Source organism: Nocardia sp. NPDC055053 (assembly GCF_053608285.1).
In genome coordinates this window covers 97,475-184,262 of the sequence record NZ_JBSGVD010000013.1, presented here as the reverse complement: position 1 = coordinate 184,262, position 86,788 = coordinate 97,475, and the positions used below count along the sequence as shown (strand labels likewise).

Sequence of the window (86,788 nt, the reverse complement as noted above, 5' to 3'; positions counted from 1 at the left end):
GGCACCGGCCTCTCCGGGCAGCAGGCGACCGCTTGCTCCTTCGTCGCCTACGCAACGGCGCCTGACCGGCGGGACGGCCGCGAACCGCCGCTGCGCGGCGGCCCCTCCTCGAGGTCGGGGCGTGCGGGCAGGCTGTGCGGGACGCTCAGCCGCGCAAGGCTGAGGCGAAGATGCCGGGCAGGCGGGTGGGCTTGCCGTCGCCGTAGAACTCGGTCAGCTTGCGGCCGGTGGCCGTTCCGGTCTTGTTGGTGACGAACCACGGCGGCTTCGGGGTGGTGGTGAATTCGCCGCGCAGGACCGAGCGCGGCGCGGGCCGGAACGGGCCGCGCACCACGGTGCGTTCCACGTCGTCGAGCAGGAAGGCGTTGTGCACGACGCCGATGCCGCTCTGGATGTCGTCGAGCGTGTGGCCGGGGAAGGCGCCCCAGCTCGCGCGCGGGGTCAGGAAGGCCAGACCGGTCCAGGCGTTGAGCGCGACGGTGCCGTAGCGCAGGTCCTCGATCGCGGTGTCGAGCTCGCCGCCCAGTTCCTTGATGGTCGCCGGGTGCGCGATGATGTTGGCCCCGAGCGTGCCCATCAGCTTCTCGTTGGCGAAATCGACCGCGTTGCGCAGGAACTCGTTACCGGTTCCGGTGAGCTCGACCACGCCGAGGACGGGGGAGAAGTACTCGGTGCGCAGCAGCGGGGTATCGCCGGCCGGCAGGTTCTCGACCAGGACCCGGCCGTTGGCCCGCTCGGAACCGGGGTAGTCCGCCAGCGCGCCCTCGACCCGGCCGCCGCTGCCCGGGTAGTACGCGGGCCGCGACGGGGCGTTGTCGATCGCGGAGCGCAGCTCGGTGAGGAACTGCTCCTTGAGCGGCCAGTCCGCGCTGAGTACGACGGTCTGGGCGGCGACACAGTTGTAGCCGCCGTTGTGCAGCCGCTGGGTCGCCACATGCTCGGCCTGGAACTTCAGGTCGGCCGCCGACCAGTCGCCGGGGACGACGATGCACGGCGCGACGCCGCCCAGCTCGCTGGTGATCGGCTTGTCCAGGGCGGGCTCGCCGGTCTGCTTGCGCTGCGCGCCCTGCTCGCCGGGGCCCCACACGATCGCGTCGTGGGTGGGCGCGCCGCCGGTCATGTGCACGTGCGCGACCTGCGGGTGGGTGACCAGGTAGCCGCCCTCTGGCGCGCCACCGGTGAGGATGCGGACCGCGCCGATCGCGATGAACGGGGCGAAGATCGCCTGGAACACCGGCAGCAGCGGATCGGTGATCGGGTTGAGCTTGAGCGCGACGACCCGGTTGTTGGCGTAGAGCTCGTAGAGGGTGTCCAGCGGTGCGATCGACATGATGTTGCCCGCGCCGAGCACGGCCCCGACGCCGCCGGTCGCGGCCGGGTCGAGCTGGGCGAGTCCCGCCTTGCGCCGCGCGGTCGCGGCGTCGACGCCCGGCCGTAGCCACACATCGGCGCTGAACCCGTTGAGCAGCAGCTTGTCGTAGCCGCTGTGCGGCAGGGCAGGCACCGAAACGCGGCCGCCGGGCGCGGCACCGAACTCGACACCATCGAGCGGGCTCGCGCCGCGTTCGAGCGCTGCCATCGACTCGGCCAGCGCCTGCGCGCCGCCGAGCATCGTCATCGGCCCGGACATCCACTCCTCACCGACCAGCGGGCTGTCGGCGGACAGCTGCTTGATGGTGCAGGCGGCCGCGACCCAGGCCTCGGCATGGCGGGCGGTGAGCGCGTGGAGTTCCTCGAGCAGTTCGCGGCGGCGACGCAGATCCGTCGTGGCCCAGGTCTTCTCCCCTTGTGTGAGATCGGCGAGTGCGTTGTCGATGACGGCGGTGTCGAAAGTAGTACTCACACCGGCAACTATGCCCCTGTTCCGGCCACAAGGCATCAGCTACTAGGCTGTTTTCCTATGATCGACCTCCGATTCCTGCGCGAGAACCCGGAAGCCGTCCGAGCCTCGCAGCGGGCCCGCGGTGAGGACCCCGCTCTCGTCGACGCGCTGCTCGAAGCCGACGCAGCGCGCCGGGCCGCCGTCGCCACCGCCGACACGCTGCGTGCCGAGCACAAGGCGATGGGCAAGGTGATCGGCAAGGCGAGCAAGGAGGAGCGCCCGGCGCTGCTCGCCGCCGCGACCGACATGTCCGCGAAGGTCAAGGAGGCCGAGGTCGCGCAGAACGCGGCCGACGCCGACCTCGACGCCGCGCACCGCGCCATCTCCAATGTGGTGCAGGAGGGCGCGCCCGCCGGTGGCGAGGACGACTACATCGTGCTCGAGACGGTCGGCACCCCGCCGGAGTTCGACTTCGAGCCCAAGGATCACCTCGAGCTCGGCGAGTCGCTCGGCCTGATCGATATGGAGCGCGGCGCCAAGGTGTCGGGCTCGCGGTTCTACTTCCTCACCGGCGCGGGCGCGCTGCTGCAGCTCGGCCTGTTGCAGCTGGCCGCGCAGAAGGCCGTCGCCAATGGCTTCACCATGATGATCCCGCCGGTGCTGGTTCGCCCGGAGATCATGGCGGGCACCGGCTTCCTCGGTCAGCATTCGGCCGAGGTCTACCACCTGGCCGACGACGATCTGTACCTCGTCGGCACCTCGGAGGTACCGCTGGCCGGCTACCACGCCGAGGAGATCCTCGACCTGAGCGCGGGCCCGAAGCGCTATGCGGGCTGGTCGTCGTGTTTCCGGCGCGAGGCGGGCAGCTACGGCAAGGACACCCGCGGCATCATCCGCGTGCACCAGTTCGACAAGGTGGAGATGTTCGTCTACACCACCCCCGAGCAGGCCGATGCCGAGCATCAGCGGTTGCTGGCGTGGGAGCGCGAGATGCTGGCCGCCATCGATGTGCCCTACCGGGTGATCGATGTGGCCGCGGGCGATCTGGGCAGCTCGGCGGTCCGCAAATTCGACTGCGAGGCCTGGGTCCCGACCCAGCAGACCTACCGCGAGCTCACCTCCACCTCGAACTGCACCACCTTCCAGGCGCGCAGGCTCGCGATCCGCTACCGGGACGAGAACGGAAAGGCGCAGGTCGCGGCCACGCTGAACGGCACGCTGGCGACCACGCGCTGGATCGTGGCGATCCTGGAGAACCATCAGCAGGCCGACGGTTCGGTGCGGGTGCCCGCGGCGCTTGTGCCGTTCGTCGGCACCGACGTACTGAAACCGTAGAGCTCTTTTGGCAAACGCCCTGACCGAACAACATCTAGGCTGGTGCTCGTGCGAGGAATCGGGGCGCGCGGCGATACCCGAACCCGGGTGCGGGCGGCATCGGCGTTGGCGACGGCGAAGGTCATGGCCAGGACAACGGGGGCGTTCTACGTCCTCGGCGGTGTCCTCGGCCTGACGATCACTGCCATCGCACCGGGTGACGACGGTAATCGGCTGCTGGTCGGTACGGCGGCCGCGGTCGCGCTGGTACTCGGTCTGACATTGCTGGCGTGGGGTCCGCGGATGCCGCACACCCTGCACCACCTCTACCTGGCGACCGCCACCGTCCTGGTGACGATCGCGGTGCACTCCTTCCCGAACCTGGTCGGCGGCATCACGCTGGCCTCGTTCTATGTCTTCGTCGCCTGCGACGCCGCGCTGTTCTTCGCCTGGCCGCAGGCCGCCGCGCACATCGGTTTCGCCATGGCGCTGTGCCTGTGGGTGCTGCCCGATCGTGGCCTGCCCTGGTGGTCGGGCATGATCCCGGCAGGCGTCACCTTCGGCGCGGGTGTTGTCGTCGGCATCCTGACCAGGATGGCCTCGGACGCCGACATAGACGTGCTCACCGGCCTGCTGAACCGCCGCGGTTTCGAGAAGCAGCTCAACCCGGCGATCGACGCGGCGGGCCGCGGCGGTCAGGGCCTCGCCCTGGTCCTGGTCGACCTCGACCGCTTCCAGAAGATCAACGATCACCTCGGCCACCGGGCCGGTGACGCGGTCCTCCAGCGGGTCGCCGACACCTGGCTCGACCTGCTCGCCCCCGATCAGGTGCTTGCCCGCCTCGGTGGCGACGTCTTCGCGCTGCTGCTGCCCGGCACCACCGAGCAGGCCGCGATCCTGCTCACCGAGAAACTGCGCGCCGCGGTGACCATGGGCTGTTCGGCCGGTGTCACCTCCTGGCAGCCGGGCGAGTCAGGTTCGCTGCTGATCAGCCGCGCCGATGTCGGCCTGTACCGGGCCAAGCAGGCCGGCCGCAACCGCACGGTGCTCGAGTCGTCGCGGCAGCTGCCGCTGGCGGTGGAGTTGCGCGAGGCGATCGACCGCGGCGCCCTCGACGTGCACTACCAGCCGATCGTCAGCCTGACCGAGGACGGCGGCCAGGCGGTCGGTGTCGAGGCGCTGCTGCGCTGGTCGTCGAACGCCCAGCCCGAGGTCACCACCGAGGGCCTGATCCGGGTCGCCGAGGAATACGACCTCATCTCCGACCTGGACGAGCTGGTCCTGCGCCGCGCCTGCGCCGACGCCGCCCGCCTGCAGGAAAGCTTCGCCTCGCTCGATCTGACCCTCAACGTCAACGTCTCCGGCCTCGAGCTGGCCGAACCCGATTACGCCGAGCGGGTCGCGACCATCCTCAACGACACCGGCTGGCCCGCCGACCAGCTCGTCCTCGAGGTCACCGAGAGCGAACTGGCCGCCGAATCGCAGACCGCGATCACCAACCTGCACACCCTGCGCGACCGTGGCGTCCGCATCGCGATCGACGATTTCGGCACCGGCTACTCCTCGCTGAGCCGCCTGGCCACCATTCCCAGCGACATCCTCAAGGTCGACCAGTCCTTCGTCGCCGCGATCCGTTCCGATTCGCCGGCGCCGCCGCTGCTCGGCGTCATCGCCGCGCTCAGCAAGTCGCTGGATCTGCAGGTCATCGCGGAGGGCGTGGAGACCGAATACCAGGCGGCGGTGCTCACCGAGCTCGGCTTCGCACTGGCCCAGGGCTATCACTACAGCGATTCGCATCCGGTCTCGGAACTGATCAACGACCTCAACGACGGCAAACCCGCGATCGGCACCACCGACGACGACGATTCGCTGTCCGCGAGCGGCTGGATCCCCCTCGGATAATCGCTTGACGCACCGCGTGTGCGCGGCGAACGATGGACGCATGCGCATGCTCATCTACGGCTGTTGACCTGCGGAGCTCCGGCGACTCGGTGCGGCGGTGGTGGCACGGTTGACCCGTGAGCCGGTCGGCGTCCGCGGTGTCGCCCTTCGCGCGGTCCTGTTCAAGGGCACGCGCGACCTCCTGCCGATCTATGCCCTCTACGGCGTGCTGTTCGCCGATCACGGCCTGAGCACCGCGCAGATTTCCCTGTTGCTCGCCCTCTGGTCGATGACCGCGTTCGTGCTGGAGGTTCCGTCGGGCGCGTGGGCCGACACCGTCTCCCGGCGCGCGCTGCTGGTGCTGAGCTCTCTGCTGCAGGCGACCTGCTTCGCCCTCTGGATGCTGGCTCCGTCGTTCCTCGGCTTCGCGCTGGGATTCGTGGTGTGGGGTGTCGCCTCGTCCCTGGAATCGGGCACCTTCGAGGCGCTGATCTACGACGACCTCGTCGCCCGCGGCGAACCGTCGGCCTACGCCTCGATCATGGGCTGGGCGCGTGGCGCGCAGGAGACCACGGTGCTGGTGGCGATTCTGGCGGCGGCGCCGCTGTTCGCGCTCGGCGGTTATCCGCTGGTCGGCTGGGTCAGCGTCGGTATCGCCCTGCTGCACACCCTGACCGCCGTCGCGCTGCCGAACGCGCCGGTCGCCATCTCCGCCGGCGCCGTCGACGACCTCGACGACGAGCCGCCGGGACCAGCCGGGCCACACGTCGTCCCTGGGTCGGCGCAATCGATGTCCGGCGCCGAGCCGGCCGGACTGTCCCGGTATCTGACGATGCTGCGCACCGGCACCGCCGAAGCGTTCCGGGTTCGCCGGGTTCGCCGTGGCGTGCTCCTTGGCGCGCTGCTCTACGGCGTCACCGCCTTCGACGAGTACTTCGGCCTGCTCGCGGTCTCCGGCGGTTCGTCGACCAGCGGCTCCGCCCTGCTGGTCGGTGTGACCGTGGTCGGCTCGCTCGCCGGTTCCCTGCTGGCGGGCCGCACCGAAGCCGTCCCGGCGCGGTGGCTGGCGGCGGCACTGTTCGTCGCGGGCATTCTGTTCATCGCGGGAGCACTGGCGGCGGGCGCGGCACTCACGGCGGGTCCGTGGCTGCTGTGGGTCGGTTTCGTGGGAATCGGCATCGCCTACGGCATCGACTTCAATATCGACGTGGTGGCGGGTGCTCGGCTCCAGGACGCCATCGCGGGCCCGGCTCGCGCCACCGTCCTCTCGTTCTCCGGCCTGCTTTCGGAGATCGTGGCCCTGCTGGTCTTCGGCTTCGTCGCCGCGGCCACCCAGTGGCTGACGATGTCGACCACGATCGCCCTGCTCGGCACAGTCCTGCTCGTGGCCGCGCTGCTCACCCCGAGCTGGTTGCCGCCGCGGGCCGCCGACGACTAGTCACCATCGCACCATCGGCAGCGGACGAGCGGGATGCCGCACCAGATGCCGGAGGCCGCTGCGCACGAGGAACCGATGGAACCCGGCATAGGGAAACCGCTCCACGACCCGCGCCGCGAACTCCGCATCGATGCGGCCACGCAGCAATCCGTGGCTGACATCGACGCGATCGGCCAGCCGGAACGTCTCGACCAGCGGATCCGCCCGCGCCCGCAGGCCGTGGTGGTCGAGCACCATCGTCCGCACGAGTTCCTTTTCGGTGATCCCGAATTCGGCCGCGAACTCGTCGACCAGGCCGGCCGATGGCGCGAGATAGTCGAATGTTCCCGCCGTCCAGATGCCGAGATCGTGGACGGCCCAGGCCAGGGCTGTGGTGTCGGGAAGTTCTCCGCCGAGCAGTTCCCGCTGGTAGTTGGCACAGCGGTAGACGTGATTGCGGTAGGTCCGTTCGTCCTCGCCCAGTGCCGCGCGATGGCGTGCCAGCACCGCATCGATCACCGGATGGGACAGCATCGGAACCCTGGGAACTGACATCGTTTTCGCCCCCTGACGAACCATCCGGACAGCCGCCGGAGTCGCGGGTCAGTCTACTGTCGAAAGCTACGGCGGCGAGCTGACGGAAGGACGCGGTGGTCGGGCGCAACGGTCTCGGGTTGGTCTTCGGATTCTGCATCGGCGCCGGTGTCGCGGTGCAGGGGCGGATCAACGGCGCGCTCGGCGCCGAGCTGGGTGACGGTGTCGCGGCCGCCACGATCAGCTTCGGCACCGGCCTGATCGTGCTGCTGATCGCCTTGGCGGCCAGCCCGGCCTTCCGGTCCGGTCTCGCGAGCGTGCGCGCCGCCGTTGCCGACGGCACCGTGCGGCCGTGGCAGCTGCTCGGCGGTCTGTGCGGCGCGTTCTTCGTCGCGAGTCAGGGACTCACGATCGCCGCCATCGGCGTCACCGCGTTCACCGTCGCGGTCGTCGCCGGTCAGCTGCTCAGCAGCCTCGTCGTCGACCGCCTCGGCATCGCCCCGAACGGCGGGACATCGATCACCCCGTGGCGGGTGGTCGCCGCTGTCCTCGGCATCGCGGGCGTCGTCCTTTCGGCGGGCGGCAATTCCGCCCCGGCCCCGGCGGAAACCGGTGTGTCCGATGCCCTCCTCATCGTGCTGCCCGCGCTGGCGGGCATCGGCCTGGCCTGGCAGCAGGCGGTGAACGGCCGGGTCGGCGCGGTCGGCGGGCCCTTCCCGGCCACCCTGATCAACTTCGCCGTCGGCCTGGTCGCCCTCTGCCTGTTCGACGCCTACACCCTGGTCACCGCCGGCCTGCCGACACACTTCCCGACGGCCCCGTGGCTCTACCTCGGCGGCCTCATCGGCGTCGCGTTCATCGCACTCGCCGCGGTCACCGTCGGCATGATCGGTGTCCTGCTGCTCGGCCTCACCTCGGTCGCGGGCCAGCTCGTCGCCGCACTGCTGCTCGACGCCGCGGACGGAAGGCTCTCCGCCACCGCGGTTCTCAGCTGCGTCATCGTGCTCGGCGCGGTCGTGGTGGCGAGCCGAGCGACGCAGACAGGCGATAGCTAGCGTCACCACCGACGACGCGTCGGTCAACTCGACCACGCTCAATGGGGACGTTGGAGCATGTGGTGAATGCTCAGCGCAGTACGCGGTCCTCGAAACAGGCCCAACGGGCGGCGGTGTCGGATCAACGCGGGTGTTAGGTTGCTCGCGAACGAACCGAGCTCGCCGAACGATAGTGGCGAACTCGCCCGCGACGGCGGGATCGAAGTGGGGGAGTACCGAAGTGATCGAGCCGCTGTCGCCGGGCGAATCGCCGATGATCGGCCGCTACCGGATTCACGGCGTGCTCGGCGCGGGCGGAATGGGCCGCGTCGTGCTGGCCACCGGCCCGGACGGACGTTTCGTCGCGATCAAGCAGATCCACGCCCACCTGCTCGACGACCGCGAATTCCGCGCCCGCTTCGAACGCGAAGTAACCATTTCCGCCCGGGTGTCCGGCGCGTTCACCGCCGCGGTCGTCGACTTCGACACCAGCGGTGAAACACCCTGGCTCGCCTCGGTATTCATCGCGGGCGTGCCCCTCGACAAGGCAGTGCGCGAACACGGCCCGCTGCCCGTCCCTGCCCTGCGCACCCTCGCTTCCGGCCTGGCCTCCGCTCTGCACTCCATCCACAGCACCGGCCTGGTCCACCGTGATCTCAAGCCCGCCAACGTGATCCTCGCCGCCGACGGCCCACGCGTGATCGACTTCGGCATCGCCCAGGCGGTCGGCACCGGCGCCCAGCTCACCGAGGTCGGCGCCGTCGTCGGCTCACCCGCGTACATGTCCCCGGAACAGGCGATGAGCGAACCGGTGACCTCGGCCAGCGACGTCTTCTCCCTCGGTTCCCTGCTGTGCATGGCAGCCACCGGCCAGAGCCCGTTCGCCGCGACATCGGCGCCCTACACCCTGTTCAACATCGTCCACAGCGAACCACAACTCGACCAGGTACCCGCCCCGATGCGTGAACTGATCGCCGGTTGCCTGCGCAAGGATCCGAAGACCAGACCCACACCCGCCCAAATCCTCGACTACCTCGGCGTCCTCCCGGTCCAGCCGCAGCCGTGGCCCGCGCAGATCCATGCCGAAATCGGCAAGCAGACCGCAAATCTGGTGGCGATAACCTCGGATCCCGAAGCGACACAAATCCTTCCAGAGCATCTTCCTATACCGCGACAGTCGACCGAGATCCCGGCTGCGACCCCGAAACGACGCACCGCACTGCGACTGGGTCTTGTCGCGGTCGTCGCGGCGGTGATCGCCACCGGGCTCACCGTTGTCGTCCTTGGCGGCGGCGAATCGGCCGCCCCGGCCGCCACACCATCAGCGACCCTCCCAGCCCTCGATCAGCTGCGTGGCGTCGACGCGTGCGCTTGGCTGCCAGCAGCCCTCGGCGAATCCCTGCCCGCCGCCGTGGCCGCCAAAGCATCACCGGATGTCTCCGAGTGGCGCTGGCAGCCGACCTCGAGCTGGGGTTGTGACGGCAGCTCGGGCGGTGCGCGCGTCGCACTGGAAATAGGCGCCGCTCTGGACGGATTCGAGGCCAGCGGACAGGTCGTCAACGGTTACGCACTGGCCCGCCGAGGTGACGACTGCGCCTTCGCGGTCGACGGTGGCGCCGAGGGCCAGCGCTGGGGAATCACGGTCGACACCTTCTCTCGCGATACCTGCGCGCTCGCCGACCATGTCGTCGACCGCCTCACCGCCTCGCTCGCCGAACTGCGCAGCGACCCCGCCGCACAGAAGTCACTGTCGTCGGTCGATCCCTGCACGCTGGTCGATGCTTCGACGGCCACGGCGTCCGGGATATCCGGTCCCGGCATCGTGAAATCAGCGCACACCTGCGCATGGACAGGCGCCACAAGCGCCCGAATCACGCTGTCGCAGCGACGGCAGGAGCAGACCTCGATGGAGCCGAAGACCATTGATATCGGCGATGGTGTGCGGGTAGACGAGCCGGACCTGTCCACCAAATCCACCGAATGCCGCAGGGTGTACCGATTCCGCAAGATCGGCCAGACCTTCGTCGAAGTCGTCGAAGTGGTCGTCAGCGACGCGAATCAGCGCACGGCTCAGCTGTGCCCGGTCGCCGATGTGCTCGTCAAACAGGCGGTCGGCCGGTTGTCTGTGCGGTAGCGGTACCGAATGGGCGGGTGATAGTTTCACGGCAGAGTTCGGGAGGGGCCCGGCGTACAGCCAGCCGGTCGGAGGGGAACATTCGTGCGTTACCGGTCGCGCTGTCTGGCGGTATTGCTGTCGCTCACCCTGCTCACCGCGGCGTGCGGTGACGAATCCGTCGTGCTCGATCACGGCGACTACGCCCTGGAGCCGGTGCCGGGCGACTACGACGACGCACCGGATCGACTGCGGGGGTCGCTGGCGGAATCGGTGCGCATCGGCGAGCGGGTCCTGTTCGCCGACCGCGTCGACCCCGACCTGGCGGTAGGCGACGGGGGTGGCGTCATCGTCGGCCTGCGTGGCGTTACCGAGATGCTCTCCGGTGTGCAGCGTCAGGCGCTGCTGCCGTTCGACGTGCTTGCCGGTTTCGGTGCGACGGGCAGCAACGGCCAGCTGGACAACGAGCAAAAAGAGAAATACCTGTCGATATCGATCCTGTCGTTGCCCGATGCGGACCAGGCCACCGCCGCCGCGCAGGCCATGGCCGCGGCGGACTTCGGCGCCAATACCGAGAACGCGCCGCTCCCACTGCCCGACTACCCTGCGGCACTGAGCCATTGGCGACCGGGCGTGCCGACGGTCGGCAGCTGGCTGGTGTGGAAGAACCTGGTGATCCGGGTCTTCGCGAAGGTCGTCGATCCACTGCCTGAGGTACTGGGCGATCTGCTCACCCGTACCTACCGTGCTCAGCTCGCCGACCTCGAAAGCTTCGTGCCCACCCCCGCCGCCGACCTGTCGACCTTGAAACTCGATAGCGGCCAGCTGCTCACCCGGGTAGTGAAGACCGGCGAATACTGGCCCAACAATGTGGATTTCGTGGTCTACGGGCCCCGCGCCTTCTCGCTGATGCTCGACAAGCCCACGGTGCGCCTGCGTGAATTCGAGGCGAGCTCGGTCGGCGCTGTCGCGGTGTCGTACAACAAGTTCCTGCATCGCGCCCGTGACGAACGAGCCGCGCACACCTTCGCCGAGTCGGAAGAGAAGCTGTTGCTCGATGCCGATTACACGGCCATGCCGAACGGCTCGGGGCTTCCCGGCGTCGAGTGCTATCGCGCGGCGCGGCCGAGCTCCAATGTGATCGCCGCCCGTCGGTTCGCCTGCCTGGTGCGCCACAACGAGTTCGTCGTCCGCGTGTACAGCAACCAGGAATCCGACATCCGGCAGCTGGCGGTCGCGCAGTACGCGTTGCTGAGCGGCTCGCGGTGAGTACGGGAGGCGAGGCGATGAAACCGCTGGGTCCACAGGATCCCGAGCAGCTGGGCCGCCATCGTCTGCTGGCGGTGATCGGCCGCGGCGGGATGGGCCAGGTGCTGCTCGGGCAGTCGCCCGACGGCCGGCTGGTCGCCGTGAAGCAGATCCATCGGCAGTTCACCGGCAGCCCGGAGTTCCGGGCCAGGTTCCGCCGCGAGGTGCTCGCCTCCCAACAGGTGACCGGTGCCTACACCGCAGGCGTCGTGGATCACGACGCCGAGTCCGAAACACCCTGGCTGGCCTCGGAATACATCGCCGGGCCCTCGCTGCAGGACATGGTCGGCGAGTTCGGCCGTCTGACGGTGAGCGGGCTGAAACTGCTGGCCACCGGCCTGGCGATGGCATTGCTCGAGATCCATCGCACCGGCCTGGTGCATCGCGATCTGAAGCCGAGCAATGTCCTGCTCACCATCGACGGCCCGCGGGTGATCGACTTCGGCATCGCCAGGGCGCTCGAGGACGACGTCACCCTCACCGCGACCGGCGCGGTCATCGGCTCGCCCGCGTACATGTCGCCCGAGCAGGCCGAATGCCGCGAGCTGACAACGGCTTCCGATGTCTTCGCGGTCGGCGCGATCCTCGCGATGGCGGCCACCGGCGCCAGCCCGTTCGACGCGGCGTCGACACCGCAGGTCCTCTACAACGTGCTGTACACAACGCCCGACACCACCGGCATTCCTGATCCGATCCGGGCGTTGGTCACGGCCTGCTTGTCGAAGGACCCGGCGGCTCGCCCGACGCCCGAGCAGTTGCTCGACGCGGCAAGCGCGATCAACGCCGAACCGGTCTGGCCGGTCCGGATCCGCAGGCGGATCGCCGAAAACCATGCCGAGGCGGGCCGCTGGGCAACGGGCATCGCCACGACGGAAACGGCAGCCGCCCCGCCACCGAAGCGGCTGTGGCAGCGAGTTGTCCCCGCCGCCGCGGTGGTCTCGACGCTGGTACTCGCTGCCATCGCCATCGGAGGTCTCGGCGTCGACGGCACCGCTGTCGCCATGGACGATCCGCCGCTGGCGATGACCGACGACGAAACCCGCCGACTCGATGTCTGCGAGTTGCTGACACCGCCGGTGCTCGGCGAACTCGGCACGGCGGTAGGCGAACTCGTGCCGGGCGGGGTGACCGGCTGCAGCATCTTCTACCGCGATCAGACCGGGCACAAGGTGTACTTCACTCTCGAGACCGCGCTCACGCCCAGCGAGATCCGCTCGGACAAGTCACGGATGGGCAGCACCATCAACTGGATGCCGGTGCTCGGACGACACCGGGAAGCCCGGATCTGTGACCGCTCGGTGGTGACGCAGAGCGGCTTGCCGTTCGTGCTGACCATGACCGCCCAGGCGCCGGAGGGCGACGGCTGTCCGGCCGCGGAGCGCGCCCTCGGCGCGGTGGTCCGCAGGCTGGCGGTCAATCCACCACTGCACGACTACGCGCCGGATTCGCCCCTCCTGGTCGACACCTGCGCCCTGATCGATATGGCCGTCATCCGACCAGTGGTCGGTGATGCGGTGCGATCGAAGACGGCGCACACCTGCTGGGTGTCGGGGCGCGACGGCTCCTTCTCGATCGAGGTCGACGATCGCGTCCGACCGGACAACGTGACCGGGTCGAAGAGCCGCACCACGCGGACTGTCGGCGATCGCACGGTCTACATCGATCGCGAGGACACGAGCTGCAAGCTCGTCGCCATGATCCGGCCCAGTCGCGACGATCGGGCCGAGCAGGTGTCGGCCACCTACTTCTCGTCTCGCCCGGACAAGCCAACCAGCTGCGATACCGCTGCCGCCCTGTTCGCTCCCGTTCTCGCGAAGTTGCCGACAAAATGACGATCCATCCCCGCGATCCCGGCGACCCCGACACCATCGGCCGCTACCGGGTACTCGGCACCCTCGAATCCGCCGTCGGCTTCCACTCGGTGCTGGCCGCCGCACCCGACGACGCGTTGGTCGTCGTGCAGCAGGCACAACCGGAGCTGCTCGATGAGCCCGAATTCCGACTGAGGATGCGGCACAGCGCGGTAGCCGCGATGCGTGTCTCCGGCGCCACCAACACCACGGTGATCGATGTCGACGCTGATGCCGAGAAGCCCTGGCTTGCCTCGGTATTCGTCCCCGGCGTGCGACTGGACAGTGCCGTCGCCGAACACGGACCGCTGCCGGTCCCCGCCGTCCGCGCACTCGCCGCGGCGCTGGCCGCCGCCCTGCGCACCGTGCACGCGGCGGGCCTCGTTCATCAACGGATCCGCGCTGATTCGGTGCTGTTGGCCAGGGACAGTGGACGTCTCGGCGAAATCGGCATCACGCCGGTGGCCGGACCACCGTCGACCGGCAGCGTGACCACCCTCGGCACCCCGGACTTCCTGTCCCCGGAACAGGCCCTCGGTCTGGCGATCACCCCGGCCGCCGATGTGTTCGCCCTCGGCTCGGTCCTTGCCTTCGCGGCCTCCGGCGTCGCCCCGTTCACGGCGCCGTCGGTGCCGTACACGCTGTTCAATATCGCGCAGCGGGAGCCAGATCTGAGCGGGATACCGGAACCGCTGTTCGAGATGATCGCGGCGTGCCTGCGCAAGGATCCGGCGGCCCGGCCAACGCCAGCGCAGATCCTGGACTATCTCGGCGGCCCGCCCGCGGAGCCCGCACCATGGCCCGCGCCGGTCCTCGATGACATCGGCCGCCAGCAGGACCAGGTGGCGGCCTTGCTCGCCGCACTGCCGCCGATCGTCGCGCCGGAAGCGCCACCGTCGCGGCCGTTGCCCGAAGTCCTCGCGGGCATCGGCAGGACCGTACTGGAAACCTTCAGGCGCGCAACGAAAGCCGGTCGTCGAGGTTGGACCGGCGCTGGACCTGGCGTGCAACGCGGCGTGGCCGGCGGGTTGGCGGCACTGCTCCTCGTCGTCGGCGGCATCACCTATTTCGTCACCAGACCGGCGAGCGAACCGTCGCCGGTAACCGGTTTGACCCTCGCCCAGCTACGCCAGATCGATGCCTGCCCCTGGCTCACCACGGCCCTCGGAGACGCGGTTCCGGTATCGCCGACCCCGCTGGCCGCCGATGCCTGGAAGCTGCAGCCGTCTTTGGCATGGGGTTGCCGGGCCAGCGCGGGCGGGTACTCCTTCAGCCTCATGCTGGGGGAGGAGGACGAGTACCTGACGCCGAATCAGACTGTCGTCGACGGAGTCCCGATCATCGACGGCAGCTCGGCGGCCTGCACGCGGGCCATCGCCAGCCCTGGCGCTGAGCGTGACGCGGGAATCGTCATCACTCTCACCCGGCCTTCCGGGGTGAAGGACTGCCCCGGCATCGACTACATCGCGGCCAATATCGCCCGTTCGCTGGCGGACGCGCCGCCCGCCGAGGGCAGGGAGTCGTCGCTGGCCCTGCTCGACCCGTGCGCGCTGCTCGACCGCGACGCCGTCACCGCGCAGATCGGCGTGCTGCCCGCCGAACCGACGATCGCCGCGGCGCACACCTGCCAGTGGGATGCCCGCCTGCGACTCAGCGTGAAGCTGCTCCCCACCAGCATGCTCACCAAGGGCGACGACCTGGTGACCATCTCCGTCGACGGGCTGCAGGTGTATGTCGACAAGGGCAACTCGAAGGCCATCTGCACCCGCGCCTACCTCCGGTCGGACTCCAGCGAGGAGACGGTGGAGGTCTCGGTGCACGGCACCGAGGGATTCCGTGACGACTATTGCGCCATCGCCACCGCGACCCTGCGCCAGGTGGTGGAGAAGCTGCCGACCCGCTGAGATCCCCGTCCGGCGTCCGGCTCCGGGGCATACTCGTTCCCGGGGACCACCACGAAGGGACAGCGATGGACCAGCTCGGGGTAGCGGTAGTCGGATACGGCCTGGCCGGCTCGGTGTTCCACGCACCGCTGATCGCGGCCGATCCGCGGTTGCGGGTGGCGGCGGTGGTCACCTCGTCGCCGGAGCGGGCCGAGCAGGCGCAGGCGGAACATCCCGGTGCGCGGGTGTGGCCGAGTGCCGACGCGCTGTTCACCGAAGCCGACGACATCGACCTCGCGGTGATCGCCACGCCCAACCGTTCCCACGCGCCGCTGGCGCTCCAGGCGCTGGCCGCCGGGCTGCCGGTGGTCGTCGACAAACCGTTCGCGGTGACGTCGGCCGACGCCGACGAAGTAGTCACTGCGGCCGAACGCGCCGGCTTGCCGTTGAGCGTTTTCCAGAATCGCCGCTGGGACAACGACTTCCTGACGGTGCGCGGCCTGATGGACGCGGGCGAGCTGGGCGAGATCCGCCGTTTCGAGTCCCGCTTCGAACGCTGGCGCCCGACCCCCAAGGGCGGCTGGCGGGAACTGGGCGAGGCCGAGGCCGGCGCGGGCATCCTCTTCGACCTGGGCAGTCACCTGGTCGACCAGGCACTGACCCTGTTCGGCCCGGTCACCGAGCTCTACGCCGAACTCGACCACCGCCGCCCCGGCGTGCAAGCCGACGACGACGCCTTCATCGCCCTCACCCACGCCTCCGGCACCCGCTCGCAACTGTGGATGAGTGCCGTCGCACCACAACTGGGCCCACGCATGCGAGTCCTCGGTTCCACCAACGCCTACACCGTCTACGGCCTTGACCCACAGGAAGACGCGCTGCGCGCGGGCCGCCGCCCGGTCGACGGAAAACCGTGGGGCACAGTCCGACCCGAGAAGTGGGGAACCTTCGGCGCGGGCGACGACCTCCGCCCGATCCCCACCGTCCCCGGTGACTACCCGGCCTTCTACGCGGGCATGGCCGCCGCCCTCCTCGACGACGCCCCCGTCCCCGTCGACCCACGCGACGCCGTGGAAACCCTGCGCATCCTCGAATACGCCCGCCACGTAGCCGGCCCCGCCGAGCCCTGAACAAAATCCGGTGTCAGAGTTTGCGCGAGCGCAGTTCGTGGCCCTTGGAGGTCTTGCAGCGGCCCGATTCCAGGTCCCACTGCCAGCCGTGCAGGTTGCAGGTGAGGTTGTTGCCTTCCACCACACCGAATTTCGAGAGGTCGGCCTTGAGGTGGGGGCAGCGGCGCTGGACTTCCCAGCCGTCGAGTTCGGTGACGGCGGAGTCGTCGTGCGCCTCGGAGAACCAGCCGTCGGCGTAGGCGATGCGCTCGTCGGTGAGGCACTTGAAGAAGGTGTAGAGGAACTCGTTGTAGCCGCCGATGCGCCACGCCTGGAACCGGGTGGACAGGAAGATCGTGTTGACCCAGTCCGGCTCGTTGTCGCGCAGCACGGTGCGCACCAGCTCGGGCGCGATCCGGAAGCCGTACCGGTAACGGCCCTCACCCTCGAGCGGCTCGCGCACGGTGCGATGCGGGAAGTCCAGCACCACGGTCTCGTCGCCGATGACCAGGCCGACCGGGTAACCGATACCGTCGCTGATCAGCGCCGACTGCTTCATGATCGGCTCGAACAGCTCACGCAGCGGCTCGAGCAGCGAACCATCACCGATCTCCCACGACGCCTTCTCGGCCGCGAGGACCGGCGCGAAACGCTCGGCCATCTCGGCGATATAGGCGGCCTTGTCGCCGTAGATCCGGTCCGGATCGAACGGGTGCTCCAGATCGAGTTCCTTGCCGCGCACGTCGGCGACCGAACCCGGGATCATCAGGATGCCGCCGGCGTTGCCGTGGATCTCCATCTGCTCGAGGAAAACGATCTGGTCGGGGAAGATATTGCCTTCGTCGCCGCGATCGTCGTTGAGGTAGCGCAGTTCCTCATCGAGGAACACCGGCGGACCGGCCGATGGCACGACCCAGGTCGCCCCGACCTGCTCGATGTAGGAGCGAGCGCGGTCCATGCCGCGCTGGCGCTTCTGCTTGCCGAAGTTGGCCTTGGTGCGCGCCGGGATGTCGTACACCGCCGGGTACCAGATGGCGCCCGAGTACTGGAGCAGGTGGATGTCGATGTCACCGAACGCGTCGTGGATGACGTCCATGTCCACCGGGCGCGCGTCGTTCATGTTGAAACAGGTGGTCTCACCGTCGGAGATGAGAATGCCGGAGTCGCCGATCGGACCGTCGGCGGGCGCGCGCAGCGCCACGATCATGATGTCGAGCGCGCCCTTGGGCCCGGTGACGGTGTGCTTGACCGAGTCCTCGGTCTCGAAGAACTTGGTGAAGCCGAGCGCCTCGAGCTCGCGGCGCAGATCCGGCACCGGGTAGTCGGGCAGCAGGATCGTCGCGTCCTTGTTGACGTACTTGCGCAGGTGCGCGGCGTCGAAGTGGTCGCGGTGCAGGTGCGAGACATACAGGTAGTCGACATCGCCGAGCGACTCCCAATCGAGCTGGGAGTTGTCCGGAAAGGGAAACCACGACGCGAAATAGGCGGGATTGACCCAGGGATCGCACAGGATCGTCCCGGCCGTGGTGCGGATATGGAAGCCGGCGTGTCCGACGCTGGTGATCTGCACGAGCTTGTCCTCCTGACCAGTACCAGCCAACCAGGGTAGTGGTTAGGCCGTCACGTCACCGATGCAATAGCCCTCTGCGGTGGGGGCGACGGTGAAAGTTCGGATCCGCGTGCCCCCGGGCGAGGTGGTCACCGGGACGTGAACTGCCAGGTAGTCGCCGCGAACCTGGTCGGATCGTAGCTCCTCACCGGCGTAGGAGGTGACATTGCCTACTTTGGCCGAGTCGCCGGTCAGCGGGGGTGCTGTTGGGTTGCCGGTGCCTCGCGGATCCCAGGTGGTGAGGGTTGCCTTGCAGGTCAGCGGATGGGTGGTTTCGATATCGGCCGGATCGAGTGGTTTGCCCACTGCTCGCGCGAGGTAGCGGCGCACGGTGTGGCGCGCGTCGGCCTCGTCGTAACCGGGCTCGACACCCGCCGCGAACGCGCGCCCGCACGCGTACCCGGTGGCGGCGGCCTCGCGCTCCACGGTGACGGTGATGGTGCGGTTGCGCCAGGTGACGGTGTCGGCGGTCGCGGTGCCCGGCTGGCTGAGCGCGGCCAGGATCGCCTCCGGGTCGGCGTACATGTCGGCGACCGTGCGTGGCGGGATGGCCCAGCACTTGTCCTGCAACTCGGCGATCGTGCCGGTCTGCAGGTCGGCGGCCCAGCGGCGCACCGCGGTCACGGCGTCGGCGGCGCCGGGCACCGCCCCGACCTGCGGCGCGTCGGCGGGCAGTGGGGTCGTCGCCCCGGTCGGGGCAGGCTCGCCGGGTGCGATCGCCTGGGTGGCGGTTGTCGTCGGCGCCGCCGTTGTCGTCGCGGTGGTGGTGCCCGCCGGATCGTCGCCGGGGATGCCCGAGACGGAGTCGCATCCGGCGATCAGGGCAGCGGTGACGGTGAGTCCCGCGGCCAGCGCGACGGCGCGGCGCCGGCGGGTCGGAGTGAGCGGGGTCAGCTGAGCGCGTTCCACGACGACGTTCCTCTTCCTGGGCCGGGGCACCCGCGTGTTTCGCCGCGGGTGATGACTGCCGGGGCGAGCGAGCTCGCCGGGGATAGACCGGTGCGCGCGAAGCGAATTCGCCGAGCGCGGCAAACGCCGCGATCCGGCTGGGCGGTGTGCCCTGCCGGAAGCGGCGATCTGCGACTACGCTAGCTGAATTGTGGAACCCGTCTACCGGTCGATCATCGGCCTGGCCCGAACCGTCTTCTTCCTCGAAGGTCTGAAGTTCACCGTCAAGGGGGCGGAGAACATCCCCGCCTCCGGTGGTGCCGTGGTGGCGATCAACCACACCGGCTACATGGACTTCACCTACGCGGGACTGCCCGCCCGCACACCTGGTCGCTACATCAGGTTCATGGCCAAGCAGGAGGTGTTCGACAACAACATCTCCGGCCCGATCATGCGCGTTCTCAAGCACATCCCGGTCGACCGCACCGCGGGCGCCGACTCCTACAAGTCCGCGGTGAAATACCTGCGCGGCGGCGAACTCGTCGGCGTCTACCCCGAGGCGACGATCAGCCGCAGCTTCGAGATCAAGGAGTTCAAGTCCGGCGCGGCCAGGATGGCGCTGGAAGCCGATGTCCCGATCATCCCGATCGTCATCTGGGGCGCCCAGCGCGTCTGGACCAAGGGCTTCCCCAAGCGCCTCGGCCGCACCAACACCCCCATCTCGATCGCCGTCGGCACTCCCATCCAGCCCTACGAACCCGCCGCCGACCTCACCGCCGAGCTCCGCACCACCATGCAGCGCCTACTAGCCGACCTGCAGGAATCCTACGAACACGAGCCCGGCGCCTACTGGGTTCCGCGCCGCCTCGGCGGCAGCGCCCCGACCCTGGAAGAGGCCACCGCCCTCGACGACGCCGAGGCCGCCGAACGCCTCGCCCGCAAGGCGGAAAAAGCCCAGGACGACAAAGAATGAGGTGAGCTGGATCAGCTCGGCACCCGGCACCTGCTCGGCGCGGGCAGCTTGCCGTCCAGATAGGCGCCGGGTGGTACGCCCATCAGCGCACGGAAGTCGGCGGTGAGGTGGGACTGGTCGTAGTAGCCGGAGTCGGCCGCCAGGTGGGACCACGGTGTGTTGCCCGCGTAGGCGAGGACGCGGCGGATGCGGTCGATGCGGGCGAAGTGCTTGGGGGACAGGCCGACTCCGCTGGCGAACAGGATGCGCAGCTGGCGTTCGCTGACGGCGAGCCGGGCGGCGAGATCGGGGATCGCGGGTGCATCCTCGGTGGTGAGTGCCGAGATGGCTTCGCGCAGCACGATGCGATGCGCGCGGTCGGTACGGGATTCGGAGACTTGATGCGGGAGAACGTCTTCCAGGTAGGTGATCGCCTCGTCGGCGGGCAGCTGGGTCAGTTCGCTCGCGGCTGAGCTCAGCGGTCCCGGCAGGTCGTCGAGCCGCACGACCCGGTCGGTGAGCTCACCCGCGGCCACACCGAGCAGCTGACGGGTCACCCCGGGCGCCAGACGCAACCGCACGCACCCGGCGGGTTCGTCGGCCCGGGAGTACGACGCCTTCGTCTGCGCGCCGACGACGAAAGCCGCTCTCCTGCCCGACTGTTCGGTGCGCAGCACCACCGTCGTCGATGCCACCGGCGGATGGGCGAACGGCTGGGTGATGTCGTCGTAGACGGGCGTACTGGTCAGCTCGGTGAGCCACGGCCGCAGGGATTCCGGCGTCGGTACCGGTGTCTCGAGCTGTGCCGAGGTCAGATACTGCGTGCTCACGTGGTCAACAGTAGGTGCCGCGGCCCGGTTTGTCTGTGCCGGTTTTTCCTATAGCCGCAGGCAGGGGAGTCGCCATGCTCGTCACATGTTCCTGATCACCGGTGCGACAGGCACCATCGGCAGCGCCATCGTCCGTCAGCTCGTCGCCGAGGGCAAGTCCGTCCGGGCAGCCACCCGCGACCCGGATAACGCGGCGTTTCCCGCCGGCGTCGAGGTGGTCCGCGTGGACTACCGCGAGCCGGACACCTTCGCCCCCGCGATGACGGGCATCGAGGCCGCGTTCCTCAACGGCCTCCCCGGCCCCGACGACACCGGCGTCGACGCCGCACTCGTCGAGGCGGCCCGCGCCGCCGGTGTCCGCCGGGTCGTGAAACTCTCCGCCGTCGGCACCGGCGACCCCCGCCTCGGCACCCCGGGCTCCTGGCACGTCCCCGGTGAGGAAGCCGTGCGGAACTCCGGCCTGGAGTGGACGATCCTGCGCCCCAACACCTTCGCGTCCAACACCTTCAGCTGGATCGAACCGCTGACCACCGGTTCCCCGGTACCGAACCTCACCGGCGACGGCAGACAGGCGGTGGTCGACCCCCGCGATGTCGCCGAAGTCGCCATCGCCGCCCTGCGCACCGGCGCGCACCACGGCCGGACCTACACCCTCACCGGCCCCACCCTGCAGACCGGCCGCGACCAGGCCGCCGTCCTCGCCGAGATCATCGGCCGCCCGATCCCCGTCACCGATATCGCCGCAGCCGACGCCCGCGCCTTCCTGACGTCGGCGGGCCTCCCACCCGCCTTCGTCGACGGCGCCCTGATCGGCCAGACCTTCATCCGCGACGGCCACAACGAGCTGGTCTCCGGCGACATCGCCGAGGTACTGGGCCGCCCGCCCCGCAGCTACGCCGAGTGGGCCGCCGACCACCGCGCCGCCTTCGAATCGGTCGTCACCGCGGGGTAGCACCGACCTTCGCGGCCGGTGCACGGCCCGGAGCGACGCAGCTCCGGGCCACATCCCCGATCAGTTCATGGTCAACACCCACGACCCGTTGCAGCCCTTACGGTTGTTCAGGTCGTCGTCGTAGACCCAGTTGAACACGATCGGCGGGTTCGTCCGGACGTTCCAGCGGCCGGACGGCGAGGTCACCACCTTGCCGTTGCGGGTGAGCACGCCCACCTCGTCGTGGGAGAACGTCCACTTGCCCTTGCTGGTCGGGTAGTTCAACCGCAGCGTCACCGTGCGGCCCGTGTGGTTCTGGACCACCAGGCACGACCCCGGGTTGTTCCGGTCGATCGCGTACTCGCCGTACTCGCCCTCCTCCACGTTCTCGCCGCTGTCGGTGTACTCCACCGCGTCGGTGAAGTCGGCGTGCGCCGGACCGGCCCCCATGATGGTCACGGTGGTCACAGCGACACCCGCCGCTATCAGCCCCAGAGTCTTCATCCCGCTCCTCCTGTAGTGCCGGCGGTGTCTGCCGGCCCACGAAAGAGCTTTCCGGGCAAGGGCTTCCGATTCCTTGTCGCGCGCTTAACGCACAACTCACCGACGGCGGGTTCCTGTAGAGCTCACCGCGGCTGTCGAACAGCTGTGCGCACGGATTTCGTTTTTCCGGGAACACGCGCTAAAGTTTCTTCTCGCACGCCGAAGCCCCCGGGAACCCTGGATCGGGCCTCGAACTGCACGCGGATGTAGCGCAGCTGGTAGCGCATCACCTTGCCAAGGTGAGGGTCGCGAGTTCGAATCTCGTCATCCGCTCCACGAAAAGCCCGGCCGACACCATGTCGAGCCGGGCTTTTCCGGTTGTCAGCGCCGGGCGATCCGCTCGAGCGTCAGTGGCGGCAGGAATTCGCCGATCAGGGTGCGGCGCCACCATATTCGCTCACCGAACAGTTCACGGGGCGTGCTGAAGTGGTACTCGTACAGTCGGGCGCGCAGATAGTGCGGCGGTGCGTCGGGGAACGGGCAGTGCCGTACCAGCCGCAGCGTGTCGGGGTCGTTGCAGAGCAATCGCGCGGCCAGCGGCAGCGCCCACGACCGCGCATACGACGGTGACAGCGCGGCGAACCACATCAGCCAGTCCAGCCGCAGGTGATACGGCGCCCATTGTCCGGGGCGATGCCGGGGGTCACCCGGTTTGCCCTTGAACTCGTACTCGCGCCACACCGTGTCCGCGGTGAGGTGGGTGTCGTCGGTGCCCTCGATCACGATCTCCTCGCGCACCCGGGTGATGCTCCCGAAGGCGCCATAGGTGTTGACCAGGTGCAACGGGTCGAACGAGGCGTTCATGGCCTGACGCGACGACAGCAGGTTGTCGATCGGCCAGAAGCTCAGCACGGTGACCATCGCGACGTAGGCGAGCACCGCCCCGATGAACCACGCCGGTGGCGCGGGCACCGGGGGCGCGTCGGGCAGCACGGGGTAGGTCCGCGCGTCGACGGCGGTGGTGGCGAGCAGCAGCGTCACCCAGTTCAGCCAGGCGAAATTGCCGGAGAACACCAGCCACAGCTGAGTGACGATGATGAGGCAGGCGGCCACGCTCGCCACCGGCTGCGGCATGAACAACCCGAACGGCACGACGAGCTGGGCGAAATGATTGGCCGCGACCTCCACCCGGTGCAGCGGTCGGGGCAGATGGTGGAAGAACCAGCTCAGCGGACCCGGCATCGGCTGGGTCTCGTGGTGGTAATACAGGCAGGTCAGATCACGCCAGCACCGATCGCCGCGCATCTTGATCAGCCCGGCGCCGAACTCGACCCGGAACAGCAGCCAGCGCGCGGCGAACAGCACGAGCAGCGGCGGCGCGACGGTGTCGTTGCCCAGGAAGATCGCCAGAAACCCCGCCTCGAGCAGCAGCGATTCCCAGCCGAAGGAGTACCACGTCTGCCCCACATTGACGATCGACAGATACAGCACCCACAGCACCAACCACAGCAGCATCGACGCCCACAGCGGCACCAGATCCGCGGCCCCCACCGCGACCGCCACCGCCAGCGCCGCCCCCGACCAGGCCAGGACGGCGAAGAACCGATCGGAGTAGTGCAGGTGGAACAGGCTCGGTGACCGGCGGAACGGGGTCCGCGCCAAATAGCGCGGGATCGGCAGCATTCCGCGCTCGCCGAGGAGCGCGCGGAACTGCAGCACCGCGGCCAGGAACGCGAGCGCGTAGACCACCGCCAGGCCACGCTGGAAAATCAGCCTGCCCTGCCAGTACTCCGGTGCCGGGAACCACTCCATGCACCCGCTCCTGGACGCGTCGAATTCCCCAGTTCGATTGTCTACCCGAGTGGCCGTTGCGCGAAACGGTCCCCGGTCAGCGCGCGGCGCAGTTCGCGAGGGTCCCAGTTCCCGGCGATACCGGGTCGCACCCGCAGATAGTCGACGATGCGGTCGGTGTCCCAGCCGTGTGATTCGCGCAGACCCGCCCCGATCATGGCTAGGTAGCGAGCCGACGGACGTCGCAACACAACGGTTTCCGGGTCCCACGGCGCGGTGAAGACCAGGATCGGGATGCCGTCTCTGGTGCCCGCGTGCAGCACTGTCTCGTAGCGGCCGGACCCGAGCCGCAGCACGCCCGCGGCGAGCACCCGCGGCAGGTCGAAGCTCGCACCGGGCGTCCGGTACATCTCCTGGGCCAGCAGGTCGGCGAACTGGCCGACGGTGATCAGGTACCCGCGGGCCGCGGCGCCGGTCGGCCATCCGGGCGCTGGGTGCTCGGCGTAGAACGCGACGCCGCCGGTCCATACCGGGCTCTGCCAGGCGAAATACAGGCTCCCCGGCAGCGTGATGGCGGCGACGGCGGCCGGTGCGGTGCGGTCGACGAATCCCGGATAGGTGTGCCCGGTCCCCGGTGGCGTGCCGCCGATGCGGTAGTAGTCGAACCGCGCGGCATGCATGTTGGAGCCGTAGGCGGCGTACCAGACGTGCGGAGCTGTGGACACGGGCTCACCTCGGGCAGGTCACGGTTCCGTGAGCGCGGGAAACGACATCGCTCGTACTACCGATTGTTCCTTCGACGGGTCGGGAGAACACAGAGGGGGACAGATCATGAGATCAGCAATCGTGGTGGCCGCGCTGGCCGCGCTCGCCGGGGGGCTCGCCGCCTGTGACAGCTCCGACAGCCCGGCCTCGGGCGGACAGGTGAGCGTCAGCCGGCCCGCCGGTGCCCCTGGCACCGAACCGGCGGTCGTGCCCGGTTCCACGGATCCGACGCCTGCCCCCGGTCCCGGCCCCAGCCCGACCGGCCTACCCTCCCGGAACGACGCCACCGTCGACGCCCGCGACTACCAGCAGCGCGACAGCTACTACTTCCAGTCGCCCACCGGCAACATCATGTGCGGGATCGTCAGTCAGAGCACGCTCGGTGTCGGCTGCCAGCTGGGCCACGCGAATGTCATCCCGCCCCAGCTCCCCGACTGCACCGACGCCCCCAACCGCAAGGTCGCCGTCCACGTCTACGGCAGCAAAGCCGAATTCCTGTGCACCAGCCAGGGCATCTTCGTCGGCGAACCAGTCGACGGTTCGCGCAAGGGCGGCGGCAAGATCCTGAACTACGGCGACACCATCGTCGTCCTCGGCGCCGCCTGCACCTCCACCCCGCAAGGCATGCGCTGCGACGCGGGCGGCCACGGCTTCCTGATCTCCGCCGACAGCCAGTCGCTGTTCTGACGGGTACGTGAAACGGGCGGGGCGGCAATAGTATTGCCGCCCCGCCCGGTCAATGGCCTACTGTGCCGTCGACTTGAACCGGCGCAGGCGCAGGCTGTTGCTCACCACGAATACCGAGCTGAAGGCCATGGCGGCGCCGGCCAGCATCGGGTTGAGCAGGCCAGCCATGGCCAGCGGGATGGCGGCCACGTTGTAGGCGAAGGCCCAGAACAGGTTGCCCTTGATCGTGGCCAGGGTGCGGCGGGACAGGCGGATGGCGTCGGCGGCGGCGCGCAGGTCGCCGCGGACCAGGGTCAGGTCGCTGGCCTCGATGGCGACATCGGTGCCGGTGCCCATCGACAGGCCGAGGTCGGCCTGGGCCAGGGCGGCCGCGTCGTTGACGCCGTCACCGACCATGGCGACGACCTTGCCCTCGGCCTGCAGCCGCTTGACCGTGTCGACCTTGTCCTGCGGCAGCACCTCGGCGATGACCTCGTCGATGCCGACCTCGTCACCGATGGCGCGGGCCGCGCGGGCATTGTCACCGGTGAGCAGGATCGGAGTCAGGCCGAGCGCGCGGAACTGCGAGATCGCCTGTGCCGAGGTCGGTTTCACCGCATCGGCGACAACAAGCACGCCACGTGCCTGCCCGTCCCAGCCGATCGCGACCGCGGTCTTGCCCGCCGACTCCGCTTCCGCCATGGCGGCTTCCAGCTTGTCGTCGAGCGCCTGCGACCAGTCGGCCAGCAGCTTCGCCCGGCCCACGATCACCGCGTGCCCGTCGACGACACCCTGCACACCGAGACCTTCGACATTGGCGAAGCCCTCCACCGGCGGCAGCGTGCCGATCTCGTCCCTGGCGCCCTTGGCGATCGCCTGCGCGATCGGGTGCTCCGACGAATCCTCCAGCGCACCGGCCAGTTCCAGCACCCGGCTGCCGATCTCGCCCTCGGCGGGGATCACGTCGAGCAGGGTCATCTTGCCGGTGGTGACGGTGCCGGTCTTGTCCAGCACGATGGTGTCGACCTTGCGAGTCGATTCCAGCACCTCGGGACCCTTGATCAGGATGCCGAGCTGGGCGCCGCGCCCGGTGCCGACCATCAGCGCGGTCGGGGTGGCCAGGCCGAGGGCGCACGGGCAGGCGATGATCAGCACCGCGACACCCGCGGTGAACGCCGCCGCGATCGCGCCGCCCGTGCCGAGCCAGAAGCCCAGCGTGGCGACGGCCAGCGCGATGACGATCGGCACGAAGATGCCGGAGATCTTGTCGGCCAGCCGCTGGGCCCGCGCCTTGCCGGTCTGCGCGTCCTCGACCAGCTGCGCCATCTGGGCGAGCTGGGTGTCGGCGCCGATCCTGGTGGCACGCACCAGGAGTCGTCCGCCGACATTGACGGTCGCGCCGGTGACGACGTCGTCGACACCGACCTCAACCGGCACCGATTCGCCGGTGAGCATCGAGGCGTCGACGGCCGAGGAACCCTCGGTCACCACGCCGTCGGTGGCGATCTTCTCGCCCGGCCGCACGACGAACTCGTCACCGACGGCCAGCTGCTCCACCGGAATTCGCGTCTCGACCCCGTCGCGGACCACCGCGACATCCTTGGCGCCCAGCTCGAGCAGCGCCCGCAGCGCCGCGCCGGCCCGCCGCTTGGAGCGGGCCTCGAAGTAGCGTCCGGCCAGGATGAACGTGGTGACGCCCGCCGCGGCCTCCAGGTAGATGCTGCCGGTGCCGTCCATCCGCGCGATGGTGAATTCGAACGGGTGCGTCATCCCCGGCGTGCCGGCGGTACCCCAGAACAGGGCGTACAGCGACCAGCCGAAGGCGGCGAGCACGCCGATCGACACCAGCGTGTCCATGGTGGCGGTGGCGTGCTTCAGGTTGGTCAACGCCGCCTTGTGGAAGGGCAGCGCGCCCCACACCACGACCGGCGCCGCCAGCGTCAGCGAGAGCCACTGCCAGTTGGTGAACTGCAGCGCCGGGATCATCGCCATCGCGATGACCGGCACGGTGAGCACCAGCGAGACCAGCAGCCGCGTCCGCAGCGAGGCCGTCGGGTCCGGCTCGGCGGCCGTGTCCTCGGTGGGCTCGGGCTGCTTCGGCGCCGGCAGTGCCGCGGTGTAGCCTGCCTGCTCGACGGTGGCGATCAGTTCCTCGGGGGAGACGTCACCGGTGAAGTCGACCCTGGCCTTCTCGGTCGCGTAGTTGACCGTCGCGGTGACACCGTCGAGCTTGTTGAGCTTCTTCTCGATCCGGTTCGCGCAGGAAGCGCAGGTCATGCCACCGATCACCAGTTCGACCTGGCCGGTGCCCGGTGGTTTCGTCACGGTGGTCATGGGTGCTCCGTTTCGTTCCTGGTATCGATTCTTGCTGAGGGATTGCTGATGGGCTACGTCAGTGCCCGTGGCCAGGGGTGCCGTGCTCGGCCGGTGCGCTCGTCGGCGCGGGGTTGCTGACGCCGGTGGTGTCCGGCTGGGCGACCCGCACCGTGAACTCGGCCGTGCGCACCACGCCCTGGTGCTGGAAGTCGAGGAACAGGCGGTAGTCGCCCGCACTCGGCGCGTTCACCACGAAGTCGATGCCGGGTCCGGCGGGTGTGGTCCCGTCACCGGGCGTGCCTTCGGGATGAACGTGCAGGTAGGCGAGGTCGGCGGCCCGCAGGGCGACCAGGTGACCGTAGGCCCCGAGGTAGGGCTGCAGGTCGGTGACCGGCGTGCCGCCGCGGCTGACCGAGAGCGTGACCTTCGAGGCCGCACCCGGGGTCACGGTGCCGTTCAGGGCGACCGTGTACTCCCCGACCTGCGCGGTGGCCGCCGGGGCGGGCAGCGCCTGCACGTCGTAGTTACCCGCGACCCGCAGGTCGGCGCCGAGGGTCAGGTTCGACCCGCCCGCCGGGGTGAAGTCGGCGAAGACCCGGTAGTCACCGGCCCTGCTCAGGTTCAGCGGGACAGACCAGGTCCCGGCCGGGTCGAGCACCGGATGCACGTGCTGGAAACCGGCCATGTCCCGCCGGACCACGATCAGGTGCAGGTCCTTGTCGTGGCTGGTCTCGTACTTGGTGACCGGGGCGCCGGTGGCGTCGAGGATCCGGAAGGCGATCGGCGTCCGCGCCGCGGTCGTGGTGTTCGGCTTGTCCAGGGCCAGCGTGTAGCCCTGATCGGTGACCAGCAGGCCACCGGGCAGATCGGTGGACGGCGCCGCGCTCGCGTGTTCGCCGTGCCCGGCCGGTTCGGACGGTTCCGGACCGACCAGGGCGCCTGCGGCCAGAGCGATCCCGAAGACCGCCGCGAGGCCGAGGGTGAAACCGGCGAACTTGCCTGTTGCGTTCATCGGGATGCTCCGTTTCGGGTTCAGTCGGCGAGCTGGAAGCCGGCCGCGGTGACGGCGTCGGCGAGGGCGGTGCGGTCGGGTTCGGTGCCTTCGATGGTCACCGAGCCCGCGGCCAGGTCGACCTCGACGCCGGTGACGCCGGGCAGGGCGCCGACCTTGTCGCGCACCTTGTTGGTGCAGCAACCGCAGGTCATGCCGGTGACGGTGACAGTGGTGCGCATGGTGGTGTTCTCCTCGTCGTGGATCTCAATCATTACCATACCCCCCTAGGGTACGTTGTCAAACAGTGGCGTCGGCCATCGCCGGGGTGCGCATGACCGCCGCGGTGATGCCCGCGCCGGCCAGGGCAAGCAAGCCCGCGCCGAGGAAGGCCGCCGAGTACCCGTCGGTCAGTGCCGTCGGGTCGCCGAGTTCGCCCGCGCCGAATGCCGCGGCCACGGCCGTCATCGCGGCCAGGCCGAGCGCGGAACCCACCTGGTAGCTGACGTTGACGATGCCCGAGGCCAGGCCGCCCTCTTCCGGTCGCGCCGCCGAGATGGCGGTGCCGAGCGAGGGGATGAAGGCCAGCGACATGCCGCCCGCGGCCACCAGTGAGGCGGGCAGCACGTCGACCCAGAAGTTGCCGGTCGGCCGAACCAGCGACATGATCCCCAGGCCGAGACCGAGCACGATCAGGCCGGTGACGATCATCGGCTTGGCGCCGAAGCGCTGCATGGCCTTCGGGGCAAGCACCACCATGCCGAGCATGATCAGCGTGGTCATCGGCAGCAGCGCTGCGCCCGAGGGGAACGCGCTGTAACCGAGCACCTGCTGCAGGTACAGGTTGAGGAAGAACCACATCGGCACCCACGCGGCGGCCAGCGCGAACTGGGCGAAGTTGGCGGCGGCGAGATTCGGCGCGCGGAAGATGCTCAGCCGCATCAGCGGTTCGCCGCGGCGCGACTGGATGAAGACGAAACCGGCCAGCAGCGCGGCGGCCAGTGCCAGCACGCCCCACGTCTGACCCGAAGCCCAGCCCGCCTCCGGAGCCTGCACGATCGCGTACACCGCGGCCGCCAAACCGGCTGTCACCGTCACGGATCCGGCGATATCGATGGAACCCTTGCGTGCGGGAGCGGCGGGCATCAGCAGCGGGACAGCGATCAACGCGAGCACCGCGATCGGGATGTTGATGTAGAAAACCCAAGGCCAGCTGATGTATTCGGTGATCACGCCGCCGAGGAATACTCCCGCCGTACCGCCGGCCGGTGCCGCCGCGCCGTAGACGGCGAGTGCCTTGGTGAGCTCCTGCGGCGAGCCGCCGAACAGCATCATCAGCAGGGTGAGTGCCGACGGTGCGATCAATGCCGCGCCCGCGCCTTGGATCGCCCGGCCCGCCAGCTCGAGTCCGACATTGCCCGCGGCGCCCGCGATCACGGAGCCGACGGCGAGAACCAGCCAGCCCGCGCCGAATACCCGGCGCGCGCCGAGCAGGTCGGAGAGCCGCCCGCCGAGCAGGAGCAGACCGCCGAAGGCGATCACGTAGGCGTTGAACACCCAGGTCAGATTGCCGGGAGTGAAGCCGAGCTCGGCCTGCATCTTGGGCAGCGCGATCCCGATGATCGAGGTGTCCATGATGACCATGAATTGCGCTGCGGCGATCACCGCCAGCGCCCACCACTTCCTGGTGGATTGCGATTGCGTAGTCACGACTTTCGTCCTTTCGAGCGGAGTACGTCTCGTGCTCGATACCATACCCCCCTAGGGTATTAACCTGTCAAGACTCCGGCGGGAAAGGATTCGGATAGCCGAACGCCCGGCCCGCATCGTGGCGGACCGGGCGTACAGGGCTGTGCCGGATCAGGATTCGGGGCGATAGGTGATCAGCGCGACGGCGGGCGCCGACACCATCTGAACCTGTGCGCGCCCGTTGACGGAGATATGCGCGAAGCCGCCTTCGATGGCGACATGCGCGTTGTGCACCGTCGACGTCGGCTGCCCGTCGGCATCGGTCAGCGTGTAGCCGTCGACCAGCGCGACGGTGTCGGCGGCGCGCCATTTCGGGGACATCGCAGCCTCTTTCGCGGGCGTGGGAACGGGCGGAAAGTCCAGCTCAGGGCGTGCGACGTGGTTGAAGTAGTTCGACAGCACGTTCAATGCCACATGCCCGACGGCCTCGGCCAGCTCGCCGTCGCTGACGCCGCTGTTCCTGGCCTCGGCCAGCTGCTCGTCGCTCACCCGTCCGCCGGTGCGCAGCACCTCGCGCGCGAAGCGCAACACCCCTCCGGCATGCGGGTTGTCGGCGCCGCCCGCGCGCGTCGCCGCGATCGCCTCCGGGGTGAACCCCATCTTCGCGGCCCGCATCGTGTGCGCGGAGACGCAGTACTCGCAACCGTTGTCGCTCGCGATCAGCAGGGCCAGTCGCTCGCGGGTCTTCGCGCCGAGCTTGCCGGCGCTCAGCGCGTCCCGCAGGAGCAGATACCCCCGTAGGGTGGCCGGACTGTTCGCCATCGCGGCGTAGAGATTCGGCACCCGGCCCAGTTGCCGGTGCACCTCGGCGAGTAGTTCGCCCTGTTCGGTATCGGCGGCGTCGGCGGTGACGAGGGGAAGTCGGGACATCATGTGCTCCAGGGTTTGTCGATGACGGTACTGATCGGTACCGAATGAGGACGGTACCGATCGGTTCCACAGTTGTCGAGCAATTCGGTACCGATCGTTTCCGTTCTGGTACGGTGAGCGCATGGCGACACAGGCCAAGCAGCGGTTGCTCACGACCGCGGAAGAGTTGTTCTACGCCGAGGGTGTCCGCGCCGTCGGCATCGACCGGCTGCTCCAGGAGTCCGGCGTCGGCCGCGCCTCCTTCTACCGCCACTTCGCGAGCAAGGACGACCTCGTCGTCGCCGTCCTGGAGGACCGTGACCAGCGCTGGCTCGACTGGCTGCGCACCTCGGTCGAATCCGTCGACGATCCAGCGGCCCGCCCGCTGGCCGTCTTCACCGCCCTCGCGGAACGCTTCGCCCGCAACGACTTCCGTGGCTGCGCCTTCATCAACACCATGATCGAAATGGCCGATCCCAGCTCCCCTGCCCACCGGGTAGCCGACCGCCACAAACGCCGGGTCATCACCTACCTCACCGAACTCCTCACCGCCGCGGACCAACCCGACCCGGAAACTCTCGCCTCCGAACTGGCCCTGCTCATCGATGGCGCCATCGTCACCGCCGTCCGCGAGAACTCCCCGGCCGCCGCCGACCGCGCGGCCACCATCGCCGCCCGGCTGCTCGCCTGAGTGTCGGTGCGGGGCTGATCGCGGCTGGTGCCCGTCACACACAGCTGGAGTCGCTGCTCGACGGCGGCATCGAGCAGCGACTCGTGTGGGTCACCCGGTTGCGCGGCGCGTGCAGGTAGGCAACGCGGTGGCGTGGCTACTGCGCGTGCAGGTGACGGGCCGTCGGTGACGTGGGCACGGTCGCCGGGTCGGGGGCGGTGCCGAGCAGCCGGTCGGCCGTGCCGGAGGTGGTCACGGTGAACCAGTAGTGCTCGTTCTTGTAGTGGTGGTGGCGGTGGTTGCGCCAGATCGCCCGGTAGAGAGCGTGCTTGGGCTTGTAGTCGGTGTGGATGAGGTAGTGGGTCCACTCGTAGAGCAGGCCGAGGGTGGTGATCGTCAGCAGGAAGGTCAGGCCGAGGCCGAGGCGGGGGAAGGCCAGCAGGGCGATGGCGACCAGCGTGACGATGGTGAGCATCAGGGATTTGGGCGGGATGAACACCAAAGGGGTGTCGCGCGGATCCGTATGGTGCTCACGGTGTTTGCGCGCGAGCTCGCTGTCGATGGTGATCGGGCCGAGGTGGCGCGGCCGCCAGTGCAGCACTGTCACGTGGATGATCCACTCGGTCACCGGGAAGGTGGCGACGACGATCAGGGGGACAAGGGCGTCGGTGAGCCGCCAGTCGCCGACGGCGATGCGGGCCACCAGCGCGGCCACGAAAACCGCGGCGATCATCCAGGGCGACGGATGCCGGACGAACTCGCGCGCCATCTCGCGCAGCGTCGCGCCGCGACGGATCGCGCCCGTCGCGCGGCGTTGCCCGGTGTCGATCGGGGCGTCCCCTGCCGGGGCGGTCTCGTGCGACGTCGTTGTCGGACGGTCATTCTTCATGGTGATTCCTCTGGTGGATCACGCCCCGTCGAGGGCGTGAATGAGAGCGATGGTCGCCGGCCCGAGCAGCGCCCGGGCGGATTCGGCGGCCTTGTCCGGCTCGCCCGCGGCAATCGCGGCGGCCAGGTCTCGATACGCGCCACCATTGCCCACCTCGGCGGACATGATCGGCGCGAGCGCGGCCAGCGCGGGTTCGTAGGCGGCGCGCAGCATGGAATACATCAACCGGAACGCGATCGAATCGGCGAGATCGAGAACGTGATCCCAGAATTCGAGTGCGATCCGCTGCTGGCCAAGCGGGTCCTGTTCGGCGACAAGGGCATCCACGGATTCCCGCAGTAGCGCCAGTTCGCTGTCGATCGGCGCGGTGGCGTTCCGATTCTCGCCCAGGTCTTTCCGGCCGCTGCCGGGAGCGGAACCCGCGACGGCGTCGGTACCGAGCGATCGGGATCGCCGAACGCGCACGGCCGCGAGTTCGGCGATCTTCGGTCCGTTGTGCAGCCGCGCCTCGAGAATGCTGCGCGCCACGGCGGGATCGATGGTGTCACCCCGAAGCAGCAGCCGAGGCAACACTTCCAGCCCCGCACTCCGCCGATAGTCGAGCACCGTGGTGGCCTCACCCTGCCGCACCGACACCAGCCCCGCCGCGGCCAGCCGCTGCAACGCCTCCCGCACAGCAGGCCGCGAAACCCCCAGCGCCTCGGCCAACTGCCGCTCACTCGGCAACGTACTCCCCGCCACCAACTCCCCACCCAGCACCTCAGCGGCGATCTGCTCGAACACATCACCGGAAACCGAGCGCTTCACCACAGGAGTCCATGCCATGCCTCTGATACTGCGCCCAACAGGTCAAGAGGTCAAGTGGTCAGACCAGTTGCCCTGGGGTCGGTGACCCGGCACGCGCCGCCGTTATGTCAGGGACGATCACGGGATGAACGATCGATGGCCCGAGCAACTAATAGCGCGTCCCATGACCCACAGCGACGCCCACCAAGTGTCCAGCTGGCGATACAGCGGACCATGGCAGGTCTACAACCTGACTACCGCCGACGAGCTGTCCACCGCCGACGACGGATACATGACGGTGGAGGACGCCGACACCGGCCGAATCATCGGGTTCTACTGCACTGGAACAGAAGCGCGAGTGCCGGGCCTCATCGAAGACCCCAACGTCATCGACCTCGGCGTCGGGATGGCTCCCCACTGGGTCGGCAAAGGTCACGGCATGCGCTTCGGCACCGCTGTCATCACACAGCTCCGCCGCACCCACCCGTCGACTCCAATTCGCGCCGTCATCCAAACCTGGAACACGAGAAGCCGACAGCTGTTCCGCCGACTGGGATTCATCGAGTGCGGCGAGCACCACTGCGTCCAAAGCGGCCAGAAGGTCGCCTACATCGTTGCGATACTTTTCGCCACCGAGCTCCCCGGCCCGACCACTAAAAACTGGCCAAATCAGACTGAATAGTCCAGTGTCTCAATACTGCTCCTGCACCAACAAGACAGCGTCGTTCCGTCATGATGTCTCGGTGGACAAACTTCTGGTACTGGTCAACGGCCTGCCAGGCTCGGGCAAATCGACGTTGGGCAGATCATTGGCCCAGACGCTACGAGCCCAGTTCCTGTCCAAGGACATCGTGAAAGAGGCACTGGCTACCTGCGTCGACGACGCATTGGCGATCCCCGAAATCGGCGGGATCGCGATGGACGCGCTGTGGGCACTGGCACGGGCGACGCCGGAAACCGTGGTCGTCGACTCGTGGTGGTTCAAGCCACGGGACCTGCAATTCGCCGTTGCAGGCGTCCAGCAATCCGGGGCCGACCTGGCTGTCGAAGTCTGGTGCGACGTCCCAGCCGAGGTGGCAAGAGCCCGCTATGCGACCAGGCGCCGAGCCGGGCTGCACCGGGACGAACAGCGCCTGGCCGACGACTGGACGGTGTGGGCTGAGCAGGCCGAGCCACTCGGGTTCACGCCCGCCGTCGTCGTCGACACGACCCGGCCAGTCGACTACACCGACCTTGTTGAGCAAATCAAGCTCGTAGCCATCCCACTTCCGTCTGATCCGGCCCCGCACGACGTGGGACGCGACTAAAAGGACACCGCCGACGTGGGTTTGCTCCATGGTCGCGGGAAAGCCGTTGCGGCACGACGTGAGACAGCTGGCAGCAGGATCAGCTCGGGTCGGAGCCGCGGATGGCGGAGAGCCAGGTGAAGGTGGCTGCGGTGACGGTGGTGGCGCCGATGAAGGCGGCGATGCCGCCGTTCATGACGTAGATCCACAGGAGGCCGGCGATGGGGGCGGCTACCGCGGGCTGGACGTCGAGGATCAGGCGGCGGGGGATGCCGAATGTGGGTTCCTCGGTGGGGCGGCTCGGGTTGTCGATCAGTTTGCCCGCGGGCTCGGTGGTGCGGACCCGGCCGGAGGGGTAGAAGCGGGTGTCGCCCGCGCGGATCGTGCGGCCGGTCAGTTCCAGGTCGGTGGGGGTCAACGCGGACAGGCTCGGTTCGTAGAAGACCGGCTGCCACACCATCCGATCCCCACTGGTGATCTCCAGCCACGACCGGCTCACCAGCCGATGCTGCTGCCGGACTCGCTTCCCACCCACCGTGCCGGTCGCCACGAGACCGGTCGGGATGACGCCGAAGGCGAGCCCGAGCTGGTAGGCGGTGACAGCGAGGATCGCCAGGGCGACCGCGGCGAGCGCGCTCAGCTGGTCGAGGTCGGCGAACGGCACCCACGCGGCGGTGACCGCGAGGGTGCCGGACGTGACCAGCAAAGGGTAGGTGAGCGCGCGCGCCGGGCTCGAGCTACGCACTGCTACTTCACGAAGCCGATCTTGGTGTAGTCCAGCGAGGCCAGACCCGCCGCACCGAAGTTGGCCAGGTTGTCCCGGACCGCCACATTGCCCGGCGACTGCATCAGCGGAAGGGAGTGCCCCTCCTCGAAGACCTTCCGGTCGACCTGGTTCGCCAGTTCGATGGCTTTGGCCGGGTCGAGTTCGGACACGGTCTGCTCGATCAAGGCATTGAGCTCGGGTGAACCGATCCGGCCGTAGTTTCCCTGAACATCGTCGGGGTAGAGACCGAAGACCTGGGGCAGGCTGCTGAGCGGGAACGGATCACCGACCCAACTCCACTGGCCGACATCGAAATTGCCCGGAGTGATGTTCTCAGCGAAGAATCCGGCACCGGGCTTCGTTTCGATGATCAGCTTGACGCCGATCTGGGCAAGATTCTGCTGGATGATCTGCGCGATGCTGATCCAGGTATCGGCGTTGTACATCACGTCGCGGATCTCGAGCTTGCGGCCGTCCTTCTCGCGGACATCACCGTTGAGCTTCCAGCCGAGCGCATCGAGTTCGTCGGCAGCTGCTGTGGGATCGAACCCTAGGCTGTTGTCCCGGTAGCCCTGCTGACCGGCCACATATACGTGATTGTTGAGCGGTTTCGGGTCCTGCACCATGCCGTTCTGGATCGCGTTGGCGATGCCTTGCCGGTCGATGGCCTTCGAAATAGCCACGCGCACACCTTGCTCGGCCAAGATCGAGCCTGGCGCACCGTTGAAGGTCAGATGCGACCACTGGTTGCCTGGTGCCCGGCGAATGGCGATGCCGGGGGTACTGCGCGCGGTCTGCATCTCATTGATATCGGCCAGGCCGACGGCGTCGATCTCGTTGTTCTGCAATGCGGGCAACCTCGCGGCGCTGTCGAGCACGCTGAAGGTGATGGTGTCGAGCTTGGGCGTGTTGCCCCACCAGCGCGGGTTGCGTTCCAGGACAATGCGGCCTTGACCGCGGTCGACGGACTGCACGATGAACGGACCCGCCGATGGCCCCGGGCCGTCCACCAGACTCTTGTTGAACGCATCGGGACTGCTGGTCACGGACTTGGGAAACAGGAACGAATTTCCCGCGAACTGCCCACGCCACTCGGCGTAGTGCTGTTTGAACGTGATGATCGCCTGGCGATCGTCGACCCCGCGCTCGACCCGCTCGACCCGGTCGAAACCATTGGTCATGGCGATCAGATACGACTTGTCGTTCCCACTGAGCGCCCGCGCCTGCGAACTGATGTCTTCCCAGGTGATCGGCGAACCGTCCGACCAGACCGCCTTCGGGTTGATCGTGTAAGTCACCTGCTGTGGCTCGGTCGAGGTCATCGAGATATCGGTGAAATAGTCGGTATTGACCGATAATTCGGCGGCGGCATTCGTCGTGTAGGCGCGCGGCATCGTCGGCCGCAGCACACTCGAGACTTCCGCGTCGTTCCCGTCGGTATGCAGCCCGTTCCAATTCTGCGGGAGCGCGCCCACCGCCAGCCGCAGATTGCCGCCGTCGCGCAGCTCGCTGACATCCTTGGGGTTGATGTCGTTCGTCGTGCCGAGCGCCGCCTCACCGGTCGGTGAACTGTCATTTCCCGAGCCGCACCCGGCAGCGATCAGACTGACGACAACCAGAGGTATTGCCAAACGGGTTGTCATTGAACGAATCCGCATGGTCCGCTCCTTTCGAAGGTTCGCTGCACGAGTGCGGCGCGTCGACAGCTACTTGACGAAGCCGATCTTGGTGTAGTCGAGCGAAGCCAAGCCTGCCGCACCGAAGTTCGCCAGGTTGTCCCGCACCGCGACGTTGCCCGCGGACTGGAACAGGGGCAGGGAATGCCCCTCCTCGAAGATCTTTCGATCGAGCTCGTTGGCCAGCTGCTTCGCCTTGATCGGGTCGAGCTCGGAGACGGTCTGCTCGATCAGGGCGTTGATCTCAGCGGAGCCGATGCGGCCGTAGTTTCCCTGAATGTCGTCCGGGTTGTAGCCGTAGATCTGCGTCAGGCTGCTGAGCGGGAAGGGATCGCCTGCCCAGAACCACTGGCCGACGTCGAAGTTACCCGGCTGGAGCACATCCGAGAAGAGCCCGGCTCCTGGCTTCGTCTCGATCGTCAGCTTGACGCCGATCTGGGCGAGGTTCTGCTGGATGATCTGCCCGATCTGGATATTGGTCGGGTCGTTGTACATGACATCGCGGATCTCGAGCTTGCGCCCGTCCTTTTCGCGCACGTCGCCGTTGAGCTTCCAGCCGAGAGCGTCGAGCTCCTTGGCCGCGGCCGTCGGATCGAAGGGGAGGCTGTTGTCCTGGTAGCCGTCCTGGCCGCGCAGGTAGATGTGATTGTTCAGCGGCTGCGGATCCTGGACGAGCCCGTTCTGGACAGCGGTGACGATGCCCTGACGATCGATCGCCTTCGAGATCGCCACTCGAACACCCTGGTCGGCGAGGACAGAGCCGGGTGCGCCGTTGAACGTGAAGTGGCCCCAGCTGTTGCCGGGCGCTCGGCGAATCGCTACGCCAGCGGTGTCTCTCGCGGATTTCAACTCGTCGCGACTGGCAACGCCCACCGCATCGATCTCGTTGTTGAGCAGAGCGGGAACGAACGCCGAGCTGTCGAGCACGCTGAAGGTAATGGTGTCGAGCTTCGGCTTGTCGCCCCACCACTTCGGATTGTGCCCGAGGACGACCCGGTTCTGCCCCCGGTCGACGGACTGGACGACGAACGGGCCGGACGACGCGGTCAGCGCGTCGACCTGGCTGTTGTTGAAGGCTTCCGCCGTGCCTGTGACCGACTTCGGGAACAGGAAAGAGTTGCCTGCGAACTGGCCACGCCAGTCGGCATAGTGCTTTTTGAAGGTGATGACGGCCTGCTTGTCATCGACACCGCGCTCGACCTTCTCGACGCGATCGAAACCGCTGTTGTTGGCGATCAGGAAGGCCTTGTCGGCGCCACTGAGAGCCGCGGCCTGGGACTTGATGTCCTCCCAGGAAATCGGAGTCCCGTCCGTCCATACCGCTTTGGGGTTGATCGTGTACGTGACCTGCTGCGGATCGCTATTGGTCAAGGCGACATCGGTGAAGAAGTCGGTATTCACCGAGAGCTCCGCCGCCGCGTTCGTCTTGAAGGCTCGCGGCATGACCGGGCGCAGCAAAGCGCCGGTGTCACCGTCGTTGCCGTCGGTGTGCAGGTTGTTCCAGTTCTCGGGCAGGGAGGTCAGCGCCAGCCGCAGATTGCCACCGTCACGCAGTTCGCTGACATCCTTGGGGTTGATGTCGTTGGTGGTGCCGATCGCCGCGGAGCCTTCCGCTGCGACCTCTTCGCCCGAGCCGCACCCGGCAGCGAGCACACTGACTATGACCAGGGGTATTGCCAGTCGGGTGGTCATTGAACGAATCCGCATGGTTCGCTCCTTTCCGATATTTCGCTGCACAAGTGCGGCGCGTTTACCTCATGAGCCGGACGGCGTGAGTAGGGTAGCTGCGGCTATTTCACGAAGCCGATCTTCGTGTAGTCGTATGACGCCAATCCCGGCGAACCGATATTGGCGAGGGTGGTGCGGGCGCCGTAGCTGCCGTCGGACTGCATGAGCGGCAGGGAATGGCCTTCCTCGAAGACCATGCGGTCGACCTGGTTGGCCAGGTCGATGGACTTCTCGGGGTCGAGTTCGGTGAGGGTGCGTTCGATGAGGGCGTTGAGTTCGGGGGAGCCGATGCGGCCGTAGTTTCCCTGGAGGTCATTGGGGTCGTAGTAGTAGATCTGGCGGAGGCTGGCGAGGGGGAACGGGTCGCCCTGGAAGGTGAATTGGGCGGCGTCGAAATCGCCGGGCTGGATGACGTCGGTGAAAAGGCCCGCGGCGGGTTTGGTGTCGACCGTCAGGGCGACGCCGATCGCGGCCAGGTTCTGCTGGATGATCTGCGCGATCTGGACCCAGGTCGGGTCGTTGTACATGACGTCGCGGATGACGAGTTCGCGGCCGTCCTTTTCGCGGACGTCACCGTTGAGCTTCCAGCCGAGCGCGTCGAGTTCCTTGGCGGCGGCGGTGGGATCGAAGCCGAGGCTGTTGTCCTGGTAGCCCTTCTGGCCCTGGAGGAAGACGTGGTTGTTCAGCGGTTGGGGGTTCTCGACGAGGCCGTTCTGGATCGCGGAGACGATGCCCTTGCGGTCGATCGCCTTCGAGATCGCCACGCGCACAGCGGGGTCGGCGAGGATCGAGCCGGGCGCGCCGTTGAAGGTGATGTGGCGCCAGCGGTTGCCGGGGGCGCGGCGGACGACGAGTCCCTCGGTGCCGCGCACGGTCTTCACGTCGTCGATGGTGGTGAGCAGCGCGAGGTCGAGTTCGTTGTTCTGCAGGGCCTGCACCCACGACGATCGGTCGAGCACGCTGTAGGTGATGGTGTCGAGGACAGGCTTGTCGCCCCACCATTTGGGGTTGCGGCCCATGGTGATTCGGCCCTGGGCGCGGTCGGTACCGGTGATGACGAAGGGGCCCGCGGTGAGGCTGATCGCGTCGACGAGGCTGGTGTTGAACGCCTCGGGCGTGCTGGTCACCGACTTCGGGTACAGGGAGCTGTTGCCAGCGAACTGGCCGCGCCAGTCGGCGAACGGGGTGTTGAAGGTGAGGATCGCCTGACGGTCGTCGACGCCGCGCTCCACCTTCTCGACGAACTCGAAACCGCTGGTGATCGCGATCAGGTAGCGCTTGTCGCGGCCGCTGAGCGCGTTCGCCTGCGCGGCGATGTCCTCCCAGGTGATCGGCGAACCGTCCGACCACACCGCTTTCGGGTTGATCGTGTAGGTCACCCGCATCGGGTCGGTGCTGGTCAGCGCGATATCGGTGAAGTAGTCGGTGTCCACGCTGAGCTGTCCGGCCGCGTCGATCTCGAACGAGCGCGGCATCATCGGCCGCAGGATGTCGGCGATCTCGGCCTCGTTGCCGTCATTGGACAGCGTGTTCCAGTTCGCCGGATACGAGGTGGTGGCCAGCCGCAGATTCCCGCCCTCGCGCAGCGCGTCCAATCCCTGGGGGTTGATATCGCTGGTCGTCCCGAGCGCATCGCTGAGGCCGGTCGCCGATTCCTCACCCGCCCCACACCCCGCCACGATCATCCCGGCCGCCACCACGACGGCGGCGCAGCGCAGCCGACCGCGGCGACGGGACTGCATTCCTCGGGATCTCATGGCGTGCCTCCTGATGCTCAGCCGCTGACGACGGGTTCCGGGACTGCCGCGATCAGCGCGCGCGTGTACTCGTGCTGAGGATTCGCGAAGATCTGCTCGGCCGGGCCGGATTCGACGATCTTGCCGCGCAACATGACGGCGATGTCGTGGGCGAGATTGCGGACGACGGACAGGTCGTGCGAGACGAACAGGTAGGACAGTCCGCGCTCGGCCTGCAGCTCACGCAGCAGATTCAGCACGCCGGCCTGGATCGACACGTCCAGCGAGGAGACGGGTTCGTCGAGGACGAGCAGCTGGGGGTCGAGGGCGAGGGCGCGGGCGATGCTGATGCGCTGTTTCTGGCCGCCGGAGAAGTCGGCGGGGTAGCGCTCGGCGTGTTCGGGGCGCAGGCCGACCTGGCGCAGCAGCTCCGGGACCCGGCGGTTGACCTCCTCGCGGGAGCGGCCGTCGATGCGCAGCGGTTCGGCGAGCGCGTCGAAGATCGGCAGGCGCGGGTCGAGGGAGGCGCTGGGGTCCTGGAAGACGATCTGCATCTTGCGGCGGATCTCGCGGGTGCGGTCCCTGGTGAGGGTCGCGACGTCGTTGCCGAGGACCTCGATGCTGCCCGACTGCGGGCGGACCAGGTCCATGATCTGGGACAGGGTCGTCGACTTGCCCGAACCGGATTCGCCGACCAGCGCCAGGGTGCGGCCGGAGCGCACGGCGAAGCTGATGCCGTCGACGGCGCGGACCTCGCCGGTCTTGCGGCGCAGCAGCACGCCGGAGGTGAGCGCGAAGGTCTTCACCAGGTCGGTGACTCGCAGGACCACATCGGAATCGGTGGCGTCGGGCCGCGCCGGTTCGGGGATCTCCTTGCGGTAGGCCTCGAACAGCTGGGACGTGCCGATCTCGGCGGTGCGGATGCAGGCCGCCGAGTGCCGGGGCGCGACCTTCTCCAGCGGCGGTTCGGCGGCGGTGCAGTCGTCGATGGCGATCGGGCAGCGCGGCGCGAACGAGCAGCCACGCGGCAGATCGTGCATGGCGGGCGGCGCGCCGACGATCGGGATCAGCGGCACGCGCGGCGGGCCGTCCATGCGCGGGATCGAGCCGAGCAGACCCACCGTGTACGGCATCCGTGGCGCGGTGAAAAGTTCTGCGACCGGGGCGGTTTCGACGACCTTGCCCGCGTACATGACAGCGACCCGGTCGGCGATCGTGGCCGCGATGCCCATGTCGTGGGTGATCATGATGACGCCGGCGCCGGTGATGTCGCGTGCCTTGCGCAGCAGGTCCAGGATCTGGCGCTGCACCGTCACGTCGAGCGCGGTGGTCGGCTCGTCGCAGATGATCAGCGCCGGATCGTTGGCGATGGCCATGGCGATCACCACGCGCTGGCGCATACCGCCGGAGAACTCGTGCGGGAATGCCCGCGAGCGCAGGCGCGCGTCGGGGATGCCGACGAGTTCGAGCAGCTCGATCGCGCGTTCGCCCGCTTCCTTGCGGCTCATCGAGCCGTGCGCGAGCAGCGCCTCCGCTACCTGGTCGCCGACCCGGTACACCGGGGTCAGCGCCGAGAGCGGGTCCTGGAAGACCATGCTGATCGAGGAGCCGCGCAGCTTCGACATCTGCTTGTCGCCCAGGCCGAGCAGCTCGCGGCCGCGCAGCCGGATCGAGCCCTGCACGCGCGCCTGTTCGGGCAGCAGGCCGATCACGGCCAGCGAGGACACCGACTTGCCGGAACCGGACTCGCCGACGATCGCGAGCACCTCGCCGTCGGCGACGGTGTAGTTCACCCCGCGCACGGCGTCGACGCGGCCTTCCTCACCGGGGAAGGAAACCCGCAGGTCGGTCACTTCGAGCAAGGGTGCGGTGGACGTGGTCATCGCTTCTCGGCTTTCTTCAACTCCACCTGCGCCTCGTCCTTCTGCTCGGCGACCTCCTTGCGCGCCTTGCGGGCACCGCGGGCACCCGGGTCGAAGGCGTCACGCAGGCCGTCGCCGACGAGGTTGGCGCACAACACGATCGTGATCAGCAGGCCACCGGCGAACAGGAACAGCCACGGGTAGGTCAGCGCGGACTTGGTGCCCGCGGCGATCAGCGAACCCAGCGACACATCGGGCGGCTGGACACCGAAACCGAGGAAGCTCAAACCTGTTTCGGCGCTGATCGCGGCGCCCACGGCCAGGGTGGTGTCGATGATCAGGATCGAGGCGATGTTCGGGATGATGTGGCTGAGGATGACCTTGTGCGTCGGGGCGCCCATATACCGTGCGGCGCGGATGAATTCGCGTTCACGCAGGCTCAGGGTGAGACCACGGATGATGCGGGCCGAGATCATCCAGCCGAATACGCTGAGCAGCACGATCAGGATCGCGATCGAACCGGAACCCTTGGTGCGCGGCGCGAACAGCGCGATGATGATGAACGCGGGCACGACCAGCAGCAGGTCGACCAGCCACATGATGGCCCGGTCGGTCCAGCCGCCGAGCAGCCCGGCCAGCGCGCCCGCCGTGGAGGCGATGATGCTGGAGAACAGCGCTACACAGAATCCGATGATCAGCGATTTCTGCAGGCCCCGCATGGTCTGGGCGAGCACATCCTGGCCGATCTGGGTGGTGCCGAACGGATGCTCGGGGCTCGGCGGCTTCAGTAGCGCCGTGTAGTCCATCTGCTGGTAGTCCCACGGCAGTAGCGGGGGCAGCGCGAAACTGACGATCACCAGCAGGAGCAGGATCACCGCGCCGACGACGGCGGGCTTGTTGCGCAGGAAACGGCGCCAGACCAGCTTGCGGCGCCCGGCCGCGACCGCCTCGGGTGCGCCGACGACGATGATTTCGGTTTCGGTCACGAGACACGCACCCTCGGGTCCAGAAGCGCCAGCACGACATCGGAGAGCAGACCCGACACGAGCACAACCAGCCCGGCGAAGGTCGCCACCGTGACGACGATGTACAGATCCTGGGCGTTGATCCCGTCGATGAACCATTCACCGACGCCATGCCAGCCGAAGATCTTCTCGACGAAGGTCGCTCCGGTGATCAATCCGCCGAGGCTGTAGGCGAACATGGTCGCCATCGGGATCAGGGCGGTGCGCAGGCCGTGTTTGTACAGCGCGCGACGGTGACTGAGGCCCTTGGACCTGGCGGTGCGGATGAAATCGCTCTGCAGCACGTCGAGCATCGCGTTGCGCTGATAGCGGCTGTACCCGGCCGCGGCACCGAGTACCAGCACCAGCGTCGGCAGCACGAGATGCTGTGCGCGGTCGACGAATTGGTTCCACAAGCCGACGACCTGGGTGGCCGAGGTCTCGCCGGTGTAGAGGAAGATCTGCGTGCCGGTGGCCGTATTGATTTGCAGCGCACCGTATTTCATCAGGGTGGCCAGCAGGAACACCGGCGTCGAGATGATCAGCAGTGACACCACGGTCGTGAAATAGTCGCTGAACTTGTACTGCCGGATCGCGCCCGCCGCGCCGATCAGCACGCCGAGGATGGTGCCGATGACCGAGCCGAGGATCAGCAGCCGCAGGCTCACCGCCACCCGCCTGCCCAGTTCCTCGCTCACCGGCTGGCCGGCCAGCGTCGTCCCGAAATCCCCTTGCACGACGCCGCCGAGCCAGGTGAGATAGCGCTGAGGGATCGGCTCGTCGAGGTGCAATTGCTCGGCCTTGGCGTCGATGACCGACTGCGGCGGGCGCGGATTGCGCTGCTCGAGGCTGTCGAGCGGGCGGAATGTGAGCGAGGCCAGGCTGAACGTCAGGAACGAGGCCAGCAGCAAGAGCACGACGTAGTTGAGCGCGCGCCGCAACAGAAAGCCGGTCATCAGTCCCCTCTGGATCGGGTATTCAGGCCCTGATCATAAGGACAGTCCGCCGTCCCCGCGTGGCGACGTGCGGCAGGATGGAATGGATGACGCCCCTGCACCCGAAACCGAAGTTGGTGGCCACCGATGTCGATGGCACGCTGATCGACGACGCGGACAAGGTATCTGCCCGCACCAAGTCCGCCGTCAACGCGCTCGTCGCCGACGGCGCCACCTTCGTGCTCGCCACCGGCAGGCCGCCGCGCTGGATCGATCCGGTCGTCAGCGAACTCGGGTACGCGCCGCTCGCGGTGTGCGGCAACGGCGCTGTCATCTACGACAGCGCCAACGACCGCGTCCTGTCCAGCCACACCCTCGACGTCGAGACCCTCGGCTGGCTGGCCGAACTGGCCGAACACGCGCTACCCGGCTGCGGACTGGCCACCGAGCGCGTCGGCGCGAGCGCGCACGACGCCGCCACCCCGCAGTTCGTCAGCTCGCCGAACTACGAGCACGCCTGGCTCAACCCCGACGACACCGTCGTCTCACACGCCGAGGTCATCGACTCGCCCGCGATCAAGATGCTGATCCGGCTCAGCTCGGCCCGCAGTTCGCAGATGCGCGCCGCGCTCGCGCCGCTGATCGGGGACCGCGCCGAGATCACCTACTCCACCGAGAACGGGCTGATCGAGCTGGCGGTGCCGCGGGTGACCAAGGCGTCCGGGCTGGCCGAGGTGGCACGGCGGGTCGGCGTCGAGGACGCGTCGATCGTCGCGTTCGGTGACATGCCCAACGACGTGCCGATGCTGACGATGGCCGGCCACGGTGTCGCGATGGGCAACGCGCACCCGGAAGCACGTGCCGCCGCGAACGAGGTCACCGGAAGCAACATCGACAACGGCGTCGCGATGGTCCTCGAACGCTGGTGGTCCTGAACTGGGCGGATGAGCACGGCTTACGCCATCACGGCGTGGTGATCTTGGTCGGACAAGTAACGGCCGGTGCCCTCGGGTGGAGGGGCACCGGCCGTTCTTCGCCATGACCGGGGGTTAGCCGACCGGGGCGGGCTCTGCGGCTACCGGCGGTTGGGCCGGTGCCGGATCGGCGGGTACTGGGTCAGCCGCGCCGGGTGCGACGGCCTGTGGGGCCGGTGCGGGTGCGGCCGGTGCGGGTGCGGCGGCCTGCGGGCCCGCGGGGGCGGCGGGTTCGGTCGACGGACCGGCGGGGGCGGCGGGTTCGGTCGACGGACCGGCGGGGGCGGCCGGTTCCGTCGGTGAACCAGCGGGGGCCGCCGGGGGCGTGGGCACCCTCGACGTGGGCGCCGTGGTGGCTGGCGCCTGTTCGGGCTTGGTGTTCATCCCCTCCATCTCTTCCTCGTAGGTCTCGTTGTAGGTCTTCCAGAACGTGGTGACGATGCCGGTGAGCTCGTTGAGGACCAGCGAACCGTTCTGGAAATCAGTGCGCAGACCGTCCGGCACCAGGTAGGCGCTGCCGGTCGGCAGGCCGAGTACGCCCGCGTCGGCACCCAGGCTCAGGTAGCGGTCCAGGATCGCGCCGACCACCTCGAAGACCTGGCCGTTCTCGCCGGAGAAGACGTAGCCGTTGGCGAACTTCGCGTACTGGCGACCCTGCGAGCCCGACAGCAGATCCGACTGTGGCGCGCCGAGCGGACCGTCGACACCGCCGCGGCTCACCCAGTGCCTGGCGATCTCGTTCTCGCCGGACAGGCCGAGCAGTTTGTCGACCAGCGCGCCCAGTTCGGCCATGTTGCCCTGCGGTGCGCGGGCCTGCCTGCTCGGCGGACGGGAAGGCGTCGCTGGTGAGGAATAGGTGCCCGCGTTGCCCGCGGCGATATTGCGGATCCGGTCCATCAGCGCGTAGAGGGCGTCACCGGGGCAGTCGGTGTTGCCGACGTCACGGTGGGCGAACACCACCGGCAGGTCGACCGCTTCGTCCAGGGCGTACGGGGTGAACTCGGTGCCCTCGGAATACATCGTCGTGTTGCCCTTGGGGTTCAGCCCGGCGATCTTGGTCCGCCAGCCGATGAACTTGCCCATCGCGTTGAGCGAGGCCTCGCTGGGTGACTCGGACTCGTAGTTGCCCATCAGCGCCACGCCAGCGGTGTTCTCGTTGAAACCACCCGCGTGCGCGCCCTGCACCGCGCGATCGAGACCGCCGTAGCGACCCTCGAAGATCTGGCCGTACTGGTCGACCAGGGCGTTGTAGCCGATGTCGCACCAGCCGAGGGTTTCGGCGTGATAGGCGTAGATCGCCCGGACGATGCCCGCCGACTCCGCGCGGCTGTATTCGTTGCGGCCGGCCGTGTGATGCACGGTGACGCCGCCGACGCCATCGTCGTAGGTGGGTTCCTCGCAGCGGATCGACTCGTCGGCACCCCATTGCGCGCGGGTGATGACCTTCGGTCCGCCGCCGGGCAGCGCTGCCGCGACGTCGGTGAGTCCGGCGTCGATGGCGGCGCGGCCGGGGTTGATCAGGATGGCTTTGAGCGCGGCCTCGGTGAGATGGGCCGGGTCGTGGTCGCGGCCCGCTGTCGGCTTGCGGGTCACCAGCATCTGCACGGCGGTGGTATCGCCGACGTAGATCGGCTCGGTGCCGGTCAGTGTGTCGGCTGGGGTTTGGTCGGTGGCCCTGGTGTCGAGCGGATCGGCGTCGTACCAGGGGCCCCAGTTGCCGTCCTGCTGCCGGGCACGCAGCTTGGTCGTGGTGTTCGCCAGATCGCGCGCGGTGACGGCGACCATGCTGAACGGGGTGTCCTGGGTGAGCTCCTTGACCTGGGCGCCGACCTGGTCGACCAGGTCGGGGGCGACCGCGCCGGGGGAGAGCGCGGGGGTGTCGGGAGTGGTGCCGGGTTCCAGGTTGTCCGGGTCGGCGATGAACTTGATGCCGGTCGGACGGTGGGCGACCGGGGCACCTGCGGGGGGAGGCGTCGCAGGTGCGGCCGGTGCCGGGGCGGTAGATGTCGGCGATACGGGCGCCGCCGGAGCTGCGGGTGCCGCCGGGGCTGGTGCCCCTGGAGCTGGCGCCGCAGGTGCGGCCGGAGCTGCGGGGGCCGGCGCCGCGCCCGCGCCGGGTGCTGCCGGTGCTGGTGCGGCTGGTGCCCCGGTCGCTGCCGGTGCTGGTCCCGCGGGGGCACCCGGTGCTGCGGGGGCTGGCGCCGCGGGTGCGGCCGGAGCTGCGGGGGCTGGCGCCGCGCCCGCGCCGGGTGCTGCTGGTGCTGGTGCCCCGGGTGCGGCCGGTGCTGCGGGGGCAGGTGCCGCGGGTGCGGCCGGTGCTGCGGCGGGCGGCGGTGCCGGTGGCGCGGTCGGGACCGCCGTGCTCGGCGCCGGTGGACGCGCGGGTGCGCCACCCTGCTGGGCGGGTGCGGGCGCGGCGGTGGTCGTTGTCGGCTGTGCCTTTGTCGGGAGCGGCGGCAGCACGATCTCGGTCGGCAGCGCCACGCCCGGCGGAACGGGCAATCCCGGCGGCACCGGAATCGAGGTCGGCAGCGGCAGCATCTGCAGATCCGATAAGTGCAGATCGGGTAGGTCGAGACCGGTCAGCTCGCGTAGCGGGACAGTGATGTCGGGGACGGAGGTCAGCGCGACCTCGGCCAGCTGTGCCGGCACCGCCTCGAGCTGGTCGTTTGTGCTGCGGTAATCGGTCGAGTCGCTCAGCGCGAAGGCGCCGACAGGAGCGGCGACGGCGAGCGTGGTGACCACCGGGAGCACGTAGGAACGTTTCGGCTTTCGATTACGCACGTGCCTTCTCCAATCAGGGTCGAGCTCGTAGACCTTGGTGATTCAGGGGGCGATCACCGGCAAGTGATGCTTGCTTCCTCTTGCCTCACACACCACACTAGTTAACATACGTCACATATCTAAACCTCAACTTGAGGATTATGTGATTGCTCGAATGTAGCCTTCGGAACCCGCTCGGCGGTGACGACATGCCGACGCGAGCTCCGCCGGTCGAACCACCGAACCGTGGGAGCGCAGGATGAGAGCCGACACCAAGATCAACCGCAGTACCCGCCGAGGGACAAGGCGGCGCAGCGTGCCGATGCTGCGGACCGCGCCGCTGCCGGTCCTCGTCGGCGGCACCGCACTGGCGCTGACCGGCGCGATCGGGCTGTGGCAGATCCTGCCCGGCCAGGTCGCGCCGACGGTCGGAGCCGGTCACGGCCGCGGGATGAGCCAGGTCGGCGCGTTCGACAGCGCCAGGGAAGGCTGGACCGCCGAGGAGATCCTCGGGCACTACTACCCGGGCGCCGCCCTCGGCCAGGTCGGGCCGACCGCCATCGGCGTCAGGCTGCAGGCCCAGGACGACGCCACCCTAGACACCTACGCTGCCGCCGGCGCGCAGGTCGCGGGCCGGATGATCGGCCCGGGCGAGGCGGCGCACCTCACTCCGCTGCCGGACGGCGGCGCGAGCGTCGTGGTGACCACGGGCTGCGACGGCGAGGTGCTGTGGCAGGCCGCGACCGACGATCCGTTCGTCTACCCCGTCGATGCCGGGCCTGGCAGGCCCGCCGACGAACACCTCACCCTGTGCGGCGGCACCGCCTATCGCGGCGCGCTCGGCGTCGCGCTGGAGGGTGGTGCGTACCGGACCGTCAATCGGGTGGACCTCGACGACTACCTCGCCGGCCTGCTGCCCGCGGAGATGCAGGCGAACTGGGCCGATCAGGGCGCGTTCGAAGCGTTGCGCGCGCAGGCGATCGCGGCCCGTTCCTACGCGCTCGCGGAGAACCGCTACCCCTACGCGCAGACCTGCGACACCACCGATTGCCAGGTGTATCCCGGTACGGTGAAAGAGGATTCGCGCACCACCGAAGCCGTCGCGGCGACCACGGGCACGGTGCTGCTGCGCGACGGGCTGATCCTGCGCTCGGAGTACTCCGCGGCTCCCGATGGCGGCAGGCCCGCCGATATCGAGACCTTCGCCGTCGGCCCCGCGCCCGACGAACTCGTCGAAACCGCCCCCGCGCCAACGGCTCCCGCGCCGACGGATCCCACCTACCCGACCGAGCCTGATCCGACGATCGAGGCGCTGGCGGGCGAGAGCGTCATCGACGCCGAGTACCGCCGGATCGGCGGTGCGGAGAGTGCGATCGGCGCGCCGATCGGGCCGGAAATGCAACTGCCGCAACGGGCGGGCACCTACCGGCTGTACACGAACGGTGTCATCGTGGCGACGAAGACGCTCGGCGCGCAGGTCGTCGACTTCTCGACGCTGCTCCAGCTCGTTCCGGGCGCGGGTGATCAGCTGCCGCCGTCGGCGTCGGGGGAGCCGAGGGTGACGACGCCGGAAGGCTCGGCGCCAACGGATGGCACGCCGGGTGCCCAGATCCCGGCGCAACCCGGCGACCCGACGCTGGGTGCGGGTGCTGTGCCGCCGCCGGATGCGGGCGGTGCGCCGGTGGCTGGTGTGCCGCTGGAGACGCCGGTGTACGGCCCGGCGAATCCGGCTGCCGCGCCGGGGCTCTACGCCGGGTCAGTCGAGGGTGGTGTCGTCCAGGCCGACAGCCAGGACACGCAGCAGACCGGCGAGTTGTTCGCGATCCTCGGCCCCCAGTGACGCGAGCAGCCGCTGCTCGTTCGCCATGTGCAGCGGCAGGAGGCGGTCGACCAGTTCCAGCCCCTCGTCGGTGAGCTGGACGAAGACCGACCGGCGGTCGTCGGCCGACGGGACACGCCGGACCAGGTTCTTCGCGGCCAGCCGGTCGATCCGGTTGGTGATCGCGCCGGAGGTGACCATGGCGGCCCGGTTGAGCGAGCCCGCGGTCAGGCCGGTGTCGCCGCCGGAGCGGCGCAGCGTGGCCAGCACGTCGAACTCCCAGAATTCCAGGCCGTGAACTGCGAAGAAGCGTTTGAGGTCCTGCTCGAGGACGCGCGAGAGCCGGGTGATCCGGCCGACGATCGCCATCGGTGACACGTCGACATCGGGTCGTTCGGCCCGCCAGTGCTCGGTGATCAGGTCGACGGCATCCCGCATGCGCTTTCCTCTCGGTTGACAATCTTAATGTTCATCTACTTGACGCTGAGCCATCCCGCCGGGTAGATATTTCAATGTTGAGATTATCAATCAGGAGTGAACATGACGACCGCAACCCGCCCGACCGGCTACGCGGGCACCCTCGCACTCACCGCCATCACCCCGATCGTGTGGGGCTCCACCTACGCCGTCACCACCGAATTCCTGCCGCCGGACCGGCCCCTGTTCACCGCCCTGATGCGCGCCCTGCCCGCGGGTCTGGTGCTGCTGGCGCTGACCAGGGTGCTGCCGCGCGGCATCTGGCTCGGCCGCGCCGCGGTACTCGGCGTGCTCAATATCGGCGCGTTCTTCCCGCTGCTGTTCCTGGCCGCGTACCGGCTGCCCGGCGGCGTGGCCGGCGTGCTCGGCGCGGTGGCGCCGATGATCGCGCTCGGCTTCGCGGCCGTGCTGCTCGCCGAGGCGCCGACCCGGCGCAAGGTGATCGCCGGGGTGATCGGCGTCTTCGGCGTCGCGCTGGTCGTGCTCCGCGGTAATGCCGAGCTGGACACGATCGGTGTCGTCGCCGGACTCGCCGGCGCGGCGGCGATGTCGGCGGGCACCGTGCTGACCAAGAAGTGGGGACGCCCCGACGGCGTCGGTCCGCTGGCGATGACCGGCTGGCAGCTCACCGCGGGCGGTCTGTTCATCCTGCCGCTCGCGGTGCTCCTCGAAGGCGCTCCGCCCGCGCTCGACGGCGCCGCCATCGGTGGCTACCTGTACCTCGGCGTCATCGGCACCGCGCTCGCGTACTGGCTGTGGTTCCGCGGAATCTCGCGGGTGCCGGCGACTTCGGTGGCGTTCCTCGGTCTGCTGAGCCCGATGTCGGCCGCGGTGATCGGCTGGATCGCGCTCGGTCAGGCGCTCACTCCGTTGCAGATCCTCGGGCTGGTCATCGCCCTCGCCGGCACGGTGCTCGGCCAGCTTCCGGCAAGGCCCGCTCCGGAACCGGTTGCGCCGGAAAGCATGTCGGCCGCCGAAGGGGCGCAGGCGCCGGTCGCGGTGAAGTAGCTCCGCCACTCCCCGGCTGCGGGAATCGCCGGGCGACCCCACTCCTGCCAGGTCGCGCGGCGTATACCGCCGGTTTGCGCGCCGCGCTCGACGCGGGCTTTCTCAATCGGCAAAATAGATTTGACCTTGACGTTGCGTCAACTTACATGCTGGTTTCACCGACGAGGACGAAGGGAGAACGTCATGACAGCGGACGAATGGTCCATCCAGGATCTGGCCAAGACCGCGGGCACCACCAGCCGCACGCTGCGCCATTATGGTCAGCTCGGGTTGCTGGAACCGACTCGGGTCGGCGTCAACGGCTACCGCTACTACGACCAGGCTTCCCTCGTTCGCCTGCAGCGCATTCTGCTGCTTCGTGAACTCGGTCTCGGCCTTCCGGTCATAGCCGAGGTCCTCGCCGGCGAACAGGCCACTGCGGACGCGCTGCGCACCCACCTGAAACTGCTTCGGCAGCAACAGGATCGGATTCGGCGCCAGATCGCCTCAGTGACAACGACGCTGCACAAGACCGAAAGAGGTACACCGCTCATGGCTGAAGAAGTTTTCGACGGCTTCGATCACACCCAGTACAAGGACGAGGTGATCGAGCGTTGGGGCAAGGACGCGTACGAGAGCAACGACCGCTGGTGGCGCTCGATGTCCGACGCCGAGCGCCGGGCATTCCTGAAGACCCACGCCGACATCGCTGTCGACTACGGGAAGGCGCGTGACGCGGGACTTCCGGTCGACCACCCCGATGTTCACGCGATCGTCGCCAGGCATCACATCTGGATCAGCGACGGCCGTGGTGGGGCGGAGATCTCGCCGGAGATGCTGGTCAATCTCGGCGAGATGTATGTCGCCGATCCGCGATTCCGCGCCAACTACGACGTCCACGGCGAAGGCACGGCCGAGTACGTCCGGGACGCGATCAAGGCGTACGCCGGGAAACAACAAGCCTGATGTCCCCGGCCGGTTACGTACTCCTCGGCCGAACGCTGCCGAGGAGCATTTCGCCGACGCTGCTCTCCACCGTCCGCTCGGTACCGATGACTTCGGAGAACAGCGCTTCGTCGCCCGCTCCCAGCGCGCACGCCCCGATCCCGAGTGACGTCGCTACCAGATAGATCGACTGGTAGAGCACGCCGACATCTTTCAGGATCAGGGCGTAGGGAATGCTTTCGTAGGTTCGGAGCAGACGTCCGAACCGCGCGGAAATGATGAGGAGGACCTGCGGACGTTCCCGCGTGGCGACGGCTGCGCCCGCAGTCCTCAGCAATCGCTGCGCGGAGTCGCCATCCTGGTCGATCCGGCCCAGACTATGGCCGAATTTGTCGTAGTGATAGACGCCCGGCGACAGTCCGTCGACCAACCCGACGACCGGGTACAACTCGAGTTCATACGCCGAACCGCCGGACGGATACGGTGAACTGACGTACTCGGTGCCTCGGACAATCGATGTCGAACGGATGCGTGCCGTGCGATAGAGCAGTTCCGACAGCGTGCGCAGATCGAGCGGATTGTCGTTGTCGTGTTCGCGAACCGATTTGCGGGTTTCCATCGCCCATGCGAGCGGTACGTCGTCGGACATTTTCGTGGCCAAGTCGGGTTTCGGGAGGGCGATCTTCGCTCCCGCGTGCGGCTCCCGAAGTAGCGGTACGGATGGATGTAGCTGTTTGCCCCATTCGGTTCGCCCGAAACCGGCATCCGGGTAGGCGCCGTTGCCCACCCGGCTGCGGTGGTGGAACCACAGATCTTGAGTGGCCCACTGGCGCAGGTGCGCGGGCTCGTCGGCCGACGGGTCCGCGAGGACACCGGCGTAGCCGAGGTCGCGCAGGAAGCGATTCACCACGGTGGTCGGCAGGGTGCCCGCGGCGGGCTCGCCGGCTTCTCCGAGGGCCACCGCGCCCAGCACAGCCGCCAGGCTCGGATCGCTGATCTCGAGCCTGGCTGCGGCCAAGGGTGATTCGACGATCAGCGACTCGTGCTGTCGCCGGGATACGGCGAAGCGGGACAGCATCCTGCCGGTGGGATGAGCCGACGGCTCGTCCTCCTGGCTCGAGAAGCCCGCGGGCATCGGGCCGGTCGGGTACACGGAATACAGTCGCCGGGAATTCGAAGAGACCGTCAAGGTGAGCCAGCCGCCTGCACTCAGCGCACGAAGCACATCGGTGGAATCCGGTGGTTCGCTGTTCGCGCGGAGGTCGAGTCCGGTGGTCGCGAGGCGTTGCAGTAGCTGCACGTGGTCACTGCCTGCCCAGGGAAAGCTCTCGCTGTGCACCCAGAGACCTCGAAGCAAAAGGTGGAATTGCGCGCCGGTGTCGTCGGTGCCGATGGAAACACTCGGGCGCAAGCGGTACACATACTCGATCTTCGGCGGGCGATGGTTCGCCGCGCGTGGTGGCGTGTCACCCGCCATGGCTGGGCGAACGGGTTTGAGCATGGGTCACCAACTCCGTCGCCGAGACGCCGAAGTGGTCTTCGACGGCGTTCGCGATCATGTGGCACAGCAGTATTCGGTCTTTGGGAACCAGGCCGAGTTGCGTCAGGTGAAGATAGGTGAAGTTCAGCAGCAGGCGATAGATCGTGAAGTCCGTGCTGTCCTGCATTCGCGACCACTCGGGGTTGGCGAAGAGCCTGCGATGAAAGTCGCTGGCCTCGAGTCGCCGCTCTGCCCCTGGCCGCGGTGGCGGTGGCGGTGGAATCGGCAGCGAACCGTCGGCCAGCGCTCGCTGGATGCGATCACGAAACCGTCCGATGGTCAGGAACCATTCCGCGAGACGGTGATCCGGCTCGCGGTCGTGATCGATGGCTTCGACGATATCCGCGACGCGGGCCCGCAACGACTCCGCCGTCTGACGGTAGTTGTCGTCCCAGTGGCGGCGAAGCGCGACACCGTCGGCATTCTGGGCCAAGAAGCCTTCCGCATGGGAGCGGAAGGAGATGAAGCCTCTGGCTATGCCCTCGGCCGCGCCGAGATGCGCCGTCGCGACCATCAGGTCGAAGGCTCGCGACATGAGTTGTGGCCGTGCCGAACACGTTTCGTACGCGGTGAAGGTGAGATCGGTGGTATCGGCGTAGAAATCCGCCAGCAGTTCGGCGCCGCGGGAACTGCCCATGGCCTCGGTTCGGTCGTCGAACTCGGCGCGGAGCACAGTATTGTCCGGAACCCAGGGAGAAAGCGGACCCTTCTCGGCCTCGAGTTCGGCCAGCGTGCGGTGCTCGCGCGAGTGAAGCTCGATATCGAGCACTGTCGTCGACGGTTCGGCCGTCAGGTACCGGGAGAGTTCTCGCTCGGCGGTAGGCCACACCAGCTTCTCGAACGTGTGGTCATCGGTGCGGAAGTTGAGTCGCAAGTGTGGTCCGAGCCGCCAGTGGCGGGTCACCGACACGGCGTCGACGAAGGGGCGCAGGTCCCGGAAGACCGGACGGACGCCATTCAGCAGCAAGCCGGATTTGTCCGGCTGGTAGTAGTACACATGAATGCTCTTCCATCGCACAGTGATCACCCCCAGGTCACCGGAAGCCGTTCGGGTCCGTAGATGGACATCGCCGTGCGCATCGGGATCTCCCGGGCCGGGACGGCGAGGCGGAGACCGGGTAGCCCCTCGAAGAGGCCTCGATAGGCGATGCGCAGCACCAGCTTGGCGAATTGCGCTCCCAGGCACTTGTGCACCCCGTAGCCGAAGGAGAGGTGCCGATGGGCATCCGGTCGGCGCACATCGAGCCGGTCGGGATGCGCGAACACTTCTGGATCGCGGTTGACCACCGACAAGGCGACAGAGACCGTATCGTCCTTCCGAATCGGCTGCCCAGCCAGTTCGATGTCGGCGAGCGCCGCGCGACACGGCACTCCGACCTGGGTGATGCTGAGATACCGCAGGAGTTCGTCGACCGCGGTGTCGTCGGACGCGGGATCGGCGAGCATCCGTGCCAGCTCCGCTGGATGCTCGGCGAGCGCGAAGACCCCGAGCGAGATCATGTTCGAGGTGGTCTCGTGGCCACCGAGGATGACGGTCACCACGAGCTGGATCATTTCGTCGTCGGTGAACGCGGCGGGATCGGCCATCCACGCGGTCAGCGTGTCATCGCCGGGCACCTGCCTGCGGTGTCGCACCAACCGGCCGACGTAGTGGACGAGCTTCACCACGTCGGCGGACCGCGTTTCCGTGTCGGGCTTGGTGGTGATGCCGGTGCTGAGCTGTTCGACGAATTTCCGATGCGCCGGCGGAATTCCGATCAGTTCGCTGAGCGCCAGGGACGGAATCGTCATCGCGAACGCGGTGACCAGGTCTGTCGGTGGACCGAGCTCTCTGATTGCCGAGATCCGGTCGGTCACCAGACCTTCGATGGCAGGAGTGAGGACGCGGAGCCGCTGCTTCGTGAAATACTTGGCGAGTACTCGATGGTACCGGCTGTGATCTGGGCGATCCATGTTGGTGAATTGGCCGGGTGACGCCGCGACGCGCATATCGCCACCGGGACCGGCGAGCGGGAATCTGCGTAGATCAGAACGAGCGCTGAATCTTTCGTCGGCCAGGAAGTCGCGGGTCACCGCGTGGCCGGTGATCATCCACCCGGCATTGCCGTCATGGTGGGAAATCCGTACCACGGATTCGCCGGCCCGCTGTGTTCGAATGAGTTTCGGAGGATCGAAGGGGCATTCGGCGGCACGTTCCACGGAGATCGTCCGCGGTGTCGCGTCCTTCTGCACCGTGCACTCCCCTCGATCTACCGACGTAAGTCAAGGTAACAGCGGCCCGACCGGGGAGCCATAGTCTCAACCGGGCTAGATCGGGCCACTCGGCATCGCGAGGAACAGTCCGTTCCGGATCATGCGCCGCCCGAATAGATTTGCGAATCTAGGAGCGTAATCGACGGAACAAATAGGGGAGGAGGTGCACAATGAGCAACGACAACCGCAACGAATTCCATCGGAAGTTCGAAGAACTGCCGATGGAGGTCTTCGAACTGGGCGACGCCGGACTGTCGATCGAATCGCTGACCGAGGGTCACGGAATGATCGAGACCGGAGCGTCCTGCACGCCGTGCATTTGTGCGTGCTCGTGCTGCACCTAAGGGTGTCGCGGAGCATGACTCGCCGATAGTTCGGCGGCGGCCCAACGCGCCGTGAATCGACGGTGCGTTGGGCCGAGGCTACGAATTCTTCACGTCATCCGATCGCACGACACCCGCCGGCCACCAGAATGCCGCGGTCGACTGAGCGTGCCAGGACGCCGCCAACGTGACAACGGCAGCGCATTCGAGATAATGGCCCATCCGGATGGCAGTATCGATCTGCAATCGGGCGGATTCCTTGTCGCCGTCCATCGAGCACAAGAGTGCTCGACTGGTGGCCCGGACTGCTGGATGAACCTCGTCGACACCCAGCATGTCGTCGTCCGTGAACGCGTGGAAACCGAGTGTCGCTTCGGACAGATTCTGGTCGGCCAGGTGGCGGCCACAGCTTCCGATCATTTCCAGAACGACATCGACCAATTCATCGGCGGAGACGGAAGTCGTCAACTGCAGTGCCGCGTTCCCGAGCTCGTCGTCGCCGTCCAAGGCAGCCCGAACGAGCTCCGCGGCCCGCTGTGAGAGTTCATCCATTGTTTCCCCCGTGCCGAATTCTGAAATTTGCCTCGGACGGGCTAGCTTTCGACCTTGACGCCCATCGAACGTGCGGTGCCCGCGACGGATTTCATCGCCGCCTCCAGTGACACGGTGTTCAGATCGGTCAGTTTGCGTTGCGCGATCGACTTCAGCTGGCTGCTGGTCAGGACGCCGGCGGTAGTGGAGCCGGGTCGGCTGGAGCCGGACTGTACGCCGAGGGCTCTGCGAATGAGGAACGAGGTCGGCGGTGTCTTCAGCGTCATCTCGTAGCTGCGGTCTTCGAAGACCGTGATGACAGCCGGAATGACCTCGCCGCGCTGAGCCGCGGTCGCGGCGTCGTACTCCTTCTTGATATCGATCGTCTTGGCGCCTGTCGGGCCGAGCATCTTGCCGAGGTCGACCATGGCGGCATTGCCGGCCTCGAGGTTCAGTGTGACCTGGATGCTGACCTTTTTCTTCTTCGGAGGCATCGGTTAGTCCTTTCCATTCTTGGGTCGTCGATACCGCGTACCGCTGGCCGGGTTTGTGTCGACCATGGTTTGCCGCGCATGACTAAACTGCGGAAACTGGCTGGGGTTGCGTACGACCTTGCCGACGGCCATTCCGATGAGAAATCAGGTATGCCAAATTATCGAAGACGTCAGCTGTAATCGCATATCGATCCAGCATTCGCCGACAACACGCCCAAATCCGGTGGAACCGGAACCGCACTCCCCTCCTGATCATGCTGGATCAGCCGACGTAATAGCTCGTCGAGCACGATCAAAGCTACCGCAGGAAGATGGGTGAGTCAATCGCGTTGCCGCGCGTGTGGTGTCGAACTCCCTTGTTGCACTTGACGTTACGTCAACTGGCATCATGCGAAGGTATGGGGAGAGAGCAGCCGTCGAAAGTGTCGGTGACCTACGAGTGGTCGATCAAGGAACTGTCTAAAAAGGCTGGCGTGACCAGCCGAACTCTGCGCCATTACGCGCACATCGGCTTGCTCGAACCGAGCAGGACAGGCCCCAACGGGCTGCGCTACTACGACGCGGAGCGGGTGCTGGTTCTCCATCGGATTCTTGTCCTGCGTCACCTCGGTACAGACCTGAACACCATCAAGGAGGCGCTGGCTGCCGAACCGGTGGTGATGGAGTCGACGCTGCGGCGCCAGCTCGACCTCCTCGGAGCCGAGCGGAGCCGCATCGATCGGCAGATCAGCGCCGTAGAGGACGCGATGCGCAGGCTGCGCTCCGGCGAATACCTCGACATCACGGCGATGTTCGACGGGCTGAGTACCGAGGTGGCGTCCTAGGACCGTCAGGGAAAGGGGTGCGGATGCGGATTGAGCTCGTCTGGTTCCAGGTCGTGTGTGGCGTGACCGAGCAACACCGGCATCTTCAGCAGGCGTGGCACTCCGTCGACGCGCCGGAATCGGTGGCCGAATGTCATCGGCAGGGTTCCGGGGATGATCACCTTGACGCAGGCCAGACCGCCGGCGCGATGCTCCGGCGTTGTCTGGTCGACCACGATCACATCGAGGCCGTGCCGCGCGAGCCGGTCGATGACAGTGCGGAGGTCCACACCGAGATCGTCGGTTTCCGGCAGCTCGATCGGCGGGACGCGGTCGGTGGCGCCCGCCTGACGAAGAAACGCGAAGCGATCGAACACGGTGTGGTTGCCGTAGAGGATCGAATGATCCGACATCGCCCTGACCGCGTCGGGATCGGCCGCCATCTCGGCGGCTCGTTCTCGTTCGTTGCGGTAGCCACGCACCATCCCGGCGAGAATCGGCCCGAGCTCGTTCAACGCACTGCGCTGCGCTTGGTCGGGATCGAGATGTGATCCCGCCGCGCACACGACTTTGGGCAGTTCCGGATCGTCCGTCGGCGACACGGCCATTGCCCAGACGCTGGGGATTCCGTGCTCCATCGTGGTGTCGAAGAGCGTCACGTCGTATCCCGACTCGTCTTCGATGACGCGATGCAGGACGGCGGTCTCCCGCGAGCTCCCGGCTGGATCGATGCGCGGTACCGGGAGCCGCGCGTACCAGGTCATCAGGAACGCGTCACGTTCGATCGTTTCCAGGATCCCGTAGAGAATCGCCTCCTCGAGGCAGCCGCCCAGCGCGCAGCCGTTCGAGATCTCGTACAGGAACGGCCTCGGGTCCTCATCGCGTCGCGGTGCCCGGTAGTAGGCGTAGGACTCGGGCACGAGGATCGGAGCCTGGCGCGTGAACGAATATCCCCAGACCCACGGGTACACCCGGGTGTCGTCGAATTGCTCGAAGCCGAAGTCCGGCCTGCGATAGCTTTCCGCGGGATGCAGGGCCAGCTGACGCGGGTCGACGGCCTCGGAAGCGATCTGGCGGAAGCTGGATCGGACAACCGTCCGCTTACCCCCCGGATACAAGCCACCATGCCGCTCCAGCGCCTCGAGCAGTGCGATGAGCTCGCTCGAGCGGTAGTTGGCCGTCCGTCCCCAGCCCCGTTCGATCCCTCCGCCCCGGAGACCGAAAGGGGCCGCGGCGACAGCGAGACCGCCTTCGTTGCCGCGGCTGAACTCCCTGATGAGTCCGCACTCGGCGTCAACGTACAGCGCGCGTAGTGCGTCGAATTCGTGGTGTACATCCCGGACGCGATATGTCTTCGGTGCGAGTTTGGTGACGGCACCGATCGTGACCGCCGCCAGTTCCGGGTCGTCCGGCCGCAGGCTCCCGCACGTGGAACACAGGGGATCCGGCAGGAACGAATGCGTGGTGAAGGACAGGTCGGCCAGCTCGACGATCACGATGCCGCGGTGAATCCGCATCGGCTCGGCGTCGGTGAGTCGTCGCCATTCGTCGTCGACCAGTTCGGCGACGAATTCCGCTGCCAGTGCGGTCAAAGCTCGCGGAGGCACTGTCGCGAGTTCCTTCGAATTGCGCTCGCGCACAGCGTCCCAGCCGGACGGGTCCTTCCGGGTGCGGCGCCGGCGGGTCTCGGTGCACGTGCCGCAGCCCGGCGTCCCGGTGATTTCCAGTGGTCCGACGACGGCACGTGAGATCTCGGTGTGGATCGGCAGCCAAGGCACCTGTGCCGTTTGTGCGGCGGCTCGAACGAGGTCGTGTGCGCTGGTATCCCAGCAATCGGTCACACTCACCACCGCGGAGCAGGCGGCAAGCTGGTCGGGGGCGTCCAAGGAGATCGTTTGCGTATTGCCGACCCGGTCGCGAATCGCCCGCGCGATGTCGCCGCTGCCGATGATCCCGAGTGTCTTTCCGGTCATTTGGTGCCGCCTATCTCTCGGAGCCGATCACGTGCACGACGAACGGCAGCAGCCCGGCGACGAAGGTGTCGTGATCGAGTGGAACCACGACGATGTCGTGGCCGGCGCGATGGAGGGTGTCGAGAAGATCGCCGGATGACGCGGTGTTCACCAGGCCGCCCCGAAGCGTCTCGGTCACTACCGCCGCTTCCGGAAGCTCACCCAATGATGTTGGGGCATAGTCGAAATGGCGATCCGACCGCGCTTGGCAGGTGTGCAGAACCGTGGTCAGCGCGGCGATGATCGCTTCCGCCGGGTTCTGCGCGCAGGCGATCGACACCAGCTCCGTGCCCACTCGGCAAGCGAAGGTCGGTACGGCGACTCGACCGGATATCGCCATGACAGCCGGATCCGCACCGAGCAAATTGATCAAGGCGATCAGCTTTTCCGCTTCCGGTATCGACCTGAGCTCCGATGGGGAGACCGCGACGGCGGTCGCGGTGCCGGACCGCAAGCCGGTCAGCGCGAGACTTCGGCAGTAGCGGAGCAGACCGGTCCGCACCGCGTCGTCCCAGCTGTAGCCGAATGCCACACCCGGTGGTGTTCGATACCCGTCGATGGCGCGATCCAGGACGGGGAACACGGTACGAACATCGACAGTGACGACATCGCCGTCGATCAGGTGGTAGCCGAATGCCTCCGCCGTGACTGTTCCCGACCACAGCGCGTCCAATGCCGCCGCGCGATTGGCCCGTAGTTCCGCGGGCCAGCCCTGGGTAACGAGCCTGCGCGGGTCGACAGCGAGCGACAGATAGGACTCGAGCGCACTGGCCGCTGTGCGATATCTCGCGGTCGCGACATCGCGTCCCCAACCGGCGACGGTGAGCTGTTGCTGGTTGCGCCTGCGCAACAAACCCATCGGATCCGACACCCGGGTGGTACACATTCGCAGCGGTATCTGGGAGTAGTCGTGCTCGTCGATATCGCCGAACAAGCCGATCGCATCACCGCGCAACGATGCTGCGCGCTGGGAGAATTCGGAATCGCTCAACCGCCCGGCAGCTCGAAGTTCCGCGATGCGCGCTGCGCAACCTTCGGTGGTCGGCCCGTCGGGGCTGGATGCGAAGGGGTGCGCGATCGCGTTGACCAGTTCGGTAGCTCCGGTCATCGGGTCGATCCGCGCGGTGCGCGCGGTCAGCCGGGACTCGGCGTCGTGTCCGGTCACCTCGGTCACCAGCTGGGCGGCGATGTTGCGGGAGAGCAGGGAGCTGGGCCGCATCGCGGAGGTGGTGTGCCTGTTCGGATCCTGTCTCGAGGTCGACTGCACGCGTAGGAACACCGACGCGATGTGCTCCGACGAGGATTCCCGCGCATCGCGCGCGAGCCAGATTCCGGAGTCCGCGAGGAGCGAGACAGCCAGTGGAACCCCCGCTGATCGGAACATGCGAAAGCATTCATCCGCATCCGGTGCGTCGGGCAGCGAGACCTGTCCGAATGCGTTCGTGGCTTGCGAATTCCGGATGGCTTTCGCGATCGATGCGGGCTCCCACGGATTGTCGGTGACCGTCCAGTCGACATCAGGTAGTTCTGCCTGTGGCGCAGACGTGCTCACGCAGGCGACAGACACGACGCCCACCGTGGCGACCACCTGTGCGACCGCGTGGCAGAACTCCGGGCCGCCGACGACGAGGATGCTGTTCCCCAGACCGTGCGGGGCCGCGCCGTCGCCTTCGATGTCGCCGCTGGATTCGTCGAGGTGGATGACTCGCCGCTCGACCAATCCGTCGACGAGTTTCCGCACCGCATCACGGTGCCCGTCGGGTAGCCAGTCGCACACTTCGGTCAAGGTGTGCGAACCGTCGAGATGTGGCGCCAGCGCTTCCAGCATCCGGTACGGCGTGCGGCCGGTGATCGTCACCTCCCCGGAAGGCGCGAGAATATGAGTCCCGGAAGTGGTTTCGGCGAAGTACGCGTCCTGGTCCAGTGTCAGTCCCACGTGTCCGCCCTCTGCTCTCCGAGACTTCCGATCATGAGTTCTCCCACGCTGCCTTCGCTGGTGAAGTCCAAGCCGACCGCATCCTCGAACGTGGACGAGTCGCCCGCGCCGAGCCCGCAGATGCCGATGCCCGCCGCGGTCGCCGCGAGATACAGGGTCTGATACAGCGCGCCGACATGTTTGAGGATCAACGCGTACGGCACACCCTCGTAGGTACGGAGCAGACGCCCGAAGCGCGCGGTGATGACGATGACGGCTTGCGGCGGTCGACGTACCGCGCCGGCCGCCGCCGCGGTGCGCAGTATCTGATCTGCCTGTGCCGTGCTACCAGCGAGCCTGCGTAGCTGGTGGTCGTGGCGCTCATAGTGATAGAAGCCCGGTTCCAAGCCGTCGGCGACGCGCACCACCAGATAGGTCTCCAGTTCGTACACCGCTCCACCGGACGGATACGGCACACTCAGGCACTCGGTGTCGTCGAGGAGATACTCCGAACGGGCCCGCACGGAGCGGAACAGGAGTTCGGAGATCTGTTCGAGCCGAATCGGGTGGTCGTCGTCGAAATCCCGATGCGAGCGCCGCTCCTCCATCGCCTGTGCCAGCGGGATATCCGTCGCGCACAACGACTTGATGTCGGGATCGGGCAGCGTCACCGCCGCACCGGCATGCCGGACCCGGCGGGCAGGCTCCGCCTGGCCGAGTGCTTTGCCCCACCCCGTGCGGCCGAAACCGACGTTGTCGTACCCGCCGTTCCCCTGGCGACTGTGCCGATGGAACAAGAGATCCTGTGGCGCCCACTGGCGAACGTCTACCGCGCTGTCCTCGCCGGTGCCACCGGCCAGCATGCCGAGGGCCGCGAGGTCGCGGATCAACCGGTCGTTGATCCCTGGTGGCAATTCGCCACCGCCGGTCGCGGGCGCACCGGCGAGCAGTGCGCCGACCGAGCCGGCGACCGCGGGCCGATGGACGAATATCTGCGCGGCGGCCAACGGTGATTCGACGAGAACGCCGTCACCTTCCGATCGAACGACCACGAACCTCGACAGGCGAACGTCGCCCATGTCCGGCTCACGATCGGCCGAGCCGTCCAAGCACTCGATGGGAAGATCGCGCAGTGGGCGGAGCGTGTAGTGCGGCTGATCGCCGGAGCGGATTGTCAGCGTCAGCCAGCCTCCGGCAACCAGTGATTCGATGAACGCGCTCTCGTCGCCGGTCACCTCAGGTCGTGGCCAGGAAATTCCCGCATCCGCCGACAGTTCCCGCAGGATGCGGCGGTAGTCGGCGTCGGGATGCGAGAAGGCTTGGTTGTATCGCCAGACCCCACGGTGGAGCAGATGCAGCTCACCGGCCGCTACATCGTCGACGAGTGAGACTCCGGGTCGAAGCGACAGGATGAGTTCCTGGGCCGGTGGTGTCACGATGCCCCTTTCATCGGCTGCCCGGCACCGCGGATGTCGTCGGCGATCGCCGCGATCGCCGCGGACCGCAGGGCGGACTCCGCGACCGGACCAACCCCGATCCGGTTGCACAGCAGGTGGATACACATGTCGACAACCGTCAGCACCGGATCGGCATCCGGCCCCGAACGAACCGCGCCGGGGCCCGTCCAGCCGAGCGGTTGCGCGGGAAGCTTCGCCGCGGCCCGCTCCGTGCGGAGCCGTCCGGCCAGCGCCGCCACACTCCGTCCCCAGCGCGGAAGTGGACCGACCGGTTTCCGGCTTCCGGTATCGACGGCGAGTGATCGCATCTTCGCCACCAGCGGTGCGAGTGACTGCGGATTCCACACCTGCTCGGCAGCGCTCGGGATGCCCGGCGCCGCAACGAGTTTGCCGTCGAGTTCCACGGGATCGGGGAACGCCGCGTACCAGCCGAGCGCAATCGCCGCGGTCGCCACCGCCAGCCGGGTTCGCCCCCCGGCGGCACTCTCGATCAGGTGCTCGGCGACCGTGCTGGATTCGGCGAAGTGGTGCTCGACGGCCTGAATCGAGGCGCCGTCACCGTAGCGGTCGTGCTCACGACGATAGGTGCTGAACACCAGAGTGTTGTTGGCGCACAACGCGGTGTGGTACTCCGCCAAACCTTCGCCCGCGGCCAGCCGCGGCGCCATTCGCGCGTAGTCCGCCGCCGTGAGAACGTCCGCGGCGGGCGACCGTTCGAAGAACCCGCCGAAAGCGTCGGCGATCGCCGCCTCGACCGCCGCTCGCTCGCTCCTGGCCGCGGGAAGCACGCGCAGGCGCAGGTGCGGCCCGCCGTCCCAATACCGGAGGAAGAAGCTGCTGGTGACTTGGTTTTCGTTGTCGAATCGGGCCCGTAGCGGCGCGACGACATCGCCGACCAGCCGGTCGATGTCGCCGTGGTAGAACGCGTGCGCGCTGATCCAATCACGCTCGGCGACAACTTCATTCACCATAGGTGATCTCCTGTCCGGACAATTCGAGAAGAAGCTCGACGACGGCGGGGTCCGCCCGGTCCGGTCCCGGCGACTCGCCCACTTCCGGAAGCGCCTCCTCGAAGATCACCACCGGCCCCGGAGCATGCGTCATCCGTTCGAAGACCTCGACGAGGAACCAGTTCGCGAAGTCGACGTAGACCGGCTTGCGAGACCTGTCCGCTACCCACCCCTCGATCCGGCCCGAGGTGGTGCGGAGGTCGGCCGACCACTTTCGGACGAAGCAGGTCATCGGAATCCCATTGGTACGCAACCAATCCACGAGCTCGACCAGGTACTCCGAGTCCGTGGTTCCGGCTGACCTGCTCGGAACCAGTTGCGCCGGGGCGACCCAGCGCGCTCGTTGCAGAACTACGTCGCCGATCTCCAACCTGGGCTGGAGCAGGACCTGGTCCGGAATCACCATCGACTCCGGCGCCACGAGCACCGGCTGGCTCGGATGGATGTAGTAGGACTCACCGAACAGCTGAACAAGGAGTCGCGCGGCAGGCGGCAGCAGTCCGTCGGCCATCATGCCCAGATGCAGGGGGTGAACGGATTCGCCCGATGTGCGTGACACCGTGAGCATCCCGGTGTCGGTGTCCATGCCGACCACCAGGTCTCCCAGCGGGATTTGATCGCGTTCGGGGCGGGCACTGGCCGTGAAAGGGTATTCGATCTCGGCCACGGTGCTCTTGACCCGGATATTGGGAGTGAAACCGAACATGCCACCGAGTTCGGCCAGGGTTGTCTCCGAGTGACGGACCGGTGCGCTCGGTACCTCCGCACCGGTGTACGCCCGGCCCATGATCGCCTGCAGGCGGGCGCGCCCGCGGCCGTGGCCGCCGTGAATGGCGTTCACGACGAGCCGGAGGGGTCCGTCGGTCAGAACCTGGAGATAGCACCCGATCGAACTCGGTGTGCGCTGACACCAGGCCGGCGCCGCGGCGATCAGCTGCCGAATGTCATCCGGCTGTGCCCAGCGGACGGTGTGATCGGATGCCATGCCGGCGAAGGTCTCGCGCAGCGTTGCCTGGACGCGGCCGAGCTCCCGAACGCGCGGCACCACACTGGCGTCGAGGATTGGCAGCGGCGATGCCTGCGCGCCGATCAGGCCGCGAATCTCCTGTCCGAGGGCATCTGCCTCGCCGCGCGCGGCCATCGCCAGCGTCGCCGCGATCGCTCGATGGAAGCTGAGGAACGGAACTTTCGCCGTCGAGCCCCAGCCGCGTTCGAAGAACTCGGCGACGACAAGTCGCAGGGGCAGCGCCGGGTCGAGGACGGGCAGCACGGACCGCACGACATCCAGGTCCTCCAGCGCAGGCCGCCACGCCTCGCCGCCGAGGTGGGCGATGGGTTCCTCGACCACCGCGTTGTCGTGTACGAGTGTCGTCGCGTCATCGGCGAATTCGCCGGGTAGACCGGCCGCGGCACCGAGTGCGCGCAGTTCGGCGACGAGGTCGTCGCAGTATCCGCGGAATGCGGCCAGGTCGTCGACCGGTGCGGGCGAGCCGACTTTTCTGCTCACACCTGCCGCCAGCGCGGCGAGCCGCGTCGCGGTCTCGCTCCCGTCCAGGTCGAGCCACTGCGCCAGCTGTCCGAACGGATCATCCGACATGTCCGGAATGGGCATCGGCTGTTCCAGGACGCCGATGGCGAGGAGGTCTCGCAGGCGTCGCTGGGCTGCCTCGCCGTCTCCGAGCGATCCGGACAGGCGCGTGAGGAACTCCTCGGCCGATATCGATCTCCGGCCGTCGAACGCGGCGACGCCGGCGCGCATGACCTCGTTCGCCGGCACCGAAACAAGGGATTCGCCGGGTGGCGGGCCGAGGAAGCTGTACACGCCGTCGGTCAGGGTGAGGCTGGGGTTCAATCGCAGGGGGAGCGTTTCGCTCCGGCCCGTTCGCTGCACGAGCGCCCTGACGATCCATTGCACGGCGAGACCGTTGAGTTCGGTCCTGCCGGTCACCTGTGGTGAGAGCGAAGTGAAGCGGATCGGGATGTCATCGTCGCGCCAGCTCCCGAGGCCGCTGTAGGTGTAGGTACTGAACGGGCTCGTTTTCGCTACCGCTCGCGAGAGGTAGCGGATCAGCTGCAAGACGACACGAGACTTCGGAGTGCGATCTCCCGTGAGCCACTTGTCCAGCTCCGCCGACAGCACGGGGCTCGAACGCGACAGTGCGCGCACGAACATCTTGTCGCCCACGCTGCTTTTGAGCAGTCCGAGATGGGCTTGCGATTCGGCGGCCAGCGTCGATGCCAGCTCGATGCGCGCTTGTTTCAGCTGCTCACGCGAGGCCACCCACTGTTCTATGCGCACAGCGAGCTCGGATGGCAGGCCCGCGGCGATGTCGCCGTTCCACTCGTGCGTGCTCGGCCTGCGTCCTTGGAAGATCGCGCGGCGCAGCCCGACCACACGGGACTTCCGCACACCGTCGAGTCCCCCGATCACCGGATACAGGGCATCGGCGATCGACGCGCCCGCCAGCTCCAGCTCGTCCAGGCGCGCGAGTATCGCGTCGACTCCAGCGCAGGTGTGGGTGAACCGGAGCCGATGCAGATGCGACGCGGGGAGCCCGGCGACTCGCAACACCACCGGCGCTTCGACGTGCCCTCCCGTCGCGAGCTTCACGAAGCGACCTCGCTCGGGAATTCCTGTGGTCCGGCCATGTCGGCGTCCCAGGTGACCGGCAGTGTGCGTGGCCCGTAGATCGTCGCGAAGGTTCGCATCGGTACCTGGGTGGCATCCACCGCGAGTCGTAGGCTCGGCAGCCTCTCGAAGAGTTGCCGGTAGGCGATGCGCAGTTCGAGCTCGGCGAGATGCTGGCCGAGGCAGCGGTGCGCGCCGTGTCCGAACGCGAGGTGACCACGGGCCGCGGTGCGGCGGACATCCAAGTCGTCCGGCGTAGTGAAAGCGTCCCGATCGCGGTTGGCGGCCGGCAGCGCGACGGTGACAGTATCGCCTTTGCGTACTTCTGCTCCGCCGAGGTCGACATCCTCCAGCGCGGCCCGATAGGGGAGTCCGATATGCGTCACGGTGAGATACCGGAGCAATTCGCTGACGGCGGTGTGGTCGTTGGCCGGATCCGCGATCATCGCGTGGAGCTGGTCCGGGTGCTCCAGTAACGCGAAAACGCCGAGTGAGATCATATTCGCGGTGGTTTCATGTCCGCCGAGTACGAGTCCGAGGGTGAGCTGGAGCAGTTCTTCGTCGGTGAGTTCGGGATTGTCGGCGATTATTTCGACGAGCAGATCGGATCCGGTTGACAGTCGTTTATATTTGATCAGCTGGGAAAGATATCCGTAGAGGCGCGAAATATAGCCGTTGCGCTCGTCGACGGAATCGGCCATCGAATAGCCGTAGTTTATCTGCTGGACCAATTCGCGGTGGTTACCCGGCACACCGAGCAACTCGCAGATGGCCATCGACGGGATCGGCATGGCGAACTGGGCGACCAGATCGGCCGGCGTTGCCGTGCGGACCAGGATGTCGAGTTGGGCGGCGACCAGATCGTTGATCCACGGTGTCATCTGGTCGAGCCGATTGCTGGTGAAGTACTTGGTCAGCAACCGGCGGTAGCGGGTGTGTTCCGGACGGTCCATGCTGATGAACTGGCCAGGTAGCGGCGGTGCCATGAGTGCGCCGCTGGATTCGCCGACGGCGGAGCGCCGCAGGTCGGACCGGGCGCTGAAGCGGTCGTCTACGAGCATCTCCCGAGCCAGTCGATGGCTGGTGATCAACCATCCGACGTGGCCGTCCTGGTGCACGGTGCGCACAATCGGTCCCGATGCTTGCAGCTCGGAAAGTCTCGAAGGCGGGTCGAACGGGCAGCCGGCTCGGCGATCGACCGGCAACGGTTCGGGAGAACTGATCTCCGGCATCCACTCATCCCCTCAATCGGTCAGGAAAAGTCCACGTCGATATCGACTTACGCTGACAGGCCCGCAGTCACCGTATCGGCTGAATATGTGATGGACAATAGTCCAGGACGGACTATGAATTACCATGCCGCCTGGCCCGGAAGTAGTCGGCTGATCGTCATTGCGGGCCATATTCGGTGCTGGCAGGATCAATTCTGCGTGTAAGTCCACGCGGAAAGGAAATGGCCATGAGCGCACACGGCGCAAATTCCGATGATTTCCGACGGAGTTTTGAGCAGCTCCCGATGGAGGTGTTCCAGCTCGACGGTGGCTCGCTGCCGATCGAGTCGCTCACCGACGGGCACGGCATGACCGAGGCCGGCGCCTCCTGCACGAGCTGTGTTTGCATCTGCTCCTGCTGCACCTAGGAGCGGTAGCCGGGGGCGCCGAACGCGATGTTTCGTCGTTCGGCGCCCTCGGTCCTGCGGAACTTCCGAATTCAGCCCGGCCGAAGGATGCAACAAGATGTCGACGAACGAACTCGGGGGCTCTGTCTACGCGTTGCCGACACAGCGCCCGCACGGTTGCCCCTTCGCGGTGCCTGCCGAGCTGAGCGAATTGCAGCGCACCGAACCCATTTCCAGGATGACCTTCCCGGACGGGCATCAGGGCTGGCTGGTCGCGAATCACGAACTGGCGCGTCTAGTGCTGACCGATCCGGCGTTCAGCTCGCGCCCTGACCTGCAACATATCCCGCTGGCACCACCTGGCGCTGCCCCCGCGCTGCCCCCGGCGGTACCCGGACAGCTGTCGAGTCTCGACCCGCCCGAACACAGCCGATACCGGCGGATCCTGTCGGCGCTGTGCACACGTCAGCGAATGGAAGCACTACGTCCCGCCGTGCGCGGGCTCGTGACCGAGCACATCGACGCGATGCTGGCCGAGCATGCGGGAACCGCGGACCTCGGAGCGGCATCGGCCCATCCGATCGCCTTCGGCACCATCGCGACTCTCCTCGGCATACCCGCGGATGAACGCCGGTTCACGAGCCCGTCCGAAATCGAGGACCTCGGCCCCGAAGACGCCATCGGTATCTACCTGGACACCATCCGCTATCTGGAAGATCTCGTGCGGCGCAGGCGCGTCGAGCACTCCGACGACCTGCTGGGCCGGTTGGCTCAGGCGGGTGAACTCGGCGACGCGGAACTGGCGAACATCGGGATGATGCTGATCATCGGTGGTACCGAGACCTCTGCCAACATGATGCTGTCAGCGGTGATGGTGCTGCTGGAGAATCCGGCCGCACTGCGCGCGTACCGTGAGGCGAGAAGGGCAGGCGGCTCGGCGATCGACGAGTTGGTGCGTTACCTCAGCGTCTCGCAGGTGGTGATGCCCCCTCGTACCGCGACCACCGACGTCGAGCTGGCCGGTGTGACGATTCGCGCGGGCGAGACGGTCGCTGTGTCGCTACTCGCGGCGAATCGCGACCCGGCGGCGTTCCGCGACCCGGATGTGCTGGATTTCCGACGCGCCGACGTGGCGGGGCACCTGGGGTTCGGTTACGGGATACACCGCTGTCTCGGTGCGCATCTCGCGCGCATCGAGTTGGACGAGTTCCTGCACGTCCTCTTCGACCGCCTGCCCGGCCTCGCCCTGGTCGAGGCCCCGGCTGACATCGAGATGCGTGAGGAGGAGTTCATCTATGGACCGCGGTCACTCGTCGTTCGCTGGTGAACCGGCCCCCGGCCAGGACCGCCGAGCGGTCGGACCAAGCCGGACCGCGATCGGTGCGGCGGTCGCCCGCGCGGCGCATCAGGTCGTGGACGGGGCCGGGGTGTTCACCGATCCGCTGGCACTGGCCGTGGTCGGAATGTCGGAGAACGACTTCGCGGACCGCCTGCGCATCGAAACGCTGTTTCCCAGCGATGCGCGGCTGTTCATCGCGGGCCGCCAGCGGTTCGCGGAGGATGCGCTGAAAGAAGCGGTTTCGTCCGGCACCGCGCAGGTTGTCCTGCTCGGGGCGGGAATCGACACGTTGGCCTACCGCGCCGATTTGCCGGGGTGCACCATTTGGGAACTGGATCAGCACCCTACGCAGCACTGGAAACGCCGGCGACTCGCCGCCGCCGGAATCCGTGAACCTGACAATGTACGGTTCGCGCCGATAGATTTCGCGACTGATTCGCTCCACGACGTGCTGAGTTCCGCTGGTTTCGATAGACACGCTCCGGCGTTCTATATCTGGCTCGGGGTCGTGCCCTATCTGACTCTGGATTCGATACGGGCGACCTTGCGGTACATCGTGGATCAGCGCGCCGCGGTCGACCTGGTTTTCGACTACAACGAGCCGATCGAACGGATTCCACCCGACGGGCAGGAGCGAGTCGCTGCGCTCACAGAATTTCTCGCCGACCTCCGGGAGCCGTGGGTGACATTTCTCACCGACGACCAGGTTGAACGGGTGGCGCAGGAGATCGGCTTCACGTCTGTCGTCGACATGTCGCACAGCGAGCTGTGCGTGCGCTACCGACTGGCGGAATCCCCGGCCTCCGGTGGGCGAATTGTTCATGTTTCGCGGCGCTGAACAAATTGCCGGGACCAGCACGCCCGCGCGGGATTTCACCGGCGGCGATGTCGGCTGGAGTGTGCTCATGCTGATCACCTACGGACCGGTCTGTTTTGACGATGGCGGATGGATAACCGCTCTGCGGTCAATCATGTTGCGGGACACCATGATTGACACCTACATCGGTCGTGTGTAGCGTGCGGTTGAAGCGATTTTGCGTGCGGACACGCGGTGAGACATGTAGGTCGGGCGCTGTCCAAGCCTTAGGTAGTGGGGAGGCCTAGGTTGAAGACCATACTGATCGTCGGCGTGCCGCCAGTGACTTCATTGGGGATCGTTGCCGCACTATCGGATACGTATGAATTAGAAACCTCCGAGATCGATCTGAATAAGTTGAAGTCGGCGGAGCTCGCGTTTTCCGCCATCGATCTGCTCATTGTCGATCTATTCAACGAACGCATGACTTCCAGCCTCGAATACTGTCGGGAGTTCAAACGATGTTGCCCTGAATCGAAAATCCTAGCCTTTTCTGAAGCCGCCGAATACCGAGATCTCAGCCTGGCCTCGGCGTGGGGCGTTGATAGTTTCGTCTATTCGGCTGAAACACCGGAGCAGCTGTCCCGGTCGGTGGAAGCCACATTGAATGGTGCGCGGGTGTGGGTGATGTCCGCCGCGGCGCCGGATAATTATCAATCAGGATTCGGGCTCGCCGCGAAACTCACCCCGCGAGAACGTCAGATTGTCGAGCTGGTATCGATGCGGCACACCAACCGCCAGATCAGCTACCTGCTTTCTATCAGCCCGAATACCGTCAAGAATCATGTGGCATCGATCCTTCGGAAGCTGAACCTGCCGAGCCGTTCGGATCTTTTCGGCACACCGTTGTTCGCTCCGACTGCGCAAAATCCACCAAAGCTTGCGGGATAGAAATTCCGCGGCAGACAGGGAAGCTGAACAATGGTTACTGAACGTGCCTCCAAAGTCGTGTCGTTTCTGTATGACACGGCGTACCGGCTCGGCATATCGCCGTGGGATCTCGGCAAGCCGATGGACGAGCTGGTCGACCTGATCGAAGGACCGTCCGCCCTTCCGCCCGGTAGAGCCGCCGATCTCGGTTGTGGTGCCGGGACCAAGTCGATCTACCTCGCCCGGCAGGGGTGGGACGTGACCGGCGTTGACATTTCGGCGCAAGCGCTCAAGCACGCCAGGGACCGCACCGCGGAAGCCGGAGTGGCTGTGCGGTACATCGAGGCGGACATCCTGGACATGCCGCTGGATCTCGCCGAGCGACGGTTCGAGTTCCTGCTGGACTTCGGATGCGCGCACAACCTGCGCAACAGCGCGAAGTCGGCGTACGCGAAGGCTGTGGCCGGCATCGCGGCGCCACAGGCGACGCTGTACCTGTACGGCTTCACCAAAGGTCCGCAGAGCATCACCCGGGAGCAGATCGACAACGACTTCGGCCCCTACTGGGAACTGGTGTCCGCTGAGCCCGGCAGTATCCGACGCTGGCCTGACGCGGGTCCCGTCTGGTACCGCATGGTGGTTCGCGATCGGTGATCGCGGGTCGCCCGATCACGCCGCCACGAACGGCGTCCGGTCTGGTTGCACCGTTCGACCGCACTCGATCGGCCGTTCCGCCGTATAACTGACGGCGACGTCGACAAGTAGCGGGGACAGTGGTGGATCAGGTGCGGCCGGAGCGGCCTTCTCGCGGGGTGACCGCGATGGTCGCGGGATGGCTCGGGGTGCTGGTCGGTGGTGCGGGGATCATCGTCGGCACGGCGACGGCGGTGGTGCTGGCGCTCGGACGCGAGATCGAGCTCGATTACGTGGGGGCGGGGATCGTGGGCGGGCTCGGGGTGGTCTACCTGCTCGGGGCGGTGCTGTTGTTGCGGCGGCGGATGCTGGGCAGGCGCGTGCTGCTCAGCATGTCCGCGGTGATGGCCGGGGCGACGTTGCTGGTCATCGTGCTCAACGGGTCGAGTCACGGGTGGCGGTTGGGGCCGCTGGATTTCTGGCTCGCGCTCAATGTGGCGATCCTCGCGCTCAGCCTGAGTGAGCCGACGCGGCGCTGGACCATCACGCGCCGGCACGGCACGGGATAGGTTTTGAGCATGGTCGTGCAGGAAACGAAGTCGACAATCGGTGAGGTGACGGCGATTACCGCCGTGTGCTGCGCCGCCATGGCCGCCGCCGCGAATCTGCTCGGGGCCGTGATTCTCGTGCGCGCCTTTTTCGCCGATCCCGACCGGCTCGACGACTCGCTGACCCTGTTCACCACGCTCGGCGCGCTGGTGTCGGCATTCGTGTTCGGCTACGGCGGGCTGCTGCTCGCGCGGCGCGACCAGACCGGCCGGTGGATGCTCATCGTCGCGGCGGGCGCGCAGGTCGGCCTCGGTGTGCTCGGCCTGCTGGCCACGCTCGTGAACTACGACTCCGAGTACGGCATCCACTGGTTCGCCGAGGAGCCGGTGATCCGTTCGATTCTGATCGGCTTCGGTGGGGTACCCGGTGCCGTGACGGCGATCGTGAACCACAGCTGGGCGGCCGCGCTGGCCGCCGTCGTTCTCGGCGCGCTGGTGCTGCTGCCAGCGGCCCTGCCGTGGACGGCGGCGTACACGCTCGCTCGCCCGGAAACGGTTGTCGGACCGAACGTATAGTTTCGGCAGGTCAGCGTCGGACAGCGGCGCTGGCACGCCGGTCGCGCCCGCGCAGGTGTTGAAGACGGCTTTCACGAGGGGGATTCGCAATGGGGTATCCGTACGGCCCGCAACAGGGCAACGACCCGTACGCGGGCGGCTACGCGCAACCCGGCTACGGCGCAGATCCTTACGCCCAGCAGCAGGGCTACCCCGCGCAGCCGTACGACGCACCGGCCTATGGCGCCCAGTCCTATCCGGCCCCGGGCTACGAATATGGTTACGGTGCACCGGGTTACGGTGCAGCGCCGTACCCCGGCTACGGTCAGTCGCGCGCCGGCGGCGGAACCGCGATCACCGCCGCGGTGATCGCACTGCTGCTGTCGTTGATCTCCCTGGGTGGCCTCGGCATCGGCTTGGCGATTCTGCTGAGCACCGACGCAACGAGCGCTCGGGACGAAGCGGGCCGCGAGGAAGTGGCGATCGGCCTCGCGATCGGCTCAGCCCCAGCTCTGCTGTTGCTGCTCGGCTCCATCCTGCTGTTCCGGCGCAAGACCGCGGGCCGGGTGCTCCTCATCCTCCTTGCTTCGATCAGCCTGATCGGCATCGGATTGTCAGCGGGAGCAGCGATTGTGGAAAACAGTGCGGAAACCGGCTACGAAACCACTCCGGCCACACTTGTCGGCGCCGTCATCGTCGGAGCGATTCCCCTGCTGATCCTTGTCATGGCCGCAGCCCCGTCCACCGGCCGCTGGATCCGCGCAGGCCGTCAGCCCGCGTACCCTCCGTACCCGTACAACTGACGATCCGCGCGAACACGGGGGACAACGCATGAGCCATCCATCCGGCCACGATCCGAATGCGGGTGCGGCTCAGCCGGTCTCGCCAGGCAATACCCCGGCGCCCGTGAGCGTGCTTTATGACCATGCTCCGAATGCGGGTGGAGCTGAACCGGTCTCGCCGACCCAGGTCTCCGCCCCGGCGACGGTTCTGTACGGCACAGGCCACTCGCTGCCCGGTGACATCACGCCGGAACCCTCTGTGCCCGCGCTCGGGCTGGGCGCAGGCGGCGACTCCGGAGTACCGCCCGCCGCAGACATTCCTGGTCAAGTCGGTGGATACCCAGGCCTGCTGCCAGTGCCGCCTGCCTATGGCTCGGGCACACCCGGACCGTCCGCGGCTGTGCCCGGGGGGGGTCCCCGGTCAGCCCGGTGGAGACCTGCCCGCGCAGCAGGCGTACGGCGCCGCCCCGCCCGGACAGGCGTATCCGGTGAACGCCGGGCAGCCGTCCGGTCAGCTCGGTGGATACCCGGGGCTGCCAGTGCCGTTTGCATACGGTGCCAATCCGCCCGTGCAGCCCTATCTCGGATCGGCTGGCCCAGGACAGTCAGCCGGTGAGTGGTGGCATTCGCCGGCTGCAGACGCGAGCGCGCTGCCCGGGATGCCGATGGCCGAGTACCCGGGACATCAGGGCTTTCCGGGTGCCCAACCGCGGGCTTCGCGTTCCGGAACACAGGGCGCGCTCGCACATCGGGCGGCGATTGCCCTCGCCGTGGTGCTTGCCGGGGTTGCTTTCGGCGCGATGGTCGCTGGGTTCAGGACGATCGACATCCTCGGCCTCGAATTCCCGGACGACATCCGCCGAGTCCTGGCCATGACCCTGGCGCACCTGGTTGCCGCGCTGCTCTGGGTGGTTGCCGCGTTGCTGCTCGCACGGCGAGTGAAGGTAGGTCAGGCGGTGGCCGGGGTCCTCGCGGTGGGGTATCTCGCGTTGAACGTGCTCGGGCTGGATTCGACGTTCACCATCCTGTTGTTCGTCGCCATCAACGATGCGGGCTGGGGTGGCGGTCTGCTCTTCGGCGACGATCCTGGGACGCGGGTCGCCGGCGTAGCGGCTGTGCTGTCGGCGCTCATGCTCATCCTGATGCTGGTCTCGGCCGTCACCAGCCGGACGCAGGGTCGCCGACCTCAGGTGCCATCCGGCTTCGGTGGACACCCACCGCACGGCCCAACACCCGGTGGGTACGCCCACGGGCAGGCCATGCCCTATCCCGGTGGACTCCCGTCGGAACAGGTCGCGCCGTATCCCGGCGCCCCGCCGCACCACCCCTACCGCTGAGGCGGCAGAATCACCCCAGGTCAAGCCCAGGTCGGTGACTCCGCCGGGACAATCTGCGGTCTTCCGATACGCTGGGCACCCGTGACCGTCGCATCGTCCCCGGGTAACTCCGTCAACGCAGATTCCGCCACTTCGGCAAACCAGTACGACCTGATCGTGGTCGGCTCCGGCTTCTTCGGCCTGACCGTCGCCGAGCGTGCCGCGAACCTGCTCGGCAAGCGGGTGCTGGTGATCGACCGCCGCTACCATCTCGGTGGCAACGCCTACTCGGAGCCGGAGCCGGAAACCGGTATCGAGATCCACAAGTACGGCGCGCATCTGTTCCACACCTCGAACAAGAAGGTGTGGGACTACGTCACCCAGTTCACCGAGTTCACCGGGTACCAGCACCGCGTGTTCGCGCTGCACAAGGGCCAGGCCTACCAGTTCCCGATGGGGCTCGGCCTGATCTCGCAGTTCTTCGGCCGCTACTTCAGCCCGGAAGAGGCCAAGGCGCTGATCGCCGAGCAGGCCGCCGAGGTGGAGACCGCCGACGCGCAGAACCTGGAGGAGAAGGCGATCTCGCTGATCGGCCGCCCGCTCTACGAGGCGTTCGTGCGCGACTACACCGCCAAGCAGTGGCAGACCGACCCCAAGGAACTGCCCGCGGGCAACATCACCCGCCTGCCGGTGCGCTACACCTTCGACAACCGCTACTTCAACGACACCTACGAGGGCCTGCCCAAGGAGGGGTACACGAAGTGGCTGGAGAACATGGCCGCCTCCGAGCTCATCGACGTGCGCCTGAACACCGACTGGTTCGACGTGCGTGACGAGGTCGTCGCGGCCAGCCCGGACGCGCCGGTCGTCTACACCGGCCCGCTGGACCACTACTTCGACTACGCCGAGGGTGAGCTGGGCTGGCGCACGATCGACTTCGAGACCGAGGTACTCGAGATCGGCGATTTCCAGGGCACCTCGGTGATGAACTACAACGACGCCGACGCGCCGTACACCCGCATCATCGAGCCGCGCCACTTCCACCCCGAGCGCGACTACCCGACCGACAAGACGGTCATCATGCGCGAGTTCTCCCGCTTCGCGCAGACCGGCGACGAGCCGTACTACCCGATCAACACCCCCGAGGACCGCGCCAAACTGCTGGCCTACCGCGAGCTCGCCAAGAAGGAGACCGCCGCGAAGAAGGTCCTCTTCGGCGGCCGCCTCGGCACCTACCAGTACCTGGACATGCACATGGCGATCGGTTCGGCGCTGAGCATGTTCGAGAACGTGCTGCGCCCGCACCTGGAGTCCGGCGCTGCCCTGGTGGACGAGGCGTGAGCGCGCCGGTGCTCGACGACGTGACGACCGAGACGCGCGCCAAGGCGCTGCTGCAGCGGATCATCCTGCCGCGTCCGGGCGAGCCGCTCGACGTGCGGACCCTCTACCTGGAGGAATCCACCACCAACGCGCGCCGCGCGCACGCCACCAGCCGGACCGCGCTCTCGATCGGCGCCGAGTCGGAGGTGTCGTTCTGCACCTACTTCAACGCGCTGCCCGCCAGCTACTGGCGGCGCTGGAGCGTGCTGAACTCGGTGGTGCTTCGCCTGGAACTGGCCGGGCACGGCCGCGTCGACGTCTACCGTTCCAAGGCCGACGGCTCGCGAATCCACGTGCAGGGCAAGGAATTCGCCGTCGCCAAGGGTGCGGATTCGGTGACTGTGGAGTTCGAGACCGATCTCGGCCCGTTCGAGGACGGCGGCTGGATCTGGTTCGACATCACCACCGACACGGCGGTCACGCTGCTCGCCGGTGGCTGGTACGCGCCGCAGGACGCGCCGGGCGCCGGCACCATCGCGGTCGGCATGCCCACCTTCAACCGGCCCACCGACCTGGTCAAGACACTGGCCGCGCTGGGTTCGGACCCGCTGGTGCTCGGCAATGTCACCAAGGTGATCGTGGCCGACCAGGGCAACCGCAAGGTCGTCGACGAGCCCGGCTTCACCGAGGCCGCCGCGACGCTGGGCGACCGGCTCTCCATCCACGACCAGCCCAACCTCGGCGGATCCGGCGGCTACAGCCGCGTCATGTACGAGGCGCTCAAGACCGACGCCGAGTTCATCGTCTACATGGACGACGACATCGAGATCGAGCCCGACTCGATCCTGCGCGCGCTCGCGTTCTCCCGGTTCGCCAAGTCGCCGCTGCTGGTCGGCGGGCAGATGCTGAACCTGCAGGAGCGTTCGCACCTGCACAGCATGGGTGAGGTCGTCGACCGCGGGATCTTCATGTGGTCCTCGGCGCCCAACGTCGAGTACGACCACGACTTCTCGAAGTACCCGCTCAAGGACCGCGACAACTCCAAGCTGCTGCACCGGCGCATCGACGTCGACTTCAACGGCTGGTGGACCTGCGTGATCCCGCGTCAGGTCGCCGAGCAGATCGGTCAGCCACTGCCGCTGTTCCTGAAGTGGGACGACGTCGAGTACGGCCTGCGCGCCCGCGAGGCCGGCTACCCGACCATCACCCTGCCCGGCGCGGCCGTGTGGCACATGGCCTGGTCCGACAAGGACGACGCGATCGACTGGCAGGCGTACTTCCACCTGCGCAACCGCCTGGTCGTGGCCTCGCTGCACCTGCCCGGCGACGGCAAGCCGATGATCGTGAACACGGTCAAGGCCACCCTCAAGCACCTGCTGTGCCTGGAGTACTCGACGGTCGCCATCCAGAACGAGGCGATCCGCGACTTCCTCGCCGGGCCGGAGGGCCTGTTCGACCTGCTGCCGAGTGCGCTGGGCAAGATCCACGCGATGCGCAAGCAGTACCCGGACGCTGTTGTCCTGCCGTCCTCGACGGAGTTGCCGCTGGCCAACCGGCACGGCGTCGGCGCGACCGGCGAGCCGGGCAACCCGATCGCGAAGGTCGCGCGCCTGGCCAAGGGCGTCGTGCACAACTTCCGCAAGGCCGACCCGTCCGCCTACGAGACACCGCAGCTCAACGTGCCGACGCTGGACGCGCGCTGGTTCCTGCTGTCCCAGGTCGACGGCGTCACCGTGACGACCGCCGACGGCCGCGGCGTCGTCTACCGCAAGCGCGACCCGCGCAAGGCCGCCGAGCTCCTCAAGGAAGCCCTGCGCCTGCGTAAAGAGCTCACCGCCCGCTTCCCGGAGATGCAGCAGCGCTACCGGGCCGCGCACGCCGAGCTGACCAGCACGGCGGCGTGGGAGAAGACCTTCGGCCTCAGCCAGAACGGAACCGAGAAGAAGTGAACGCGATCAACCCGGAACTGCCCGAGCTGGAGCTGGCCGAGGAAGGCTGCGGCGGTGAGTGCGCCTGCGCCTGCGGCGACGACGAGTACATCGAGGTGCCGCTCGAGGTCGGCATCATCAACACCGTGCAGACGACCATCGGCACCAACCCGGCCGTCGTCTCGGCCGCGCGCGGCATGTCGCACTTCGGTGAGCACGCGCTGGGCTGGGTCGGCATCGCCGCGGCGGGCTGGCTGGTCGACAAGCCGCGCCGTCGGCAGTGGGCCGGTGTCGCGGTCGGCGCCGTCGGCGCGCATGCCGCGTCGATCGTGATCAAGCGGATCGTCCGGCGCCCGCGTCCGGACAGTCCCGCGGTGCAGGTCAACGTGTCGACGCCGAGCAAACTGAGCTTCCCGTCCTCGCACGCGACCTCGACTACGGCGGCGGCGGTGTTGCTCGGCAGGTTGACCGGGCTACCCTTGCCTGCGGTGCTCGTGCCGCCGATGCTCCTTTCCCGGGTTGTGCTCGGTGTGCATTACCCTTCCGACGTGCTCGCCGGTTCCGCCTTGGGTGCCGCGTCGGCAGCTGCCGTGCTAGCCGCCGAAAAGAGACTCCGACAGTGACCGCAACCGAAAGAACCTTGGCTGAGATGAGCGAAGAACCGTCCGCCGCCGTCCTCGACGAAGGTGTTGTGAAGGGCCCGCCGAAGACCCTGGTCGGTGGCGTCGTCAAGGCCATGCGCCCGCGTCAGTGGGTGAAGAACGTCCTGGTGCTCGCCGCGCCGCTGGCCGTCGGTCCGGAAGCCATCAGCGATGGTGGCGTGCTCGTGCACGTCGCGATCGCGTTCGTCGTGTTCTGCATGGCGGCCTCCGGTATCTACCTGGTCAACGATTCGCTCGACGTCGAGGCCGACAGGGCGCATCCGACCAAGCGGTTCCGGCCGATCGCCGCAGGCGTCGTCCCGGTCAACCTGGCATACGGGCTCGCCGCGGTGCTGCTGATCGGCTCGATCGCCGGTTCGTTCCTCGCGTCCTGGCACCTTGCCGTGGTGATGGCCATCTACATCGCCATCCAGCTGGCCTACTGCCTCGGCCTCAAGCACCAGGCCGTTCTCGACATCTGCATCGTTTCGTCGGGCTTCCTGCTGCGCGCCGTCGCCGGTGGCGCGGCGGCGAGCATCGCGCTGTCGCAGTGGTTCCTGCTGATCATGGCGTTCGGTTCGCTGTTCATGGCGGCGGGCAAGCGCTACGCCGAACTGCAGATCGCGCTGGAGACCGGCGCGAAGATCCGCAAGTCGCTGCAGTACTACACGCCGACCTACCTGCGCTTCATCTGGACACTCGCGGCCACAGCCGTCGTGATCTTCTACGGCCTCTGGGCGTTCCAGCAGGACGAGCTGCGCGACACCCAGTGGTACTCGATCTCGATGATCCCGTTTACCATCGCAATCCTGCGTTACGCGGTCGACGTCGACGGTGGCGAGGCCGGTGAACCCGAAGAGATCGCGCTGGGGGACCGCATCCTGCAGTTCCTCGCTATTGCCTGGATCGGAGCGGTAGGTGTCGCTGTCTATCTCACCTGACGAGATCGTGGTAGCGGAGCAGGAGACAACCGAATACGAGCGGCTACGCGACGACGAGCAGTCGGCGCGTCCCGCCGCGCGTTTCGCGATTCTGTCCCGCGCCACCTTCGTCGGTGGGGTTGTGCTCGCCGTCGTGTTGTTCGCGGTTGGCGCCTGGCAGCGGCGATGGATCGCCGACGACGGCCTCATCGTGCTGCGTACGGTGCGCAACCTGATCGCAGGCAACGGCCCCGTCTTCAACATGGGCGAGCGGGTCGAGGCAAACACCAGCACCGCGTGGACGTACGTGGTCTGGTTCTTCAGCTGGCTCACCCAGGCTCGGCTCGAGTACGTGGTGCTCGGCGTCGCGCTGGTGGCCTCGCTGCTTGCGATCGTGTTCGCCATGCTCGGCACCGCCAGGCTGTGGGGTGGCAGCACCGGTCAGCTGCTGATCCCGGCTGGCGTGCTCGTCTACATCGCGCTGCCGCCCGCCCGTGACTACGCCACCTCCGGACTGGAGAGCGGCCTCGTCATCTGCTGGATCGGGCTGCTGTGGTGGCTGCTGATCCGCTGGAGCCAGGCCGCGGTGGTTCGCGTGCCGAGCCTGCTCGGGCTGGTCTTCCTCGCCGGTCTCGCGCCGCTGATCCGGCCGGAGGCCACCCTCATCGGCGCGCTCGCGCTCGGCATGATCTTCCTGACCCCGATGCCGCGGTTCCGGTACGGGCCGATCGTGCTGCGCGCGCTGATCGTGTTCGTCGCCGGGATCGTGCCGGTGGCCTACCAGATCTGGCGGATGGGCTACTACGGCCTGCCCTACCCGAACACCGCGGTCGCCAAGGACGCGGGCGGGGCCAAGTGGGGCCAGGGCATGAAGTACCTCTGGGACCTGGTCGGCCCGTACTACCTGTGGATTCCGCTGCTCGTACTGCTGATCGCCGGTGTGGTCACCGCGGCGGCGCGTGGGAACACGGTCCGGCCGAAGTGGTCGGTGGCCGGGTTCCGGACGTGGCTGCGCTCGCCCAGCGCGGTCGTCGTGCTTGTCCTGGTCAGCGGCCTGCTGCTCACCGTCTACGCGATCCGCGTCGGCGGCGACTTCATGCACGGCCGGATGCTGCTGACCCAGCTGTTCCTGCTGCTGTTGCCGGTAGCCGTCGTGCCGATCCGGCTGCGTGCGTTCAGCCCCCGTGACTGGTCGACGGTCGTCGTGCTGGCCGCGCTGCTCGGCACCGCGGGCTGGTCGCTGTACGCGGCGAGCACCACCGCGATCAAGACCGGCACCAAGATCAGTTCCTCCGGCATCGTCGACGAGCGCGTCTACTACGTGCTCAACACCGGAAGGGATCATCCGATCCTTGCCGAGGACTACCTCGACTATCCGCGTATGCGGGCGATGGTCAACGACATCGCGGCCAACCCCAACGGTGGCCTGCTGCTGAACTCGCCGTCGTTCACGTTCTGGTACCTCGATCCGCCGCCGCAGCCGATCCCCGAAGGCGGCGCCGGGCACACGGTCTACTTCCTGAACCTGGGCATGACCAGCATGAACGTGCCGCTGGACGTGCGCGTCATCGATCCGATGGGCCTGGCCTACCCGCTGGCCGCGCATTCGGACCGGCTCGCCGACGGCCGCATCGGGCACGACAAGAGCCTGTACCCGGACTGGGTGGTTGTCGACTCGGGCATGGTCGACATCCATCCGTGGATGCCCTGGTACATGGACGAGGACTGGGTCACCCAGGCGCGCACGGCGTTCTCGTGCCCGCAGACGCAGGCACTGATGCTCTCCACCCGTGACCCGCTCACCTTCGACCGGTTCAAGCACAACCTGCGCCATGCGCTGAGTTTCGCGAAGTACCGGATCGACCGGGTGCCGAAGTACGAAATCCAGCGTTGTGGGCTCGTTGATCCCTTCCCCGAGCCGCCCCGCTGAAGTAGTCTCCTTGCGTCACACTGGGCTCATGGGTACCCATGAGCCCAGTGGTTACACCTGTTGTGCAGGCTTTTCTTAGTGGCGAACACCATTAAATCTCTTTTCGGTAACGCCCGGCTATCGATGTAGCGATATGGTCAACGAGGAACTCCGTCGGCGCACTGGTGTGCCGGTAGTAAGTCGGCGGTCATTGCAACCGCGGTTCCGCGCGAACCGCACGAGGAAAGGCCAAAAACAGAATGCGTGGCGGACGTCTAAGAGCCCGGGGAACCGCTTGGGTCAAGCGGTCGATGGTGGCTTCCCTGGCGGTTGTGCTGCCGCTCGGTGCGGTGGTGGCGGGCCCCGCCGGTACCGCGACGGCAGCGTTCAACCCGAGTGGATTCGACTTCTGGGTCGACTCGGAAATGGGTCCGATCAAGTCGCGCATCTTCCGCGCGGCCGACGGCAACACCAGTCGCGTCGTCTACGCGCTCGACGGTATGCGTGCCCAGGACGATCTCAGCGGCTGGGAGAAGGACACCGAGGTCGTCCGCGGTCTGACCGCGGCCAACATCAACGTCGTCATGCCCGTCGGCGGCCAGTCCAGCTTCTACGCCGACTGGAACGCACCGAGCAACTTCTTCGGCCTCGACGCGGGCTCGGGCGGCAGCTCGACCGGCTCGGCGGCCACCGGCTCCGCGATGACGGGTTCGTCGATCGCGCCGGCCCAGGTCGCGGGCAAGAAGAACACCTACAAGTGGGAAACCTTCCTCACCAGCAACCTGCGCAACGCGCTGTCGAGCCGGCTGGGCTTCAACCCCAACCGCAACGGCGTGTTCGGTCTGTCGATGGGCGGCTCGGCCGCGCTGACGCTGGCCGCCTACCACCCCGATCAGTTCAGCTTCGCCGGCTCGTTCTCCGGCTACCTGAACATCTCGGCGCCGGGCATGCGTGAGGCGATGCGCGTCGCGATGGTCTCGGCCGGTGGCTTCAACATCGACGCGATGGCGCCGCCGTGGGGCCCGCAGTGGCTGCGCATGGACCCGTTCGTCTTCGCGCCGCGTCTGGTCGCCAACGGCACCCGCGTGTGGGTGTCCTCGGCCAGCGGTATCCCCGGTGCGGGCGACGTGTCCAACCCGATGGAGATCGTCCAGGGCGTGCCGCTCGAGCTGCTCGCGATGGTGAACACCCGTGCCTTCCAGGTCCGGATGGCCACCCTCGGCGGCGGTAACGCGAACTTCGACTTCCCGATCACCGGCGTGCACAACTGGCGCAACTGGGAGACCGAAGTCAACCGCATGATCCCGGATCTGTCGGCCAACATCGGCTAGCTCCACCCGTTCGACGGCGAAACCGCCCGGTGCATGACGCACCGGGCGGTTTTTCTTCGTCTACGTCTCGATCCGAAGGACGCGGGGTGACGAATCATGTGCGGCAGGTGACCGCCAGTTGTGCTGCGGGTCACTTTCCAGCAACATGGAACCGTTCGTCAGCGGTTGATACACAGTGAGCATGCGTCGAGGTTGAATCGTCCGTTTTGCCCTGGATCGAGTCATTCGACGTCCGATGAGGGATCCGGTTGCGTAGCTTAAAGTTTGCGCAGACGGTCTTGGTGAGAAAGGTCGATCGAATGCGAACACTGCGCTGCAAGCGTGGGCCTGTCGAGACCCGTGGATCGTGGGCGAAGCGCTGGGCCGCCGGCGTTTCCCTAGCCCTGCTGGTGCCGCTCGGAACGGTCGTCGCCGGGACGACCGCACCGGCGTCGGCCGGATTCCATCCTGGCGCGTTCGACTTCTGGGTCGACTCCGGTATGGGCCCGATCAAGACCCGCGTCCTGCGTGCCGCCGACGGCAACACCCAGCGCGTCGTCTACGCCCTCGACGGCATGCGCGCTCCCGAGTCCCTCAACGGCTGGGAGGAAGCCACCGACGTACCCAACGCGCTGGCCGCGGCGAACATCAATGTCGTGATGCCGGTCGGCGGCATGTCGAGCTTCTACGCCGATTGGAACTCGCCGAGCGAGTTCTTCGAGACCGGCTCCGCCGCGGGCCCCGGCAAGAGCTACCGGTACCAATGGGAGACCTTCCTGACCGTCGACCTGCGCAACGCGCTGGCCGACCGGCTCGGGTTCCGCCGCGACCGCAACGGCGTATTCGGTTTGTCGATGGGTGGATCAGCCGCCTTGACGCTGGCTGCCTATCACCCTGATCAGTTCTCCTACGCCGGTGCGTTCTCCGGTTACCTGAACATCTCGGCCCCCGGAATGCGCGAGGCGATCCGCCTGGCCATGCTCGATGCGGGCGGATACAACGTGGACTCGATGGCGCCGCCGTGGGGCCCGCAGTGGCTGCGGATGGACCCGTTCGTGTTCGCGCCCAACCTGATCGGCAACAACACCCGCCTGTGGATCGGCGCGGCCTCCGGCCGGCCGTCGGCCCAGGACGGCCCGACCATGGACACCGTCAACGGCATGGGCCTGGAAGCCATGGCACTGGCCAATACCCGGGCTTTCGAGGTCCGCATGGCCACGCTCGGAGCACGCAATGTCACCTACTCCTACCCGGCGTACGGAATTCACGCGTGGAATACCTGGGGCGCGGAGGCATTCCGCATGATTCCCGACCTGTCGGCAAACATCGGGTGAAACTCCTGGATAGGTTGCACTGACGTCGGTGTATGACTACCCTTCATCGCGGACAGAAGGCCGCGTGCTGTCATCTGAAAAGTCAAGTTTGCGTGGCCAATTGGATAGACGTGGTGGTATGCGGTCGGGCGCATTCCGGCGGCGTCGAGAACAACTCGGAAAGAGAGCCGCACCATGCGCTTCGGACGGACGCCAGCTTCAGGGCTGAGCGACGCGAGCAGTGATCCTCGGCTGCACCGGCGGTTGCGTGCGCTTGTCGCGATCGCCGCCGCGGTCGCCATGCCCTTCTCCGCCACCGTCGTCGCTTCGGCTGCGCCCGCGACTCCCGTCCTGCGGGCGCCGGCCGGTGGCTACGAGGAGCTGATGGTCCCCTCGGTGATGGGGCCCGTGAAGGTTCAGGTCCAGTGGGCCAAGAACGGTGGTTCCGCCGCGCTGTACCTGCTCGACGGTATGGCGGCGCGCGATGACAAGAACGCGTGGTCGTTCGAGACGAACGCCATGCAGCAGTTCGCCAACGACGATGTCACCCTGGTGATGCCGGTCGGTGGTATGTCGAGCTTCTACGCCGACTGGGTGTCGCCGAGCAGCCTCAACGGGCAGAAGACCACCTACAAGTGGGAAACCTTCCTGACCGAGGAACTCCCGAACTTCCTGGCCGGCTACGGCGTCTCCAAGACCAACAACGGCATCATCGGCCTGTCGATGAGTGGCAGCGCTGCGCTGTCGCTGGCCGCCATGCACCGCGACCAGTTCAAGTACGCCGGTTCGTTCTCCGGCGCCCTCAACCTCTCGCAGCCGGGCATGCGCGAAGCCGTTCGCGTGGCCATGCTGCGCTGGGGTGCCTACAGCTCCGACTCGCTGGCTCCGCCGTGGAGCCCGCAGTGGCTGCGGATGGACCCCTTCACGGTGGCGGCGCAACTCAAGGGTCTGCCGATGCGGATCTCCGCGGGCAGCGGCCTGCCGGGTCAGTACAACAACCCGCGTAACCCCACCGAGGTCTTCGATACCGGCGTCGGTATGGGCATCGAGGCGGTCACCCTGATCAGCACCCGGTCGTTCGAATCGCGGCTGAAGTCGATCGGCGTTCCCGCCACGTTCGACTTCCCGGCTACCGGTACCCACACCTGGAAGTACTGGGAGGACCAGCTCTGGGCCGGTCGCCCGCAGATCCTCGCCGCTCTCGGCGTTTGATCCGTATCAACTTCAACATCGACGAAGGCATGGCTGTGGCGACATCGTTCGCGGCCATGCCTTCGCTGTTTCACCGGGTTGCTCGAGCCGCGAACAGCCCCGCTTGTGGACCGCGTCGACAGGTGCCGCACGAGCGGCGCGGCGGACGAATGATCAACGACGAGCGCCCTTCTCGCTGACCCACTGCGACACGACACCCCGATTATCGCCGGAAACACGATATCGGACGCCGCCTCGGTAGACGGAATCTCGAATTACCGCGACCGCCACGACGCCGTTCCGGCCGACTGTAAACCGTCGGCGCGTGCGGTAATGGGGAGCTGGATCGGCGCCAGATCGATATCGACCGAATGTTCGGCACGT

The 86,788-nt window shown here is 67.5% G+C and carries 74 protein-coding genes and 1 tRNA gene; 40 read left to right on the top strand and 35 right to left on the bottom strand.

Translation table 11 applies throughout. The annotated features are described in order from the left end of the window. Nucleotides 1-145 precede the first annotated feature (145 nt). Nucleotides 146-1,843, bottom strand: a complete 1,698-nt coding sequence (locus tag ACWF82_RS16605) for an aldehyde dehydrogenase family protein (RefSeq protein WP_452502001.1) — start codon at nucleotides 1,841-1,843, stop codon at nucleotides 146-148. A gap of 57 nt (nucleotides 1,844-1,900) precedes the next feature. Here ACWF82_RS16605 and serS point away from each other — a divergent pair, with 57 nt between their 5' ends. The 3 genes from serS (at nucleotide 1,901) to ACWF82_RS16590 (ending at nucleotide 6,455) form a co-directional block, all read left to right on the top strand. Beyond that, a complete protein-coding gene (gene serS, locus ACWF82_RS16600; protein ID WP_378846776.1) occupies nucleotides 1,901-3,157 on the top strand; it encodes a serine--tRNA ligase in 1,257 nt (418 codons plus the stop codon). A 48-nt stretch (nucleotides 3,158-3,205) separates the two neighbouring features. Continuing rightward, entirely contained in the window at nucleotides 3,206-5,038 is a 1,833-nt protein-coding gene (locus ACWF82_RS16595) for a putative bifunctional diguanylate cyclase/phosphodiesterase (RefSeq protein WP_452501999.1), read from the top strand. 100 nt (nucleotides 5,039-5,138) lie between these two features. Then, complete coding sequence (locus tag ACWF82_RS16590; protein ID WP_452501997.1) at nucleotides 5,139-6,455, top strand: MFS transporter; 1,317 nt, start codon at nucleotides 5,139-5,141, stop codon at nucleotides 6,453-6,455. On the opposite strand, the gene ACWF82_RS16585 is transcribed toward ACWF82_RS16590, so the two are convergent. Beyond that, complete coding sequence (locus ACWF82_RS16585; RefSeq protein WP_452501995.1) at nucleotides 6,456-6,989, bottom strand: hypothetical protein; 534 nt, start codon at nucleotides 6,987-6,989, stop codon at nucleotides 6,456-6,458. It abuts the gene before it with no gap. Nucleotides 6,990-7,084: 95 nt separating this feature from the next. Between ACWF82_RS16585 and ACWF82_RS16580 the strand changes: the two genes are divergently transcribed. The 6 genes from ACWF82_RS16580 (at nucleotide 7,085) to ACWF82_RS16555 (ending at nucleotide 16,286) form a co-directional block, all read left to right on the top strand. Further along, nucleotides 7,085-8,023 carry a DMT family transporter gene (locus ACWF82_RS16580; protein ID WP_452501993.1) on the top strand — a complete coding sequence of 313 codons (939 nt, stop codon included), beginning with the start codon at nucleotides 7,085-7,087 and terminating at the stop codon, nucleotides 8,021-8,023. Between the two features lie 220 nt (nucleotides 8,024-8,243). Continuing rightward, nucleotides 8,244-10,136 carry a serine/threonine-protein kinase gene (locus ACWF82_RS16575; protein WP_452501991.1) on the top strand — a complete coding sequence of 631 codons (1,893 nt, stop codon included), beginning with the start codon at nucleotides 8,244-8,246 and terminating at the stop codon, nucleotides 10,134-10,136. Between the two features lie 84 nt (nucleotides 10,137-10,220). Then, nucleotides 10,221-11,384, top strand: coding sequence for a DUF7373 family lipoprotein (locus tag ACWF82_RS16570; RefSeq protein WP_452501989.1), 1,164 nt, complete (start codon nucleotides 10,221-10,223; stop codon nucleotides 11,382-11,384). 17 nt (nucleotides 11,385-11,401) lie between these two features. Next, complete coding sequence (locus ACWF82_RS16565) at nucleotides 11,402-13,255, top strand: serine/threonine-protein kinase (RefSeq protein WP_452501987.1); 1,854 nt, start codon at nucleotides 11,402-11,404, stop codon at nucleotides 13,253-13,255. Further along, nucleotides 13,252-15,177, top strand: a complete 1,926-nt coding sequence (locus tag ACWF82_RS16560; protein WP_452501985.1) for a protein kinase domain-containing protein — start codon at nucleotides 13,252-13,254, stop codon at nucleotides 15,175-15,177. Before ACWF82_RS16565 ends, ACWF82_RS16560 begins: the two co-directional genes overlap by 4 nt. A 65-nt stretch (nucleotides 15,178-15,242) precedes the next feature. Further along, a complete protein-coding gene (locus ACWF82_RS16555; RefSeq protein WP_452501983.1) occupies nucleotides 15,243-16,286 on the top strand; it encodes a Gfo/Idh/MocA family protein in 1,044 nt (347 codons plus the stop codon). 13 nt (nucleotides 16,287-16,299) lie between these two features. Here the strand turns inward: ACWF82_RS16555 and ACWF82_RS16550 are convergent, their stop codons facing one another. Both ACWF82_RS16550 and ACWF82_RS16545 read right to left on the bottom strand, forming a co-directional pair. Then, the gene (locus ACWF82_RS16550; RefSeq protein WP_452501981.1) at nucleotides 16,300-17,835 is read right to left on the bottom strand and encodes a Rieske 2Fe-2S domain-containing protein; all 1,536 of its coding nucleotides are present in this window, start codon (nucleotides 17,833-17,835) and stop codon (nucleotides 16,300-16,302) included. A 42-nt stretch (nucleotides 17,836-17,877) separates the two neighbouring features. Further along, nucleotides 17,878-18,783, bottom strand: a complete 906-nt coding sequence (locus ACWF82_RS16545) for a hypothetical protein (protein WP_452501979.1) — start codon at nucleotides 18,781-18,783, stop codon at nucleotides 17,878-17,880. Between the two features lie 190 nt (nucleotides 18,784-18,973). Between ACWF82_RS16545 and ACWF82_RS16540 the strand changes: the two genes are divergently transcribed. After that, the gene (locus tag ACWF82_RS16540) at nucleotides 18,974-19,735 is read left to right on the top strand and encodes a lysophospholipid acyltransferase family protein (protein WP_452501978.1); all 762 of its coding nucleotides are present in this window, start codon (nucleotides 18,974-18,976) and stop codon (nucleotides 19,733-19,735) included. Between the two features lie 11 nt (nucleotides 19,736-19,746). Here the strand turns inward: ACWF82_RS16540 and ACWF82_RS16535 are convergent, their stop codons facing one another. Beyond that, entirely contained in the window at nucleotides 19,747-20,544 is a 798-nt protein-coding gene (locus tag ACWF82_RS16535; protein ID WP_452501976.1) for a helix-turn-helix domain-containing protein, read from the bottom strand. Between the two features lie 85 nt (nucleotides 20,545-20,629). On the opposite strand from ACWF82_RS16535, the gene ACWF82_RS16530 reads away from it, so the two are divergent. Next, entirely contained in the window at nucleotides 20,630-21,496 is an 867-nt protein-coding gene (locus tag ACWF82_RS16530) for an NAD(P)H-binding protein (protein WP_452501974.1), read from the top strand. 60 nt (nucleotides 21,497-21,556) lie between these two features. On the opposite strand, the gene ACWF82_RS16525 is transcribed toward ACWF82_RS16530, so the two are convergent. Then, nucleotides 21,557-21,979 carry a hypothetical protein gene (locus ACWF82_RS16525; RefSeq protein WP_452501972.1) on the bottom strand — a complete coding sequence of 141 codons (423 nt, stop codon included), beginning with the start codon at nucleotides 21,977-21,979 and terminating at the stop codon, nucleotides 21,557-21,559. 239 nt (nucleotides 21,980-22,218) lie between these two features. Between ACWF82_RS16525 and ACWF82_RS16520 the strand changes: the two genes are divergently transcribed. Continuing rightward, nucleotides 22,219-22,294, top strand: a tRNA-Gly gene (locus ACWF82_RS16520). Nucleotides 22,295-22,339: 45 nt separating this feature from the next. Here ACWF82_RS16520 and ACWF82_RS16515 read toward each other — a convergent pair. Beyond that, nucleotides 22,340-23,770 (bottom strand): lipase maturation factor family protein, encoded by a 1,431-nt coding sequence (locus tag ACWF82_RS16515; protein ID WP_452501970.1) that lies wholly within the window; start codon nucleotides 23,768-23,770, stop codon nucleotides 22,340-22,342. A gap of 41 nt (nucleotides 23,771-23,811) precedes the next feature. Beyond that, entirely contained in the window at nucleotides 23,812-24,474 is a 663-nt protein-coding gene (locus ACWF82_RS16510; RefSeq protein ID WP_452501968.1) for a histone deacetylase, read from the bottom strand. 106 nt (nucleotides 24,475-24,580) lie between these two features. Here ACWF82_RS16510 and ACWF82_RS16505 point away from each other — a divergent pair, with 106 nt between their 5' ends. Continuing rightward, nucleotides 24,581-25,201, top strand: coding sequence for a DUF6636 domain-containing protein (locus tag ACWF82_RS16505; RefSeq protein WP_452501966.1), 621 nt, complete (start codon nucleotides 24,581-24,583; stop codon nucleotides 25,199-25,201). A 57-nt stretch (nucleotides 25,202-25,258) separates the two neighbouring features. On the opposite strand, the gene ACWF82_RS16500 is transcribed toward ACWF82_RS16505, so the two are convergent. The 5 genes from ACWF82_RS16500 to ACWF82_RS16480 form a co-directional block, all read right to left on the bottom strand. Further along, nucleotides 25,259-27,514, bottom strand: a complete 2,256-nt coding sequence (locus tag ACWF82_RS16500; protein WP_452501964.1) for a heavy metal translocating P-type ATPase — start codon at nucleotides 27,512-27,514, stop codon at nucleotides 25,259-25,261. Between the two features lie 58 nt (nucleotides 27,515-27,572). Then, nucleotides 27,573-28,508, bottom strand: coding sequence for a hypothetical protein (locus tag ACWF82_RS16495; protein WP_452501962.1), 936 nt, complete (start codon nucleotides 28,506-28,508; stop codon nucleotides 27,573-27,575). A 20-nt stretch (nucleotides 28,509-28,528) separates the two neighbouring features. Further along, nucleotides 28,529-28,768 carry a heavy-metal-associated domain-containing protein gene (locus ACWF82_RS16490; protein WP_452501960.1) on the bottom strand — a complete coding sequence of 80 codons (240 nt, stop codon included), beginning with the start codon at nucleotides 28,766-28,768 and terminating at the stop codon, nucleotides 28,529-28,531. A gap of 19 nt (nucleotides 28,769-28,787) precedes the next feature. Further along, nucleotides 28,788-30,197, bottom strand: a complete 1,410-nt coding sequence (locus ACWF82_RS16485) for an MFS transporter (protein WP_452501958.1) — start codon at nucleotides 30,195-30,197, stop codon at nucleotides 28,788-28,790. 150 nt (nucleotides 30,198-30,347) lie between these two features. Continuing rightward, the gene (locus tag ACWF82_RS16480; RefSeq protein ID WP_452501956.1) at nucleotides 30,348-31,106 is read right to left on the bottom strand and encodes a carboxymuconolactone decarboxylase family protein; all 759 of its coding nucleotides are present in this window, start codon (nucleotides 31,104-31,106) and stop codon (nucleotides 30,348-30,350) included. A gap of 121 nt (nucleotides 31,107-31,227) precedes the next feature. Here ACWF82_RS16480 and ACWF82_RS16475 point away from each other — a divergent pair, with 121 nt between their 5' ends. Then, a complete protein-coding gene (locus ACWF82_RS16475; protein WP_452501954.1) occupies nucleotides 31,228-31,776 on the top strand; it encodes a TetR/AcrR family transcriptional regulator in 549 nt (182 codons plus the stop codon). 136 nt (nucleotides 31,777-31,912) lie between these two features. Here ACWF82_RS16475 and ACWF82_RS16470 read toward each other — a convergent pair whose 3' ends face one another. Beyond that, a complete protein-coding gene (locus ACWF82_RS16470) occupies nucleotides 31,913-32,524 on the bottom strand; it encodes a sterol desaturase family protein (protein ID WP_379306433.1) in 612 nt (203 codons plus the stop codon). 138 nt (nucleotides 32,525-32,662) lie between these two features. After that, nucleotides 32,663-33,469, bottom strand: coding sequence for a FadR/GntR family transcriptional regulator (locus tag ACWF82_RS16465; RefSeq protein WP_452501952.1), 807 nt, complete (start codon nucleotides 33,467-33,469; stop codon nucleotides 32,663-32,665). A 106-nt stretch (nucleotides 33,470-33,575) separates the two neighbouring features. Here ACWF82_RS16465 and ACWF82_RS16460 point away from each other — a divergent pair, with 106 nt between their 5' ends. Further along, nucleotides 33,576-34,112 (top strand): GNAT family N-acetyltransferase, encoded by a 537-nt coding sequence (locus ACWF82_RS16460; protein ID WP_452501950.1) that lies wholly within the window; start codon nucleotides 33,576-33,578, stop codon nucleotides 34,110-34,112. Between the two features lie 61 nt (nucleotides 34,113-34,173). Further along, nucleotides 34,174-34,737: an AAA family ATPase gene (locus tag ACWF82_RS16455; RefSeq protein ID WP_452501948.1), complete on the top strand. Its 564-nt coding sequence runs from the start codon at nucleotides 34,174-34,176 to the stop codon at nucleotides 34,735-34,737. A gap of 79 nt (nucleotides 34,738-34,816) precedes the next feature. Here the strand turns inward: ACWF82_RS16455 and ACWF82_RS16450 are convergent, their stop codons facing one another. From ACWF82_RS16450 to ACWF82_RS16420, 7 genes are all read right to left on the bottom strand, one after another. Next, entirely contained in the window at nucleotides 34,817-35,461 is a 645-nt protein-coding gene (locus ACWF82_RS16450; RefSeq protein ID WP_452501946.1) for a hypothetical protein, read from the bottom strand. 2 nt (nucleotides 35,462-35,463) lie between these two features. Further along, nucleotides 35,464-37,140, bottom strand: coding sequence for an ABC transporter family substrate-binding protein (locus ACWF82_RS16445; RefSeq protein WP_452501944.1), 1,677 nt, complete (start codon nucleotides 37,138-37,140; stop codon nucleotides 35,464-35,466). 48 nt (nucleotides 37,141-37,188) lie between these two features. After that, a complete protein-coding gene (locus tag ACWF82_RS16440) occupies nucleotides 37,189-38,865 on the bottom strand; it encodes an ABC transporter family substrate-binding protein (protein ID WP_452501942.1) in 1,677 nt (558 codons plus the stop codon). Between the two features lie 83 nt (nucleotides 38,866-38,948). Further along, a complete protein-coding gene (locus tag ACWF82_RS16435) occupies nucleotides 38,949-40,643 on the bottom strand; it encodes an ABC transporter family substrate-binding protein (protein WP_452501940.1) in 1,695 nt (564 codons plus the stop codon). Nucleotides 40,644-40,660: 17 nt separating this feature from the next. Then, nucleotides 40,661-42,505 (bottom strand): ABC transporter ATP-binding protein, encoded by a 1,845-nt coding sequence (locus tag ACWF82_RS16430; RefSeq protein ID WP_452501938.1) that lies wholly within the window; start codon nucleotides 42,503-42,505, stop codon nucleotides 40,661-40,663. Further along, nucleotides 42,502-43,470, bottom strand: coding sequence for an ABC transporter permease subunit (locus ACWF82_RS16425; protein ID WP_452501936.1), 969 nt, complete (start codon nucleotides 43,468-43,470; stop codon nucleotides 42,502-42,504). Before ACWF82_RS16425 ends, ACWF82_RS16430 begins: the two co-directional genes overlap by 4 nt. Next, nucleotides 43,467-44,444: an ABC transporter permease gene (locus ACWF82_RS16420; RefSeq protein WP_452501934.1), complete on the bottom strand. Its 978-nt coding sequence runs from the start codon at nucleotides 44,442-44,444 to the stop codon at nucleotides 43,467-43,469. The genes ACWF82_RS16425 and ACWF82_RS16420 overlap by 4 nt, the downstream gene beginning before the upstream one ends. 77 nt (nucleotides 44,445-44,521) lie before the next feature. Between ACWF82_RS16420 and ACWF82_RS16415 the strand changes: the two genes are divergently transcribed. Beyond that, nucleotides 44,522-45,358 carry an HAD family hydrolase gene (locus ACWF82_RS16415; protein ID WP_452501932.1) on the top strand — a complete coding sequence of 279 codons (837 nt, stop codon included), beginning with the start codon at nucleotides 44,522-44,524 and terminating at the stop codon, nucleotides 45,356-45,358. A 114-nt stretch (nucleotides 45,359-45,472) separates the two neighbouring features. Here ACWF82_RS16415 and ACWF82_RS16410 read toward each other — a convergent pair whose 3' ends face one another. Further along, nucleotides 45,473-48,181: an N-acetylmuramoyl-L-alanine amidase gene (locus ACWF82_RS16410; RefSeq protein WP_452501930.1), complete on the bottom strand. Its 2,709-nt coding sequence runs from the start codon at nucleotides 48,179-48,181 to the stop codon at nucleotides 45,473-45,475. Nucleotides 48,182-48,419: 238 nt separating this feature from the next. Between ACWF82_RS16410 and ACWF82_RS16405 the strand changes: the two genes are divergently transcribed. Continuing rightward, complete coding sequence (locus ACWF82_RS16405; protein WP_452501929.1) at nucleotides 48,420-50,000, top strand: SpoIID/LytB domain-containing protein; 1,581 nt, start codon at nucleotides 48,420-48,422, stop codon at nucleotides 49,998-50,000. Here the strand turns inward: ACWF82_RS16405 and ACWF82_RS16400 are convergent. Next, a complete protein-coding gene (locus tag ACWF82_RS16400; protein WP_452501927.1) occupies nucleotides 49,917-50,417 on the bottom strand; it encodes a MarR family winged helix-turn-helix transcriptional regulator in 501 nt (166 codons plus the stop codon). The genes ACWF82_RS16405 and ACWF82_RS16400 overlap by 84 nt on opposite strands. A gap of 102 nt (nucleotides 50,418-50,519) precedes the next feature. Between ACWF82_RS16400 and ACWF82_RS16395 the strand changes: the two genes are divergently transcribed. Then, nucleotides 50,520-51,464: an EamA family transporter gene (locus tag ACWF82_RS16395; protein ID WP_452501925.1), complete on the top strand. Its 945-nt coding sequence runs from the start codon at nucleotides 50,520-50,522 to the stop codon at nucleotides 51,462-51,464. Nucleotides 51,465-51,647: 183 nt separating this feature from the next. After that, on the top strand, nucleotides 51,648-52,409 hold the full coding sequence (locus tag ACWF82_RS16390; protein ID WP_452501923.1) for a MerR family transcriptional regulator: 762 nt from the start codon (nucleotides 51,648-51,650) through the stop codon (nucleotides 52,407-52,409). A 13-nt stretch (nucleotides 52,410-52,422) separates the two neighbouring features. Here ACWF82_RS16390 and ACWF82_RS16385 read toward each other — a convergent pair whose 3' ends face one another. Genes ACWF82_RS16385 through ACWF82_RS16375 form a run of 3 tightly spaced genes read right to left on the bottom strand, consistent with a single transcriptional unit; the run spans nucleotide 52,423 to nucleotide 56,058 of the window. Continuing rightward, nucleotides 52,423-53,889 carry a SagB family peptide dehydrogenase gene (locus tag ACWF82_RS16385; RefSeq protein ID WP_452501921.1) on the bottom strand — a complete coding sequence of 489 codons (1,467 nt, stop codon included), beginning with the start codon at nucleotides 53,887-53,889 and terminating at the stop codon, nucleotides 52,423-52,425. After that, nucleotides 53,855-54,946 carry a thiopeptide maturation pyridine synthase gene (locus tag ACWF82_RS16380; protein WP_452502012.1) on the bottom strand — a complete coding sequence of 364 codons (1,092 nt, stop codon included), beginning with the start codon at nucleotides 54,944-54,946 and terminating at the stop codon, nucleotides 53,855-53,857. Before ACWF82_RS16380 ends, ACWF82_RS16385 begins: the two co-directional genes overlap by 35 nt. A gap of 5 nt (nucleotides 54,947-54,951) precedes the next feature. Next, a complete protein-coding gene (locus ACWF82_RS16375; protein WP_452501919.1) occupies nucleotides 54,952-56,058 on the bottom strand; it encodes a cytochrome P450 in 1,107 nt (368 codons plus the stop codon). A gap of 293 nt (nucleotides 56,059-56,351) precedes the next feature. Here ACWF82_RS16375 and ACWF82_RS16370 point away from each other — a divergent pair, with 293 nt between their 5' ends. Beyond that, complete coding sequence (locus tag ACWF82_RS16370) at nucleotides 56,352-56,525, top strand: thiomuracin/GE37468 family thiazolyl RiPP peptide (RefSeq protein ID WP_452501917.1); 174 nt, start codon at nucleotides 56,352-56,354, stop codon at nucleotides 56,523-56,525. A 78-nt stretch (nucleotides 56,526-56,603) separates the two neighbouring features. Here ACWF82_RS16370 and ACWF82_RS16365 read toward each other — a convergent pair whose 3' ends face one another. Both ACWF82_RS16365 and ACWF82_RS16360 read right to left on the bottom strand, forming a co-directional pair. Beyond that, nucleotides 56,604-57,056 carry a hypothetical protein gene (locus tag ACWF82_RS16365; protein WP_452501915.1) on the bottom strand — a complete coding sequence of 151 codons (453 nt, stop codon included), beginning with the start codon at nucleotides 57,054-57,056 and terminating at the stop codon, nucleotides 56,604-56,606. 41 nt (nucleotides 57,057-57,097) lie between these two features. Further along, entirely contained in the window at nucleotides 57,098-57,529 is a 432-nt protein-coding gene (locus ACWF82_RS16360; protein ID WP_452501913.1) for an uL11 family ribosomal protein, read from the bottom strand. A gap of 398 nt (nucleotides 57,530-57,927) precedes the next feature. On the opposite strand from ACWF82_RS16360, the gene ACWF82_RS16355 reads away from it, so the two are divergent. Then, nucleotides 57,928-58,353 (top strand): MerR family transcriptional regulator, encoded by a 426-nt coding sequence (locus tag ACWF82_RS16355; protein ID WP_452501911.1) that lies wholly within the window; start codon nucleotides 57,928-57,930, stop codon nucleotides 58,351-58,353. Between the two features lie 5 nt (nucleotides 58,354-58,358). On the opposite strand, the gene ACWF82_RS16350 is transcribed toward ACWF82_RS16355, so the two are convergent. Genes ACWF82_RS16350 through ACWF82_RS16325 form a run of 6 tightly spaced genes read right to left on the bottom strand, consistent with a single transcriptional unit; the run spans nucleotide 58,359 to nucleotide 68,482 of the window. Beyond that, on the bottom strand, nucleotides 58,359-60,305 hold the full coding sequence (locus ACWF82_RS16350; RefSeq protein WP_452501910.1) for a TOMM precursor leader peptide-binding protein: 1,947 nt from the start codon (nucleotides 60,303-60,305) through the stop codon (nucleotides 58,359-58,361). 10 nt (nucleotides 60,306-60,315) lie between these two features. Further along, the gene (locus ACWF82_RS16345; RefSeq protein WP_452501908.1) at nucleotides 60,316-62,280 is read right to left on the bottom strand and encodes a hypothetical protein; all 1,965 of its coding nucleotides are present in this window, start codon (nucleotides 62,278-62,280) and stop codon (nucleotides 60,316-60,318) included. After that, nucleotides 62,271-63,695 carry a SagB family peptide dehydrogenase gene (locus tag ACWF82_RS16340; RefSeq protein WP_452501906.1) on the bottom strand — a complete coding sequence of 475 codons (1,425 nt, stop codon included), beginning with the start codon at nucleotides 63,693-63,695 and terminating at the stop codon, nucleotides 62,271-62,273. Before ACWF82_RS16340 ends, ACWF82_RS16345 begins: the two co-directional genes overlap by 10 nt. Then, on the bottom strand, nucleotides 63,692-64,687 hold the full coding sequence (locus tag ACWF82_RS16335) for a lantibiotic dehydratase C-terminal domain-containing protein (protein WP_452501904.1): 996 nt from the start codon (nucleotides 64,685-64,687) through the stop codon (nucleotides 63,692-63,694). Before ACWF82_RS16335 ends, ACWF82_RS16340 begins: the two co-directional genes overlap by 4 nt. After that, nucleotides 64,677-67,337 (bottom strand): lantibiotic dehydratase, encoded by a 2,661-nt coding sequence (locus ACWF82_RS16330; protein ID WP_452501902.1) that lies wholly within the window; start codon nucleotides 67,335-67,337, stop codon nucleotides 64,677-64,679. The genes ACWF82_RS16335 and ACWF82_RS16330 overlap by 11 nt, the downstream gene beginning before the upstream one ends. After that, complete coding sequence (locus ACWF82_RS16325) at nucleotides 67,334-68,482, bottom strand: cytochrome P450 (RefSeq protein WP_452501900.1); 1,149 nt, start codon at nucleotides 68,480-68,482, stop codon at nucleotides 67,334-67,336. Before ACWF82_RS16325 ends, ACWF82_RS16330 begins: the two co-directional genes overlap by 4 nt. Nucleotides 68,483-68,814: 332 nt before the next feature. Between ACWF82_RS16325 and ACWF82_RS16320 the strand changes: the two genes are divergently transcribed. The 18 genes from ACWF82_RS16320 (at nucleotide 68,815) to ACWF82_RS16235 (ending at nucleotide 86,425) form a co-directional block, all read left to right on the top strand. Beyond that, on the top strand, nucleotides 68,815-68,994 hold the full coding sequence (locus ACWF82_RS16320) for a thiomuracin/GE37468 family thiazolyl RiPP peptide (protein ID WP_452501898.1): 180 nt from the start codon (nucleotides 68,815-68,817) through the stop codon (nucleotides 68,992-68,994). 97 nt (nucleotides 68,995-69,091) lie between these two features. Then, nucleotides 69,092-70,300 (top strand): cytochrome P450, encoded by a 1,209-nt coding sequence (locus tag ACWF82_RS16315; protein WP_452501896.1) that lies wholly within the window; start codon nucleotides 69,092-69,094, stop codon nucleotides 70,298-70,300. Then, the gene (locus tag ACWF82_RS16310) at nucleotides 70,269-71,150 is read left to right on the top strand and encodes a class I SAM-dependent methyltransferase (RefSeq protein WP_452501895.1); all 882 of its coding nucleotides are present in this window, start codon (nucleotides 70,269-70,271) and stop codon (nucleotides 71,148-71,150) included. The genes ACWF82_RS16315 and ACWF82_RS16310 overlap by 32 nt, the downstream gene beginning before the upstream one ends. After that, nucleotides 71,119-71,328, top strand: a complete 210-nt coding sequence (locus tag ACWF82_RS16305) for a hypothetical protein (RefSeq protein ID WP_452501893.1) — start codon at nucleotides 71,119-71,121, stop codon at nucleotides 71,326-71,328. Before ACWF82_RS16310 ends, ACWF82_RS16305 begins: the two co-directional genes overlap by 32 nt. A gap of 89 nt (nucleotides 71,329-71,417) precedes the next feature. Then, a complete protein-coding gene (locus ACWF82_RS16300; protein WP_452501891.1) occupies nucleotides 71,418-72,059 on the top strand; it encodes a response regulator transcription factor in 642 nt (213 codons plus the stop codon). 57 nt (nucleotides 72,060-72,116) lie between these two features. Further along, entirely contained in the window at nucleotides 72,117-72,692 is a 576-nt protein-coding gene (locus ACWF82_RS16295) for a class I SAM-dependent methyltransferase (protein WP_452501889.1), read from the top strand. Nucleotides 72,693-72,859: 167 nt separating this feature from the next. Beyond that, a complete protein-coding gene (locus ACWF82_RS16290; RefSeq protein ID WP_452501887.1) occupies nucleotides 72,860-73,240 on the top strand; it encodes a hypothetical protein in 381 nt (126 codons plus the stop codon). A gap of 9 nt (nucleotides 73,241-73,249) precedes the next feature. After that, on the top strand, nucleotides 73,250-73,795 hold the full coding sequence (locus tag ACWF82_RS16285) for a hypothetical protein (RefSeq protein ID WP_452501885.1): 546 nt from the start codon (nucleotides 73,250-73,252) through the stop codon (nucleotides 73,793-73,795). Nucleotides 73,796-73,884: 89 nt separating this feature from the next. Then, nucleotides 73,885-74,577, top strand: coding sequence for a hypothetical protein (locus ACWF82_RS16280; protein ID WP_452501884.1), 693 nt, complete (start codon nucleotides 73,885-73,887; stop codon nucleotides 74,575-74,577). Between the two features lie 779 nt (nucleotides 74,578-75,356). Next, nucleotides 75,357-75,893, top strand: coding sequence for a hypothetical protein (locus tag ACWF82_RS16275; RefSeq protein ID WP_452501882.1), 537 nt, complete (start codon nucleotides 75,357-75,359; stop codon nucleotides 75,891-75,893). A gap of 81 nt (nucleotides 75,894-75,974) precedes the next feature. Next, complete coding sequence (glf, locus tag ACWF82_RS16270) at nucleotides 75,975-77,213, top strand: UDP-galactopyranose mutase (RefSeq protein ID WP_452501880.1); 1,239 nt, start codon at nucleotides 75,975-75,977, stop codon at nucleotides 77,211-77,213. Further along, complete coding sequence (locus ACWF82_RS16265) at nucleotides 77,210-79,141, top strand: glycosyltransferase (protein WP_452501879.1); 1,932 nt, start codon at nucleotides 77,210-77,212, stop codon at nucleotides 79,139-79,141. Before glf ends, ACWF82_RS16265 begins: the two co-directional genes overlap by 4 nt. A gap of 89 nt (nucleotides 79,142-79,230) precedes the next feature. Next, entirely contained in the window at nucleotides 79,231-79,743 is a 513-nt protein-coding gene (locus ACWF82_RS16260) for a phosphatase PAP2 family protein (protein WP_355283672.1), read from the top strand. A gap of 26 nt (nucleotides 79,744-79,769) precedes the next feature. Continuing rightward, a complete protein-coding gene (locus ACWF82_RS16255; protein WP_452501878.1) occupies nucleotides 79,770-80,702 on the top strand; it encodes a decaprenyl-phosphate phosphoribosyltransferase in 933 nt (310 codons plus the stop codon). Beyond that, nucleotides 80,680-82,611 (top strand): flagellar motor control protein ZomB, encoded by a 1,932-nt coding sequence (gene zomB / locus ACWF82_RS16250; protein WP_452501877.1) that lies wholly within the window; start codon nucleotides 80,680-80,682, stop codon nucleotides 82,609-82,611. The genes ACWF82_RS16255 and zomB overlap by 23 nt, the downstream gene beginning before the upstream one ends. 290 nt (nucleotides 82,612-82,901) lie before the next feature. Continuing rightward, nucleotides 82,902-83,921 carry an alpha/beta hydrolase gene (locus ACWF82_RS16245; RefSeq protein ID WP_452501875.1) on the top strand — a complete coding sequence of 340 codons (1,020 nt, stop codon included), beginning with the start codon at nucleotides 82,902-82,904 and terminating at the stop codon, nucleotides 83,919-83,921. A 299-nt stretch (nucleotides 83,922-84,220) separates the two neighbouring features. Further along, nucleotides 84,221-85,234, top strand: a complete 1,014-nt coding sequence (locus ACWF82_RS16240; RefSeq protein ID WP_452501873.1) for an alpha/beta hydrolase — start codon at nucleotides 84,221-84,223, stop codon at nucleotides 85,232-85,234. A gap of 174 nt (nucleotides 85,235-85,408) precedes the next feature. After that, nucleotides 85,409-86,425 carry an alpha/beta hydrolase gene (locus ACWF82_RS16235; RefSeq protein WP_452501871.1) on the top strand — a complete coding sequence of 339 codons (1,017 nt, stop codon included), beginning with the start codon at nucleotides 85,409-85,411 and terminating at the stop codon, nucleotides 86,423-86,425. Nucleotides 86,426-86,788 lie beyond the last annotated feature (363 nt).

Coding starts and splice junctions, on each gene's coding strand:
- ACWF82_RS16440 (WP_452501942.1), bottom strand. CDS start 38,865: ATGCGGATTCGTTCAATGACCACCCGACTGGCAATACCCCTGGTCATA.
- ACWF82_RS16515 (WP_452501970.1), bottom strand. CDS start 23,770: ATGGAGTGGTTCCCGGCACCGGAGTACTGGCAGGGCAGGCTGATTTTC.
- ACWF82_RS16335 (WP_452501904.1), bottom strand. CDS start 64,687: ATGGTGAATGAAGTTGTCGCCGAGCGTGATTGGATCAGCGCGCACGCG.
- ACWF82_RS16320 (WP_452501898.1), top strand. CDS start 68,815: ATGAGCGCACACGGCGCAAATTCCGATGATTTCCGACGGAGTTTTGAG.
- ACWF82_RS16495 (WP_452501962.1), bottom strand. CDS start 28,508: ATGAACGCAACAGGCAAGTTCGCCGGTTTCACCCTCGGCCTCGCGGCG.
- ACWF82_RS16470 (WP_379306433.1), bottom strand. CDS start 32,524: ATGGCGCGCGAGTTCGTCCGGCATCCGTCGCCCTGGATGATCGCCGCG.
- ACWF82_RS16395 (WP_452501925.1), top strand. CDS start 50,520: ATGACGACCGCAACCCGCCCGACCGGCTACGCGGGCACCCTCGCACTC.
- ACWF82_RS16420 (WP_452501934.1), bottom strand. CDS start 44,444: ATGACCGGCTTTCTGTTGCGGCGCGCGCTCAACTACGTCGTGCTCTTG.
- ACWF82_RS16445 (WP_452501944.1), bottom strand. CDS start 37,140: ATGCGGATTCGTTCAATGACAACCCGTTTGGCAATACCTCTGGTTGTC.
- ACWF82_RS16245 (WP_452501875.1), top strand. CDS start 82,902: ATGGTGGCTTCCCTGGCGGTTGTGCTGCCGCTCGGTGCGGTGGTGGCG.
- ACWF82_RS16480 (WP_452501956.1), bottom strand. CDS start 31,106: ATGTCCCGACTTCCCCTCGTCACCGCCGACGCCGCCGATACCGAACAG.
- ACWF82_RS16370 (WP_452501917.1), top strand. CDS start 56,352: ATGAGCAACGACAACCGCAACGAATTCCATCGGAAGTTCGAAGAACTG.
- ACWF82_RS16475 (WP_452501954.1), top strand. CDS start 31,228: ATGGCGACACAGGCCAAGCAGCGGTTGCTCACGACCGCGGAAGAGTTG.
- ACWF82_RS16255 (WP_452501878.1), top strand. CDS start 79,770: ATGAGCGAAGAACCGTCCGCCGCCGTCCTCGACGAAGGTGTTGTGAAG.
- ACWF82_RS16400 (WP_452501927.1), bottom strand. CDS start 50,417: ATGCGGGATGCCGTCGACCTGATCACCGAGCACTGGCGGGCCGAACGA.
- ACWF82_RS16460 (WP_452501950.1), top strand. CDS start 33,576: ATGAACGATCGATGGCCCGAGCAACTAATAGCGCGTCCCATGACCCAC.
- ACWF82_RS16530 (WP_452501974.1), top strand. CDS start 20,630: ATGTTCCTGATCACCGGTGCGACAGGCACCATCGGCAGCGCCATCGTC.
- ACWF82_RS16285 (WP_452501885.1), top strand. CDS start 73,250: ATGGTCGTGCAGGAAACGAAGTCGACAATCGGTGAGGTGACGGCGATT.
- ACWF82_RS16555 (WP_452501983.1), top strand. CDS start 15,243: ATGGACCAGCTCGGGGTAGCGGTAGTCGGATACGGCCTGGCCGGCTCG.
- ACWF82_RS16350 (WP_452501910.1), bottom strand. CDS start 60,305: ATGACCGGAAAGACACTCGGGATCATCGGCAGCGGCGACATCGCGCGG.
- ACWF82_RS16290 (WP_452501887.1), top strand. CDS start 72,860: ATGGTCGCGGGATGGCTCGGGGTGCTGGTCGGTGGTGCGGGGATCATC.
- ACWF82_RS16235 (WP_452501871.1), top strand. CDS start 85,409: ATGCGCTTCGGACGGACGCCAGCTTCAGGGCTGAGCGACGCGAGCAGT.
- ACWF82_RS16560 (WP_452501985.1), top strand. CDS start 13,252: ATGACGATCCATCCCCGCGATCCCGGCGACCCCGACACCATCGGCCGC.
- ACWF82_RS16490 (WP_452501960.1), bottom strand. CDS start 28,768: ATGGTAATGATTGAGATCCACGACGAGGAGAACACCACCATGCGCACC.
- ACWF82_RS16565 (WP_452501987.1), top strand. CDS start 11,402: ATGAAACCGCTGGGTCCACAGGATCCCGAGCAGCTGGGCCGCCATCGT.
- ACWF82_RS16500 (WP_452501964.1), bottom strand. CDS start 27,514: ATGACCACCGTGACGAAACCACCGGGCACCGGCCAGGTCGAACTGGTG.
- ACWF82_RS16385 (WP_452501921.1), bottom strand. CDS start 53,889: ATGCTCAAACCCGTTCGCCCAGCCATGGCGGGTGACACGCCACCACGC.
- ACWF82_RS16415 (WP_452501932.1), top strand. CDS start 44,522: ATGGAATGGATGACGCCCCTGCACCCGAAACCGAAGTTGGTGGCCACC.
- ACWF82_RS16505 (WP_452501966.1), top strand. CDS start 24,581: ATGAGATCAGCAATCGTGGTGGCCGCGCTGGCCGCGCTCGCCGGGGGG.
- ACWF82_RS16240 (WP_452501873.1), top strand. CDS start 84,221: ATGCGAACACTGCGCTGCAAGCGTGGGCCTGTCGAGACCCGTGGATCG.
- ACWF82_RS16275 (WP_452501882.1), top strand. CDS start 75,357: ATGGTCGCTGGGTTCAGGACGATCGACATCCTCGGCCTCGAATTCCCG.
- serS (WP_378846776.1), top strand. CDS start 1,901: ATGATCGACCTCCGATTCCTGCGCGAGAACCCGGAAGCCGTCCGAGCC.
- ACWF82_RS16405 (WP_452501929.1), top strand. CDS start 48,420: ATGAGAGCCGACACCAAGATCAACCGCAGTACCCGCCGAGGGACAAGG.
- ACWF82_RS16430 (WP_452501938.1), bottom strand. CDS start 42,505: ATGACCACGTCCACCGCACCCTTGCTCGAAGTGACCGACCTGCGGGTT.
- ACWF82_RS16355 (WP_452501911.1), top strand. CDS start 57,928: ATGGGGAGAGAGCAGCCGTCGAAAGTGTCGGTGACCTACGAGTGGTCG.
- ACWF82_RS16365 (WP_452501915.1), bottom strand. CDS start 57,056: ATGGATGAACTCTCACAGCGGGCCGCGGAGCTCGTTCGGGCTGCCTTG.
- ACWF82_RS16390 (WP_452501923.1), top strand. CDS start 51,648: ATGACAGCGGACGAATGGTCCATCCAGGATCTGGCCAAGACCGCGGGC.
- ACWF82_RS16360 (WP_452501913.1), bottom strand. CDS start 57,529: ATGCCTCCGAAGAAGAAAAAGGTCAGCATCCAGGTCACACTGAACCTC.
- ACWF82_RS16280 (WP_452501884.1), top strand. CDS start 73,885: ATGGGGTATCCGTACGGCCCGCAACAGGGCAACGACCCGTACGCGGGC.
- ACWF82_RS16465 (WP_452501952.1), bottom strand. CDS start 33,469: ATGGCATGGACTCCTGTGGTGAAGCGCTCGGTTTCCGGTGATGTGTTC.
- ACWF82_RS16435 (WP_452501940.1), bottom strand. CDS start 40,643: ATGAGATCCCGAGGAATGCAGTCCCGTCGCCGCGGTCGGCTGCGCTGC.
- ACWF82_RS16585 (WP_452501995.1), bottom strand. CDS start 6,989: ATGTCAGTTCCCAGGGTTCCGATGCTGTCCCATCCGGTGATCGATGCG.
- ACWF82_RS16525 (WP_452501972.1), bottom strand. CDS start 21,979: ATGAAGACTCTGGGGCTGATAGCGGCGGGTGTCGCTGTGACCACCGTG.
- ACWF82_RS16315 (WP_452501896.1), top strand. CDS start 69,092: ATGTCGACGAACGAACTCGGGGGCTCTGTCTACGCGTTGCCGACACAG.
- ACWF82_RS16310 (WP_452501895.1), top strand. CDS start 70,269: ATGGACCGCGGTCACTCGTCGTTCGCTGGTGAACCGGCCCCCGGCCAG.